The organism is Mesorhizobium sp. WSM4887 (assembly GCF_029625865.1).
Classification (GTDB): Bacteria; Pseudomonadota; Alphaproteobacteria; order Rhizobiales; family Rhizobiaceae; genus Mesorhizobium.
The window spans coordinates 1-111,895 of sequence record NZ_JARTVP010000010.1 but is presented as its reverse complement, the minus strand read 5'-3'; the positions used below and the strand labels follow the sequence as shown (position 1 = coordinate 111,895).

Genomic DNA, 111,895 nt, shown 5'->3' with positions numbered 1-111,895 from the left:
GTCGGAGGCTGAGAGCTCGAGCAGTTGCGCCGCGCCGCGGATGCCGGAGAGCGGGTTCTTGATCTCATGCGCCAGCATGGCCGCCAGGCCGGTGACAGAACGGGCCGCACCCCGATGTGTCATCTGCCGGTCGATCTTGTCGGCCATCGACCGCTCCTGGAACATCACCACGACCGAGCCGGGAAACTCCGGCACCGGGGCGACATAGAGGTCGACCATCTTCTCGATGCCGAGGCGCGGCGAAGAGACGTCGACGCGGTATTCGTTGACCGGCGCGCGGCGCTCGCGCACCTGGTCGACCAAGGTGAGCAGCGGACTGCCGAACGGGACCAGCTTGGACAACGTGTTGCGCGCCAGCATGGTCGCGCTGGAGCGGAAGAAATCCTCTGCATCCGCGTTGGCGAAGGTGATGAAGCCGTCGGCATCGACCATGATCACCGGGCGGCGAATGGTGTTCAGCACGATATTGGCGGCATCCGCGGTGTCGGCCGGCTGTGGGAGGTTCGTATTCATGCCGCGCTCCGCAATTCTGGCGATGCCGCGCTTTCGGTAAAGGCTTGGCGCAGCCCGGCGATCACTTCAGCCGGCTCGAAGGAAGTGAGGATGTGCTTGCGCCGTTCCGCCGAAGCACGAGTCGCGTGCCTGTCCAGATACCAGCCGAGATGCTTGCGCGCCTGGCGGAGCCCGCTTTCGACGCCGTAGAGCGAGAGCATGTCCTCGTAATGCGCAACCACGTAGTCAGCGAGCCTCTTGGGCGTTTCGGGAATATCGGTTGCAGACATGCCAGCGGCGGCTGCCGCGATGCTGCCGGCGGTCCACGGCGCGCCGTAATGGGCACGGCCGATCATCACCGCGTCGGCGCCTGATTGATCCAGGATCGTCGCAGCCTCTTCCGGCGAGCCGACATCGCCATTGGCCACCACCGGGATCGAGACCGCTTCCTTGACGCGCGCAATGGCGCGCCAATCGGCCTTACCCTGATAGAACTGGCAGCGCGTGCGGCCGTGGACGGTCACCATGCGCACGCCGGCCAGCTCGGCGCGGCGCGCCAACATCGGCGCGTTGAGCGCGCTTTCGTCCCAGCCGAGCCGCATCTTGACCGTCACCGGCACCGAAACGGCATCGACCACCGCCTCGATCAGCGAGAGCGCGTGATCGAGATCGCGCATCAGCGCCGAGCCGGCATAGCCGCCCGTCACCTTCTTTGCCGGGCAGCCCATGTTGATGTCGATGATGTCGGCGCCCTCGCCCGCCGCGATTCGCGCGCCCTCGGCCATGTGCGCTGCCTCGCGGCCAGCAAGCTGCACCATATGGACGGGCAGCCCGGAATGGCGGATGCGCAGATCGCAGCCGGCCCTGCCCTTGGCCAGTTCGCCGCTCGCCACCATTTCCGACACGACCAGCCCGGCACCATGCGCATGCGCACGCTGACGGAACGGCTCGTCGGTTATGCCGGACATCGGCGCCAGGAACACGCGGTTGCGTATCCTTACGCCGCCGACGTCGAGCGGCGAAGCCAATGTGGTCAATTCAGGCATGCACAAAAACCAAGCATGTTCGATTGCTGCACATTGTGTAGCCAGATGCAAGCCATTGTGCAACGCGCAATGACGTCACATTAAGGCGCATTTTGGAAAATGCTGGCCTTCCCTGCCAGCCGCGACTAAGCCTCTCGCCATGACTGACACAAGTGAAAAACCGGACGGCAAGGTCGGCGTGGTCATTGTCGCCGCCGGCCGCGGCGCCCGTGCCGGACAGGCCGAGGGGCCGAAGCAGTATCAGCGCATCGGCGGACGCGCCGTCATTGCGCATACGCTGGAAAGATTCCTGTCACATCCAGCCGTCGGGCCAGTGGTGGTGGCGATCCACGCCGACGACCGCGAGTTGTTCGAGCGCGCGGCGGGAGCTAATGCTACGCACACGCTCATCGTCATGGGCGGTCCGTCCCGCCAGGCTTCCGTCCGGCTGGGACTTCTGGCGCTGAGGGAGCAGGCGCCGGCAAAGGTGCTGGTGCATGATGCGGTGCGCCCGTTTGTCGACCATGGGCTCATCGACCGAACCATCGAGGCCATCGGCGAGCGCCAGGGCGCCCTGCCGGCGCTGCCCGTCGCCGACACGCTCAAGCGGGAATCGGCCGAGGGCATGATCGAGGAGACGGTGTCGAGGGCCGGCCTGCACGCGGCGCAGACACCGCAAGGCTTCCCGTTCTGGCCGTTGCTGGCGGCGCACGAGAAGGCGCATCATCTCGGCAAAAGCGAGTTCACCGACGACGCGGCGATCGCCGAATGGGCGCATATTCCGGTCAAGATCGTCCAGGGCTCGCCGGACAACATCAAGCTCACCTGGGCAAGGGATATCGCGATGGCCGACCAGCGGCTCTCAAATGCGCTGCCGCGCTTTCCGGACATCCGCACCGGCAATGGCTACGATGTGCACGCGTTCGAAGCGGGCGACCATGTCACTCTGTGCGGGGTCACTATCCCCTATGACCGGAAACTCTCCGGCCATTCGGACGCCGATGTCGGGCTTCATGCGCTCACCGATGCGTTGCTCGCCACCTGCGGCGCCGGCGACATCGGCACGCATTTCCCGCCGTCGGACCCGCAATGGAAGGGCGTTGCCTCGAAAATCTTCGTCGAGCATGCGGCGACGCTGGTGCGCGAGCGCGGCGGGCGCATCGCCAATGCCGATATCACGCTGATCTGCGAGGCGCCGCGGGTGGGGCCGCATCGCGAGGCGATGACGGCGGCGCTGGCGGCGATGCTCGGCATTGCGCCGGAACGCGTTTCCATCAAAGCGACGACCAACGAGAAGCTCGGCTTTGTCGGGCGCGGCGAAGGCATTGCGGCGATCGCGACCGCCAGCGTCGTCTATCCGGGAGACGTGCCGGCATGAGCAACGCGGAATTAGCCAACGCCCTGCTCCAGGCTTGTCAGCAGCGCGGCATCATGCTGGCCACGGCCGAGAGCTGCACCGGCGGTCTGATCATTGCAGCACTGACCGACATTGCCGGCTCTTCCGCCGTGGTCGATCGCGGCTTCATCACCTATTCCAACGAAGCCAAGATGGAGATGCTCGGCGTCTCCGCGGCGACGCTTGAGGCGCATGGCGCGGTCTCGGGTGAGACGGTCAGGGAGATGGCGGCGGGCGCGCTGACGCATTCGCGCGCGAGCCTCTCCCTTGCCGTCACCGGAATTGCCGGCCCGAGCGGCGGCTCGTCGGAAAAGCCGGTGGGTCTCGTCTGGTTCGGGATGGCATTTGCCGGCCAGCCGGCCGTCGTCGAGCGCCAGCTGTTTGGTCATAAGGGGCGGGAATTCATCCGCCACGAGACGGTCCGGCACGCGCTGCAGCTCGGCCTGCGAGCGCTGGCCTAGGCTATCCGCGGATCAGGCGTGCCTTGCGCTGCGCCGTAGATCACGTTCGCTCGCTTCTCGAATGCTTCGGAAAACATGCGGAAGGCGCGATCGAACATCGTGCCCATCAGCGCGCCGAGAATGCGGCTCTTGAATTCGTAGTCGATGAAGAAATGCACTTCGCAGCCGCCATCGGCCGGATCGAAGCGCCAGATGTTGCTGAGATATTTGAACGGGCCGTCGATGTATTTGACGTCGATGGCGTTCTCGTCGGGCTTGAGCAGCACCTGGGTCGTAAAGGTCTCGCGGATCGCCTTGTAGCCGATGCTCATGTCGGCGACGAGTATGGTGCGGCCGTCGCGCTCCTTGCGCGAGCGCACCGTCAGCGCCTCGCAGAGCGGCAGGAATTGCGGATAGGTCTCGATATCCGCCACCAGCGCGAACATCTGTTCCGGCGTGTAGGCGACGCGGCGGGTGGCTTCGAATTTCGGCATGAAAGCGTCAGCTGGCCTTCTTGAGCTGCGCCTCGCGCGCCGCGCGCAGCCTGGCGAAATCCTCGCCGGCATGATGCGAGGAGCGCGTCAGCGGGCTCGAAGCGACCAGCAGGAAGCCCTTCGTCTTGCCGATCGTCTCAAAGGACTTGAACTCGTCCGGCGTGATGAAGCGGATCACCGGATGGTGCTTCTTCGAAGGCTGCAGGTATTGGCCGATGGTCATGAAGTCGACATTTGCCGAACGCAGGTCATCCATGAGCTGCAGCACTTCGTTCCGCTCCTCGCCGAGGCCAACCATGATGCCGGACTTGGTGAAGATCGACGGATCGAGTTCTTTCACGCGCTGCAGCAGCCGGATCGAGTGGAAGTAGCGGGCGCCGGGCCGCACCGTCAGGTAATTCGACGGCACGGTTTCCAGATTGTGGTTGAAGACGTCGGGCTTGGCGGCAACGACGATCTCTAGCGCGCCGTCCTTGCGCAGGAAGTCGGGCGTCAGGATCTCGATCGTCGTTGAAGGCGCGGCGGCGCGGATGGCGTGGATGACGTCGGCGAAATGCTGCGCGCCGCCGTCGTCGAGGTCGTCGCGGTCGACCGATGTGATGACGACGTGGCTGAGGCCCATCTGCTTGACCGCATGGGCGACACGCGCCGGCTCGTCCGCGTCGAGGGCGGTCGGGATGCCGGTGGCGACATTGCAGAAGGCGCAGGCGCGCGTGCAGATCTCGCCCATGATCATGAAGGTGGCGTGCTTCTTGTCCCAGCATTCACCGATGTTCGGACATCCGGCCTCCTCGCACACCGTTACCAGCTTGTGCGACTTCACGATCTCGCGTGTCTCGGCGTAACCCTTCGAAACCGGCGCCTTGACGCGGATCCAGTCCGGCTTGCGCAGCACTTCCTGGTCCGGCCTGTGCGCCTTTTCGGGATGCCGCGGGCGCGGCGCATTGGCGATCGTGTCGAGAACAGTGACCATTTCAAACCCTTCGCGGCCGCCCGCGTCGCGGCCGCCTGTCTGCGTCATCTAGGACTTTTCGGAATAAAGAAAAAGGCCACGCCGGCGCATGCCGCCACGGCCATTTTCGCATAACGGACTTCGCTGGGGCTCAGCGCCGTACCAGCCGGCCGACAAAGATCAGCAGGCAGGCGCCGATGAAACCGGTGATGAGATAGGCGAACCAGCCGGCGCCGAAGGACTGGATGTTGAGAGCCTGTAAGATCGCATTCAGAACGATCGCGCCGACGATACCCAAAATGATGTTCATGAAGATGCCGGTGTTGCTCTTCATGACCATTTCGGCGAGCCATCCGGCCAAGCCTCCGATGATGATGGCTGCTATCCAGCCCACGCCATTCACGTCCATATGCCAATTCCTCCTTGATCAGGTGAAAATGCATCCGGATACGAACTGCTTTGCCCTCAGAATCCTCCGGCTGCCGCGTCTGAGTCTCGCGCGAGCAGTCTATCATGCGTTCAATGCGCGGCCATAGGCGTCGAGCACGCTTTCCTTCATCATCTCCGACAGGGTCGGATGCGGGAAGATCGTGTGCATCAGCTCTTCCTCGGTGGTCTCCAGGTTCATCGCCACGACGAAACCCTGGATGAGTTCGGTCACCTCGGCGCCGATCATATGCGCGCCCAGCAGCTGCCCGGTCTTCTTGTCGAAGATGGTCTTGATGAAGCCCTGGTCCTCGCCGAGCGCGATGGCTTTGCCGTTGGCGCCGAACTGGAAGCGACCGACGCGGATGTCCTTGCCCTCGGCCTTGGCCTTGGCTTCGGTCAGGCCGACCGAGGCGACCTGCGGGCTGCAATAGGTGCAGCCCGGGATCTTCAGCTTGTCGATGGCGTGCACGCCCGGGATATTGGCGATCTTCTCGACGCAGATCACGCCCTCGTGCTCGGCCTTGTGGGCGAGCATCGGCGGCCCGGCCACATCGCCGATGGCGTAGATGCCGGGCACGTTCGTCCTGCCGTAGCCGTCGACCGCGACACAGCCGCGATCCGTCTTGACGCCGAGCGCCTCGAGGCCGAGGCCCTCGATATTGCCTTGTACGCCGACGGCCGAGATCATGCGGTCGGCGGTGATCTTCTCGACCTTGCCGTCCTTCATCTCGACATGCGCGGTGACCGAGTTGGCGCCCTTCTCGACCTTGGTCACCTTGGCCTCGAGCAGGATCTTCATGCCCTGCTTCTCGAACTGTTTCTGCGCGAATTTCGAGACCTCGGCATCCTCGACCGGCATCACCGCCGGCAAAAGCTCGACCACGGTCACATCGGCGCCCATGGTGCGGTAGAAGGAGGCGAACTCGATGCCGATGGCGCCCGAGCCCATCACCAGCAGCGACTTCGGCATCTCCTTCGGAACCATGGCCTCGAAATAGGTCCAGATCAGCTTGCCGTCCGGCTCGATGCCAGGCAGCGCGCGCGGCCGCGCGCCGGTTGCGAGGATGATGTGCTTGGCGGTGTAGGTGCCCTCGCCCTTGACGCCTTTCGGCACCGGCGGCTGCGGCTCCATCGGCTTCTTGGCGGTCTTGGCGACGACGACCTCGCCGGGCTTGGAAAGCTTCGCCTCACCCCAGATGACGTCGACCTTGTTCTTCTTCATCAGGAAGGCGACACCGCCATTCAGCCTGAGAGACACCTTTCGCGAGCGGTCGACGACGGCTGCGGTGTCGGGGCTGACCTTGCCGTCGAGCTTAAGGCCGTAATCCTTGAGGTGGTTCGAATAGTGCATGATCTCCGCCGAGCGCAGCAGCGCCTTGGTCGGGATGCAACCCCAGTTGAGGCAGATGCCGCCGAGATGCTCGCGCTCGACGATCGCCGTCTTGAAGCCGAGCTGGGCGGAACGCACAGCGGTGACATAGCCGCCGGGGCCTGAGCCGATGATAATGACGTCGTAGTTCTCAGCCACGGGTTTCTCCCTGATTTTTCTCGGGGTTAGAAGGAAAGCATCACACGCACGAGGGGCGCCAGCGCCTGACCGATCCGCCGCGTGTTTTCGGCATCGAGATGGACGCCGTCGAGCGGCGTGGTGACGGCGACGGAGCCGGCGTCGAAGAAGCCGCAGCCGGCCTCGTCGGCAAGCGAGGAATATTGCGGCGCCAGCCGCTTCGAGGCGTCATCGCCGCCGGCGAACATTTCCTTGAATTCGGCATTCTCGGTGCGCGTCACCGCGGGCGGCGCGACAATGAGGATCTGCGGAGCCGGCCAGTCGAACGGATAGTCGTGGCCGCGCACGATATCGATCAGGCGCTGCATGCCCTGCTTGGCGGCAACGGGATTGCCGTGGATCCACGGCTTCATGTCGTTGGCGCCCAACATGATGATGATCAGGTCGAGCGGCGCGTGCGTCGTAAGGATCGTCGGCAGCGTTCTCGCGCCGTTGCGGTCGGCACCGGCGAGGTGATCGTCAAAGGCGGTGGTGCGGCCGTTCAGCCCTTCGGCGATGACATCGATGCCGTCGCCCAGCGCCGTCTTGAGCACGCTCGGCCAGCGGTCCTCCAGCGCATGGCGCCCGAGGTTGGCAGCGTCGTAGCCCCAGGTCAGCGAGTCGCCGTAACAGAGAATAGTCTTCATGCGCTTGCCCCACCCCTGCCGAACCCCGCCGACGAGCGCTTGAGTTGCCAGCGCGGCCATTGCACGATGATCGCCGCTGCGCCCGGCAGGATCAGCCCGGCAACGATCGAAAGGTCATTTGCGGTCGCCCGGCTCTCGGCCGGCACCGAAAACGTCCAGCCCACCAGCGCCAGCAGCCCGAGACAGAAAAGCGCAAGCAGCAGCCACAGCATCCCATCGAGCGCCCGCACCGGCTTGCCTCGGAATTGAACGAGGAAGAAGGCGACCGTGACCACAACGACGATCATCACCGTGGCCGCGAAGACCAGAATGCATTCCTCTGTCGCGCCGGTGATGACCGCCAGCTCTTGAACGACAAGTACGCCGGCCAGACCGGAAAGAATGAAGGCGAAAAGGCTGGTGAAGAAATTCCGCACCGCCTTTTTCCCTTCCTTACACCAGCATGCCCATCGGGTTTTCGATCATGCGCTTGAAGGCGCCGAGCAGCTCCGCACCGAGCGCGCCGTCGACGGCGCGGTGATCGGTCGACAGCGTCACCGACATTATGGTCGCGATCTTGATCTCGCCTTTCTTCACGATGGCGCGCTCCTCGCCGGCGCCGACCGCAAGGATCGTGGCGTGCGGCGGGTTGATAACGGCGGCAAAATCCTTGACGCCGAACATGCCGAGATTGGACACGGCCGTGGTGCCGCCCTGGTACTCTTCGGGCTTCAGTTTGCGGCCGCGTGCGCGGCTTGCCAGATCCTTCATCTCGTTGGAGATGACGGACAGCGTCTTTTCGTCGGCATGGCGGATGATCGGCGTGATCAGGCCGCCGGGTATCGACACGGCGACGCCGACATCGGCGTGCTTGTGCTTGACCATGGCGTTTTCGGTCCAGGAGGCGTTGGCGTCCGGCACCGCCATCAGCGCCATCGCCATCGCCTTGATCACCATGTCGTTGACCGAGAGCTTGTAGGCCGGGACCTCGCCCTTCTCGGTTTTCCGCATTGGGGCCGCGGCGTTGAGCTGCGTGCGCAGCGCGAGCAGCGCATCGAGCTCGCAGTCGAGCGTCAGATAGAAATGCGGAATGGTGCTCTTGGCCTCGACCAGCCGGCGCGCAATGGTCTTGCGCATATTGTCGTGCGGAACGAGTTCGTAAGAGCCTTCCGCGAACAGCTTCAGCACCTGATCGTCTGACATCGGCTTCGGCGCGGGGGCAGGAGCGCCTGCGGGCGCACCGGCAGGAGCCTTGGCGGCAGGCGCAGCCTTGGCGCCGCCCGAGGCGATCGCCGCCTCGACATCGGCCTTCACCACGCGGCCATGCGGGCCGGAACCGGCCAGCGCTGAAACGTCGACGCCGGCATCCTTCGCGATGCGGCGGGCGAGCGGCGAGGCAAACACGCGCTCGCCTCCGGCGTGGCCGTTGGCGACCGGTGCAGGCTCGGCCTTCGCCGGCGCGGCCGCCGGCTTCGGCGCTTCCTTGGGCGCCTCGGCCTTCGCAGGGTCCGCTTTCGGAGCCTCCGCCTTGGGCGCCGCACCGCCATCGCTCTTTGCGGCAGCACCGGCGTCCTCGCCTTCGCCTGCCAGAATGGCGATCACCGCATTGACCTTGACGCCTTCGGTGCCTGCCGGAACGACCAGCTTAGCGACTGTGCCCTCATCGACCGCTTCGACTTCCATCGTCGCCTTGTCGGTCTCGATCTCCGCGATCACGTCACCGGGCGCAACATGATCGCCTTCCTTGACCAGCCACTTGGCGAGATTGCCCTCTTCCATGGTGGGCGAGAGAGCCGGCATGGTGATGTTGATTGGCATGTTGTCCTCCCGACCGGCTCAGCGATAGGTGACGGCTTTGACCGCCTCGACGACCTCGCCGACATTGGGCAACGCCAGCTTTTCGAGGTTCGCCGCGTAAGGCATCGGCACATCCTTGCCGGCGATGGTGATGACCGGCGCATCGAGGAAGTCGAAGGCGCGCTGCGAGACCTGGCTGGCGATGTGGTCGCCGACCGAGCTCTGCGGGAAGCCTTCCTCCACCACGACCAGCCGGTTGGTCTTCTTGACCGAGGCGATGATGGTATCGAAGTCGAGCGGACGGACGGTTCTCAAATCGATGATCTCGGCGTCAAGGCCCATGCCGCGCAGTTCGGCCTCGGCCTTGACCGCATAGGTCATGCCGATGCCGAAGGAGACGAGGGTGACGTCCCTGCCCTGCTTGTGCACACGCGCCTTGCCGATCGGCAGCACGAAATCGTCGAGCTTCGGCACGTCGAAGGACTGGCCGTAGAGAATCTCGTTCTCGAGGAAGATGACCGGGTTCGGATCGCGGATCGCGGCCTTGAGCAGGCCCTTGGCGTCGGCGGCCGTGTAAGGCATCACCACTTTCAGGCCGGGGATGTGGCTGTACCAGGCGGCGTAGCACTGCGAGTGCTGGGCGGCGACACGGGCCGCGGCGCCGTTCGGGCCGCGGAAGACGATCGGCGCGCCCATCTGGCCGCCGGACATATAGAGTGTCTTGGCGGCCGAATTGATGATCTGATCGATCGCCTGCATGGCGAAGTTGAAGGTCATGAACTCGACGATCGGCTTCAGGCCTGCCATCGCCGCGCCCACACCGACGCCGGCAAAGCCATGCTCGGTGATCGGGGTATCGACGACGCGGCGCGGCCCGAACTCCTGCAGCAGGCCTTGCGTGATCTTGTAGGCGCCCTGGTATTCGGCAACTTCCTCGCCCATGACGAAGACATCGCCGTCGCGGCGCATTTCCTCGGCCATCGCGTCACGCAGCGCCTCGCGCACCGTGGTCGAGACCATTTCGGTGCCGGCAGGGATGTCCGGATCGGCCGCGACTTCCGCCTTCGGCGCGGCGGCGACAGGCGCAGCCGCCTCGCTTTTGGCCGCGGCGGGCGCCGGTGCCGGCGCGGCCGCTTCAGCCTTGGGCTCTTCTTCGCCGATGCCTTCGCCGGCCTTGTCGACGTCTTCGCCGTCGACCGCAAGCACGGCGATCAACGCGTTGACCTTGACGCCTTCGGTGCCGGCCGGAACCACGATCTTGGCGAGCGTGCCTTCATCGACGGCTTCGACCTCCATCGTCGCCTTGTCGGTCTCGATCTCGGCGATGACGTCGCCGGCGACGACCTTGTCGCCTTCGTTCTTCAACCACTTGGAAAGATTGCCCTCTTCCATCGTCGGCGAGAGAGCGGGCATGAGAATTTCGATCGGCATGTCCGTGCCCTCCTTAGAGTACGATGTCGGTCCAGAGCTCGGACGGATCCGGCTCGGCGTCGTGCTGGGCAAATTCGGCGGCGTCGGCGACGATGTCGCGGACCTCCTTGTCGATGGCCTTGAGATCGTCTTCGCTCGCCCACCTCTTATCGATCAGGCGCGCCTTGACCTGTTCGATTGGGTCGTGCTCCGAGCGCATCTTCTGCACTTCTTCCTTGGAGCGATACTTCGCCGGGTCGGACATCGAATGCCCGCGATAGCGATAGGTCTGCATCTCGAGGATCAGCGGGCCGTTGCCGGCGCGGCACCATTCGGCGGCGACGTCGCCGGCTGCCTTGACCGCGCGAACGTCCATGCCGTCGACCTGCATGCCGGGAATCTTGAAGGAAGCGCCGCGGTTGGAGAAGTCGGTCTCGGCGGATGAGCGCGACACCGATGTGCCCATGGCGTAGCGATTGTTCTCGATGATGTAGATTACCGGCAGCTTCCACAGCGAGGCCATGTTGAAGCTTTCATAGACCTGGCCCTGGTTGGCGGCGCCGTCGCCGAAATAGGTCAGCGAGACATTCTTGTTGTCGCGGTAGCGGTTGGCGAAGGCCAGGCCTGTGCCCAGCGACACCTGCGCGCCCACGATGCCGTGGCCGCCATAGAAATGCTTCTCCTTGGAGAACATGTGCATGGAGCCGCCCTTGCCTTTCGACAGGCCGCCACGGCGCCCGGTGAGCTCGGCCATGACGCCGCGCGGCGACAGATCCATCGCCAGCATGTGGCCATGGTCGCGATAGGCGGTGATCATCTGGTCGCCCTCGATCAGCGCCATCTTCATGCCGGTAACGACGGCCTCCTGGCCGATATAGAGGTGGCAGAAGCCGCCGATAAAGCCCATGCCGTAAAGCTGGCCCGCCTTCTCCTCGAAGCGGCGAATGAGCAGCATGTGCCGGTAGGCGGAGAGCTCTTCTTCTTTGGTGAAGTCGGCTGGCTTGGGGCTGGAAAGGGCCGACGATTTGCCGTCGGATCTGGATTTGGACTTGGCAGGCGCTTTTCTGGCGGCGGTGGCCATACATCACTCCCTGTTGGCGTCTCTTCGCGGACATTCAAGGGAGAGCGACCCGTCTCCCCACCGATTTGAGCGAGGCTAACACGCAAGAGTGCAATGCGCCATGCTGAAAAATGCATGGCTGACATGCATCCTAAGCGATTAGAATCATTGCAAATAAGTTTGATTAACCGAAATTCGGTTATTTTGCCGAAGCCGGCAGCATGATGGTGATTTCGTCTGGATGGGACAGATTGAGCGCCTTTCGGGCCTGCTCGTCAAGCATGTCCTTTTCCAGCGTGCCTTCATGCATGAGCTGGACACGACGTTCGAAGTCGATCCGGCGCGCCTTGACCGCGTCGAGCTGAGTCTGGAGTTCGGCCGCCTGGGCCTGCAGCCGATATTTGGAGTAGATGCCGAACTCACCGTGATAGGCATGGAAGCCGAAATAGGCGAGAAACAGCACGCAGAGCGACGGAACGATCAGCTTGCCGGTGTTTCTCTGCTTGTGCTGACGTGTCCACATGACCCGACCCCTTTCGGCCGCGAGCGCAAGCGGCTGTTCGAGTCTTTTTTCGCCCGATTGTGCTTAATGGACGGTTACGGCTGGCTGGACTGAGACCTGCCGAAACAAAAAGAGGCGGGGAAACCCGCCTCTCCGCCTCTTTCAACAACCAAGACAGTTTGTCCGGATCAGCCCTTGACCACCGACTTGCCGGCGTAGCGCGCCTGCCGGCCGAGCTCTTCCTCGATCCGGATGAGCTGGTTGTACTTGGCCATGCGGTCTGAGCGCGACAGCGAGCCGGTCTTGATCTGCCCGCAGTTGGTGGCGACGGCGAGGTCGGCAATGGTCGAATCCTCGGTCTCGCCCGAGCGGTGCGACATGACGGCGGTGTAGCCGGCCTTGTGCGCGGTCTCGACCGCGTCGAGCGTTTCGGTGAGCGAGCCGATCTGGTTGACCTTGACCAGGATCGAGTTGGCGACGCCCATGCGGATACCGTCGCGCAGTCGCGCCGTGTTGGTGACGAACAGATCGTCGCCGACCAATTGGGTCTTCTTGCCGATCAGATCGGTCAGGTATTTCCAGCCCTCCCAATCGTCCTCGGCAAGGCCGTCCTCGATGGTGACGATCGGATAATCGGAAGCGAGCTTGGCGAGGTATTTGGCCTGCGCCTTCGGATCGCGGGTCTTCTTCTCGCCCTCATAGACGTAGTTACCGTCCTTGAAGAACTCGGTCGCCGCGCAGTCGAGGCCGAGCGCCACGTCCTCGCCCGGCTTGAAGCCGGCCTTCTCGATCGATTCCATGATGAAATCGAGGGCCGACGGCGCGCTCTTCAGGTTGGGGGCGAAACCGCCCTCGTCGCCGACATTGGTGTTGTGGCCGGCATCCTTCAGCTTCTTTCTCAGCGTATGGAAGATTTCAGAGCCCCAACGCACGCCGTCGCGCAGCGTCGGCGCGCCGACCGGCAGGATCATGAATTCCTGAAAGTCGATCGGGTTGTCGGCATGAGCGCCGCCATTGATGATGTTCATCATCGGCACCGGCAGGATGTGCGCCTTGGCGCCGCCGACATAGCGGTAGAGCGGCAGCCCGGCGGCCTCGGCGGCGGCCTTGGCCACCGCCAGCGACACGCCGAGGATGGCGTTGGCGCCGAGCCGGCTCTTGTTCGGAGTGCCGTCGAGCTCGATCATCGTCTGGTCGATATGGATCTGGTTCTCGGCTTCCATGCCGCCGATCGCCTCGAATAACTCGCCGTTCACCGCCTCGACGGCGCCCTGGACTCCCTTGCCGAGATAGCGCGGCCCGCCGTCGCGCAGCTCGACCGCCTCATGCGCGCCGGTCGAGGCGCCCGACGGAACGGCGGCGCGGCCCATCGAGCCGTCTTCCAGCACCACGTCGACCTCGACGGTCGGATTTCCACGGCTGTCCAGGATTTCACGCCCGACAATGTCGATGATGGCGGTCATTGCGATGTCCCCGATTGATCGATTGAAGCGTCGCGCCCCTCTTAGCCAAAGCCCGGCAAAAGGCAATTGGGCGGTCCGTAATAATTGCCGGCGACAAGATTCACGAAGCGCAAATCTTTGTCATCATTAGTCATGCGCGCGACTCGCCCTTCTGATTTATGGTCGTGTTTGCGCGGGGCGAAACACGAGGAGTTTCGCCATGTCTCAGTTGAGCGGTATCGTGAGTTTGTTCCTGATCGCGGCGGCGTTCCTAACGTCCTGCGAAACCCAGAAGCCTCAGCAGAACTCCACGGAGCTATCCACCCTTCGGACCGCTGAATAGGTTCCTCAACGCTCGAAGGCCCCCGGACCCGGGGGCCTTCTCGATTCTGGAAGCAGCCGATCAGGCCGATCAGTGCCAGTAAGGCTTCACGTGGTAGTATTCGAAAGATGCGTCGCGGGCCGCTTCACCATCGGCGCCGGTCAATTCCTCGATCGAGTAGGCCGGTGCCGCCTTGAGCTGTTCCTTGGTGAAAGGCACGACGTAGCCGCCCATGTTTTCATCATAGTCGAGGCTTGCCCACGGAATGGCGTGATACTTCTCGCCCATGCCGAGGAAGCCGCCGAAGCCGATGACCGCGAACATGATCCCGTTCGACATCTTGTCGAGCATCACGTCCTCGATGCTGCCGATGCTGTCGCCGGCGGTGTTGTAGACCGAGGTGCCGATGACGCGCGAGGCGGCAATGGCTTCGGTGTGGCCAGACGGAGTGGTCATTGTTGTGCTCCTCTCATTTGTTTGTCCGTTGTGGACAATGAGGGGAGCGGGCGAAGGTTCCAGATTTTCGGCTGCCCTGCTACGGCCTCTTGGCGATCCGATCGAACGCCATCAGCCTTTCCAGCAATGCGGGAAGATTCTTCAAGGGCACCATGTTGGGGCCGTCGGAGGGGGCGTTGTCCGGATCCTGGTGGGTTTCGATGAACACGCCGGCAACGCCGATCGCCACGGCGGCGCGCGCGAGGGTCTCGACAAAGCGTCGTTCGCCACCGGTCGAGCCGCCTTGCCCGCCCGGCTGCTGCACGGAATGGGTGGCGTCGAAGATCACCGGCGCGCCGATCTCGGCCATGATCGGCAGCGCTCGCATGTCCGACACCAGTGTGTTGTAGCCGAAGGAGGCGCCGCGCTCGGTGACCAGCACGTTGGCGTTGCCGGAACCGGTGACCTTGGCGACGACATTCTTCATGTCCCATGGCGCCAGGAACTGACCCTTCTTGACGTTCACCACCTTGCCGGTGCGCGCCGCCGCAATCAGCAGATCCGTCTGCCGGCTGAGAAAGGCCGGTATCTGCAGCACATCCACATGCGGCGCGACCAATGCGCATTGCTCCTCGGTGTGGACGTCGGTCAGCACCGGCAGTCCGAACTCCTTGCGCAGGTCGTCGAAGATCGGCATCGCCGCCTCGATCCCGGCACCGCGCGCGCCGCCGAGCGAGGTGCGGTTGGCCTTATCGTAGCTCGTCTTGTACACCAGCCCGATACCGAGCCTTGTGGTTAGTTCCTTCAGTGCGCCGGCCATGTCGAAGGCGTGCTGGCGCGACTCGAGTTGACAGGGGCCTGCGATCAGCGACAAGGGCGCATTGTTGGCGAAAACCACCTTGCCGACGCTTACCGCGGCATTAGGCGCAAGGGGCTCGCTCATGGGATCTCCCGAAAGATGAAGGCCGCGCCCTGACCGGGTGCCGGCGGCACGACGACATCGTCGTCGCTCATGTTGTGCTCTATGGCGTTTGCCGCAAGTAGCTGGGTAGCTGCGGCGACGCTGCGAACCGCAAAGATGACGGCCGCAAATCGCAGGTCCGAAGGCTGCCTTGCCGAAGCACCGAACCGTGCGGCAAAAGCGTCGGGCGTCAGAACGGCCAGGGTCGCGTTTGGCAGGTCAGTCCTGTCGCCGTCGCTCGCGTCCTGGCCGGCAGCGATCGATATCAGTCCCCTCTGGCTCGAAGGCTCGTCGCTCACCGCCACGATCTCAACGATGCCGGTCACGCCATTGGCATGTGCCTGCAGTGCGGTGCGGTCGATCTGCGGCGCGTTGATGCGCTGGCAGGCGAACAGGAAGGCGTCCGGTGCTTTTCTATCGGCCGCGAATGCCAGTTTGAACGATGCCGTGTCGCTTTTGCCCGTGGTGTCGGTGAAGGCGCGCGAAAAGCTCAACATGTTGCCAGCCGACAGCCCCGCTTCGACATAGCGCGCGTGGTCGGCATCTGCATCGGCGGTCCCGAAGACGACCGCGGAGAAGCCCTCGTCGTCAAGCCTGCTGCGGTAAAGGCGGTCGCGCGCGACGAAGACGTTGCCTTCGCCCATCGCCCGATCGGCCGTTTTGTCATCGCCGACGGCCAGCGGTTCCAGATAGGTGCCGTCGGTGAAGAAGACACAAGCGTTCTCGGTCCCGAAAGGATGGACGCCGGTCGGGGCGACGACGAAGCCGAGCGACGAGAGGCGCTGCCTTGCAATGTGGAGGCTCCGCGTGAGCAGAACGAGATGGTCGAGCGGATGGGGCGGAGTTTTCGTCATGCCGGCGCGGTGTGCACCATTGCGGAAATCGGTTCAAGGCCTGGCGTCCAAGGCGAGCGGACGGCGCGGCTCAGGCGGCGGCCACGACGTCGGCCGAATAACGCAGCTCGCGCAACGGTTTAACCCTGCCTGTCGTCTCCGCATAGATCGGATGCGCCCTGTATGCTGCGAGCGCTGCCTCGTCCTCGAATTCGGCATAGACGACCACGTCGATCGCGTTTGAGAACAGATCGACCTTGGTATTGAGCGTCACCTCGAAGTGTTTCGAATGTGGAATCTTGCCCAGTTCCTGCAGCCCTGACCGGACGGCCTCCACATCCTCCTTGCGCCGCACGCTGAAGAAAACGATGTGCCGGATCAAACCCAGCCTCCTTGATCGACGGATGAACGCGTTTTGTGGGAGCAAGGCCGTCGCGTCAACCGGCAACGATGTCGCGCCCGCTATTTGAGCGGCAGCGTCGGGGCCTCAGGCAGCGCCGGTGACGTAACGCACGATGCGCGACATCTCCCTGACGGTCGCGTCGAGATATTGGCCCTGGTTGTAGAGGCCGTCCCAGATCAGGAAGAACGTGATGGCGACGATAACGATCACATAACGCATGGCTAAAGCTAGCGTATGTCCTCAAACCGAACCAGAGCGCCTTCACGGCAATCGTTCCAATTCACTGCTTTGTAATCGACGCACCTTTCCGGCGTCATGGGACCCAGCGCCGGCTACCTGGAGAGCTGCGGTGCGAGCACAAATGTCTCATGCGAACATGATGCAACCGCGATCGGACATCCGGCATTTTTCCGGCTGTCCGGCGCCGTCACTGCATCCTCGGGCGAGCGCCGAGCGTCGTTCGCAACAGGAGGCTTCCTTGAACCGCACCGTAACCGTCGCCGTGCTGCTGCTTGCCGTGATCTCGGCAAGTGCGGCTGACGCAAAAGTATCCTTGCCCACGGTCACCAATGACCCGCTGGGCGCGCTGACTGCCCCGACGCTGACACCGGGGGCCAGCGACCTTGTCAACAACACGCCGACATCGACCATCCAGGAGATTCGCCACCCGAGAGGAATGGCGCCGCTGACCGTGCCCAGCGATCCGCTCGGCACGTCGATCCAGCCGGCCTTCCCCGGGCCGCTCACCACGCCCGCGACCACCCCTTCGCCTTAGCCAAATCAGGCCCGCCCGGCCGCGCAACATCAAAGGGCAATGCGGTATTTGGCAAACCCCGCCTCACCCTCGCCCGCCGGCTCGATCTTCAGCGACTTCACCTGACCGATGAAATCCTTGGCCCTGGGTCCGGTCTCGAAGACAACGCTGGTTCCAGGCAGCGGCGCGAACGACCAGTTGTCGTCCGCCGACGGATTGATCGTGCCCTCGCTGATGACGTAGCGCACGATCACGTCGCGGTTGGTGTCCGGCGCCTCGTAGATGATCTTTGAAGCATTGATATCGGGGAAATTGCCGCCGCCGCCAGCGCGGTAGTTGTTGGTGGCAACCACGAATTTCGCTGCCGGATCGAGCGGCTTGCCGGCGAATTTAAGATCGACGATGCGGCTGGAGCCGGCATTGGCGACGGCGCCCTTGGTATCGTATTTCGGCGGCTGCGACAGGTCGATCTTGTAGGTGATGCCATCGATGACGTCGAAATTGTAGGAGGGGAAATCGGTGTTGATCAGCGGCTGATCCGCCTTCCCGGGCTCGATCCTGTTGAAGATGCCGGCCGACATCTCCAGCCATTCCTTGACTTGCGAGCCGGTGATTTCGACCGCGCGCACGGTGTTCGGATAAAGATAGAGATCGGCGACGTTCTTGATGGCGATATCGCCGACAGGAACGTCGGTATAGTAGTCGGCGCCGTTGCGGCCGCCTGCTTTGAACGGTGCCGCCGCAGAGAGGAGCGGCACGTCCTTCCACTCTGTGCTCTTCAGAATATCCTTGAGATACCAGCTCTGCGCCTGATTGACGATCTGCACCGAGGGATCGTCGGCGACCAAAGCGAAATAGGAATAGAGCGGCGCGGACGTCTTGCCGACGGGGCGGCGGACATAGGCGAGCGTCGCCTCGTGATCCTGCTCGAGCGCCGCGATGATGCGTTTGTCGTCGCCGACCGTAGCCTTGTTCTTGCTGTCGACCCGCTCATAGATCGGCCGCGCCTCGGAGGTGGCCGAGACGACGCGCCATTTCGAGCCATCGCGCTCAAGAAGCAGGTCGATCAGGCCCATATGCGAGCCCCAGAAGCCGCCCATCACCGCCGGCTTGCCCTGCAGAGTGCCTTTTTCGGTGTCGACGCCTTCCAGCGCCTGGAAATCCTTCTTGCCGGGGAAGACGAGATGCTGGTGCCCGGTGAAGACCGCGTCGATGCCTTCGACGCCGGCGACGAAGAAGGAGGCGTTCTCCATCATGTCGCCCTGCTTGATATCGATGCCGGAATGCGAAAGCGCAATGACGATGTCGGCGCCCTCCTCACGGATTTGCGGTACCCAGGCCTTGGCCGCCTGGACAATGTCGCGGGTCTGGACGTTGCCTTCCAGGTTTTTCAGGTCCCAGACCATGATCTGCGGCGGTACGAACCCGATCACCCCGATTTTGATCGGCTGTTCGGCGCCGGAGCCGTCCTTGATCTTCTTGTCGAGGATAACATAGGGCTTGAGGTAGAGCTTGTCGTCGCGCGGGTTCGTGGCGAGCGTCGTGCCCCGGATCAGGTTGGCGCATACGAAGGGGAAATTGGCGCCGGCCAACACCTTGTCCATGAAGGACAGGCCGTAGTTGAATTCGTGGTTGCCGAGGGTCGAGCATTCATAGCCGAGCAGGTTCATGCCCTTCATGATCGGATGCAGGTCGCCGTCCTTCATGCCCTTTTCATAGGCGATGTAGTCGCCCATCGGATTGCCCTGCAACAGGTCGCCGTTGTCGATCAGCATCGCATTGGTGGCTTGCTTGCGCACCCCGTCGATCAGCGAGGCCGTGCGCGACAGGCCCATCGTGTCGTTCGCTTTGTCGGCGTAATAGTCATAGGGCAGCAAATTCACATGGATGTCGGTCGTCTCCATGATCCTCAGATGCGCCTGATTGGCTGCGGCCCGGGCGGAGAACGGATGCAGCATGATCAGCGCTCCGCTGGCGGCGGCTCCGGCCAGGAATTCGCGGCGAGAGACGGGCAAAAGTGACATTGTTTTCCTCCTCTTAGACAACGCGACATGCCCTGCCCCTCAATCGGAACATGCCGCCGAAGGCATTTCGAGTCCATGTCTGTTGGATGTCTGTTGATCACGACACGGTGACGCGTCGATGAAAAGCAATCAGCTCTTGTCGTCGTCACCCTGAGTGATCAGGCGCGCGCTGCGCTGTCCGGTAAAATATATCCATAGCCAGCTGAGCGACACTGCGAGCCGATTGCGGAAATCGATCAGGAAATAAATGTGCGCTATCCCCCAGAGCCACCATGCGAGCCAGCCGGTGAGCTTGATCCAGCCGAAATCGATGGCGGCCGCGCGTTTGCCGATCGTCGCCAGGTCGCCGGCATGCTTGTAGCGGAAAGGGCGTGGCGTTGCGTCGCCATCGAGCCTCGCTTTGATCGTTGCAGCAACATGCCTGCCCTCCTGCTTGGCGGACGGCGCCACGCCCGGTACCGGCTTGCCGTCCGGTCGCAGCAGATGTGCCGTATCGCCGATAACAAATATCTCCGGGCTGCCCGGCACGGTGAGATCGGGCTCGACCAGCACCCTGCCCGCCCGGTCGGCGGGCGCTCCCAGCCATTCCGCCGCAGGCGAAGCGGCGACGCCGGCTGCCCATAAAATCGTCTTTGCCGGCAGGTAGGTATCGCCAAAGACGACGCCCTCGGCATCCAACTGCGTGACGGCACGGCCAAGCTCGACCGTCACGCCAAGCCGCTCCAGCGCTTTTTGAGCATAGGCCGAGAGCTCCGGTGCGAAATTGGCGAGCACACGGTCACCGGCTTCGATCAGCACAACGCGCGCCTGCCGCGTGTCGATATTGCGGAATTCGCCGCGCAGCGTGTCCTGCGCAAGCTCTGCAATGGTGCCGGCAAGCTCCACGCCGGTCGGTCCGCCGCCAACGATGACCAGCGTCAGCAATGCCTGGCGCCTGGCGGGATCGGTCTCGCGCTCGGCTTGCTCGAAGGCGAGCAGGATGCGGCGCCGGATGGTGGTGGCATCTTCCAGCGTCTTCAGCCCGGGCGCGAATGGCTCCCATTCGTCATGGCCGAAATAGGCGTGGCGCGCGCCGGTGGCGAGCACTAGCGTGTCGTAGCCGACTGCGCTCCCGTCATCGAGCAGCACGCGTTTGCCTGCGCGGTCAACACCGATGACCGTACCCAGAAGCGTCGTCACGTCCTTGCGCTTGCGTAACAGATGACGGATCGGCCAGGCGATCTCGGAAGTCGCCAGCGCGGTGGTCGCCACCTGGTAGAGCAGCGGCTGGAACAAGTGGTGATTGCGCTTGTCGATCATGGTGATGCGCACCGGTGCGCCGGCCAGCGCGCGGGTAAGTTCGAGACCGCCGAACCCGGCGCCGACGATCACGACATGATGCTTGGCTTCGTCCATTTTCAGCCACCTCGCCCAAAGCAACCCGATTGCTTAGATGTAAGCATTTTTGTGCACCGCAACAACGCCGCCGCTGGCCATGTCATTGCCTGGGAGTCGTCGTCCGGTGTCGTGTACGCGCATGTCGCCCCGGAACGCCCGGTATAGCGTGGAGCAGAACGATAGGAGTGAAGCATGTCTGACAATCGCGATGACGACGGCCCGGCCCAATACGCTTCACCGCCTTGTTTCATGCATGAGCTCGACCCGGCCTATCAGATGCCGCTGTCCGACTGGACCGATGTCCGGCGCTGGCGCAAGGCGGAGCGTGAGCGGCTGATCGGGGCGCGGCTTGCGGTTTCCGCCGATGCACGCGCGGCAATGTCACAGCGGATTGCCGAGGGCCTCGATACGCTGGTCGGCAACGTTGCCGGCCTTATGGTCAGCCTCTACTGGCCGTTCCGCGGCGAGCCGGACCTGCGCGGCTTTATGGCGTCGATCAATGCGCGCGGCGGCCGCACCGCGCTGCCCGTCGTCATCGAGAAGGGCCAGCCTTTGGTGTTCCGCGCCTACGCGCCGGGCGACCGGCTGGAGAAAGGCGTCTGGAACATCCCGATCCCGGCCGAGGGTGATCCTGTCCTGCCCGATATCGTGATCTCGCCTGTGGTCGGCATCGATCCCAGCAACTACCGGCTGGGCTATGGCGGCGGTTTTTACGATCGTACACTTGCTGCCATGCCGTTCAGGCCGCTGGTGATCGGCGTCGGCTACGAATTGCAGCGCATTCCCACCATCTATCCGCAACCGCACGACATCCCGATGACCAAGGTGGTCACCGAGGCGGCCGGAGCCTAAGGCAGTTCCACGAAAAGAGTGTAGCGGTTTCCGTCCGCAATTGCGCAAAGCAAAGACATTGAGCGGTTCGGGTTCCGGTGGAACGCTGAAACGCTCTGACCTCAGCTAGGCCATTTCCGGCCTCAACCCCACCGCTGTCCTGTCGACGATCTCGCGCAGGGCGAAGGATGAGTTGATCTTCGTCACATGCGGCATCGCCGACAGCCATTCCTTGTGGATACGCTCATAGTCGGCAAGGTCCTTGGCCGCTATACGCAGGATATAGTCGTATTCGCCCGACATCAGATGGCAGGAAAGCACGTTCGGGCAGCGTTTGATCGCCGCTTCGAAATCGGACAGCGTCTTCTCGAACTGCCCCGACAGCGATATATGCACGATCGCCGTCATCTGATGGCCGAGCGCTGCATTCGACAGTCGCGCGTGATAGCCGCGGATGGTTCCGGATTTCTCCAGATTGTCCAGGCGCCTGGAGCAGGCCGACTGCGACAGCCCAACCTTTTCGGCAAGCGCTGCATTGGGGATCCGGCCATCCTTCTGTAAAGTCTCCAGAATGGCGATATCGATCCTGTCGAGCGGCATTTTTCGAGATTCCTGCGAATATTCCGGCTTTTTGCGCAACGATTATCGAAGACCGGACGCTGCCGCAAGTGCATTCGCAAACACATGCGGAACGATTCATGCTTCACTGCGCCTCATGCATGTCGCCCTAAAACTGCGCGGCGGTTTGGGATTGGCGGCATGCCCGGAAATGTCAGGGAGAGCGCCCTTTCAAGGGCCGGACAGGAGAAGAAGATGCGCGTCGGCTGCCCCAAGGAAATCAAGAACCATGAATACCGTGTCGGTCTGACGCCCGGCTCTGTCCGCGAATATGTCGCGCACGGTCACGAAGTGCTTGTCGAGGCTGGCGCCGGCGCCGGAATAGGCGCCGACGATAACGCCTATCGCGCCGCCGGCGCCACGATCGCCAAGACGGCCGCCGACGTGTTCGCCAAGTCGGACATGATCGTCAAGGTCAAGGAGCCGCAGCCCAACGAATGGGTGCAGCTGCGCGACGGCCAGATCCTCTACACCTACCTCCACCTCGCCCCGGATCCGGAGCAGACCAAGGGCCTGCTCGCTTCGGGCGTCACGGCGATCGCCTATGAGACGGTCACCGACGACCGTGGCGGTCTTCCCCTGCTCGCACCGATGTCGGAAGTCGCCGGCCGCCTGTCGATCCAGGCCGGCGCGACCGCGCTGCAGAAAGCCAATGGCGGCCGCGGCGTGCTGCTCGGCGGCGTTCCCGGCGTGCTGCCCGGCAAGGTCACCGTGCTCGGCGGCGGCGTCGTCGGCCTGCATGCTGCGAAGATGGCTGCCGGCCTCGGCGCCGACGTCACCATCATCGACCGCTCGATCCCGCGCCTGCGCCAGCTCGACGACATTTTTGGCGGCCGTGTCCATACCCGCTACTCGACCGTCGAGGCGCTCGAAGACGAGTGCTTCTCGGCTGACATCGTCGTCGGCGCCGTGCTGATCCCGGGCGCTGCCGCACCCAAGCTGGTCACCCGAGAAATGCTCTCCGGCATGAAGAAGGGCTCGGTGCTCGTCGACGTCGCCATCGACCAGGGCGGCTGCTTCGAGACCTCGCACGCCACGACCCATGCCGACCCGACCTATGAGGTCGACGGCGTGATCCACTACTGCGTCGCCAACATGCCGGGCGCGGTTCCGGTTACCTCGGCACACGCGCTGAACAACGCCACCCTGCATCACGGCCTGCAGCTCGCCGACAAGGGCCTGAAGGCGCTCGTCGACGACCATCACCTGCGCAACGGCCTCAATGTCCACAAGGGCAAGATCACCAATCGTGCCGTCGCCGAAGCGCTGGGTTATGAGATGGTCGAACCGAAGGCGGTGCTGGCCGCCTGAAACTATTTGTCACGTAATTCCGGACGGTACCGCTGCTACAGACCTTTCCTGGAATTGCCCTCGATAAAAGCTTCCTTCTGTCGCCCGCCGGTTCTTCCGGCGGGCGTTTTTTATCGTGTTTCCAACCGGTCCTTTGCGCGAAGAGTCCGGGCAACAAAAAAGCGGAGCCAGAGCCCCGCTTCCTCGATGTTGCGATGTGCCGCCGGTCCATCCGCGGTCGGCCATCGATCAACGACCGCCCTTCTAGCGCGGTTATGCGACGGGAGTACGACAGTTTGCGGGGGCATGCGGGCCGCCGCTCAGCCATGCGAGCGAATCCGGTGCCTCTTGTGTGAAATGCTTCACATTCGGGACCCGAGAAACCTGCCTAGAGAGATTTCGCTACCTGATGGCTACGGTCGCCCTCGGTTCCGGTGAAAACCGGCCCCGCCGGCGGCTCGGGCCGAAGGCTTCTGTCACAGACTTCCAACGGCCCGCCAGACCACCGGCGGGCATTTTTTTGCCGGCGATCAAGCTCGTTCGATGCGGCACTGGTAGCAATTGTTCCGTGCCGAACGGACGTGAATGTAGGCTATGTCGTCGCGCTCGAACAAAGTCTCGGCGCGGGCCGCGATATCGCCGGTCGGAACGACGGCGCCGCTGCCGTAGACGATGCGGTCGTCCTTGCCATAACCGCGCACTATGTAGTCGCTGCTTTGGAGCATCTCAGGCAGTGCATCCGCCTCCGCGGCGCGTTGGCATTCGTCCGCATGCAGGAAGATCGGTCCGGTCTCCGCGTAAGGCTGAAGCTCCGGGAACGGCCGGTAGGCGAGGATGAGATAGCTATCGCCGGTTGCGACGTTCTTCATGCAATGCCGGCACGGCACGCCATCGCCGTCCGAAATCCTTCGCTCTGGCGTGTGGCCGTAAGCGTCGGGCCCTCCCCGCTGTAAGGCGCGCACGGCTTCGGTCGGCAGGGCTTTGAACTGGATGCTCATGGCAAAATTCTCCGGTGTCCTTGGCCGGAACTATGACGAGCCGACAGCGTCTCCCACCCGATTCCTGCCAAGCGCTTCGTGCGTCGCTCGAAGCGCAGTATCGAATTACGAACCCGAAATCACGATACTAGACTTATCGGACTCGCCATGGACCGCGCTCCGCGCCATGATGATCGCAGAAGAAGGGTGCGGCGCGCGGCCGGCTGAGGTCGGGCGATGATCCGAGCATGATACGGCCCGCAGCGACGATCCGGACGACCAAGGCGCCCCGCTGGGCTTGCATCGACACGTGGCTGCCGAGGGCCAGCCGCCGCCGGTTGCGTAAGCGGCATCGAGGCAGCCGACTGCGCCGCGCTTCCCCTTAGCTACGGCCGCATGACGCTTGCGGAGCGCTCGGCGAAGGTCAGCGGATGCACGACCTCTTTCTTCTGCGCAACCGGCGTAAAGCCAAGCTTCTGGTAAAGCGGCAGCGCCGCCGGGTGGTCGAGCGTGCAGGTCTGCACGGTGATGCGCTTCGGCCCATACGACCACGCGGCCGAGATGGCCGCTCCCAGGAACCAGCGGCCGATACCCTGGCCGTGAGCATGTTCCATCATACCGAAATAGGCGAGTTCCACTTCCTCGGGCAGATGCGGCTTGAGGTCGAAGAAGCCGGCGGGAGAGCCGTCCAGGTAGAGCACGCTGATGTCGCGGTCCTCACGATGCAGGCCGGCGGCCAGTTCCTCGTCGCTCAGTCTAAGCACGTTGACCCAGTGCCATTTGCGCCCGACGCGATCCATCAGGTAGCGGTAGAAATGCAGCGGAATGTCCTTGGTCCTCAGCAAGGCGATCTGCCGGTTGTAGGGCAGCGGGGGAGATGAAGCCGGCGGTGCGTGCATTTCGAGGAATGTGACCGTGACATCGATATCCTTCGGTCCACCGTTTTCCATCGCCGTCATTCCTTGCCCGTCACCACGGGCGTGTCGCTCAGCCCACCCCATTCGGTCCATGAGCCGTCGTACAGCCTGTTGTCGGTATGGCCAAGCGTCTCCAGCGCCAACGTGATCGCCGCCGCGGTGATGCCCGATCCGCACGAGGTGACGACCGGCTTTGTAAGATCGATGCCGGCCTCCTCAATGACCATGCGCAAGCGGTCCTTGGGTAGCAGTTCGCCATTCTCGGCAAGCGCGGCAACCGGAACATTGCGAGCGCCCGGCATATGGCCGGAACGGACGCCGGGACGCGGTTCGGGATCGGTGCCGGCGAAACGCCCGGGTGAGCGCGCATCGGCGATCTGGCTTTCTCCGCTTCCAACGATCCGGCGCATTTCGTCGAGGCTGACAACCCGGCTTGCATCGAAATCGGCATAAAAGACGCAAGGTGCGATCCGGGTCTGCTCCGCCGTTACCGGCCGCCCTTCCGCCTTCCAGCGGTCGAAGCCGCCATTCAGGATATAGACCTGGAAGACGCCCATGACGCGGAACATCCACCAGGCGCGCGGCGCCGAGAAATAGCCTGGACCGTCATAGATGACGATCGTGTCGTCGGCCGAAACGCCCATCGAGCCGACATATTGCGCGAAATATTGGGGCGACGCCAATGTGTGCGGCAGCTTGGAATCCGGGTCCGAGACGGCGTCCTGATCGAGGAAGCGCGCAGCTGGAATATGGGCGTCGTCATACTCGGCGCGGGCGTCGCGTTTCTGCGCCGGCAGGTACCAGGACGCGTCAATGATGGTCAGTCCTGGCGTTCCCAACCGCTTCTCGAGCCAATCCGCGTCGACGATGAATGGGCTGTCTTCGGCCATTTTTCCTCTCCTGCCCGCTCCTCGCGACTGTGGTAGGTGTTGCTCGTCAATTCGTCGGCATCGGCCCGAAGCGGATGCGGAAGCGCCTGTTCTCGCGGCCCTTCTTTTCGATCTTGCCGATATGGATCTCGCCGATTTCGCCGGTGCTCTTCACATGGGTGCCGCCGCAAGGCTGACTGTCGATTGAGGCATTCTCGCCGATGCAGACCAAGCGAATGCGGCCGGTGCCGACGGGCGGCCGCACGTTCTTCGATTTGACAAGCCCGGGATTGGCCGAAAGTTCCTCGTCGGTGATCAGCCGCGTGAAGACGGGATGGTTGGCCCGCACAAGCTCCATCAACCTCGCTGTCACGTCCTCCTTGCTGAAGCCGGCATCGGGAATGTCGAAATCGACGCGGCTGTCGTCCTCGGCGACCGCTGCCCCTGTGATCGGAAACGGGCAGACGACGGTGAGCAGATGACACGCGGAGTGCATACGCATCAGAAGATGCCGCCGCCGCCAGTCGATGTCGAGCTTCAGCTTTTCACCGACGGCCGGTAGGGCCTGTTCAGGCGCTGGCACATGGATGATCTCGTCCTTGGTCTCGCCGGTCATGGTGGCGGCGATCGCGATGCGGCTGCCGTCGGCGCGCTCCAACATGCCCGTATCGCCTGGCTGTCCGCCCGACGTGGCATAGAAGATCGTGCGGTCGAGAAGGATGCCGCCGCGGTCATTGATGGCGACGACTTGCGCCTCCGCCGTGCTCAGATAGGCGTCGTCGCGAAACAGCGCTTCGGTTCTCTGCGCCATCAGGCCACCTTTTCGAACGGCACCGGGATGCTGGTTTTTTCGTCCATCCAGCCTGGGACCGGCAGGTTCTTGCTTCGCAGGAACTCGGGATTGAACAGCTTCGACTGGTAGCGCGTGCCGTAGTCGGCGAGGATCGTCACGATGGTATGGCCGGGGCCAAGCTCGCGCGCCAGCCGAATGGCGCCGGCGATGTTAATGCCCGTCGAGCCGCCGACGCACAGTCCCTCTTCCTGGATCAGATCGAAGATGATCGGCAATGCCTCCTCGTCCGGTATCTGGTAGGAGAAGTCCGGCGTGAAGCCGTCGAGATTGGCGGTGATGCGACCCTGGCCGATGCCTTCGGTAATCGAGCTGCCGTCGGCTTTCAGCTCACCGCTGGTATAGAAGCTGTAGAGCGCAGCACCCAACGGATCGGCAAGTGCGATCTTGACGTGCCTGCTCTTGGCCTTGAGCCCGAGCGCAACGCCGGCGAGCGTGCCGCCGGAGCCGACGGCGGACACGAAGCCGTCGACCTTGCCGCCGGTTTGGATCCAGATCTCCTCGGCAGTCGTGCGGATGTGGCCGTCGCGGTTCGCGACATTGTCGAACTGGTTCGCCCAGATCGCGCCGTTCGGCTCCGACCGTGCCATCTGCTCGGCGAGCCGCCCCGAAAGCTTCACATAGTTGTTCGGGTTCTTGTACGGCACGGCCGGCACTTCGATCAGCTCGGCTCCCAGGATCTTGATCGTGTCCTTCTTCTCCTGGCTTTGCGTGTCGGGGATGACAATGACTGTCCGGTAGCCGAGCGCCTTGGCGACCAGCGTGAGGCCAATGCCGGTGTTGCCGGCGGTCCCTTCGACGATGACACCACCGGGCCTCAGCAATCCGCGATGTTCGGCGTCCCTGATGATGAAGAGGCCTGCACGGTCCTTGACCGATTGTCCCGGATTCATGAATTCGGCCTTGCCCAGGATCTCGCAGCCGGTTGCGTCCGAAGCCTTGTTGAGCCGGATCAGGGGGGTGTTGCCGATCGCTTCGATCACATTACGGGGCATGGGGATTCCTTTATGCGTGCGGCGAGACCCTAAAAACCGGAAGCCGCGGTTTCAAGGCAAGATTTTGCCTGGTCCAGTCGCATTCGGGACGCTGCAATGCTCCCGAGCATTTCAACGATGTCATCCAAAAGCGCTCTTTTCATCCCATTTCTTCGCCGCTAGAGCACTAGCCCAGATAATTCGCAGGACTTCCAATGACACTCTACCGGGCCAACCCGAAAGACGGTGTCGCCTGGATCACGGGCGGCAGCAGCGGCCTCGGCCGGGCGCTGGCCAAGGACCTGGCGAGGCAAGGCTATGCCGTCGCGGTGACGGCGCTGGCCAGCGATCCAGCCGATACGCTGCTGGTTGAGACCGCGCAGATGGCCGGCCACGTGAAATCCTTTCCCTGCGATGTGACCGACGAAGAAGGGATGGCACGCACTGTCGCGGCGATCGAGAAAGACATGGGGCCGATCGTGCTCGCCGTCTTCAACGCCGGCAACTACATCGCCACCCCCGGTGAGCATCTCGTGGTGCGCGATTTTCATCGTTCCTTCGCCGTCAATTATTTCGGCATCGTCAACGGACTGGTGCCTGCGGTCGACTATATGCGCACGCGAGGACGCGGGCATGTCGTCCTGGTCGGGTCGGTCACGGCCTATTCCGGCTGGCCGACCACCGCCGCCTATGGCGGCACCAAAGCGGCAATCAACATCCTGGCGGAATCGCTAAAATACGACTTCGACAAGATGAACATCCGCATCCAGGTGATGAATCCGGGCTTCGTCGACACGCCGCTGACCGAGAAGAACATGCTGCCGATGCCGGGCCTGATGCCTGTTCACCGGGCATCGCGCCGCATGGCGCGCGGCATCCGGAGGGGAGGCTTCGAAGTCACCTTCCCCTATCACATAAGCTGGCCGCTGAAGCTGCTGGGCCTGCTGCCGCGACCCGTAGGCCGACTGGTGATCGGGCTGACCACCAGCTGGCGGGGACGGCCGTTGTATTTCGACCGCAAGACGCCGGGCTAAAAAAGTCCAACGGACAAAGCGGCGTAAAGCGCCTCGCGCTGAAACGCATTCAGGCAACGCGCTTTATGCCTTTCTATGCAAGTCGTTTCGCAAAACCGTCGCAGGCTTTGCACGACATCCGCTGATCCGGGAGAGATTGCCTCTCGGTGGGCACCGCCATAGGTTGAGAATTGTTGCTTGGAGTTGGTCATGGGGCGACGGATCTTGCTTGCGGTACTGGGTCTCGTCGTTATCCTCCTCTCAGGCTTTTACCTCGGCCCACGCGTGGCGGTCGATACGACGATCCGTTTCGATCCTTCGGCGATCGGCGACGATCCGCAGGCCTATCTGGCGCGCGAAGAAGCGGCCGTGCCCAATATCCGTGACGGGTTGGACAAGGAGATCATCTGGGCGAATCCGTTGGTTCACGCCAAGACCAAGCTTGCGATCGTCTACATCCACGGGTTTTCGGCATCCAAGGGCGAGATCCGGCCGCTGCCGGACGACGTCGCCGGGGAGATCGAGGCCAATCTCTTCTACACCCGCCTGACCGGCCACGGGCAGGACGGCGCGGCCATTGCCGAAGGCAGCGTGAATGCCTGGATCAACGACTATGAGGAGGCACTGGCGATCGGGCGCGCGATCGGCGAGAAGGTGATCGTTATCGCCACCTCGACTGGCGCCTCACTGGCGACATGGGCTGCAGCCCAGCCTGGTGCTTCCGACGGCGTCGCGGCAATCGCATTCATCTCGCCTAATTTCGGCGTCAAGGCGTCGGGCGCCGAGGTCCTTACACTGCCTTGGGGCAGAGAGATTGCCGAGCTCGTCGGCGGCAGGGAGCGCAGTTTTCCGGCGCGCAATGCGCTGCACGAAAAATTCTGGACCACCAAATATCCGATCGCGGCGGCCTTGCCGATGGCTGCGCTCACCGAGCTCGCCTATCGCGCGCCGGTCGAGAAGGCGACCATCCCTGCCCTGTTCATCTTCTCGGATGCCGACAAGGTGGTCCGGCCGGACCGCACGCGCGAGGTCGCCGGCCGCTGGGGCGGTCCGCACGAACTGGTGCCGGTCGACGATACGGGCGATCCGGACAACCACGTCATTGCAGGCGATGCGCTATCGCCGCAGACCACGGGCTTTCTGACAGAGCGGATCGTGGTGTGGGTGAAGGCGCTGATGCAGCAGCAATCAAGTCCGTGAGACGACCAACGGCCGGAGCGTTGCTTCCGGCCGTTATGCGATTTCAATCAAACCTCGGTGCGACTTTAAGCGGCCCGGTTCGCAGGACGCTTGCCGCCGAAGCGGCGCTTGTTGTTGCCCTTGAAGCGCTTGAAGCCATCAGGCTTGTGCTCGCCATTCGGCTTGGCGCCCGCAGGACGTTCGCCTTGCGGCTTGGGCGCGAATTGGCGCTCGCCACCGGGCTTGCCGCCGAAGCGCTTCTTGCCGTTGTTGCCGCTGCCGGGACGGCGGCCGTCACGACGGCCGCCATGGTGCTCGCGGTCATTGGCCGGCTCGAAATGACGCTCGGTCCTTTCCTTCGGATCGCGCTGCGGGTCGGGGCTGCCGAGATGATCGGCAATGACGGGAAGCTTCATGCGGATGATGCGCTCGACCTGCCGCAGCTTGCCGTTCTCCGATGGATCGCAAAGCGTGATCGCGATGCCGTCCCTGCCGTTGCGGCCGGTACGGCCGATACGGTGGACATAGCTCTCCGCTTCGTCCGGCAGGTCGAAATTCACGACATGGCTGATGCCTGGGACGTCGATGCCGCGCGCGGCGATATCGGTCGCCACCAAAATACGCACCGAGCCGTCGCGGAAATCGTTGAGCGCCTTCTGACGCGCGTTCTGCGACTTGTTGCCGTGGATCACTGCGGCGTCGAAGCCGTCGCGGGCAAGGTCCTTGGTGACGCGGTCGGCGCCATGCTTGGTGCGCGAGAACACGATGACCGAGCGCATCGCCTCGTCGGCCAGCATCTTGGACAGCACTTGGCGCTTCTGCTTGGTGCGGGCAAGCACCACGCTTTGCACGATCTCGGCCGCCGTCGTGCTCTGCGGGGAGACTTCGATGCGGACGGCGTCCTTCAGCAAGCCCTTGGCGAGTTCCGCGATCTCGTTCGGCATGGTGGCCGAGAACAGCGCGGTCTGGCGGTTCGGCGCGGTCGCCTTGGCGATGCGCTTGACGTCGTTGATGAAGCCCATGTCGAGCATGCGGTCGCCCTCGTCGAGCACCAGCCATTTGGTATCGGCAAGGATGAGGTCGCCTTCCCGCACCAGGTCGGTCAGCCGGCCGGGCGTGGCGATCAGGATATCGACGCCGGGTGCGATCTTCTTCACCTGGCTGTAGCGGGAGACGCCGCCGAGCACGAGCGCGGTCGAGATGTGCGCGCCCTTGGCGAGCAGCTTGATGGTGTCCTCGATCTGTACCGCTAGCTCGCGTGTCGGCGCCAGGATCAGCGCGCGCGCCGTCTTTGGCCGGCGCTTCGTGCCGAGCCCGATGATCTTCGACAGGATCGGCAGCGCGAAAGCCGCCGTCTTGCCCGAACCGGTCTGAGCAATGCCGAATATGTCACGGCCTTCGAGCTGCGGCGGGATCGCCTGCACCTGGATCGGCTTCGGATCCATGAAGCCCGCGGCATTGGCGGCCTTGAGCAGCGCGCCGGTGATTCCAAGGGTAGCGAAACCGTTCTGGTCCGCCTGATTTTCATTGGTCAAAATAGTCTTCTTTCACGCGGCCCTGTAGCCGCAAACATCATGGCGGCAGGGCGCAACCTGCCGTCGAAAAATTGTCAGGAAACGACAAGGCGGCGGACGGGGAGCGTCCGCGCGGCTGCGCTGTCGTGCCCGCAGGCGTCATGCCCCGGGGCTCTTTCGCCAGCTTGCCGATCGACGGGAGGGCCCACCGGAAAGAGGGAAAACAGACGCAACCAGTCTCAATTAGTAGAGAAAGCCGAAGTTCGGCCCAAGCGCCTATGCGACCGCATATGGCCGAGTCCGCCGCAAAATGCAAGGGTGGATGTTGCAGCGCAACAAAACGGCGTGCGAAAAGCGACGCTTGCGCTGCGCTGCCCTCACGATTACCACAAACCACCTTTCTATGGTGGGGGCAGCGATGAAGGACGTGCTGAAGGAACTCGAGCGCCGCCGCGAGATCGCCCGGATGGGCGGCGGCAAGCAACGGATCGAGGCCCAGCACAAGAAGGGCAAGCTCACCGCCCGCGAGCGCATCGACGTCTTCCTCGACGAGGGTTCGTTCGAGGAGTTCGACATGTATGTCGAGCACCGCTCAACCGACTTCGGCATGGAGAAAACCAAGATCGCGGGCGACGGCGTCGTCACAGGCTGGGGCACCGTCAACGGCCGTCCAGTCTACCTTTTTGCCAAGGATTTCACCGTCTTCGGCGGCTCGCTGTCTGAGGCGCATGCCGAGAAGGTGGTCAAGGTGCAGGAGATGGCGCTGCGCAATCGCGCGCCGATCATCGGCCTCTACGACGCGGGCGGCGCACGCATCCAGGAAGGCGTGGCCGCGCTCGGCGGCTATGCCGAGATTTTTCTGCGCAACGTGCTCGCCTCCGGTGTCATCCCGCAGATTTCGCTGATCATGGGCCCGTGCGCCGGCGGCGATGTCTATTCGCCGGCCATGACCGACTTCATCTTCATGGTGCGCGACACCTCCTACATGTTCGTCACCGGGCCGGACGTGGTGAAGACGGTGACCAATGAGACGGTGACGGCCGAAAGCCTCGGCGGCGCCACGGTACACACGACCCGATCCTCCATCGCCGACGGCGCCTATGACAACGATGTCGAGGCGCTGCTGCAGATGCGCCGGCTGATTGACCTGTTGCCGGCGTCCAATACCGCAGAGATTCCCGAGATCGAATGCTACCAGTCGGTGACGGACCATGACATGTCGCTCGACCGGCTGATTCCGGACAACGCCAACAAGCCCTACGACATCAAGGAACTGATCCTGAAGGTTGCCGACGAAGGCGACTTCTTCGAGATCCAGGCGAGCTTCGCCAGGAACATTGTCACCGGCTTCGGCCGTGTGGAGGGGCGAACCGTCGGCTTCGTCGCCAACCAGCCGATGGTTCTGGCCGGCGTGCTCGACTCCGACGCCAGCCGCAAGGCGGCGCGCTTCGTGCGCTTCTGCGACTGCTTCTCGATCCCGATCGTTACCTTGGTCGACGTTCCAGGCTTTCTGCCCGGCACCGCGCAGGAATATGGCGGGCTGATCAAGCATGGCGCAAAACTGCTGTTCGCCTATGCCGAAGCCACCGTGCCGAAGATCACCGTGATCACCCGTAAGGCCTATGGCGGCGCCTATGACGTGATGGCGTCGAAGCACCTGCGCGGCGACATGAACTATGCCTGGCCGACGGCGCAGATCGCGGTGATGGGCGCAAGGGGCGCGGTCGAGATCATCTACCGCAAGGACATCGGCAACGCGGAGAAGATCGCCGCCCACACCAAAGCATACGAGGATCGGTTCCTGTCGCCCTTCGTAGCGGCCGAACGCGGCTATATCGACGAGGTGATCATGCCGCATTCGACGCGCCGCCGGATCGCGCGGGCGCTGCGCATGCTGCGCAACAAGGATATGCAGAACCCCTGGAAGAAGCACGACAACATTCCGCTGTGAGGCGGTGGTGTCGCGACTGGTCCTTGTAGCTGGCAAGCATTTCGGCAGGTCCGCCGTTATTCTCGTTGATTAGCCCCTCTCCTTCCGCTTGGCCTCGCGACGGGGAGTCGCCGACCATCTCAATCGGTGGAACCTCGAAAGCCGGCCGGCGGCTGGAACTCTGGCTTACGCAATCCGTCGTCGGAGGTTGACAACTGGCAACCTCTAATCACATTGAAATCACATCAATGTGATGACGGTGCTGAATGCTAATAACCCTTGCAACAAAGGGCGTCGTTCCGTGCAAAGGCTACGGCGGGATAGAACGTCAGGTCGACTGGCTGGCCACTGAACTGGTCAGGCAGGGCCACCATGTCGTCCTCGTGGCGGGCCCTGGATCGTCACATCCACTGTGCGAAGTCCGGCATGCTGTGAGCGATGCCGAGTGCCGCGCGGCGATCCCCAAGGACACCCAAATCGTCCACCTTCATGCGTGGAAGGTCGAGGTTGACTTCCCGACCCTCAACACCGAGCGGGGCCATTTACCGGATTATCCGCGGCCGCAACCGAACTGGAGCTTCATCAGCGCACGGCACGCCCAGCTGCACGGCCGCAAGACCTTCGTCTACAACGGCTTTCCGGTGGATGACTATCGGCTGGCCGAATCGAAGAGTGATCGCCTCCTCTTCATGGCGGCCATCGCACGCGCCGGAAAGGGCTTGAACCGGGCAGTCGAGCTCGCCAGGAAATTCGACTTTCCCCTCGATATCGCCGGCGGCTCGCGGTGGAAATTGCTCGGCCGAAGTCGGACCCGCCGCGAGGGGGTCTTTTTCAAGAGTCTTTCCCGCCGCTATCGCTTCAACGGCGTCGTCGACGGCGACGACAAGCTGCGCCTGCTGGGCGCATCGAAGGCCTTCCTCAATCCGATCGCCTGGGAAGAGCCTTTCGGCAATGCGCCGGTCGAGGCGATGCTGTGCGGCACGCCCGTTTTGACCACAGCGCGCGGCGCCCTGCCGGAGACGGTGGACACGGATACGGGCCGATTCTTCGAGAGCGACGAGGAGTTCGCCGAAGGTCTTGCCGAGGTCGCAGACCTGTGCATGCGCAAATGCCGTGAATCTGCCGCCGACAGATTTCCGATCGCGAAAACCGCGAAGGCCTATCTGGAACTCTATGCCCGCATCCTTGATGGCGAAGCGCTTCCGTGACAAGGAACCGGCATGCTCGCCGTTCGCGGCGACTGTGTCGGATCGAAAAGGTATCGCGCGTTGCGCCCCATTCTCGTGTTCTGCTTGCCGGCAATCGGCGACTTCATCCGCTGCCATTCGGCAATTCAAATCATAGCAGCGACGTTTCCTGGACAGCCGATCGACGTCATCACCTCGCCGCTGGCCGCGCCCCTGGCGCGCTTGATGCCGCATGTCCGGAAGGCCTGGACCGTTGAAAGGCATTGGAACCCCGGTCTCAAGGAGCGGGCGCGGCTGGCGCGCGAACTCCGCCAGGAGAATTATAACGCAGCCTATCTGCTCACCAGCAGCACCAAGGCGGCCCTGGTGCCGTGGCTGGCGGGCATTCCCGAGCGCATTGGATATCCGCGCGAGCTCCAGTTCGGCATCGTCAACCGACTGCCGTCGGGATGGCTGAGAACCTTCGTGGCCTTCGGCCCGCGCAAGACAAGGCTCGTCGAACAGGTCTGTGCGATCGCGCTCCTCGGCAAGCAGCCCGCCGAAGAAAAACAGCTGCCGGCCCCGCGGCTGGCGATTTCGTCCGAAGACGTTGCCAAGTGGCGCCGGCGCAACGGCGTCGATCCGGCAAGGCCGGTGCTTTCCCTCTATACTTCCGATTTCGAGAACATGCGCTCCTGGCCGCCCGAGCGCTTCGTCTCGGTCGCGCGAAAGCATATCGAACGGGGCTGGTCCGTCTGGCTTGTCGGCGGTCCGCGCGAACGCCAGGCTGCCGCCCAGATTCGCGCCTTGTTGCCTGAGGCGATCGACTTCACCTCGACGCCCGACATTGCGGAGGCCATGCACCAGATCGCGGCCTCCACCGTCTTTCTCGGTGTCGATGGCGGTGTGTCCCATGCAGCCGGCGCCTTAGGCATTCCAAGCGTGCTCATCTTCGGCTCGAACCGATCCTACGTGCATGGACCCTTGAACGAGCAGGTAACCTTCATCGAGCCTCCGATCTCGATACCGAGCTGGGTCCTGAACACGCGCGGTATCAGTGAGCAGCGTGTGCTCGAAGCGCTGGCGGCAAGCGTCGGGAAATACGCACCCCAACCGGTATGACCGCTTACTCCTCGGTGGCGCCAAAGCCCGCGCTCATGCTCGCGCGGGCGGTGTTCGTCCACGGCGTCGCATGATTGTCGATGCGCATCTGGAACAGGAAATAGGTCGGCGAGCAGAAGCCGATGCCCTTGACCCTGCCAGCACCCGGCGTGTCGGACGGCAGCGACTGGCACATATAATCCTCGCGGCAGAAACGATCGGCCGAGCAGGCCGGACGGTTACCGCGATTAACGGCGCCGCCGAGGCATTGGTCGAAATTGTTGGTCGCCACGCAAATATCGAACTTCTTGCCGCCGACCAAGCCGCAGATTTCGCTCGGCATCGGCTTGCCAGCCTTGAAAGCGGAGAAGGCCAGATCCTTCGCGTCGCAGCCGCGATAGGCGAAGCCGCCTGGCACACCGATCTTGGGCGGCCGGCAGGTATAGGCGGTGCGTGAAATGGCGGGCGCGAACGCCGCGAACTGGCCGGTGACGTTGTAACGGTCGTTGAAGGGCTGCGCGGTGTCGCTGGCAATCGTTCCGGTCAAGCAGGGATGGCCGGAAAAGATGTTCCGGCTCTCCTTCGGCAGCAGGCATTGCGCCAGTTTCGTCCTAACCCCTGTAGCGGTCGCGATCGGTGTGCAGACCGTGCCGGCTCCGCATTGCCAGCTGCTGCCGAAGCGGGCGGCGTCTTCCGGCACCAGGCACGGCATGGTCGTCTCGGCCGGCGTATTGGCGATCTCGCCGGTGTCTTTCCACGCGGCGGGTGGTGCGAAGGATAACGGGCGAAACCCGTTCGCTTCTCTGCCTTCCACAGTCTCCTGCAGCCACGCCTCGCGGCGCGGAATCTCGGCATGGAGATGCGGCGAGATGCCGACTTCGATGCGGTTGAGCGGCGAAGTCGTGCTATCGTCGAGGCCGATGAAATGGAATCCTGCGGTCGAGCCCGCCTGATGGCAGCCATGGCAGGCGCCGTTGTCGAGCCGCTCGATCAGGGCTTCAGCCGTGCGCGCCAATGTCAGTTTCGAATAGTCGACCCCGGCAAGCGCCTCCGGTTCGAACAGTGGCGTGAATGGATGATTGGCCTGCCTGGCACTGCCGAAGGTCGACCAGGAGATGACCTTCTTCGCTAGGAATTCATCCGGGATTTCGTAAACGCCGAGATCGATTGCACCGGCATTGGCGCGGACATAGTCCGTAAGCCTCGCCTTCAACCGCGCGTCTTGCGCAAGGCGGATGGTGTCCGGCGTATTTTCGAGCGGTTTCTGGCTGATTGTGGTGCCGTCGATACCGAAGATGCGCATGAGATAGGCGGCCTGACCGCCAAATTCGGTCTCCTGGCCGGAAGGAAAGCGCACCACCTGAGCGTTGAGTTCGAGCTGCTTGAAGGAGAGGCTCGCTTTATCCAGCGGTCCGCCGGACAGCCACCCGGCATCCGCCGCTTCGTCGATCTGCGGCGTCCAGCGCCCGGCGACGCCGGTACAGCCGCCGTCGGCGTCGGGAGCTGCGCGGTAGATGGCACTGAAATTGAACGGCAGCCTCGAGGCCAACACCTTGCCGTTCTTCCTGAAACTATAGGCAAGGCGGTAGATGAAGCGCACCTCGCCGCAGCCCGCTTCCCCACCGAGCTTTGCGAAGTCACGCCGGTCGAGCCGGTTGACGACGCCGGCCAGCCGGAAACGCGCCGCGTCGGTCTTCAGCCAGCGCATGTCGATGATGCGGCCGACATTGCCGTCGGTCACCTCATAGAGCGGCCGGCCGCCTGCTTTCAGGTCGGCGCGCAGTGCTGCGACATCGGCCGCTACGGTGTCGACGATGGCGTGGTAGGCCGGCGCCGCGTCATAGAGCGTTTTCAGATCGTCCTTGCCGCTGATGCCAAAAATACCGGCGAATCCGAAGCCATCGGCGTCGAGCTTGGCGAGCACCTGCGGATCGTCCACGACCGTGACCGGACGACCGGCAGCATCAGCCGCCCGCACGCCAAGAACAGCGATGGCAGCGACCGCGACAAGGATCGCCAGCCTCATCATCGGGCAGCCATCCCATTCTCGACCAACGCGTGCAGCACAGGCACCATCGCCAAAGGCAAATCCTCGGCGATCAGGCCGGGTCCGAACCGGCTGCCGGCTTCGGCGTGTATCCAGACAGCCGCGCAGGCCGCTTCGAACGCCAGCATGCCTTGTGCCAGGAGCCCGGCGATGATGCCCGCCAGCACGTCGCCCGAACCCGCGGTGGCAAGCCACGGCGCGCCATTGCCGTTGATCGCGGCGCGGCCGTCTGGTGCTGCGATCACCGTGTCGGCGCCTTTGTAGACGATGACGGCGTTGGCTCGCGCCGCCGCCGCGCGGGCCTTGCCGAGTTTGGAAAGAGCCTTGTCGCCCGCGATCTCAGGAAACAGCCTGCCGAACTCGCCTTCATGCGGCGTCATCACCAGCGCCGGGGCGCCGGACTTTCGGGCAGCCTGGAAAAGCGTCTCAGCCACGTCGCGAAACGAGGTGATGCCGTCGGCGTCGAGCACCAGCCCTTCAACGCCGGTCTCCTGCGCGTGCCCGGCGCCGAGCAGCGCCAGGACAAAATCGCGCGCCTTTTCGCCGACGCCAAACCCCGGGCCGAGCACAAAGGACGAGGGGCGGCGGTCGGCAAGGAACGCACCGAGATCGGCAACCCCGTCGACCTCGCGCAGCATGATCGATGTCAGATGCGCGGCATTGACCTGCATGGCATTCGCCGGCGACAGCACCGTCACCGCCCCTGCCCCGCTTCTTGCGGCTGCGAGCGCCGACAGGCGCGCGGCACCGGTGGCCGCAGGACCGCCCGAAAAGACACTGACATGACCGCGCTTGTATTTGTGCGCATCGACGGCCGGAACCGGAAAGACAGGCAGCCAGGGCGCCGGCGCATTCTCGAAACTGCGCGGCGCGACTGGAGCGATGATGTCGTCACCGATGCCGATGTCGGCGAGCACGATCTCGCCACACATTTCCCGCCCCGGCAGCAGCAGATGCCCCGGCTTCTTCCGCGCGAACGTCACGGTAACCGCCGCCCGAAATGCGCTGCCGAGGATGGCGCCGCTTTCGCCGGAAACGCCCGAGGGCAGGTCCACGGCGACGACCGGCAAGCCGAGATCCGTAACGACCTGGACGGCCCGGCCGGCATCGCCCGACAGTGCCTTCGAGAGCCCCGCTCCGTACAGCGCGTCGACCACCAGCGATCCCGCCTCGGCCGCGAAGGCAGATAGCGGTCGTGGCTCCAACGGGCAATCGGCTGCAGCCAGCGCGGCATCGCTGCCCGCGCGCGGTTCGCCCGATCTCCACAACGCAACGTCGACACCGCTCTTCCGGAGCAGGCTCGCCACGACATAGCCGTCGCCGCCATTGTTGCCGGGTCCGCAAAGCACGTGCACCCGTGCCGCCGCCGGATAGCGCGCCATGAGCACGGCCGCCACGGCCTCGCCGGCCCGGCGCATCAATCCGTAGCCGTCGAGCGGACCTTGTGCGATCGCCAGCCGGTCGGCTTCGGCCATTTCGGACGGGGAAAGAAGTTCATTGCGCATGGGATTGCCGATCTCCATCCGATCAAGCATTGTCCGATTTGCGGCTCGAAGCAATCAGCGGCGGGCGTATGCATCCCAGAGCGGTGGGCGCCCGGAGGGGAATCTGCCTGCAAATTGCGCTATCTGCTCAAGTTTTGCGCAGACGGATGGAGGAGCGATGTATAGGCTTTGGGCGTCGATGACGCATCCGATGCAGCGGATGACGCGGATTTGCATTCGGGTGCGGCAAGGCATGGAAATCGCCCGATACCGCCCTCAACCTCTGGTAATTGGCACGCTTCGTGCTTGATGAAGGCGCAAGCGGGGCGCGCAACCCGTCTCTTTGGCAGTGGAGGCCACTTTCTACATGAAAAAGATCGAAGCGATCATCAAGCCATTCAAGCTGGACGAAGTGAAGGAAGCGCTTCAGGAGGCCGGGCTGCAAGGCATCACCGTCACCGAGGCCAAGGGTTTCGGTCGGCAGAAGGGCCATACCGAGCTTTATCGGGGCGCCGAATATGTCGTCGACTTCCTGCCCAAGGTGAAGATCGAGGTCGTGCTCGGCGACGACGCCGTCGAAGGCGCCATCGAAGCCATACGCAAGGCGGCGCAGACCGGCCGCATCGGCGACGGCAAGATCTTCGTCTCCAATATCGAGGAAGTCGTTCGCATCCGCACCGGCGAGACCGGCATGGACGCGGTCTGACTCCACCCGTCTTCCTGAACCGTCATCATCAAAAAAACGTCAGCACACAGGGATACATGACATGACGACAGCCAAAGACATCATGAAGCAGATCAAGGACAACGATGTAAAATTCGTCGACCTGCGCTTCACCGATCCGAGGGGCAAGCTGCAGCATGTGACGATGGACGTCGTCGAGGTCGAGGAAGACATGTTCGCCGACGGCGTCATGTTCGACGGCTCCTCGATCGCGGGCTGGAAGGCGATCAACGAGTCCGACATGGTGCTGATGCCGGACACGGATACGGTCCACATGGATCCGTTCTTCGCCCAGTCGACCATGGTCATCCTGTGCGACATCCTCGATCCGATCTCGGGCGAGGCCTACAATCGCGACCCGCGCGGCACCGCCAAGAAAGCCGAAGCCTACATGAAGTCGGAAGGCATCGGCGACACCATCTATGTCGGCCCGGAAGCTGAGTTCTTCGTGTTCGATGACGTCAAGTACAAGGCCGATCCCTATAACACCGGGTTCCGCCTGGACTCGACCGAGCTGCCGTCCAACGACGACACCGACTATGAGACCGGCAATCTCGGCCATCGGCCGCGCATCAAGGGCGGCTACTTCCCTGTGCCGCCGATCGACTCCTGCCAGGACATGCGTTCCGAGATGCTGACGGTGCTCGCTGAAATGGGCGTGCGCGTCGAAAAGCATCACCACGAAGTCGCGGCCGCCCAGCACGAACTCGGCATCAAGTTCGACACGCTGGTGCGCAACGCCGACAAGATGCTGATCTATAAGTATGTCGTGCACCAGGTCGCCAATGCCTATGGCAAGACGGCCACTTTCATGCCGAAGCCGGTGTTCGGCGACAACGGCTCGGGCATGCACGTGCACCAGTCGATCTGGAAGGGCGGCAAGCCGACCTTCGCCGGCAACGAATACGCCGGCTTGTCGGAAACCTGCCTCTTCTACATCGGCGGCATCATCAGGCACGCCAAGGCGATCAACGCCTTCACCAACCCGCTCACCAACTCCTATAAGCGTCTGGTGCCGGGTTACGAAGCGCCGGTGCTGCTCGCCTATTCGGCGCGCAACCGTTCCGCCTCCTGCCGCATTCCGTTCGGCTCCTCGCCGAAGTCGAAGCGCGTCGAGGTCCGCTTCCCCGATCCGGGCGCGAACCCCTATCTCGGCTTTGCCGCCATGCTGATGGCGGGTCTCGACGGCATCAAGAACAAGATCCATCCCGGACAGCCGATGGACAAGGATCTCTACGACCTGCCGCCGAAGGAATTGAAGAAGATCCCGACGGTCTGCGGCTCCCTGCGCGAAGCGTTGCAGAACCTCGACAAGGACCGCGGCTTCCTGAAGGCAGGCGGCGTCTTCGACGACGACCAGATCGACTCTTATATCGAGCTCAAGATGGCGGAGGTGATGCGCTTCGAAATGACCCCGCACCCGGTCGAGTACGACATGTACTATTCGGTGTAAGCGACTGCATTCCCGACAGAAAACAACCCCGGCGAAAGCCGGGGTTTTTTCGTGAACAGCTCGCCAGAGGGCGGAAAGGCTGCAGGACGCGCCTCGTCAGAACAGCAGGCCTGCACTGTCGCGAGAGCGCGGATCTCATCGCCGCCAAGCAAGCCAGGCCTAAAAAAAGCCCCGGCATTTTCGCCAGGGCTTTTTAATCTTCGATGGTCTGGCGGGGAATGCCGCCGACGCAGTTAAGGCATCACGCCGCAGCCGAGACCTTCGCGTCGGTCGCGACCTCCGAGATCGTCTTCAAGACCTGCGAGGCGATCTGGTAGGGGTCGCCCTGGGAGTTCGGGCGGCGGTCTTCCAGATAGCCCTTGTAGTCGTTCTTGATGAAGGAGTGCGGCACGCGGATCGAGGCACCGCGGTCGGCAACGCCATAGGAGAACTTGTTCCAAGGCGCGGTCTCATGCTTGCCGGTCAGGCGCTTGTCGTTGTCCGGACCATAGACGGCGATGTGATCCATCAGGTTCTTTTCGAACTGGGCCATCAGCGCCTCGAAATAGGCCTTGCCGCCGACTTCGCGCATGTACTTGGTCGAGAAGTTGCAGTGCATGCCCGAGCCGTTCCAGTCGGTATCGCCGAGCGGCTTGCAGTGGAACTCGATGTCGATGCCGTACTTTTCGGTAAGGCGCAGCAGCAGGTAGCGCGCCATCCAGATCTGGTCGGCGGCCTTCTTGGAGCCCTTGCCGAAGATCTGGAACTCCCACTGGCCCTTGGCCACTTCGGCGTTGATGCCTTCATGATTGATGCCGGCTGCGAGACAGAGGTCGAGATGCTCCTCGACGATCTGGCGCGCGACATCGCCGACATTCTTGTAGCCGACGCCGGTGTAATAAGGTCCCTGCGGCGCCGGATAGCCGCTCTCGGGGAAGCCGAGCGGGCGGCCATCCTTGTACAAGAAATATTCCTGCTCGAAGCCGAACCAGGCGTCCTCGTCGTCCAGGATGGTCGCGCGGCTGTTCGAAGCATGCGGGGTGACGCCATCGGGCATCATGACTTCGCACATGACGAGAACGCCGTTGGTGCGCGCCGGATCCGGATAGAGCGCGACCGGCTTCAGCACGCAGTCGGAGCTGCGGCCTTCGGCCTGGTTCGTGGAAGAGCCGTCGAAGCCCCACAGTGGCAGCTGCTCGAGCGTCGGGAACTCGGCAAACTCCTTGATCTGGGTCTTGCCGCGCAGATTGGGGGTCGGGGTGTAGCCGTCGAGCCAAATATACTCGAGTTTGTATTTGGTCATTCCAGTGCCTCTCGTTGCTTGGACGCCGGGGCGGCATCAACGCATGGCCGGACCGAGCCGGCCTGCCGTGCGCTAAAATGCAATTCGTATGCCACTCTCCTCGTCCAGGGTGCGGCAAAATGGTCATCGCAAAGCGTTGATTTTGCTGAGCCTGCGCAGCAATGCGCGGCGATCGTTCAGGCGCGCTTTCTGCATAAATATTGTGCAACGACTGATCTTTTTGTGAGCATATTGCCTAAATGAATCGCAGAACCTATCTTGGGAACAGATTTGAATCGACTTGCTCCTGAAGAGGTAGGAGGCCGCCAATGGAAGTCACCACGTCCCGTCCGTCGGCAAAGATCCTGATGTTCCCGCTTGCAGGCCGGGCGTCTGCCTCAAATTTAGGCGCAAAGGCGAAATTCGCGGCAGAGCTTGCCTCGTTGCGCAATATGCACGCAGATTTCGACGGCTGGTACCATCAGGCGGCAATCGAGGAAGAACACAAGCAGCGCAAGACCTGACCAATTCTTTCAAGGCCGAGACGAGAAAAGCCCGGCGCGATCGCTCGCGCCGGGCTCTTCATTTGCCGAGGATCGGCTACTGCTTGGCGTCCAGATCGGTGCCCAGCGTATCCCTGACGAAGATCATGCCGATGATCAGCGACATCGCGGCGATCACCACCGGGTACCAGAGGCCGTAATAGATGTCGCCCTTGTAGGCGCTGAGTGCGAACACCGTTGCCGGCAGCAGGCCGCCGAACCAGCCATTGCCGATATGGTAAGGCAGCGACATGCCGGTATAGCGGATGCGGGTCGGGAACATCTCGACCAGGATCGCGGCGATCGGCCCGTACACCATGGTCACGAACACGACCAGGATGAACAGGATGCCGATCGTCACCGGCCAATTCACCGCCTCCGGATCGGCGACCATGGCAAAGGCACCACCGCCCGGGATGTTGTAGACGGTGACCTCAGGGGCGCCGGCCGCTTCCTCCTTGGTCAGCAGCTTGTCGGCGACCGCCTTGTCGGTCGGAATGGTCGTCTTCTCGCCGCCGCGGATCGCCGCCGCATCGAGCTTCAGTTCCGGATTGGCTGCGACGAAGGCGTCGAGCTTCTGGTCCGGCACCTTAGCCGCGGCCCGCTTCAGCGGATAGCCGCCATCCTGCAGTGACATGTTGACAGCCTTTTGGAAGGCGGCCTCCTTGGCCTTGGCCTGATCGCCGGCGGCGACGGCGTCATAGGACTGCACCGTCTCGTTGCCGATCTTGACCGTCGCGGCCGTGCCGGGTGCCGCCGTCGAAACGACGTCGTAAGGCACCGAGTTCTTGGTCAGGAACGAGGTCGCGATATCGCAGGACGTCGTGAACTTCGCCGTGCCGACCGGATTGAACTGGAACCTGCAGTCGCCGGGTGCCGCGGTCACCGTTGCGCGCGTGTTCTGCTGTGCGGTAGCCAGCGCCGGATTGGCGGCCCAGGTCAGCGCCTTGAACAGCGGGAAGGTGCAGACGATTCCCAAAGCAAGGCCGGCCATGATGATCGGCTTGCGGCCGATCTTGTCGGACAGCCAGCCGAACACGACGAAGAAGATCGAGCCGACGGCAAGCGCGATCGCGATCATGACGTTGACCGACCACGCGTCGACCTTCAGCACGTTCTGCAGGAAGAACAGCGCGTAGAACTGGCCGTTGTACCAGATCACGGCCTGGCCTGCGGTGAGGCCGAGCAGCGCCAGAAGCGCGATCTTGGCATTCTTCCACTGGCCGAAGGCTTCTGACAGCGGCGCCTTGGAGCCCTTGCCCTCCTCCTTCATGCGCTGGAAGGTCGGCGACTCCGAAAGCGACAGCCGGATCCAGATCGAAATGGCAAGCAGCAGGAAGGAGACGATGAAGGGAATGCGCCAGCCCCAGGCAGCGTAGGTTTCCTTGCTGAGCGAACCCTGGACGATGAGGATGACGATCAGCGACAGGAATAGGCCGAGCGTTGCCGTCGTCTGGATCCAGGAGGTGTAGAAGCCGCGGCGATCGTCCGGCGCGTGCTCTGCGACATAGGTTGCGGCACCGCCATATTCGCCGCCAAGCGCCAGCCCCTGCAGCATGCGCAGCCCGATCAGTATCACCGGCGCCGCGATGCCCCAGCTGGCATAGCCGGGCAGCAGGCCGACCAGGAAGGTCGACAGGCCCATGATTGTCATGGTGACGAGGAAGGTGTATTTGCGGCCGACGAGGTCGCCGATGCGGCCGAACACAAGCGCGCCGAAGGGACGGACGAGGAAGCCGGCGGCGAAAGCTAGCAGCGCGAAGATGTTGCGCGTCGCCTCGGGGATGGTCGGGCTGAAGAAGGTCGCGCCGATGAAGGCGGCCAGCGAACCGTAAAGATAGAAATCGTACCATTCGAAAACGGTACCGAGCGAGGAGGCGAAGATGACCTTCTTTTCCTCCCGCGTCATGCCGCGGCTTTTTCCGCCGGCGGTCGATGCCATTGCCATTGATATATCCTCCCGTGGATCCCGTCTGTCCTCGATGGCTGCGCGCCACCGTCCGCAATTCCTCCGAACGCGGACTCAAAAACGCGGCCAACGAAGGAAAAAATGGCAGAAAGCGCCCCGGAAAGGCACCGCGACGATGGGATTATGACTTTGGTATTAGATGCAATGCGAAGCGGCGCTCAGGCTTTGAGCGCCTCAAGCAGGCTGACTGCCGCCATCATGTCGCGCTTGCGGGCGGAGCGGCGCGCGACGGCTTCGGCATCCTGGCCCCAGTGCTCGATCTGCCAGTCTTCGTCGACATGGCCGGCGGCCCAGGCCTCCTCGCCGTCGAGCTCGCCGAAGTCGACGGCAAGCGCCAGCAGCGCTGAGCCGGTCAGCGAGGTCATGACGTGGATCGCGGCCAGACGCAGCGGCTCGGCGCGCTGGGCAAGATAAGCGCCAAGGACGGCGATCGTCTCGCGCGGCTGCTCGACATGGATGACACCTTCGGCGAGGTTGAAGCGCACGCCGAGGTTGCTTCTTGCCCAATCGAGAACCGGATCCCAGAGCCTGTTCTGACGGTCTACCAGCCCCTGCGGGCCATCGGCTCGGTAGCAAAGCAGGTCCGACGAAGCGAAGCGCAGGACATCCTCCAGCACCGCTTGCGGGTCGCTGGCCACACCGTCGAGTGCCGTGTTGGCAAGGCGCATCACCGGCATGGTCACAGGGTCGATGATCTCGCCCTGGGCGGAAAATTCGTCAGCAACCAGCGTCGCGGCTCCTTCAGTCGGCAACACCAGCAGCGCCTTTCCCGGCGTGCGGACCGGCCTGCCGTCCAGATGGACGGCAAAACCGCCTTCGACCGGCACGACCGAAACCGCCTTGTAGAAGCGCTTCGGCAGCGGCGTCTTCATCTGGATCTGGGCGCGGCGCACCGGATCGGGATCTGAAAGCTGCTTTCCCGCTTCGAGGTCGTTGAGGATGTCGCGCATCTCGAACTCCTTACGCTGGGACCTGCTTGCGCGACGGCCGATTGACGATGATCAGCCCGGCCGCGATCAGGCCCAGTGCCAGGAAGATCCTGATCGTCAGCGGCTCGCCCAAAAGCACGGCGCCGCACAGAACACCGAACACCGGCGACAGGAAGGCGAAGCTGGACAGGCCTGCCGCCGGATAGCGCGTGAGCAGCCAGAACCACAAAACATAGGTGAAAGCGACGATATAGAAAGACTGGAACATCAATGCCAGTGTCGGCAATGCAGCGATTTCGCGGATCGGCGGGCCGGCGAACGGCATCACAAGGGCGCCGACGACGGCGGCGCCCGCCAGCTGATAGAGCAGAAGCTTCTCGGCGCTGGTCTCGACCAACTTCGATCGCTTGATGACGATGCTGGTCAACGCCCACAGGATGCCCGAGCCAAGACTGAGCAGATCGCCCGTCAGCGTCGCGTCATTGCCGGCGAAGATGCCGTCTGAGAACACGGCCAGAAGCCCGCAGAAAGCAAGCACGAGGCCCCCAAGCTTGCGCGCGTTGATGCGCTCGCCGAGCAAAAAATGGCCGCCGATCAAGACCCAGAACGGCATGGTGTTGACCAACAGCGTGTTGCGAGCGACGGTCGTGTATTCCAGCCCGATATAGAGAAACAGGAACTCGACGCCGAAGAGCACGCCGACGACAATACCGGCGCTGAGCGTCCCATCCGCTTCAAACAGCTTGATGCCGCGCAACCGGCACCAGCCGAGAACGCACAGCCCGCCGATGATCGAGCGCGCGATCGATACGAAGACCGGATCGTAGCCGGCATAGGAGACCTTGGCGGCGACGTAGTTCAGGCCCCAGGACAATGTCAGCCCGACCATCATGGCGGCCGCGCTCATGTCGACCGCGTCGCGTCGGCCGAATGTATCGGCAGCACCGCTCAATTGTCGTCCTCCGCGCTCTGCTCATCGAAGCCGAGCAGGTTCCAGCTTTGGCGCATATGCGGCGGCATCGGCGCGGTAACATCGATGACGCCCTGGTCTGGATGCGGGATAACGATGCGGCGCGCGTGAAGATGAAGGCGGTTCTGGATGCCGCCGGGAAACTCCCAATTCGTGTCGGCCTCGAAATATTTGGGATCGCCGATGATCGGGCAGCCGATATGGGCGGCATGGACGCGAAGCTGGTGGGTGCGGCCGGTATAAGGTTCCATTTCCAGCCAGGACAGCGACTGCGCCGCCTGCTCGACGACGCGGTAATAGGAAACGGCATGGTCGGCGCCCTTCTCGCCATGCTTGGCGATGCGCACGCGGTCGCCGTCCGGCGTCGCCTCCTTGACAAGCCAGGTCGAGATCTTGTCCTCGCGCTTCGGCGGCACGCCCTTGACCAAGGCCCAATAGGTTTTCTTCGTCTCGCGCGCCCGGAACGCTTCCGACAGCTTCATCGCGGCAAGGCGGGTGCGGGCAACGACCAGCACGCCGGAAGTGTCGCGGTCGAGGCGATGGACGAGGCGCGGCTTCTCGCCCTTCTGGTTGCGCCAGGCCTCGAGCATGTCGTCGACATTGCGCGTGACGCCGGAGCCGCCCTGCACGGCAAGCCCGGCAGGCTTGTTGAAGACGAAGACCTTCGGGTCCTCGTGCAGCAGCATCTTGGCCAGCACATCGGCATCGCCCTGGTTGCGGATCGAATGGCCGGTGAGCGGGGCGTCGCCCTTCTTGTCGACTTCGAGCGGCGGAATGCGCACGGTCTGCCCGGGCTCGACGCGCGTGTCGGCCTTCACGCGGCCGCCATCAACGCGGACCTGGCCCGAGCGCAAGAGCTTTTGCAGGTGACCGAAGCCGAGGCCCGGATAATGGACCTTGAACCAGCGGTCGAGCCGCATGCCCGCTTCGCCGGCCTCCACCGTGATTTGTTCGACACCTGCCATGGTTACGCTTTTCCGGTTGAAAGCGGCGCCATAGCACTAAGGCAGAGAGGTTGCGAGCCAAAGACCCAACAACGGACAAAGATCGCGCCAAAGAGCGTTGCGCAGCCGCGGGCGCGGACGCCTCAGTTTGCGGCCGCCTTCTTGGCCTTGGACGAGCCGATCATCTTCCAGTTCTTGTAGAACATGGAATTGACGCGCTCGACGCTGACCGAGACGATGGCGAGAAGGTTGGCGATCAGGCCGGGGAATGGCGATGGACGGATGATATCCATGAACACGCAGTAGCGGCGTCCGTCATATTCGTTCACTGAACGGTGCAGCAGCGTGTCGTCGAAAATGTAAAGCGGGTTGTCGTGCCAGTAGTTCCTGGCGCCGTTGCACTCGACGAAAATCTCAGCCTTGACCGGCAACAGGTTGTAGAGGATGCGCAGGCTGAGCCGCAGCGGCCCGAAATGCCAGGAAGTCGATTCCTTGCCTCTGAAGACTGAGACGGCGATGGTCTTGATGTATTTGAAGTCCTTGTTGAATTCCGCGACGTTGTCGATCTTGTGCTTGCCATACCACTGATAGACATACATGCCGCGCCGACCGGTGCCGAAATTGGCGTCGATATCGGCGATGATCTCGTCCTTGCGAGCCTTGAAGACGTCGAGAACCTCGTTGACCTCGCGCTGATAGTCTGCAGGGAACTGCTCCAGCTTCCATACGCCCGGGTTCCGATAGCAAAGCAGGTCGACCAAAAGGTTGAATGGCGACAGCAGCCAGGTGAAGATGCCGTTGCCCAGGAAATAGCCGCGGAACAACGACAGATCCTTGTTTGCATTGCGCATCACGTCGATCAGACCGCAGACGATCCAGATCGTGGTCAGGATCGGGATAAAATAAAAGCCAAGCGCGAGAAGCGGGACTGCGATAGCAGCCTGACGAAGAGTCTTACGGGTTTGCTTTGTCATAGTCTTTCGCTTGGGAGCGCGATCCTGTTCGCATGAGCCAAATCACGGCGACCCCCGCCAGCCGTGCGCCTTCATAGGATTTTTCATGACGCGGCACAATCTGGAACAGGTTTGCCCGCTCACGATCGCGCCAGCATCTCGACTTTGCTGTCATGCCGACGAAGCTTCGCCGCGAAGCACCCGAGCCCGCCGAGTCGCGGAAGCGGCTATTCCCGCTCTTTGCGCAGCTTTGCCCAGTATTCCAACCGCTTCTTGACCTCGCGCTCGAAGCCGCGCTCGGGCGGATCGTAGAAAGTGCGGCGGCCCATCTTTTCCGGGAAATAGTCCTGGCCGGAAAAGGCATCCGGCTCGTCGTGGTCGTAGCGGTAGCCGGCGCCGTAATCCTCTTCCTTCATCAGCTTGGTCGGCGCGTTGAGGATGTGCTTGGGCGGCAGCAGCGAGCCGAATTCCTTGGCCGCTTGTGTCGCCGCCTTGAAGGCGGTGTAGACGGCATTCGACTTGGGCGCGGTGGCGAGATAGACGGTGGCCTCGGCGAAGGCGAGTTCGCCCTCGGGCGAGCCGAGATAATCGTAGGCGTCCTTTGCGGCATTGGCGACGACCAGGGCCTGCGGATCGGCAAGCCCGATATCTTCCACCGCCATGCGCACCAGCCGGCGGCCGAGATAGAGCGGATCCTCACCGGCATCGAACATGCGGGCGAGGTAATACAGCGCAGCGTCCGGATCCGAGCCGCGCACCGATTTATGCAGCGCCGAGATCAGGTTGTAATGGCCGTCCTGGCCCTTGTCGTAGATCGGCGCACGACGCTGGATGACGCGCTGCAGGCCTTCGGGCCCAAACACCTCGCCCGGCTTGGCGGCGCGCCAGACTTCCTCGGCGAGCGTCAGCGAGGCACGACCGTCGCCATCGCTCATGCGGATGAGCATGGCCCGCGCCTCGTCGTCGAGCGGCAGCGCCCTGCCCTCGGTCGCCTCGGCCCGCTCCAGCAGCTTGGCGATGCTCTCCTCGTCCAGCGAGCGGAAGACGAGCACCCGCGCGCGGGACAGAAGCGCCGCGTTCAGCTCGAAGGACGGGTTCTCCGTCGTGGCGCCGACCAGCACCACCGTGCCGTCTTCCATGACCGGCAAGAAACCGTCCTGCTGGGCACGATTAAAGCGATGGATCTCGTCGACGAAGAGCAGCGTCTGGCGGCCATTGGTCCGGCGCAGTTTTGCTGCCTCGAATACTTTCTTCAGGTCGGCGACGCCGGAAAACACCGCCGATATCTGCTCGAAGGCAAGGTGGGTTTCGCCGGCGAGCAACCGCGCCACCGTCGTCTTGCCGGTGCCGGGCGGGCCCCAGAAAATCATCGAGCCGAGCGTGCCGGACTTGATCAGCCGCGTCAGCGCGCCATCCGGGCCGGTCAAGTGCTCCTGGCCGACAACCTCGCCAAGGGTCTTCGGGCGCAACCGGTCAGCCAGCGGCCGGCCGGGCGGCGCCTTCTCCGGTTCATCGACGCTGAACAGATCGGCCATGCGCTTTTATTTGGTTGGAACGCGGCCCCTTTTCCAGAGCCTGCTCAGTAACGCAACACTTGGCGCAGTATCTGCCCACCGCGCTCGACGGTAAACCGCCACCACCGCGTGTCCTGCTGCGCAATCTGTGCCAGCGTCGCCGCCTTATCGATGCTCGTGCCGTTCACTTCGCGCACGATGTCGCCCGGTTGGAAGCCGAAATCGGCGGCCGGTGAATCGCGGTTGATGTCGACCACGGTGACCCCCTTCATGTCGGTGCGCAGCCCGAGACGCTGGGCAAGGCGCGGCGAAAGCTCTGCCACCTTGGCCCCGGCGAAGGGGCTGCGGCCATGCAGCGTGACCTCGCTCGGCTTCGCGCCTTCGGGCGCGCGCTCCAGCGCAATCTCAAGCGTTGCCTGCTGGCCCTTGCTCAGCACGGCGAAGGTCGCCTTGGTGCCGATCGACAGCGTCGCCATGCGGTAATCCAGCGCCTCGATGCTTTCGACCGGGGTGTTGTTGAGCGACAGCACGACGTCGCCGGGCTTGAGCCCCGCCTTGCCGGCCGGTCCGGCCCCATCGACCGACGAGACCAGCGCGCCGGTCGGCTTTTCCATGCCAAGCGATTCCGCGATCTGGGGTGTCACGGCTTCAAACTCGGCGCCGATATAGGGCCGCTCGAAGAAATCCAGGCCGGCCTTGGCGGCGTCGGCGAAAGCCCTGACCATGTTCGACGGAATGGCGAAACCGATACCGATCGAGCCGCCGCTGCGGCTATAGATAGCCGTGTTGATGCCGACCAGCTGGCCGCCCATGTTGATCAGCGCGCCGCCGGAATTGCCGGGATTGATGGCGGCATCGGTCTGGATGAAATAGCCGGAGTCGGAAACGCCGATATGGCTGCGGGCAAGCGCCGAAACGATGCCGCTGGTGGTCGTCTGGCCGACGCCGAAGGGATTGCCGATGGCGAGCACCAGGTCGCCGACCTCGAGCGCGTCGGAATCGCCGATGGCGATCACCGGGAACGGCTTGTCGGCGGAGATTTTGAGCACGGCAAGATCCAGTGTCTCGTCCTTCAGCATCACCTTGGATGTGAACTCGCGCCCGTCGGCCGTCGCGACCTTCACCTCGTCGGCATCCTTGATGACATGGTAGTTGGTGACGATCACGCCGCTCGGATCGACCAGCACGCCGGAACCGAGCGAAGACTGCGCGCGCGGCTGCGCGCGGCCGAAGAACTCCTCGAAGAAGGGATCGCCCTCGAACGGCGAGGTCACCTTTGCGGTCTGCGAGGCATAGACGTTGACCACGGCCGGCGCCGTCTGCTTGACTAGCGGCGCAAACGAAAGCTGCACCTCCTCGCGGCCGAACGGCACGCGCTTGTCGGGCCCGGAAGTGGAGTTCTCGCCCTCGACGCCATGCAAGAGATCGGTCAGCACGTCGGAAAGGCCAGGGTCGGCCGGCTTGGCGGCATCTTCTGCGAATGCCTGTCTGACGCTAGGAGCCGCGGCGAAAGCGGCAAGCGTGCAAACCGCAATAAGAAACAGCCGTTTGAGGTGCATTCCGAATCCTCCAGATCAGGCGCCATTGTCCCGACGATTGTGCAGAATGAAAGGCTAATGCACGGAAATACGATGCTTGTCGCGCAAAAGAGTGAGAACGAGAACGAAAATCCGCTCGCCCTGCTCGCTGGTTTCAGAACGAAAAAGGGGCCCCGAAGGCCCCTTGAATTCATTCGCTGAAAACCTGGCCTTATGCGGCCGCGGCTTCCTCTTCGCCGCCTTCGGCCTCGAGACGCGCGCGGTCGGCGGCGCCCTTGGCCGAGGTGTCGCGGTCGACGAACTCGATGACCGCCATGGCGGCATTGTCGCCGTGGCGGAAGCCCGCCTTCATGATGCGCAGGTAGCCGCCGTTGCGGCTGGCGTAGCGCGGTGCGATGGTTTCGAACAGGCGCTTGACGACGCCTTCATTGCCGATCTGCGCGATCACCTGGCGGCGGGCGTGCAGGTCGCCGCGTTTGCCGAGCGTCACCAGCTTCTCGACGATCGGACGCAGGTCCTTCGCCTTCGGCAGGGTGGTGACGATCTGCTCGTGCTCGATCAGCGACACGGCGAGGTTGGCGAACATCGACTTGCGGTGGCTTACGCTGCGGGCGAAGCGACGGCCTTTGAAACCGTGGCGCATAGCTCTTTTCCTTCTTTAGTTGTTCAAGAGGCCACGGCCTCTGATGGTTTTCCGCATGACCGTCGGATCGAGCGGCTCGCGCCGCCGATCCTTGGAATTCATGCTCAATACTGATCCTCGTAACGCTTGGCGAGGTCTTCGATGTTTTCCGGCGGCCAGTCCGGCACTTCCATGCCGAGGTGCAGACCCATCGCCGCCAGCACTTCCTTGATCTCGTTCAGCGACTTGCGGCCGAAATTCGGAGTGCGCAGCATCTCGGCTTCGGTCTTCTGGATCAGGTCGCCGATATAGACGATGTTGTCGTTCTTCAGGCAGTTGGCCGAACGCACCGAAAGCTCGAGCTCGTCGACCTTCTTGAGCAGCGCCGGGTTGAAGGCCAGCTCGGTGACGGCCTCGGTGGCGACTTCCTTCTGCGGCTCGTCGAAGTTGACGAACAGGCTGAGCTGGTCCTGCAGGATGCGGGCCGCGAAAGCCACGGCGTCCTCGCCCGAGATCGAACCGTCGGTCTCGATGGTCATGGTCAGCTTGTCATAGTCGAGAACCTGGCCTTCGCGGGTGTTCTCGACCTTGTAGGAGACCTTCTTGACCGGCGAGTAGAGGCTGTCGACCGGGATCAAGCCGATCGGCGCGTCCTCGGCGCGGTTGCGCTCAGCCGGCACATAACCCTTGCCGGTGTCGACGGTGAATTCCATGCGGATCTCGGCGCCCTCGTCCAGCGTGCAGATCACGTGGTCGGGGTTGAGGATCTCGACGTCGCCGACGGTCTGGATGTCACCGGCAAGCACGGCGCCCGGGCCCTGCTTGCGCACGACCATGCGCTTGGGACCATCGCCTTCCATGCGGATGGCGATTTCCTTGATGTTGAGCACGATGTCGGTCACGTCCTCGCGCACGCCGGCGATGGACGAGAACTCATGCAGCACGCCGTCGATCTGCACGGCGGTGACGGCCGCGCCGCGCAGCGAAGACAGAAGCACGCGCCGCAGCGCGTTGCCGAGCGTGAGGCCGAAGCCGCGCTCGAGCGGCTCGGCCACGAGCGTGGTCAGCGTCTTCTTCTTCGACGAGAACTCGATCTTGTTCGGCTTGATCAGTTCCTGCCAGTTTTTCTGGATCATGGTGTCTTCCTTCCTTTGACCCGCCACCATCCAATCGTGGCGGGCAGCCTGGAATTGCCGCGGAGGAGCGCCTTGGCGCTCACGCGGCGTTCAAAAATATTAGACGCGGCGCTTCTTGCGCGGACGGCAGCCATTGTGCGGGATCGGCGTCACATCGCGAATCGAGGTGATGGTGAAGCCGGCCGCCTGCAGGGCGCGCAGCGCCGATTCACGGCCGGAGCCGGGTCCGCAGACCTCGACCTCGAGCATGCGCATGCCGTGTTCCTGGGCCTTCTTGGCGACGTCCTCGGCGGCCATCTGGGCGGCGAACGGGGTCGACTTGCGCGAACCCTTGAAGCCCTGGGCGCCGGCGGACGACCAGGCGATCGAATTGCCCTGCGCGTCGGTGATGGTGATCATCGTGTTGTTGAAGGTCGAATTGACGTGGGCAACGCCCGACGAGATGTTCTTGCGTTCGCGACGGCGAACACGAGCGGCTTCCTTGGCCATGGTAGTCCTTTCAGTTGATCTCTACACCGCCGTAACGCCAGCGGCTCCACCTTTGCAGTGAATGGTGAATAGTGAAATGGTGAATGGTCAAAGCGCCATTCACCATTCACCACCAACCATTCACCAATTACTTCTTCTTGCCGGCGATCGCCTTGGCCGGGCCCTTGCGGGTGCGCGCATTGGTATGCGTGCGCTGGCCGCGGACCGGCAGCGAGCGGCGGTGACGCAGGCCGCGGTAGCAGCCGAGGTCCATCAGCCGCTTGATGTTCATCGAAACCTCGCGGCGCAGGTCGCCTTCGACCTGGTAGTCGCGGTCGATCGTCTCGCGGATCTGCAGCACTTCCGCGTCGGTCAGCTGGTTGACGCGGCGGTCCGCCGGGATGCCGACCTTGTCGACGATCTCCTGGGCAAACCTCTTGCCGATGCCGTGAATGTACTGAAGCGCAATGACGACGCGCTTGTTGGTCGGAATGTTGACGCCGGCTATACGAGCCATGTTCTTTCATCTCCATTTGGGCCGGCCATCCTTCAAAAAGGCAGGCCCGGCGCTATCTAAGTTGCCCCGCGTCCGGTGGAGGCCGGCCCTTGCGGGAGTTTCCTGGTTCAAAACGGATGCCCTGCCCTTTGCGGGCAAGCAAAGTCCATGCCTGATAGGAAGACGGGCCGCCATACCCCAATGGCTTCTTCCAGTCAAGCGCAATCTTTGCTTGTCGGAGCGGCCTAGCTCACCGCCGCCGTGAGCACCTTCTCGATCTCCGCGGTCACCGCGTCGATGCTGGCCATGCCGTCGACGCTCTTCAGCCTGCCTTTGGCATAGTAGTAGCCGGTCAGCGGCGCCGTCTTCTTGTAATATTCTCGCAGGCGCTCCTCGAACACCGCCGGGTTGTCGTCCTTGCGCACCGGCTGGCCGGCCGCCTTGGCATCCTCGGCCCGCTTGACGATGCGCCCGACCAGCGCCTTGTCGTCGACGACGAGCTCGATGACGCTGTCGAGCGCGATGTTGCGCTCGGCGAGCATGGCTTCGACGGCATCGGCCTGCACCAGCGTGCGCGGATAACCGTCGAGGATGAAGCCCCTGGCGCAGTCGGGCTGGTCGATCCGCTCGGCAACGATCGCATTGACGATCGCGTCCGATACCAGCTCGCCGGCATCCATAACCGCCTTGGCCCGCTTGCCGACTTCGGTTCCGGCCTGGACGGCGGCACGCAGCATGTCTCCCGTCGAAAGCTGGGGTATGCCGTGTTTTTCTACCAGTCTCTGTGCTTGCGTCCCCTTGCCCGCTCCTGGCGGCCCAAGCAATATCAGCCTCATCTGCTCCTCTTACCCCCGCGCAACTTCGACTTCTTGATCAGGCCCTCATACTGGTGCGCGATCAGGTGACCCTGAATCTGCGCCACCGTGTCGAGCGTGACACTGACCACGATCAGAAGCGATGTGCCACCGAGATAGAAAGGTACGCCAGTCGCTGAAATCAGGAACTCAGGCAGCAGACACACCAGCACCAGGTAGATGGCGCCGATGACGGTGATACGCGTCAAAACATAGTCGATATATTCGGCGGTGCGCTCGCCCGGACGATAGCCCGGGATGAAGCCGGAATGCTTCTTGAGCTGGTCGGCCGTGTCCTTCGGGTTGAAGACGATTGCCGTATAGAAGAAGGCGAAGAAAATGATCATCGCCGCATAGAACGCCATATAGAGCGGCTGGCCGTGGCCCAGCGCCGCCAGGACTGTGCTCGCCCAGGCAGGCAGGTTGGTGGTCTGCGAGAAGCCGGCAACCGTTGCCGGGAGAAGCAGCAGCGAGGAGGCGAAGATCGGCGGGATGACGCCCGAGGTGTTGAGCTTCAGCGGCAAATGCGAGGTGTCGCCTTGGAACATGCGGTTGCCGACCTGCCGCTTCGGATACTGGATGAGCAGGCGGCGCTGGGCGCGCTCGAAGAAGACGATGACGCCGATGACGACGACGGCGAGCACGATGATCGCGAGAATCAGGCTCGTGGACAGCGCACCGGTGCGGCCGAGTTCCAGCGTGCCTGAAATGGCGTGCGGCAGACCGGCGACGATGCCCGAGAAGATGATCAGCGAAATGCCGTTGCCGATGCCGCGCGCGGTGATCTGCTCGCCGAGCCACATCAGGAACATGGTCCCGCCGACAAGCGTGACGACGGTCGAGATGCGGAAGAACATGCCGGGATCGGTGACGATACCGTTGCCGCCCTCCAGCCCGACCGAAATGCCGTAGGCCTGCACCAAGGCCAGCAGCACGGTGCCGTAGCGCGTGTACTGGTTGATGATCTTGCGGCCCTGCTCGCCTTCCTTCTTCAGCGCTTCCAGCGACGGGATGACCGAGGTCATCAGCTGCATGATGATGGAAGCGGAGATGTAGGGCATGATGCCGAGCGCGAAGATCGCCATGCGCTGCACGGCGCCGCCCGCAAACATGTTGAACATGCCGAGCACGCCCTTGCTCTGCGAGGAGAAGGCCTGCGCGAAAGCGTCGGGATTGATGCCGGGAAGCGGGATGTAGGTGCCGAGGCGGTAGACGAGCAGCGCGCCGACGGTGAACCAGATGCGCTTCTTCAGATCCTCGGCCTTGGCGAAGGCCGCAAAATTCAGATTGGAGGCTAGTTGTTCAGCAGCCGAAGCCATGCCTGATTTTCTCCGCTAGAGCATGATGCCGAAAAGTGTGAAGCGGTTTTCGGAAGACATCATCCTCTACTTCATTGATTATGCTCTACTTCATTGATTTCTATGTCGCGCTCGATGCCCGCAGCTCAGGCGGCGCGTGTCACCGAAGCTCACGAGATAAGCTCCGGACCGTCAACATGCAAGCGGCCGCGTTGACGCGGCCGCCTAATTGATCAGGTCAAAGCGCGGACGGGCGGCAAAAATGAAATCATACCCGCCGGCCGCGCTTCAAATCGCCGTTACTCGGCGGCGGCCGCTTCCGGCAGCTTCACCGAACCGCCGGCCTTCTCGATCTTCTCGATCGCAGCTTTGGAGGCGCCGGCGACGTCGAAGCTGAGCTTGGCCTTGAGCTCGCCGTCGGAGAGCACGCGCACGCCGTCCTTGGCGCGGCGGATGACGCCGGCAGTGATCAGGGTCTCAGCCGTCACGGTCTCCTTCGCGTCGAGCTTCTTGGCATCGACGGCAGCCTGGATGCGAGCAAGCGACACGACGGTGAAGCTCTTGGCGAACAGGTTGTTGAAGCCGCGCTTCGGCAGGCGCCGGTAAAGCGGCATCTGGCCGCCCTCGAAGCCGTTGATGGCAACGCCCGAGCGTGCCTTCTGGCCCTTAACGCCGCGACCGGCGGTCTTGCCAGAGCCGGAGCCGATGCCGCGACCGAGGCGCTTCCTGGAGTGCGTGGCGCCGTCCTTGTCACGCAGATCGTTGAGTTTCATGTTTCTGTCTCCCGCGCTTCCGTTCAGGCCTCGTCCACAACGCGGACGAGGTGCTGGATGGCGGCGATCATGCCGCGCACCGAAGGGGTGTCTTCCAGCGTACGCCGCTTGTGCATCTTGTTGAGGCCGAGGCCGACCAGCGTCGCGCGCTGCTCCTTCGGCCGGCGGATCGGCGAACCGATCTGCTCGACGGTGATGGTCTTGGTAGCTTTCTTGGCCATGGTCGAAATCCCTGGTCAGCGTCGACTATTCTTCGGCCGCGACGGCGGTGCCGCGGCGGGCCTGAAGGGTCGAGTACTTGATGCCGCGAGCAGCGGCCACATCCTTCGGATGCATCTGGCTCTTCAGCGCGTCGAAGGTGGCGCGAACCATGTTGTATGGGTTCGACGAACCCATCGACTTGGCGACCACGTCGTGCATGCCGAGTGTCTCGAAGACGGCGCGCATCGGGCCGCCAGCGATGATGCCGGTACCCTGCTTGGCGGCGCGCAGCAGAACGCGTCCGGCGCCCCAGCGGCCCTCGACGTCGTGATGCAGCGTGCGGCCCGAACGCAGCGGCACGAAGATCATGTCGCGCTTGGCCGATTCGGTCGCCTTGCGGATCGCCTCCGGCACTTCGCGCGCCTTGCCGTGGCCGAAGCCGACGCGGCCCTTCTGGTCGCCGACGACGACAAGTGCGGCAAAGCCGAAGCGACGGCCGCCCTTCACCACCTTGGCGACGCGGTTGATGTGGACAAGCTTGTCCACCATGCCGTCGTCCCGCTCTTCGCGTTCACGCTCGCGGCCGCGGCCGCCTTCCCTACGTTCCTGTGCCATATCCTAGTCCTTGTTCTTTTCCGGAAGCACGGGTTGCTGTTTGCCGGCGCCTCTAGCGGCCCACCGGCGGTGAATTTCTCCTTTGCATGATCCTGTCCGAAAAGTCTGCAACTTTTCGGGATCATGCATTAGAAGCTCAGACCGCCTTCGCGGGCAGCCTCGGCCAGCGCCTTGACGCGGCCGTGATAGATGTACGGGCCACGATCGAAGACGACTTCCTTGACGCCGGCCTTCGACGCGCGCTCGGCGATCAGCTTGCCGACCGCGGCAGCAGCGGCGCTGTCGGCGCCGGTCTTGAGCGAGCCCTTCAGCTCCTTCTCCAGGGTCGAGGCGGCGGCCAGCGTGTGGCCCTTGGCGTCGTCGATGACCTGGACGTAGATGTGCTTCGAGGTGCGATGCACCGAAAGCCGCGGCCGCTCGCCGGCGACCTTCTTGAGCTGGCGGCGCACGCGCTGCGCGCGGCGCTGGGTGGTTTCTTTGGGGCTAGCCATGATTCTGTTCCTTGCCTTCAGAAAACGGGGGCAACCGTGTGCGGTAGGCCAAGCCTCCCGCGGTCGCGCCCCGCGGCGATCAAAAGTCTTACTTCTTCTTGCCTTCCTTGCGGACAATCCGCTCGTCGGCATAGCGCACGCCCTTGCCCTTGTAGGGTTCGGGACCGCGATACTCGCGGATCTCGGCCGCGACCTGGCCGACCTGCTGCTTGTCGATGCCGGAGACCGTGATTTCGGTCGGCTTCGGCACGGAGATCGTGATGCCCTGCGGCGTCTCATAGACCACGTCGTGGCTGAAGCCGAGCGCCAGCTGCAGGTTCTTGCCCTGCATGGCGGCGCGATAGCCGACGCCGGTGATCTCGAGCTTCTTCTCGAAGCCGTCCTTGACGCCCTGCAGGATGTTGACGATCTGCGTGCGCGACATGCCCCACTTGGCGCGGGCGGTCTTGGTCTGGTCGCGCGGCTCGACCGAAATCTCGGCGCCTTCCATCTTGACCAGCACTTCGTCGTTGACCACGAACTTCAGCTCGCCCTTGGGGCCCTTCGCCGTCACGGTCTGGCCGTTGACGGTCGCGGAGACGCCCTGCGGCAGCGAAACGGGTTTCTTTCCGATACGAGACATTGTTGTCTCCTCTTTCCTTTACTGCTGTGAATGGTGAATGGTGGAATGGCGAACGGCGCGGTCAAAGTCCCGTGCAGCCTCACCATTCACTATTCACCATTGACCATTCACCCTTAGAAAATCTGACAGAGGATCTCGCCGCCGACATTCTGCTCGCGCGCTTCGTGATCGGCCATGACGCCCTTCGGCGTCGAAAGGATGGCGATGCCGAGGCCGTTGGCGACATGCGGGATCGACTTGGCCGAGACATAGACGCGGCGGCCGGGCTTCGAGACGCGCTCGATTTCGCGCACGACCGGAGCGCCGTCGAAATACTTCAGCTCGATCTCGATTTCCGACTTGCCGTTCTCGAAGTCGGTCTGGCTGTAGTCGCGGATATAGCCTTCCGACTTCAGCACTTCGAGGACGCGGGCGCGCAGACGCGAGGCCGGAGTCGAGACGGTCGACTTCTTGCGGCCATAGGCGTTGCGGATGCGGGTCAGCATATCGCCGAGAGGATCGCTCAATGACATCTCAGTGTCTCCTTACCAGCTCGACTTGACCAGGCCCGGGATCTGGCCGTTGTTGCCCAGATCGCGAAGCGCGATACGCGAAAGCTTGAGCTTGCGATAGTAGGCGCGAGGACGCCCCGTCACTTCGCAGCGGTTGCGGATGCGGATCTTGGCCGAGTTGCGCGGCAGCGCCGAAAGCTTCAACTGGGCGCGGAAACGCTCTTCCATCGGCTTGGACTGGTCCATGACGATGTCCTTGAGCGCCTTGCGCTTGGCGGCGTACTGACCGGCAAGCTTGCGGCGCCGGTTGTTCTTCTCGACTGAGCTGGTCTTTGCCATTTCAGATTTTTCCTTTTTCGCTGCCGTTACTGGCGGAAGGGGAAGTTGAAGGCCTTGAGCAGCGCCCTGGCCTCGTCATCCGTCTTCGCCGTCGTACAAACGATGACGTCCATGCCCCAGACCTGATCAACCTTGTCGTAGTTGATCTCCGGGAACACGATGTGCTCCTTGATGCCCATGGCGTAGTTGCCACGGCCGTCAAAGCTCTTCGGGTTCAGTCCGCGAAAGTCGCGAACGCGCGGCAGCGCGATGTTCACGAGGCGGTCGAGGAACTCGTACATGCGTTCCTTGCGCAGCGTGACCTTGGCGCCGATCGGCATGTTCTCGCGCACCTTGAAGCCCGCGATCGAATTGCGGGCGCGGGTGACGACAGCCTTCTGGCCGGCGATCAGCGCGAGGTCCTCGGCCGCGACCGAGGGCTTCTTGGAATCGCCGGTCGCTTCGCCGACACCCATGTTCAGCACGATCTTGTCGATGCGCGGAACCTGCATCTCGTTGTCATAGCCGAACTGCTCCTGCAGCGCCTTGCGGATGGTCTCCTGATAGACCTTCTTGAGGCGCGGCTCGTTCTTGGCAGCTGCCTGCTTGGTTTCAGCTTTAGCCATTGATGACTTCTCCCGAACGCTTGGCGACGCGCACCTTCTTGCCGTCCTTCTGGATGGCGAAGCCGACGCGGGTCGGCTTGCCGTCCTTGGGGTCGGCCAGCGCGATGTTCGACAGGTGGATCGGCGCTTCCTTGGTGATGATCCCGCCCTCTTGGGACTGGGTCTGCTTCTGGTGACGGCGAATGAGGTTCACGCCGCGGACCAGCGCGGTGTCTTCCTTCGGCTGCACCGACAGGACTTCGCCCGAACGGCCCTTGTCCTTGCCGGCAAGCACGACGACCTTGTCGCCTTTTCTGATCTTTTGCATGGGTCCGGCTCCTTACAGCACTTCAGGCGCGAGCGAGATGATCTTCATGTGGTTCTTGGCGCGAAGCTCGCGCGGAACCGGCCCGAAGATACGTGTGCCGATCGGCTCTTTCTTGTTGTCGACGAGAACGGCCGCGTTCTTGTCGAAACGGATCACGCTGCCGTCCGGACGGCGGATGTCCTTGGCCGTGCGAACCACGACCGCCTTCATCACGTCGCCCTTCTTAACGCGGCCGCGCGGGATGGCTTCCTTGATCGACACCACGATGATGTCGCCGACGGAGGCATACTTCCGCTTCGAACCGCCCAGCACCTTGATGCACATGACACGACGGGCGCCGGAATTATCCGCGACGTCGAGGTTTGTTTGCATCTGAATCATGACTGGCCGCCTTCTTCTTTTCTAACGGGACGGGCTTTCACCCCTCCCCGGTCTGTCCAAAATTCGTTTCGTTCGCCCGGATCAAGCCTGATCCGCGGTGATGACGACCCAGCGTTTGTCCTTGGAGATCGGCTTCGATTCCTGGATGAACACCTGGTCGCCGACCTTGTGGGCGTTGTTCTCGTCATGCGCCTTGTACTTCTTGGTCAGGCGCACGGTCTTCTTCATCACGGGATGCGTGAAGCGCCGCTCGACCTTGACGACGACCGTCTTCTCGTTCTTGTCGCTGACCACGGTGCCCTGCAGGATGCGCTTTGGCATGGTTCTCGTCCTTAAGCCTTCTTGGCCGCGGCTTCTTCCGCGGCGATGGTCTTGATGCGCGCGATGTCCCTGCGGACCTGCTTCACGCGTGCGGTCTTCTCGAGCTGGCCGGTGGCCTTCTGGAAGCGCAGGTTGAACTGCTCCTTCTTGAGGGCGGCCAGGTCGTCGGCCAGCTGATCCTGGGTCTTGGTCCGGATATCTTCGGCTTTCATGATCGCCTGTCCTTATTCTGCGATGCGCTGCACGAAGCGCGTCTTGACCGAGAGCTTGGCGGCGCCGAGACGCAGCGCCTCACGCGCGGTTTCTTCGCTGACGCCGTCGATCTCGAACATGATGCGGCCAGGCTTGACGCGCGCCGCCCAGTAGTCGACGGCGCCCTTGCCCTTACCCATGCGCACTTCGGTCGGCTTCGAGGTGACCGGCAGATCCGGGAACACCCGGATCCAGACGCGGCCGGCGCGCTTCATCTCGCGGGTGATCGCGCGGCGGGCCGCCTCGATCTCGCGCGCGGTGACGCGGTTCGGCTCAAGCGCCTTCAGCCCGAAACCGCCGAAATCCAGATTGGTGCCGCCCTTGGCGGTACCGTGGATACGGCCCTTGAACTGCTTGCGGAACTTTGTGCGCTTTGGCTGCAGCATCGTTCTAACTCCAAATTCTCAAATTTCTCAGGCGTTCTCGCGACGGCGACCGCGCTCACGCTCGCCGGTCTGACCGCCGTGATCGCCTTCCGTGGCGCGACGCTCCGACGCCATCGGGTCGTGCTCGAGGATCTCGCCCTTGAACACCCACACCTTGACGCCGCAGATGCCATACGCCGTGTTCGCCTCGGCCGTGCCGTAGTCGACATCGGCGCGCAGCGTATGCAGCGGCACGCGGCCTTCGCGGTACCACTCCATGCGCGCGATTTCGGCGCCGCCGAGACGGCCGGAGCAGTTGATGCGGATGCCTTCGGCACCAAGACGCATGGCCGACTGAACGGCGCGCTTCATGGCGCGACGGAACGCGATGCGGCGCTCGAGCTGCTGGGCGATCGACTGGGCGATCAGCGTGGCGTCGATTTCCGGCTTGCGCACTTCAACGATGTTGAGGTGCGTCTCGGACTTCGTCATCTCCATCAGCTTCCTGCGGAGCTTCTCGATGTCGGCGCCCTTCTTGCCGATGATCAGGCCCGGACGCGCGGCATGGATGGTGACGCGGCACTTCTTGTGCGGACGCTCGATCACGACCTTGGAGATCGCGGCCTGCTTGAGTTCCTTCTCAAGATACTTACGGATCTTGATGTCTTCATGCAGCAGCTGACCGTATTCGCCGGTGTTCGCGAACCAGCGCGAATCCCAGGTGCGGTTGATGCCGAGACGCAGCCCGATCGGATTGACTTTCTGGCCCATTATGCGGCCTCCCCTTTTTCCTCGACTTCACGAACGACGATCGTGAGGTGCGAGAACGGCTTTTCGATACGGCTGGCGCGACCACGGCCACGCGCGTGGAAACGCTTCATGACGATCGACTTGCCGACATAGGCTTCCGATACGATCAGTGCGTCGACATCGAGGTCGTGGTTGTTTTCCGCGTTGGCGATCGCCGACTCCAGGGTCTTCTTGACCGTGCCGGAAATCCGCTTGGCCGAGAATTCGAGGTCGGAAAGCGCTGTCGCGACCTTCTTGCCGCGGATCAGCGCGGCAACCAGGTTCAGCTTCTGCGGGCTGATACGGATGGTGCGCAGAACGGCGCGCGCCTCGTTGTCAGCAAGCCTGCGCGGAGCTTTGGCCTTGCCCATGATTATTTCCTCTTCGCCTTCTTATCCGCGCCATGACCGTAGTAGGTCCGGGTCGGAGCGAATTCACCGAACTTGTGGCCGACCATGTCCTCGTTCACGGAGACGGGAACGTGCTTCTGGCCGTTGTAGACACCGAAGGTGAAGCCGACGAACTGCGGCAGGATGGTGGAGCGACGGCTCCACATCTTGATCACCTCATTGCGACCGCCTTCACGAACCTTGTCCACCTTCTTGAGAAGGTAGCCGTCGATGAAGGGGCCTTTCCAAATCGAACGAGTCACTTGGCGTTACCTCTTCTTAGCTCTTGCGCTGATGGCGCGAGCGCACGATGAACTTGTCGGTCGCCTTGTTGGACCGCGTCTTCTTGCCCTTGGTCGGCTTGCCCCAGGGCGAAACCGGGTGACGGCCACCCGAGGTGCGGCCTTCGCCACCACCGTGCGGATGATCGACCGGGTTCATGGCCACGCCGCGATTGTGCGGGCGCTTGCCACGCCACACCGTGCGGCCGGCCTTGCCGTCGTTGATGTTGCCGTGATCGGGGTTCGACACGGCGCCGACGGTGGCCATGCACGAGCCGTGCACGACGCGCTGCTCGCCCGAGTTGAGGCGCAGGATCGCCATGCCCTGGTCGCGGCCGACGAGCTGGGCGTAGCCGCCGGCCGAACGGGCGACCTGGCCGCCCTTGCCCGGCTTCAGCTCAATATTGTGGACGATCGTGCCGACCGGCATCGAGGCCAGCGGCATCGCGTTGCCCGGCTTCACGTCGACCGCTTCGCCGGCCACGATCTTGTCGCCGGCAGCCAGACGCTGCGGCGCCAGGATGTAGGACAGCTCGCCGTCGTCATACTTGATCAGCGCGATGAAGGCGGTGCGGTTCGGATCGTATTCGATGCGCTCGACCGTGCCGACGACGTCGTACTTCTTACGCTTGAAGTCGATGATGCGGTACGAACGCTTGTGACCGCCGCCGATGAAGCGGGCCGTGATGCGGCCGTAATTATTGCGGCCGCCCGACTTGGTCAGGCCTTCGGTCAGGCCCTTGACGGGCTTGCCCTTGTAGAGGCCCGAGCGGTCGACGATGACCAGCTGACGGGTGCTCGGCGTTACCGGGTTGAATTTCTTGAGTGCCATTGTCCTGTCCTCGCGGCCTTGCTCAGAGACCCGTCGCGACGTCGATCGACTGGCCGTCGGCCAGCGTCACAACCGCCTTCTTGACGTCGCCCTGGCGGCCAACCGTGCCGCGGAAGCGCTTGATCTTGCCCTTGCGGACGAGCGTGTTCACGGCCGTAACCTTGACGCCGAAGAGAGCTTCCACGGCAGCCTTGATTTCCGGCTTCGACGCCTTCTTGGCGACATTGAAGACGACCTGGTTCTGCTCGGAAGCCATGGTCGACTTTTCGGTGATCGCCGGCGAGACGATCACGTCGTAGTGACGGAGGTCGGTCATTTGAAGCGCTCCTCGAGAGCCTCGACGGCGGCCTTCGAAAGGACCAGCGTGCCGCGGCGCAGAATGTCGTAGACGTTGATGCCCTGGATCGGCAGCACGTCGATGTTGGGAATATTGGTCGCCGCCAGCTTGAAGTTCTGGTCAAGCTCGGCGCCGCCAATCACCAGGGCATTGGTGAGCCCGAGCGTCTCGAGGCTCGCCACCAGCGCCTTGGTCTTGGCTTCGGCGAGCTTCAGCTCGTCAACGATGATCAGCGAAGCGCTCTTGGCCTTGGCCGAGAGAGCGTGCTTCAAGCCCAGCGCGCGCACCTTCTTCGGCAGCTCGTGCTCATGGCTGCGCACGACCGGGCCGTGCGCCTTGCCACCGCCGCGGAACTGCGGAGCGCGAGCCGAATGGTGACGGGCGCGGCCCGTACCCTTCTGCTTGTACATCTTGGCGCCGGTGCGCGCGATCTCGGCGCGGCCCTTGGCCTTGTGCGTGCCCTGCTGCTTCTTGGCCAGCTGCCAGCGCACCACGCGCTGCAGGATGTCCTCACGCGGGTCAAGGCCGAAGATCTCCTCGGAGAGCTTTACCTTGCCAGCGTCCTTGCCGCCGAGGGTTGTGATCTTGAGGTCCATTATTCCGCTCCCTCATTGGCCGGGGCATCGTTCTTGGCGGCAGCGGCACGGATCGCGGCTGGCTTCGGCGCGTTGGCCGGCAGCGCAACCTTGGCCGCGTCACGGACCAGGATCCAGGCGCCCTTCACTCCCGGGACGGCGCCGCGGATCAGGATCAGGCCGCGGTCGGCATCGGTCGAGACGACCTCGACATTCTGGGTGGTGACGCGGACGTCGCCCATGTGGCCGGCCATCTTCTTGCCCTTGAACACCTTGCCGGGGTCCTGGCGCTGACCGGTCGAGCCGTGCGTGCGGTGCGAGACCGAGTTACCGTGCGTGGCGCGGCCGCCACCCATGTTGTGCCGCTTGATCACGCCCTGGAAACCCTTGCCGGTCGAGGTGCCCGTCACGTCGACCTTCTGGCCGGCGACGAAGTGCTCGACGGTGAGCTCGGCGCCGACGTCGATCATGTTGTCGGCGGAGACGCGGAACTCGGCGAGCTTCGCCTTTGGCTCGACGGAGGCGGCAGCGAAATGGCCGCGCATCGCCTTCGACGTGTTCTTCACCTTGGCAAGGCCAACGCCGAGCTGGACGGCGGTGTAGCCGTTCTTCTCCTGCGTGCGCTGCGCCACGACCTGGCAGTTCTCCATCTGGAGAACGGTGACGGGAACGTGTTCCCCGGCATCGTTATAGATGCGGGTCATTCCCACCTTCTTTGCAATCACACCTGAACGCATCGGTTCAATTCCTTTAGAGTTCCCTGTCGGGGCTGACGCCCCTCCACGCCTCTTACTTCCTTCAGAGTTCCGGGTCGCCCCGCCCTCTTGTTCCTTAGAGCTTGATCTCGACGTCGACACCGGCGGCCAGGTCGAGCTTCATCAGAGCATCGACCGTCTGCGGGGTCGGATCGACGATGTCGAGCAGCCGCTTGTGGGTGCGCATCTCGAACTGCTCGCGGCTCTTCTTGTCGACGTGAGGCGACCGGTTGACCGTGAACTTTTCGATCCGCGTCGGCAGCGGAATGGGGCCGCGGACGTTGGCGCCGGTGCGCTTGGCGGTCGACACGATTTCGCGCGTCGAGGCGTCGAGCACCCGGTGGTCAAACGCCTTAAGGCGGATGCGGATATTCTGTCCGTTCATGCGTCAATTCCTTGTTCTGGCGCGGCGCGGGCAGCCCCGCGCCCGCGACAGATCCGTTTCGTCCAATTATTCTTTGATGGTGACGACGATGCCGGCACCGACGGTGCGGCCGCCTTCACGGATGGCGAAGCGCAGCTTCTCTTCCATCGCGATCGGCACGATCAGCTCGACGTCGACGGTGATGTTGTCGCCGGGCATCACCATCTCGGTGCCGGCCGGCAGCGTCACGATGCCGGTCACGTCGGTGGTGCGGAAGTAGAACTGCGGCCGGTAGTTGGTGAAGAACGGCGTGTGACGGCCGCCCTCGTCCTTGGTCAGGATGTAGGCTTCGGCCACGAACTTCTTGTGCGGCTTCACCGAACCCGGCTTGGCCAGAACCTGGCCGCGCTCGACACCCTCGCGGTCGATGCCGCGCAACAGCGCGCCGATGTTGTCGCCGGCCTGGCCCTGGTCGAGCAGCTTGCGGAACATCTCGACGCCCGTGCAGGTGGTCTTGGCCGTCGGACGGATGCCGACGATCTCCAATTCCTCGCCGACCTTGACCACGCCGCGCTCGACGCGGCCGGTCACGACCGTGCCGCGGCCCGAGATCGAGAACACGTCCTCGATCGGCATCAGGAACGGCTTGTCCAGCGGACGGACCGGCGTCGGGATGTAGGCGTCGACCTGCGCCATCAGCTCGCGGATGGCGTCCTCGCCGATGGTCTTGTTCGAATCTTCCAGCGCGGCCAGAGCCGAACCCTTGACGATCGGAATGTCGTCGCCGGGGAACTCGTTCTTGGTCAGCAGCTCGCGAACCTCGAGCTCGACCAGTTCCAGAAGCTCGGCGTCGTCGACCTGGTCGACCTTGTTCAGGAACACCACGATCGAGGGCACGCCGACCTGGCGGGCCAAAAGGATGTGCTCGCGGGTCTGCGGCATCGGGCCGTCGGCGGCCGAAACCACCAGGATCGCGCCGTCCATCTGCGCGGCGCCGGTGATCATGTTCTTCACATAGTCGGCATGGCCGGGGCAGTCGACATGGGCGTAGTGACGGTTGGCCGTCTCGTACTCGACATGCGCCGTCGAGATGGTGATGCCGCGCGCCTTCTCTTCCGGCGCCGCGTCGATCTGGTCATAGCGCTTGTATTCGCCAAAATACTTCGTGATCGCCGCCGTCAGCGACGTCTTGCCATGATCGACGTGGCCGATCGTGCCAATGTTCACATGCGGCTTGGTGCGCTCGAATTTACCTTTTGCCACTGTATTTCTCCGTCTTTACTCATCCCGCTCGGGGAAATTGATATTCGCTCCAGCCGAACCGGAAACGCGTAAGAGCCGCGGTTCCGGTGGCACAGGCATTCTCACGCGTACTTTTTCTGGACTTCCTGGGCCACCGCCGTAGGGACCGGCTCATAGTGGTCGAACTGCATCGTGTACTGGGCGCGGCCCTGCGACATCGAACGCAGATTGTCGACGTACTTGAACATGTTGGCCAAAGGCACCATCGCGTTGATGACGACTGCCACGCCACGCGCTTCCTGGCCCTGGATTTGGCCGCGACGGCCGTTGAGGTCACCGATAACGCCGCCGACATAGTCTTCCGGCGTCACGACCTCGACCTTCATGATCGGCTCCAGGAGCTGCACACCAAGCCGGGGTGCGGCTTCCTTGAAGCAGGCGCGGGAGGCAATTTCGAAAGCCAGCACCGAGGAGTCGACGTCGTGGAAGGCACCGTCGATCAGCGTCGCCTTGACGCCGATCATCGGGAAGCCGGCAAACGGGCCGGAACCCATGACGCTCTGGATGCCCTTCTCGACGCCGGGGATGTATTCCTTCGGCACCGCACCGCCGACGATCTTGGACTCGAACAAGAACTCTTCGCTCTCGGTGTTCGGCTCGAACACGATCTTGACGCGAGCGAACTGGCCGGTGCCGCCCGTCTGCTTCTTGTGCGTGTAGTCCTGCTCGTGGGTCCGGGTGATCGTCTCGCGATAGGCCACCTGCGGAGCGCCGACATTGGCTTCCACCTTGAACTCGCGGCGCATGCGGTCAACGATGATGTCGAGATGCAGCTCGCCCATGCCGGCGATGATGGTCTGACCGCTTTCCTCGTCGGTCTTGACGCGGAAGGACGGATCCTCGGCCGCCAGGCGATGCAGCGCGAGGCCCATCTTTTCCTGATCGTTCTTGGTCTTCGGCTCGATGGCGATCTGGATCACCGGATCGGGGAATTCCATGCGCTCGAGGATGACCGGATGCAGCGGATCGCAGAGCGTGTCGCCGGTCGTCGTGTCCTTGAGGCCGGCCAGCGCGACGATGTCGCCGGCATAGGCTTCCTCGATATCGGCGCGCGAATTCGCATGCATCTGCAGCATGCGGCCGATGCGCTCCTTCTTGCCCTTCACGGTGTTGTCGAGCGAGGTGCCCTTGGTGAGCTTGCCCGAATAGATGCGAGCGAAGGTCAGCGAGCCGACGAACGGGTCGTTCATGATCTTGAACGCCAGCATCGACAGCGGCTCGTTGTCGTCGGCATGACGCTCGATCTCGGCGTCGGTCTTGGCGTCGACACCCTTGATGGCCGGCACGTCAATCGGCGACGGCAGGTATTCGACAACGGCGTCCAGCAGCGGCTGCACGCCCTTGTTCTTGAAGGCCGAGCCGCAGAACATCGGGAAGAACTTGACCGCGATGGTGCCCTTGCGGATCAGCGCACGGATCTCGTCGTTCGACGGCATGTTGCCTTCGAGGTAATTCTCGAGCGCAGTCTCGTCCATCTCGACGGCGGCCTCGATCATCTTCTCGCGATACTGAGCGGCCTTGTCCTTGAGGTCGGCCGGGATCTCGACGACGTCCCAGGCAGCGCCCAGCGTCTCGTCGCGCCAGACAAGCGCATTCATTTCGACGAGGTCGACGACGCCCTTGAACTCGGTCTCGGCGCCGATCGGCAGCTGCATGACGACGGCCTGCGCGCCGAGGCGCGAGCCGATCATTTCCACCGAGCGGTAGAAGTCGGCGCCGATCTTGTCCATCTTGTTGCAGAAGATCATGCGCGGCACGTGGTACTTGTCGGCCTGGCGCCACACGGTCTCAGTCTGCGGCTCGACGCCTGCGTTGGCATCGAGCAGCGCGATGGCGCCGTCGAGCACGCGCAGCGAGCGCTCGACCTCGATGGTGAAGTCGACGTGTCCGGGAGTGTCGATGATGTTGAAGCGGCGCATCTTGCCGTCGCGACCCTTCCAGAAGGTCGTGGTCGCGGCCGAGGTGATGGTGATGCCGCGTTCCTGCTCCTGCTCCATCCAGTCCATGGTGGCAGCGCCGTCATGGACTTCGCCGATCTTGTGCGACTTGCCCGTGTAGTACAGGACGCGCTCGGTCGTCGTCGTCTTGCCGGCGTCGATATGCGCCATGATACCGAAATTGCGGTAGTCTTCGATTTTGTATTCGCGGGCCATGGGAGGTGCCTCTCAGTCTCGTTCGCGCTTTACCAGCGGTAGTGCGCGAAGGCGCGGTTGGCTTCCGCCATCTTGTGGGTGTCTTCACGCTTCTTGACGGCCGTGCCGCGGTTGTTGGCCGCGTCCATCAGCTCGCCCGAGAGGCGGTCGACCATCGTGGTCTCGTTGCGGTTGCGTGCGGCGGCGATCAGCCAGCGGATGGCGAGCGCCTGGCGGCGCTCGGGGCGCACGTCCACCGGAACCTGGTAGGTGGCGCCGCCGACGCGACGCGAACGCACTTCCACATGCGGCGCGACATTGTCGAGCGCCTGGTGGAAGACAGCGACCGGCTCCTGCTTGGTCTTGGCCTGGACCTGGTCCAGCGCGCCGTAGACGATGGTCTCGGCAACCGACTTCTTGCCGTCATACATGACGGCGTTCATGAACTTGGTGACGACCAGATCGCCGAACTTGGGGTCCGGATTGATCTCACGCTTTTCTGCACTGTGACGACGGGACATGGCTCTTGTCTCTCAATCTCGTGGCACGGCGCAGTCAAAAAAAGCGCCGAAGCCGGAAACCCTTACTTCGGACGCTTGGCACCGTATTTCGAACGGCGCTGCTTGCGGTTCTTCACACCCTGGGTGTCGAGCACGCCGCGGATGATGTGATAGCGGACGCCCGGCAGATCCTTGACGCGGCCGCCACGGATCATGACCACCGAGTGCTCCTGAAGGTTATGGCCTTCGCCCGGGATGTAGCCGATCACTTCGAAACCATTGGTCAGACGGATCTTGGCCACCTTGCGCAGCGCCGAGTTCGGCTTCTTCGGCGTCGTGGTGTAGACGCGCGTGCAGACGCCCCGCTTCTGCGGGTTCTGCTGCATGGCCGGGACCTTGTTGCGCTTCACCGGCGCCAGGCGCGGCTTGCGGATCAGCTGGTTGACGGTAGGCATTAAACCCTCTTGTCTCTCAATTCCGTGTCTTGCCCTGTCAGGGCCGCTCAAAGCGTCATGTCCATACGCGAATTCGGGCAACACACCGCGCCTCGCGGTCCTGCCCGAACAAATTGCAGAGGAAGCGGAAGCCGCTTCATGCGCGCCGGAGATGTCTTTTCGCTCGTAAAACGAACCCTGTTTGAGGCAAACTCCAAGGCGCGTCGCCTCGGAAAAGCAAGTCTCACATCGGTTCTGACGTGGCGGCTTCTACTCGCAAGCCCCCTATCCGTCAACCCCGGAACGGCAAATATTGCGCCCGATCCGGAGCTTGGCAGCCATGCGGAAAACGCATGTAATTTTCTTGCGTCTTTTTTCAAGAGCGAGGAAGAAAGTGACCCGCTTTCGCCTGTCATCTCGGCCGGCTTCGTGCAAATAAGGCGGCATGAATGGCAAGACTCCACGCTTCCGGAGGAATCAGCCCGTGAACGACAACGAGGAGCGCCCGGTCACCATCATCACCGGCCGGGTGTGGCGGCGAAAAGGCGGCAAGCCGGAAGGCGTGCATGTGATGCTGGTCGCGCCCGACGATGATTCTGCCGTCCGCCGCGCGCTCGAATCGCTCGCCGCCGAAGGATTCGCCGAAGCCGAGCTCGACCAGATCGGCGACATGGAAGGCACCCCCGACGAAGAGCCGCATCTGTCCGCCTATCAGGGCGCGCTGGAGGGCGAAGTCTCGATCGTTACCTTCGACGAGCCGAGCTGATCCCGGACGGGAATCGCGAGATCACGATTTCGTCCAGGCTTGCCGGGCACCGTTGTCCTGCCTAAGAACACCTACTTCTTCCATCCCTCGGAGTCCCAATGACCAGCAACCCCATCAGGATCGGTATCGTCGGCGTGGGAAAGATCGTCCGCGACCAGCATCTTCCGGCACTGGCCAAGGACAGCAGTTATCGGCTTGCGGCCGCCGCCAGCCGCCACGGCAAGGTGGACGGCATCCCGAACTATCCGACGATCGAGGCGATGCTTAAGGCCGAGCCGGGCCTGGAAGCCGTCTCGCTCTGCATGCCGCCGCAGTTCCGCTATGACGCCGCGCGTACCGGGCTCGAGGCCGGAAAGCACGTCTTCATGGAGAAGCCGCCGGGCGCCACCGTCAGCGAGGTCGAGCACCTGAAGGCGATTGCCGCGAAGAAAGGCGTTTCGCTTTTCGCCAGCTGGCATTCGCGCTACGCGCCGGCGGTCGAGGCCGCGCGCGCCTTCCTGGCTTCGGCCAGAATCGACTCGGCGGCGATCAACTGGAAGGAAGACGTGCGCCGCTGGCACCCGAACCAGGAATGGATCTGGGCGCCGGGCGGTTTCGGCGTGTTCGATCCCGGCATCAACGCGCTATCGATCGCCACCCACATCCTGCCGCCGATGTTCATCACCTCGGCCGTGCTCGACTTCCCCGAGAACCGCGCCTCGCCGGTCGCGGCGCATGTCACCTTCCGCACCTCGAACGGGCTCCCGGTGACAATGGAGCTCGACTGGCTGCAGACCGGTCCGCAGAGCTGGGACATCCTGGCCGAGACCGACAAGGGCAAGATGGTGCTTTCGGGCGGCGGCGCAAAGCTCGCCGTCGACGGCAAGATCATCCATGACGAGCCGGAAGCCGAATATCCGATGCTCTACAAGCGTTTCGCCGAGATTGTCCGCGCCGGCATCTCCGACGTCGACCTGGCCCCGCTCCAGCACGTCGCCGACGCCTTCATGCTCGGCAAGCGCAATGTGGTCGAGCCTTTCTTCGATTAACAGCAAGCCCCGTGCAGCGCCGGCGTCAGTCCACGATCGCTATCGCAAAGCCGTCATAGCCCTTGGCGCCGACGGTCTGGATGGCGGTGCCGTCCAGCCGCTTCTCCTGCCCGATGAATGAGAGCGCCGCGCGGGCGCCGACGACGTTTTCGTCGCGGCCGTCGTCCTTCAGCACGGCGCCGTCGCGGATGACGTTGTCGCAGACTATCACCGTTCCGGAGCGCGACAGCCGCATGGCCCAGCTGAGATAATTCGGGTTGTTCGGCTTGTCGGCGTCGATGAAGATCAGGTCGAACGGACCGGCATTTTCGCTGACCAAGGCTGCTAGCGATTGAAGAGCTGGCCCGAGCCGCAGATCCACCTTGTCGGAAACCCCTGTCCGCTCGAAGTTCGAGCGCGCGACCTTGGCATGGTGCGGCTCAAGCTCCAGCGTCACTACTCTGCCATCGGCAGGCAGGCCCCTTGCCATCCAGATGGTCGAGTAACCACCGAGCGTGCCGATCTCGAGCACCTTCCTTGCGCCGCGAATTCGCACCAGAAGCGAAAGCAATTTGCCCTGTGCGGCCGAGACGTCGATCGCCGGCAGGCCCTGCTCGCGGTTGGCCGCAAGCACCGCGTCTAGCGCGGGATCCGCATCGAAAAGAGAGGAGACGATGTAGTCGTCGACAGCTGTCCAGGTCCTGGCGCTCATGGTTTTTCCTCGTTCATAACCCGAATGAAAAAGGGGCCACGCGGGCCCCTTTTCTTTCTCTCATTGCATCCGCGCTTACTGCGCGGCGTTGACCATGTTGGTCAGCATCGGCTCGGCGACCTCGACACCGGAGGCCTTGCGGCGCTCGTCGATGATGAGTTCGTCGCGCGAGGTGGCGATGCGCCTTATCTGGCTCATCGTGCCGCCCGTGCCCGCCGGGATGAGGCGGCCGACGATGACATTCTCCTTCAGACCCTGCAGCATGTCGGTCTTACCGGCGACCGCGGCTTCCGTCAGCACCCTGGTCGTCTCCTGGAAGGAGGCGGCCGAGATGAAGGACGGCGTCTGCAGCGAGGCCTTGGTGATGCCGAGCAGCACCGGCTGGCCTTCGGCCGGCTTCTTGCCGTCCTCGATCAGCCGCTCGTTGACCTCTTCCAGCTCGATCACGTCGACGTGGTCGCCCGGAATGTAGGTCGAGTCGCCCTGCGTGGTGATCTCGACCTTCTGCAGCATCTGGCGAACGATCACCTCGATGTGCTTGTCGTTGATCGACACGCCCTGCAGGCGGTAGACCTCCTGGATCTCGTTGACGAGGTAGGACGCAAGCGCCTCCACGCCCTTGATCGCCAGGATGTCGTGCGGCGCCGGGTTGCCGTCGAGGATGTAGTCGCCCTTCTCGATGACGTCGCCGTCCTGCAGATGGAACGGCTTGCCCTTCGGGATCAGGTACTCGACCGGCTCCAGCGTCGAGTCGTGCGGCTCGATGATAATGCGGCGCTTGTTCTTGTAGTCGCGGCCGAAGCGGACCGTGCCATCGATCTCGGCGATGATGGCGTGATCCTTCGGACGGCGAGCCTCGAACAGTTCGGCCACCCGCGGCAGACCGCCGGTGATGTCCTTGGTCTTGGCGCTTTCCATCGGGATACGCGCAAGCACGTCGCCCGGACGGACATGCGCGCCCGGCTCGACCGAGAGAATGGCCTCGACCGAGAGCAGGAAGCGTGCATCGCCGCCCTTCGACAGCTTGCCCACCTTGCCCTTGGCGTCTTGCACGACAATCGCCGGCTTCAGGTCGCTGCCGCGCGGCGTCGAACGCCAGTCGATGACCTCACGCTTGGTGATGCCGGTCGACTCGTCGGCCGTCTCCTGAACGGAGATGCCGTCGACCAGATCCTCGAACGCCACCTTGCCCTCGATTTCGGTGAGGATCGGGCGGGTGTAAGGATCCCACTCGGCGATGCGCTGCCCGCGCTTCACCTTGTCGCCGTCATCCACGAAAATGCGCGAGCCGTAGGCGACGCGGTGCGTGGCGCGTTCCTTGCCGGCCTCGTCGAGGATCAGAACCGCCATGTTGCGGCCCATCACCATCTGCTGACCTTCGGAGTTGCGCACCACGTTGCGATTGCGGATCTCGACCTTGCCCTCATAGGAGGCTTCGAGGAACGAAGAATCCACCACCTGCGCGGTGCCGCCCATGTGGAAGGTGCGCATGGTGAGCTGGGTGCCCGGCTCGCCGATCGACTGCGCCGCGATGACGCCGACGGCCTCGCCCTGGTTGACGGGCGTGCCGCGGGCAAGATCGCGACCGTAGCAGACCGCGCAGACGCCGGTCCTGACCTCGCAGGTCAGCGCCGAGCGGATGCGGACCGACTGGACGCCGGCCTTCTCGATCTGCTCCACGTCACGCTCGTCCATCAGCTTGCCGGCCTTGACCAGCACTTCGCCGGAGACCGGGTGGTTGATGTCGTCGAGCGCCGTGCGGCCGAGCACGCGCTGACCGACCGAGGCGACGATCTGGCCGGCATCGACGATCGGCTGCATGGTAAGGCCCTTGTCGGTGCCGCAATCCAGCGAATTGACGATGCAGTCCTGCGCCACGTCGACCAGACGGCGGGTCAGGTACCCCGAGTTCGCCGTCTTCAAGGCGGTGTCGGCCAGACCCTTGCGGGCGCCGTGGGTCGAGTTGAAGTACTCGAGCACGGTGAGGCCTTCCTTGAAGTTCGAGATGATCGGCGTCTCGATGATCTCGCCCGAAGGCTTGGCCATCAGGCCGCGCATGCCGGCGAGCTGGCGCATCTGGGTGGGCGAGCCGCGCGCACCCGAATGCGACATCATATAGATCGAGTTCATCGGCTTCTGACGGCCGTTTTCCTCGAACTCGACCGCCTTGATGCGGGCCATCATCTCGTCGGCGACCTTCTCCGAGCACTTGGCCCAGGCGTCGACCACCTTGTTGTACTTCTCGCCCTGCGTGATCAGGCCGTCATTGTACTGCTGCTCGTACTCCTTGGCCAAAGCCTCGGTATCGGAGACCAGCTTCAGCTTGGTGTCCGGAATCACCATGTCGTCCTTGCCGAACGAAATGCCGGCGCGGCAGGCATGCGCAAAGCCGAGAGCCATGATGCGGTCGCAGAAGATGACCGTCTCCTTCTGCCCGCAGTGGCGGTAGACGGTGTCGATCATCTTGGAGATGTTCTTCTTGGTCATCTCCTGGTTGGCGATGTCGTACGGTACGTTGACGTTCTTCGGCAGAAGCTCGCCGATGATCATGCGGCCGGGCGTGGTTTCATAGATCTTCGACACCGTCTTGCCTTCGGCATCGACGGTGCGGAAGCGGCCCTTGATCTTGGCGTGCAGGGTCACCGCCTTGGTCTCCAGCGCATGCTGGAGCTCGCCCATGTCGGCGAACACCATGCCTTCGCCCGGCTCGTTCTGGTTGACGATCGACAGATAGTAGAGACCGAGAACCATGTCCTGCGACGGCACGATGATCGGCGCGCCGGAGGCCGGGTGCAGGATGTTGTTGGTCGACATCATCAGCACGCGCGCTTCGAGCTGCGCTTCCAGGGACAGCGGCACATGGACCGCCATCTGGTCGCCGTCGAAGTCGGCATTGAAGGCCGTGCAGACCAGCGGATGCAGCTGGATCGCCTTGCCTTCGATCAGGATCGGCTCGAACGCCTGGATGCCGAGGCGGTGCAGCGTCGGCGCGCGGTTCAAGAGCACCGGATGCTCGCGGATAACCTCGTCGAGGATATCCCAGACCTCCGGACGCTCCTTCTCGACCAGCTTCTTCGCCTGCTTGACGGTCGAGGAGAAACCCTTGGCGTCGAGGCGGGCGTAGATGAAAGGCTTGAACAGCTCCAGCGCCATCTTCTTCGGCAGGCCGCACTGATGCAGCTTGAGTTCCGGACCGGTCACGATGACCGAGCGGCCGGAATAGTCGACACGCTTGCCGAGCAGGTTCTGGCGGAACCGGCCCTGCTTGCCCTTGAGCATGTCGGACAGCGACTTCAGCGGACGCTTGTTGGCGCCGGTGATGACGCGCCCGCGGCGGCCGTTGTCGAACAGCGCGTCGACGGCCTCCTGCAGCATGCGCTTTTCATTGCGCACGATGATGCCGGGCGCGCGCAGCTCGATCAGCCGCTTCAAGCGATTGTTGCGGTTGATGACGCGGCGATAGAGGTCGTTGAGGTCGGACGTGGCGAAGCGGCCGCCGTCCAGCGGGACCAGCGGGCGAAGGTCCGGCGGGATCACCGGGACGACCTTCATGATCATCCATTCCGGACGGTTGCCGGATTCCATGAAGTTCTCGACGACCTTGAGCCGCTTCAGAAGCTTCTTCTGCTTGAGCTCGGACGAGGTCGAAGCCAGCTCCGAGCGCAGGTCGCCGGCGATCTTCTCCAGATCCATGCCGGCCAACAGGTCATGGATGGCCTCGGCGCCGATCATGGCGGTGAAAGAGTCTTCGCCATACTCGTCGACGGCCAGCATGTACTCTTCCTCGCTGAGCAGTTGGTGCTCCTTCAGCGCGGTGAGGCCAGGCTCGGTGACGATGTAGTTCTCGAAGTAGAGGACGCGCTCGATATCCTTCAGCGTCATGTCGAGCAGCGTGCCGATGCGCGAAGGCAGCGACTTCAGGAACCAGATATGGGCGACGGGCGCGGCGAGCTCGATATGGCCCATGCGCTCGCGGCGGACGCGCGACAGCGTGACTTCGACGCCGCACTTCTCGCAGATGACGCCCTTGTACTTCATGCGCTTGTACTTGCCGCACAGGCACTCGTAGTCCTTGATCGGACCAAAAATGCGCGCGCAGAACAGACCGTCACGCTCCGGCTTGAAGGTGCGGTAGTTGATGGTCTCCGGCTTTTTGATCTCACCGAACGACCAGGACAGAATCTTCTCAGGGCTGGCGAGCGAGATCCGGATGGAATCGAACACCTGCGCAGGCGCCTGAGGGTTGAAGAGATTCATGACCTCTTGGTTCATGCCGTTCTCCTTTTCGGGGTCCTCGAAAACCCCTTGCATCGAGCGCGGGCCGAATGCCCGCAGACTGGCCGGCCTGACCGGCCGAGAATTTGTGGGGCGCGCCGCGTCGTTTCGCGGCGCGCCATTACCCTTATTCGGCCGCGCCGTTATTCGGCAGCATCGGGCAGCCGCACGGCAGCGTCTTCGAACTTGGTGTTCTCCAGTTCGACATTGAGGCCGAGGGAGCGCATCTCCTTGACGAGAACGTTGAAGCTCTCGGGAATGCCGGCTTCGAACGTATCGTCGCCGCGCACGATCGCCTCGTAGACCTTGGTGCGTCCGGCAACGTCATCCGACTTCACCGTCAGCATCTCCTGCAGCGTATAAGCGGCGCCGTAGGCTTCCAGCGCCCAGACCTCCATTTCGCCGAAGCGCTGGCCGCCGAACTGCGCCTTGCCGCCCAGCGGCTGCTGGGTGACGAGCGAGTACGGGCCGATCGAGCGCGCGTGGATCTTGTCGTCCACCAGGTGGTGAAGCTTGAGCATATAGATGTAGCCCATCGTCACCTTGCGATCGAACGGCTCGCCGGTGCGGCCGTCATAAAGCTGCGACTGACCGCTGGTGTGCAGGCCCGCCTGCTGCAGCATGGTGTTGATGTCGGCTTCGTGCGCGCCGTCGAACACCGGAGTCGCGATGGAGACGCCGCGGCGCATCTGCTCGCTCAGGCGAATGATGCTCTCGTCGTCATAGTCGCGGACCGGCTCGTTGCGGTCGTTGGAAGGCATGAAGCTTTCCAGCGTCTTGCGCAGCGGCTTGATGTCGCCGCCAGCCTTGTAGGCGTCGATCAGCTCGCCGATCTTCCTGCCCATGCCGGCGCAGGCCCAGCCCAGATGCGTTTCCAGGATCTGGCCGACATTCATGCGGCTTGGCACACCCAGCGGGTTGAGCACGATATCGGCATGCGTGCCGTCCTCAAGGAAAGGCATGTCCTCGACCGGAACGATGCGCGACACCACGCCCTTGTTGCCGTGACGGCCGGCCATCTTGTCGCCCGGCTGCATCTTGCGCTTCACCGCCACGAAGACCTTGACCATCTTCATGACGCCCGGAGGCATCTCGTCGCCGCGCTGCACCTTCTCGACCTTGTCCATGAAGCGCTGCTCGAGCGCCTTCTTGGAGTCGTCGTACTGGCCGCGCAGGGCTTCCAGCTCGCTCTGGAGCTTTTCGTTCTCCACGGCGAACTGCCACCACTGCGAGCGCGGATACTCGTCGAGCGTGTCCTTCGACAGCTTCGAGCCCTTCTTGAAGCCCTTCGGCCCGGCAATCGCTTCCTTGCCGACCAGCATGTCCGACAGGCGCGAATAGACGTTGCGGTCGAGGATCGCCTGCTCGTCGTCGCGGTCCTTGGCCAGACGCTCGATCTCCTCGCGCTCGATCGCCATGGCGCGCTCGTCCTTCTCCACGCCGTGGCGGTTGAAGACGCGCACTTCGACGACCGTGCCGAAGGTGCCCGGAGGCATGCGCATGGAGGTGTCGCGAACGTCCGAGGCCTTTTCGCCGAAGATGGCGCGCAGGAGCTTCTCTTCCGGCGTCATCGGGCTTTCGCCCTTCGGCGTGATCTTGCCGACCAGGATGTCACCCGGCTGCACTTCCGCGCCGATATAGACGATGCCGGCCTCGTCGAGGTTCTTCAGCGCTTCCTCCGAGACGTTCGGAATGTCGCGCGTAATCTCCTCCGGTCCGAGCTTGGTGTCGCGGGCCATGACCTCGAACTCCTCGATGTGGATCGAGGTGAAGACGTCGTCGGCCACGATGCGCTCGGAGAGCAGGATCGAGTCCTCGTAGTTGTAGCCGTTCCACGGCATGAACGCGACCAGCACGTTGCGGCCGAGCGCCAGATCGCCGAGCTCGGTCGAGGGACCGTCGGCGATGATGTCGCCCTTGTTCACCCGGTCGCCGACACGCACCAGCGGACGCTGGTTGATGCAGGTGTTCTGGTTCGAACGCTGGAACTTCATCAGCCGGTAGATGTCGACGCCGGACTTGCCCGGGTCGAGATCTTCCGTGGCGCGGATAACGATACGGGTGGCGTCCACCTGGTCGACCACGCCGCCGCGGCGGGCGCCGATGGCGGCGCCTGAGTCACGGGCCACGACCGGCTCCATGCCGGTGCCGACGAACGGCGCCTCGGCGCGCACCAGCGGCACGGCCTGACGCTGCATGTTCGAGCCCATCAGCGCGCGGTTGGCGTCGTCGTTCTCGAGGAACGGGATGAGGGCCGCGGCCACCGACACCATCTGCTTCGGCGACACGTCCATCAGGTCGACGTTCTCGCGCGGCGCCATCATCACCTCGCCGGCGTTGCGGCAGATGACGAACTCGTCGACAAAGCTGCCGTTCTTATCGAGCTCGGCGTTGGCCTGCGCGACGTGGTGCTTGGCCTCCTCCATCGCCGACAGATAGACGACCTCATTGGTCAGCTTGCCGTTGACGATCTTGCGGTACGGGCTCTCGATGAAGCCGTACTTGTTGACGCGCGCGAAGGTGGCGAGCGAGTTGATCAGACCGATATTCGGGCCCTCCGGCGTCTCGATCGGGCAGATGCGGCCGTAATGCGTCGGATGCACGTCGCGCACCTCGAAGCCGGCGCGCTCGCGGGTCAGACCGCCCGGTCCAAGCGCCGACAGGCGACGCTTATGGGTGATCTCCGACAGCGGGTTGGTCTGGTCCATGAACTGCGACAGCTGCGAGGAGCCGAAGAACTCGCGCACGGCGGCGGCCGCCGGCTTGGCGTTGATCAGGTCCTGCGGCATGACCGTGTCGATCTCGATCGAGGACATACGCTCCTTGATCGCGCGCTCCATGCGCAGCAGGCCGACGCGGTACTGGTTCTCCATCAGCTCGCCGACCGAGCGGACGCGGCGGTTGCCGAGATTGTCGATGTCGTCGATCTCGCCCTTGCCGTCGCGCAGCTCGACCAGCGTCTTGACCACGGCCAGGATGTCTTCCTTGCGCAGCACGCGCACGGTGTCCTCGGCCTTGAGCTCGAGGCGCATGTTCATCTTGACGCGGCCGACAGCCGACAGGTCATAGCGCTCGCTGTCGAAGAACAGCGAGTTGAACATGGCTTCGGCGGTCTCGAGCGTCGGCGGCTCGCCCGGACGCATGACGCGGTAGATGTCGAACAGCGCGTCCTGGCGGCTCTCGTTCTTGTCGACGGCGAGCGTGTTGCGGATGTAGGCGCCGACATTGACGTGGTCGATGTCGAGGATCTGGATCTCGTCCTCGCCGGTGCCGAGCAGCACCTTCAGCGTCTTCTCGTCGATCTCGTCGCCGGCCTCGAGGAAGATCTCGCCGGTGGCGTAGTTGACGATGTCCTCGGCCAGGTAGTTGCCGAGCAGGTCCTCGTCGGTCGCCTTGATCGCCTTGAGACCCTTTTCGCCGAGCTGGCGGGCCTGGCGGGCGGTGATCTTCTTGCCGGCCTCGACGACGATCTCGCCCGTGTCGGCGTCGACCAGGTCGCCGACAGCCTTGAGGCCGCGGAAACGCTCGACGTTGAACGGGATGCGCCAGTGGTCGCCGGCGCGCTTGTAGGTGATCTTGTTGTAGAAGGTCGACAGGATCTCTTCGCCGTCCATGCCGAGCGCCATCAGCAGCGACGTCACCGGGATCTTGCGGCGGCGGTCGATGCGGGCGTGGACGACGTCCTTGGAGTCGAACTCGATGTCGAGCCACGAGCCGCGATAAGGGATGACGCGCGCGGCAAACAGAAGCTTGCCCGAGGAGTGCGACTTGCCCTTGTCGTGGTCGAAGAAGACGCCCGGCGAACGGTGCATCTGCGAGACGATGACGCGCTCGGTGCCGTTGACGATGAAGGTGCCGTTCGACGTCATGAGCGGCATATCGCCCATATAGACGTCCTGCTCCTTGATATCCTTGATCGACTTCGCGCCGGTATCCTCGTCGATATCGAACACGATGAGGCGCAGCGTCACCTTCAGCGGCGCAGCATAGGTCAGGTCGCGCTGACGGCATTCGTCGACGTCGAATTTCGGTCCTTCGAACTCATACTTCACGAATTCCAGCATCGAGGAGCCGGAAAAATCGGAGATCGGGAAGACCGACTTGAAAACAGCCTGCAGCCCCTCGTCCGGACGCCCGCCCTTGGGCTCGTCCACCATCAGGAACTGGTCATAGGATGCCTTCTGAACCTCGATCAGGTTCGGCATCTCCGCAACTTCCGGGATCTTCCCGAAGAACTTGCGTACGCGTCTGCGGCCATTGAAAGTCTGGGTCTGGGCCATCGTCGCTCCTTAGCTCAAAACTCGGGGCGAACCTCGCCGCGGTTCGCCTTGCACCAACGGGCCGCTCGCCGGCCGCCCCTGTCTGTTTTCCGGCCGCCGTTCCAATTGCTTGGCGGCTGCCGGTAAAAACGGGAGAAAACCCGCTTCCTGAAGGCCGCTTCCGGCCCTCAGGAAAGAGGTTTTCAAACGTCTCGCGCAACGAAGCCTCCCTTTCGTCAAGGGAGGGGGCGGCCGGCGCGAGGCCGTCCGCCCTCAACCATAAGGCTTACTTCAGCTCGACCTTGGCGCCAGCTGCTTCCAGCTGAGCCTTGAACTTGTCGGCATCGGCCTTGGAAACGCCTTCCTTGACCGGCTTCGGAGCCGCCTCGACCAGGTCCTTGGCTTCCTTGAGGCCAAGGCCGGTGATGGCGCGGACTTCCTTGATGACGTTGATCTTCTGGGCGCCGGCGTCGGCGAGAACGACGTCGAATTCCGTCTTCTCTTCAGCCGGAGCAGCAGCAACGGCAGCGCCACCGCCAGCAGCGGCGACCGCCACCGGAGCAGCAGCAGAAACACCCCACTTCTCTTCCAGGAGCTTCGACAGCTCGGCCGCCTCGAGGACGGTCAGCTTCGAAAGGTCGTCTACGATCTTTGCCAGATCAGCCATTTGTGTATTCCTTTACTTGGTTCGAACGTGTGTTGTTGACAGCGAGGAACGGCCTCATGCCGCCTCGTCCTTCCGGGCGTAAGCGCCGATGACGCGCGCAACCGAAGCCGCGGGCGCATTGACGATCTGGGCGATCCGGGTTGCCGGCGTGGCGATCATGCCAACCAGCTTGGCGCGCAGCTCGTCGAGCGACGGCATCGTGGCGAGTGCCTTGACACCGTCGGCGTTGAGCGAGGTCGAGCCCATTGCGCCGCCGAGAATGATCAGCTTGTCATTCCCCTTGGCGAACTCGGACGCGATCTTCGGCGCCGCAACCGGATCCTCCGAATAAGCGATCAGCGTCTGTCCCTTGAACAGATCGACGATCGATGCGGAGTCCGTGCCCTGAAGAGCGATCTTGGCGAGACGGTTCTTCGCGACTTTGACGGTGCCACCGGCGGCGCGCATCTTCGACCGAAGGTCGTTCATTTGCGCGACGGTGATACCGGCGTAGTGGGCCACGACGACTGAACCCGCGCTCGAGAACGCCTCGTTCAGGCCCGTGACGAGTTCGCGCTTTTCCGCTCTGTCCACTGCCTATCTCCAGTTGACCCCTGCCTCATTCTCGAGGTCAGAAGTCGGGTTGCCTTTTGCCGGCCGGGCCATCCTAATCGTGGATCTCCCGAACGGCGCTCGAGGATCCTGCCCCCTTTTCGCCCACCGACGGCAAGCCGGCGATGTGCTGACAAAAGGCAAACACGGTTCGAACCTTTCATTGGAGCTTGTCGCTCCTTTGTCGGGTCTTCACCCGTCTCATGCAGGCCCAAGTGAATTAAGGCTTTTGGGCCGCCTGCAATCTCGGACAGGATATCCGGAAACCTTTCGGCTTCCGGGGTACCGGGCCGCCGACGGATCGGCGGTCCGGAATTCTTCTTTGTTGGAGCATGATCTTTTCCGAAATCCACTTTTCGGGATCATGCTCTAGCGACCGGCCTGAAGCCGGCCAGACGACGCTTACGACGCGGCGAGCGTCGCGATGTCGAGCTTGAGGCCGGGACCCATCGTCGAGGTGACCGACACCTTCTTGACGTAGTTGCCCTTGGCGCCGGCGGGCTTGGCCTTGTTCACCGCATCGGCGAAGGCCCGCACATTCTCTTCCAGCGCCTTGACGTCGAACGAGACCTTGCCGACGCCGGCCTGGACGATGCCGGCCTTCTCGACGCGGAACTCGACGGCGCCGCCCTTCGAGGCCTTGACGGCGGCCGCGACATCGGGGGTCACGGTGCCGACCTTCGGGTTCGGCATCATGCCGCGCGGGCCGAGCACCTTACCCAGACGGCCGACCAGCGGCATCATGTCCGGAGTAGCGATGCAGCGATCGAAATCGATCGTGCCCTTCTGGACGATGTCGACGAGGTCCTCGGCACCAACGATATCGGCGCCGGCGGCCTTGGCTTCTTCGGCCTTGTCGCCGCGCGCGAACACGGCGACGCGCACCGACCGGCCAGTGCCGTTCGGCAGGTTGACAACGCCGCGGACCATCTGGTCGGCATGGCGCGGATCGACGCCGAGATTCATCGCGACCTCGACCGTCTCGTCGAACTTCACCGTGGACCGGTCCTTCAGCAGCTGCAGCGCCTCAGAGAGCGCATAGGCCTTGTTCGGGTCGATGCCTTCACGGCTCTTGGCAACACGCTTTGCAATCTTTGCCATGATCTTAGCCCACCACTTCCAGGCCCATCGAGCGGGCGGAGCCCTCGACCATGCGCATGGCCGCTTCGACGTCGTTTGCGTTGAGGTCCTTCATCTTCTGCTCGGCGATCTGGCGCACCTTGTCGCGCGAGATCGTGCCGGCCTTGACCTTGCCCGGCTCTTTCGAACCAGACTTCAGGTTGGCGGCCTTCTTCAGGAAGTAGCTCACCGGCGGCGTCTTCATGACGAAGGTGAACGACTTGTCCTGGTAGTAGGTGATGACGACCGGGATCGGCGAGCCCTTTTCCAGTTCCTGGGTCTGCGCGTTGAACGCCTTGCAGAACTCCATGATGTTGATGCCGCGCTGACCAAGCGCCGGGCCGATCGGGGGCGACGGCGTGGCCGAGCCCGCGGCAACCTGGAGCTTGAGCTGGCCTGCAACTTTCTTAGCCATCTCTATTCCTGCCTTTTCTCATGCCGGGAAAACCGGCGGTTGCAGTCTGGTGGTGCGGTTCCAGCGGCCGGCTAAGCCGCATTCGCCTCCCACCCGCTCATGGCAGCGCCATTCCTTCGCGCCGCCGATCCCTTCGCCTGTCGGACGGGGACCTTCGGATCAGCCCTTTTCGACCTGTCCGAATTCGAGATCGACGGGCACCGCGCGCCCGAAGATCGAAACTTCCACCTTGAGGCGCGCCCGCTCCTCGTCCACTTCCTGGACGAAGCCGTTGAACGACGCGAACGGACCGTCCGAGACGCGGATCGCCTCGCCGATCTCGAAGGTGACCGACGGCTTCGGACGCTCGACGCCTTCCTGAACCTGGTTCAGGATGCGCTGCGCCTCGGCTTCAGTGATCGGCACGGGCTTGGAGTCACCGAGGAAGCCGGTGACCTTCGGCGTGTTCTTGACCAGCGAGAATACGGCGTCCGTCAGGTTGGCCTTCAAGAGCACATAACCGGGGAAGAACTTGCGTTCCGCATCGACCTTGCGGCCGCGGCGTATCTCGACGACCTTCTCCGTCGGCACCACGATCTGCTCGATCTCGCCCGACAGGCCCTTCTGCTTGGCCTTGTTCTCGATGTCCTCGGCGACCTTCTTCTCGAAGTTCGAATAAGCGTGGACGATGTACCACCGCGTCATTTCACGACCTCTCCGTAATCGCCGAACTTAATGTCCGAGGCCCAGAATCCACTCGATCGCATAGCCCATGGCTATGTCGGCGGTGAAGAAGAAGATCATGGCGATGAGCGCAAAAACCAGGACCATTACCGTCGAGATCATAGTCTCGCGGCGCGAGGGCCATGTCACCTTGGCCGTCTCCGCGCGAACCTGCTGGAGAAAGGTGAAAGGGTTTGTGGTTTTCGAAGCCATCTGCCGCCTGTCTTCAAGACCCGTTGGCCGGGTCTCCTGGATGATCCCGCTGGCCGGGACGTGCCGCCTGGACTTCGTGCCGGCGCCGAATCAGCACCACCATTTCGCCCACGCAAATCAGACGCGTAAAGCCGGCTTCCCAGCTCCACGCGTCGCGTGTCTGTTCAGTCTACATAAAACCGATTCTTGGTCCACGCAAGTGGCAAGTGTTCCGCTTTATGTTTTAGCGCCGCCTCGGAACCATCCAGTCGTCCCGTCCCGGCTATGCGGGGCCTTATGCCCCAGTTTTCGCTAGATGGCAAGCCGCCCCCGGTTTTCAACGGCGGAGCGCACCCACCTTCAGTCTGCCATGGGAGGTGGCACGGGCAGCAGGGCTCGAACCTACGACCTGCGGTTTTGGAGACCGCCGCTCTACCAACTGAGCTATGCCCGTATACGGGCGCTGCTATTTCACAAAGCCGATGAGAACTCAAGAGCCCTTTTGAGACGCGTCGGCCGGAAGCGCCGATCGCAGCCATCCAAGCCCCAGGCCCCATGCGCAGATCACGAGTTCAAGCGCGAAAGTCCAATGCAGAACGAAGTTCAGGACCCAGTTCCCATGGCTGGCCGGAACCGCCACGAGCTCAAACGGGCGATGACTGAACGGCGCCAACCACATGATCGGCGATGCCACCGTGTCGAGCGCCATATGCACCATGGCTCCGGCTAAGAAGATGGCGATCGACGGCAGACGCCGCGACCCCAACAACCGACCGACCGACACGCCTACCGTCCCGATCGTGGCCCAGAACAACGGCCAATGCGTGATGTAGGCATGATGGTGCGTGCGACCGCCATCGATCAGGTAAAAATAGAGCATGTCGATGTCCGGGATGACGCTGCCGAGCATTGCGGCAGCCACCACATCGGATGCCTCCCGTCGCCGTCTTCGCGCGAGCCTTCCCAGAATATAGCCCGATGGGAGATGGGCAATCAGCATGCAAGGTCGTCTCACATTGATGCAACGACCCTGCGGTGTCTTTGCGGCGTCATCTTTTCGGAATTTTGCAGAAACCCAGCATCTTCGGCTACGATTTCCCGGCCGGCGGCTTGTAAGGCCCGCCCGGCACGCCCCAGCCCCAGCTTGGCATTGGCTCGGTCTCAGGGTCGCAAGTCTCGCCGAGATTGGAATTAATCTTGGCCAGCCGCGATCCCCACTCGACATAGCCCATCAAAGCGGAACGGAACTCGGGATCGTCCGGCAGGCCGGCTTCGTCCGCCGCGTCCGCCAGAAGGTTGATCCAGCGCCGGCGCTGCTCCTCGGTCAGATGCTTGCCGAGATGATGCCTGACCATCTCGCGGTGGCCACCATGCCGTCCGCTGTAGGTCTTCGGCCCGCCGAAAACCTCGCCGATGAAGGCGGCGACATGCGCCGGATGGTCCGGCGACATGTGCCTGAACACCGGACCGACGATCGGGTCCAAGGTCACTCTGTTGTAAAAGATCTGCGTCAGCCGGTTGAGCGCCTCGCTGCCGCCGGCCCATTCGAACAAAGTCGGGACGCCCTCGCTCATCTCCGGTCCTCCTACGTTTGAGCCTAGAAGGATAGCGGGAAGCTCGGAGCCGGCTCAACCTGCCTCCATGGCCAGTGCTGGCATGGCGCCGAATGCTGCTAAAGCTTGGCCGGCGATTCCGCTTCGGCGTTGGCGGACGGCAGAACCCGGCAGTTATCGGGTTTTGGCGAAGATTTGCAGATAGTGGCGCCCGTCAGAGCGTCTACCGACTGGCGGCTGGTGGTGAGCCCGAACCCCGCCAATTCGTCCTGGCTGAGCTCCCTGTGCTTGGCGGATTGGGCCGACTGCATCGCGACGAACAAGCCCGAACCGATCGCCATCTCCTCGAGATACGACCGGACCTTGTCTTCCATGCCCATGGAATGCACCAGGAAACGCGTATCGGCGCCTACCAAGCGCCTGGTGCCGCCGGCGATCATCAGCACGCAGGCTGTATCGCATTCGGCGCCGGCTTCAACGGTGAGACCATTATGAAGGTTGTCCTTGGAGACGCACCCTGCCGTACCGGGATCGCAATCGAGAAAATCCGTCCGGGCGACCGCAACATCCAATCTGCGCTCGCGGATCAGCCGGCCGGCGGCGAGCGCGCCCTGGACATCGCCGCCCTGTGAGTTGAGGACGATGGGCAGCCTGCGCCCGCCGACCTTGTCCAGCAGCTCGCGCAGCCTGTCGGGCGTGCCGGCAACGATCGTTCCCTCCGCCGAAATCCATTCCGGACAATCGGGGTTGCAGAGCGGATTGCTGCCGCGAACGAGGATGAAACGCATTTCCTGCTGCGGCTTTGGCGGTGATGCTGCCTCCGCCGGCTGACTGTAGGCCTGTTTGACTGCGACCGTCGCCACCTCGGCCGGCTTGGCCTTGCCATTGGCCGGTATCTCGCGGCAGTTCGCTGGCACCGGATCGCGCCGGCATATGGCTGCTTCGGTCATCAGGTCGAGGGAATCGAGGCTGGTGACGAGCTTCATCTCCAGCATATCGTCGGGCTCGATCTGCCTTATGTCGCTGGCCGGCGTCGCTTTCATCACGTCCAGCACGCCCTGCCCGATACCCATTTCTTTCAGATAGCCGGACAGCCGTTTCTCGACCGCCTTGCTCATCTCGTAGGTCTTGTAGCTGCCGGCATTCTTGCGGCTGACGACCTTGGTGCTGAGGACCTTCTTCTTGCCGTTCACAATTCTGTAGGTGGTGCGGTAGAGCAGCTTTTCCCTGTGATATGTCGTGGTGATCTGATGAACCCCGAGAAAAGCCCACTCGCCGACCACACGGCGGACGCCGCCGGCAAACATCAGGGGACATGCGGAATTGCACATGGCGCCGCTGTCGTAGGCGATGCCGGAATACGGCGTGTTCTTACTGTCGTTGTCCCGGCAGTTCTTCATTTCGGGCGAGCAGCCGGAAAACCCCGTAGTGCCCACGGCGATGTCGAGCTTGTTCTTACGGATCATACGGCCGAGTTGGAGCGCGGCGTCGACATTGCCTCCAGGAGAACTGACGACGATCGGCAGTTGCCGGCCGCCGAGCGTCTTCAAGAGGCGCTTGAACCGCGCCGGCGTGCCGGCCTCGATGCTGCCTTCGGCAGAAATCCATTCCGGGCAGTTCGGCTCGCAGCCTGGCGCGCTGCTGCGCACCACGACGAAGCGCATGGCAGGGCCGTAATCCGGCGGCGTTTCCTTCGCTGCGGCGGCAAACGCGGTAAGCCCAATAGCGATGGCCAGCCCGAGCCGAACCAGCCCTAGCGGCCACGAAATACCCTTTGAAAGGAACGCGGAAATCACGCCTGCCAAGCCCTCGGTCCAACCCATACTAGTTACGGCGACGATGCTTGCAATAGAATTGAAGAGGGTGCGAGCAATGCCAGCCTGACGGCTGCTGCCTCGACTTCGTCGCGACAACGCTAAAGTTCTGGCGGCGTCTTTGCCTGGGCGTTGGCGGAGGGCGGGAGCCGGCAATTGTCCGGCTTTGGCGAGGACCTGCAAATGGCGGGGCCAGTCAGCGTGTCCGATGTGTCCGGCCCGGTCACCAGCCCGACCTTGAGCATTATATCGGGTTCAAGCTGACGCTCGACTGAACTCTGATCTATCGCTGCGAACAGGCCTGGGCTGATCGCCATCTCGTCCAAATAGGCTTCGACAATCCGCTTCTGCCCCATCGAGGACACGCTGAGCCGCGCCTTGGGGTCGACCAGCCGCCTGGCGCCGCCGGCGAGCATGAGTGCGCAGGCTGAATCGCACTCCACTCCGAATTGGCTGATCAGCCCGACATAGGCGCCATTGTCGTCCAGACAGCCTGCCCCGGGCGGGTTGCAACCCAGGATATTGGTGCGGGCGACGACGACGTCTAGCTTGCGTTCGTGGATAAGCCGCCCTGCGGCCAAGGCGCCGAACAAGTCGCCGCCTCGTGAGCTGATCACAACGGGGAGCCGCGGGTTGTCGAGCGCGGCGAGCAACTGGCGAAGTTTTTGCGGGGTTCGAGGGGTGATCGCGCCTTCCGCCGAAATCCATTCCGGGCAGTCGGGATCGCAGAGCGGATCGCTGCCGCGAACGACCACGAAGCGCATCTCCGGCGCCGCATTTCCTGCCGCTCCTCGAAACGGCACGGCAGTCGGGGCTTTGGCTGGCTTGGAAGATGGAGCTTCCGCCTGTCGAGAAGGTGCCGGCTTTGCCGTCGTTACAGCGGCCGGCCGGGCATCCTCCGCTATTTCCCGGCAATTCGGAGCCGGTTTGTCACCCATGCACAGGATCACTCCGGTGAACAGCTCCACGGTGTCTGTGCTGGTGGCCAGTTTCATCGTTAGCATGTCGTGGAGGGTGATCCGCTGAATGTCGCTCGCCGGCGTGGCTTTCATTTTGTCGAGGACACCCTGCCCCACGCCCATCTCTGCCAAATAGGCCGAGATTTTCCGCGCGAACCCTTTGCTCATCTTATAGGTCTTGTAGCTTCGGCCTTCGGTGACGGTCTCCGTTGTGACCTGATATCTTTTGCCCCGAATGGTTTTATAGGTGGTTCGAAAATGCCTTGTGGAGGGGAACCAAGTGGCGGTGATCTGATGAACACCCAGATAGGCCCAGCCACCGGCTACGCGGCGAACGCCACCTGCGAACATCAGGGGACATGCAGAGTTGCACATGGCGCCGCCATCAGACGCCACGCCGAAATAGGCAACGCCCTTGCCGAAGCTGGCCCCGCAGCCCTCCGTTCCCGGCCAACAATCGGAAAACTCGGTCTTGCCGATCGCGATGTCGAGCCCGTTCTTCCGTATGATGCGACCAAGTTGAAGTGCGGCGTCGACATCGCCGCCAGGGGAATTGACAATGATCGGCAGTTTGCGGGTGCCGAGCTTTTTCAGCACTCGCTTGAGCAGAGCCGGCGTGTCGGCAGTGATGGCGCCTTCCGCTGAAATCCATTCCGGACAATTGGTCTTACAGCCGACTGCACTGCTACGCGCAAAGATGAACCGCATGTCCGAAAAGCCGTCGGAAGACGGGCCGTTCAAAATGAACGTATCGGGCCATGCCCGTATGAGGACGTCATCGGCCTTTGCTGCAAAGGCCACCACCACAATAGCAAGCACCGGTGCCCGGCGAACCAGTATGCGAAACCATTTTGATGTGCAGTTTAAATGATGCCCCGAAATCATGATTGGCGACGCCCCCTGCCGCAATCGATAATAATTGCGGCAGTGGTGCATGCAATAGCTTCGAAGCAACCGTGCTGCATTTATGCTGCACTGTGCAAGTAAACGAAAAAGGGCGGCCCGAAGACCGCCCTTTCCTTGTCGAGCCGGCAAGTGCCGGATCGATCATTCTTTGATGGTGACGACGATGCCGGCACCGACGGTGCGGCCGCCTTCACGGATGGCGAAGCGCAGCTTCTCTTCCATCGCGATCGGCACGATCAGCTCGACGTCGACGGTGATGTTGTCGCCGGGCATCACCATCTCGGTGCCGGCCGGCAGCGTCACGATGCCGGTCACGTCGGTGGTGCGGAAGTAGAACTGCGGCCGGTAGTTGGTGAAGAACGGCGTGTGACGGCCGCCCTCGTCCTTGGTCAGGATGTAGGCTTCGGCCACGAACTTCTTGTGCGGCTTCACCGAACCCGGCTTGGCCAGAACCTGGCCGCGCTCGACACCCTCGCGGTCGATGCCGCGCAACAGCGCGCCGATGTTGTCGCCGGCCTGGCCCTGGTCGAGCAGCTTGCGGAACATCTCGACGCCCGTGCAGGTGGTCTTGGCCGTCGGACGGATGCCGACGATCTCCAATTCCTCGCCGACCTTGACCACGCCGCGCTCGACGCGGCCGGTCACGACCGTGCCGCGGCCCGAGATCGAGAACACGTCCTCGATCGGCATCAGGAACGGCTTGTCCAGCGGACGGACCGGCGTCGGGATGTAGGCGTCGACCTGCGCCATCAGCTCGCGGATGGCGTCCTCGCCGATGGTCTTGTTCGAATCTTCCAGCGCGGCCAGAGCCGAACCCTTGACGATCGGAATGTCGTCGCCGGGGAACTCGTTCTTGGTCAGCAGCTCGCGAACCTCGAGCTCGACCAGTTCCAGAAGCTCGGCGTCGTCGACCTGGTCGACCTTGTTCAGGAACACCACGATCGAGGGCACGCCGACCTGGCGGGCCAAAAGGATGTGCTCGCGGGTCTGCGGCATCGGGCCGTCGGCGGCCGAAACCACCAGGATCGCGCCGTCCATCTGCGCGGCGCCGGTGATCATGTTCTTCACATAGTCGGCATGGCCGGGGCAGTCGACATGGGCGTAGTGACGGTTGGCCGTCTCGTACTCGACATGCGCCGTCGAGATGGTGATGCCGCGCGCCTTCTCTTCCGGCGCCGCGTCGATCTGGTCATAGCGCTTGTATTCGCCAAAATACTTCGTGATCGCCGCCGTCAGCGACGTCTTGCCATGATCGACGTGGCCGATCGTGCCAATGTTCACATGCGGCTTGGTGCGCTCGAATTTACCTTTTGCCATAGTCTCTTTCCTTGGGCGGCCTTGACCTTCAGTTCAGTCGAATGCGGGGCGATTAGCGACAACGGCCGCAAAACACAAGTGCCTTGTGGTTGAGCGTTGTCTCGCTCGAGCCGAACCAATGATCTGATTTCAGGGTATGGCGCGGATATAGGATCGCGACAGGCGAATTCAAATCCGCGCGTCTTGCCTCGGCTAGCTCATCGACAGTTTCGCACGGGTAGACGCCCGATCGGCCGGAACTGGCCCATTGCCGCCCCGATCCGCCTCTGATTTCTTCAGCCAATGCAATTCCTTCCGGCAAATATCCGCGGCCCGCTGTTCATGATCGTCTCGACGGGATCCTACCTCGTCAATGACACGATGATGAAGCTCGCGACCGCAGGGCTGCCGCCTTATGAGGTGCTGCTGCTGCGTGGCGCGGCCGCCACACTGTGGGGCATGCCGCTTCTGCTGATGCTCGGCTATAGCAGGCAGATCCCGCTGCTGTTCGAACGCAAGGTGCTGCGCCGGAACCTTTGCGAGCTGGCGGCGATCCTTTGCTACGTCGTGGCGTTGGCCAACATGCCGATCGCCGATTCGACGGCGCTCGGGCAGATCACGCCGCTCATCGTGCTGGTCGGGTCCTCGCTCCTTTTCGGCGAGAAGATCGGCGCCGTGCGAATGGCGCTGATTAGCCTAGGCTTTGTCGGCGCCGTCATGGTGGCGCAACCGACGATGCAGGGCATTTCCATCTATGCCTTGCTGGCGCTGGGCAACGCGGCCCTGGCCGCGGCGCGCGACCTCGCCGGACGTAAGGTGGGCGCCGAGGTGCCCGGCATGATCGTCGCCATCTCCGCCGTGGTTGTCGTGCTGCTCGGCTCAGGTGTCGCACACCTTGTCTCGGAACAGTGGGTGATGCCGGAGGGCCGTCATCTCCTTTTGCTTGCCGGCGCCGGCCTGTTCCTGATCTTCGGTCACTTCTTCATCTTCATGGCCTATCGCGTCGGACCGACAAGCGCGGTGGCGCCCTTCTACTATTGCTTCACCGTCTGGGCGGTGATTTCCGGCCTTTTGGTGTTCGGGCAGCTCCCCAACGCGCTCGCCGTCTGCGGCATTCTCCTGGTGATCGGCAGCGGCCTCGCCATCGTCTCGCTCGACGAGCGAAGGAGGCGCTTGAGCGTTGTGGCCTGAGGTCGTCCGGACTGAAAAGCTGAACGCTACAGCCCCACCCTTTTCTTCAACGGACGTTTGGTAAGGAATCCGACGAGGTTGCGCAGCGTGCGCGGATAGACCAGGCGGCCGTTGCGAAAAGCGGTCAGATCGCCGGCGACATGCAGCGAGGACGTCTCATCGGGATCGCCTTGGGGGATGCCTCCCCATCGTTCCGGATCGTAGTAGTCGACAAGGAAACCGTAGTCGTAGCGGCAGAAGCGCATCGCCTTTCTGAACGCCGCGGGGGACAGATCCGAGGGACTGACCTTGCCCCGGGCTGCCTGCAGCCGCGGCATAGAGACTGTCTTGCCGCTGACCGTGGACAGGAAGGCGCCGACCTTGTCCATGTCCTCGAATTTGAAGACGTGCTCGAACAGGAACAGGCTGGAACCGATGAAGCGGCGTGGCGAGGCGACGTGAAAGTGGATGTCCCCTGAGCACGCGCAGTATTTTTCGATGTTGAGGATGAAGGTATCGGGATCCGGGTTGGTCGGCAGCCCAAAGCTCTCGAGCAACTCGAGGTTGGGCGAGCGTGACCGTAGGACATCGGTGTCCAATATCCTGCTGGAATAAGCCGAGAGCAGCCGCTCCAGCGGATCACGAACGATCGTGAATTTACCGCTGAGGCCGTCATAGACCGGCTCGAACGGATCGGCCCAATTGGTTGCAATTTGACTGTGGACGTCGTTGTCCGGGTCAAGCAGAGTGGCTTCCTTGCCGCCGAGCGCCATCAGCGCATATTTGACGCTGCTGGTGCCGCTTTTCGGGATTGGATAATAGGTGACCGGAAGGCCTTGAATCTGGACCGCCATCGCCGTTCCGCCCCACGCCATCCAATGCCAATACGCAGCGCGGTCGCGTTCGACGACCAGCGCTCGGCTGACGATCCCACCACGGCGATCGAGCCGTGGTTTCGCCGATCGTTCGACCGTTCTACAGCGTGCGCCTGCCGGAGAACTGGTGATAAGCCCAGAGCACGACGACCGAGCCGATGACGGCGACAATCAGGCTCCAGATGTTGAGGCCGGTGACGCCCGATGCGCCGAAGGCGCTGAAGATCACGCCACCGACGATAGCGCCGACGATGCCGAGCACGATGTCCATGATCAAGCCCTGACCGGTCTTGTTGACGATCTTGCTGCCGATGAAGCCGGCGATCGCGCCGAGAATGATCCAGCTGATGATGCCCATTTCTTCCCTCCAATCCCCTCGCTGCCAATCATTTTCATATGATCGTCAAAAGCTCAAGACAGCTTGAAAATCCCCCCGGTTGAGCCATTCTGGCGCCGGGTGGACTTGGTTGATAGGAGATCCATGATGGGCCTTTTTGACAACGCCGTTCCCGGCGGCAACATCACCAAACCCCTGATGATCGCGCTCGGCGCGCTGCTGGTCGGCAAGATGCTGAGCGGCAGAAGCGAGGAACAGCCGGCCGAAGCTCAGGCCCCCGCCCCAACTCCCGCCGGAACCTCCGCCGATGGCGGCCTGCTCGGCGGACTGGGCGGGCTGCTCGACAGACTGCGAGACGCCGGCCACGGCGGCGTAGCCGATTCCTGGGTCGGCACCGGCCAGAACCGGCCGATCAACGCCAACGATCTCGGCTCGGCGCTGGGGCCGGCGGTGATCCGCGAGATCGTGCAACGGACCGGCATGAACGAGCAGGAGCTGCTGCAGCAATTGTCCACGGCGCTGCCCGGCGTTGTCGACAAGCTGACGCCGAACGGCCAAGTCCCGCCACAACATCAGGTGACATCGGCTTTCAACAGCTAAGCACAAGACAGATCGAACACGCCGCGCGCCACGGGTGCTCGGCGTTCATTTGAGGCATACGACGAAGAAAATCTGGAGCGGGTAGCGGGAATCGAACCCGCATATTCAGCTTGGAAGGCTGCTGCTCTACCACTGAGCTATACCCGCCTGCGCTAGCATCGGAAAACAGTGGCACACTTCCGGTGCTTGTCGTTTCAGGGCTTCCGGGCCGGCAGTGGTGGAGAGGGTTGGATTCGAACCAACGTAGGCTAAGCCAACGGATTTACAGTCCGTCCCCTTTAACCACTCGGGCACCTCTCCAGTCTGCCGCCGGAGCCATGCAACGAGGCATTTCAGCCGACCCGGAGCCCGAGTAAGGATCTTCTCCGAAATCAGCGATGCGCCTTATGGCGGCAAGGCCGGTGGGTGTCAACCGGCGCGGCCAGGGTTTTTCTACGATGTTCGGCATTCGTCGCCGCAGCCCGTATCCTTAGCCGGCCGGGACGGTTATAGAGGCCGGCATGAGCGACAACAAAAGCAGCAAACCGGGCACCCCGAAGGATACCCACTACGCCAAGCTGAGGCGCGCGCATCGCGACCAGAAGGCGGGCGGCGCGCCGGCATTCCGGCCGCGCCAACCGGTGCCGCCAAGCGAAGGCCCCGCCGACGGACTGGTGCGGCTTTACGGCCTGCACACGGTGCGGGCCGCACTCGACAATCCGCGACGCAAGATCAAAAGAATGCTGGTGACCCGCAACGCCGCCGAGCGTCTGGCGATCGGCGATCTTGCCGCCCTGCCCTTCAAGGCCGAGTTGGTCGAGCCGAAAGATATCGACAAAATCACCGGCTCGGACGCCGTGCATCAGGGCGTGCTGATCGAGGCGGAACCGCTTAAACCCAATCGCCTTGACACGCTCGGCGACACAAAGCTGGTGCTGGTGCTCGACCAGGTCACCGACCCGCACAATGTCGGCGCTATCCTGCGCTCGGCGGTGGCTTTCGGCGCCGGCGCGCTGATCACGACGGCCCGCCACAGCCCGCAAGAATCGGGCGTGCTGGCGAAATCGGCCTCGGGCGCGCTGGAGCACATCGACCAGATCGAGGTGAAAAACCTCGCCGACGCGCTGGGTCAACTGCACGATGCCGGCTTCCAGACGATCGGGCTCGATTCCGAGGGATCGGCGGAGCTGGAAAAGAGCTTCGCCGGAGGAAAAATTGCGCTGGTTCTGGGCGCCGAGGGCAAGGGCTTGCGCCAGAAGACGCGCGAGACGGTGACGGCGCTTGCCCGCCTGGACATGCCCGGCGCCATCCGCTCGCTCAACGTGTCCAACGCAGCGGCGGTGAGCCTTTATGCGGCCAGGAAATTCATAGCGAATAGCGAATAGCCGAAACACGGCGGCCCGTCGGCCTGCAAATCCCTATTCGCTACTCCCTATTCGCTATTCGCTTCTAGGCCACTTCGTGGCCCGCCATCCGCTCCAGCGCCCTGACCAGCGCCGAGTGATCCTCCTTCGCCCCACCATTGGCGGCGCAGGAATTAAACAGTTGCTGCGTCGTCGAGGTGTTGGGGAGCGCAACGCCGAGCGCCTTGGCGCCTTCCAGCGCGAGGTTGAGGTCCTTCTGGTGCAGTTCGATGCGGAAACCGGGCGCGAAGGTGCGCTTGATCATGCGCTCGCCATGCACTTCGAGGATGCGCGAGGCGGCGAGACCGCCCATCAGGGCTTGGCGAACCCTTGCAGGATCGGCGCCGGCCTTCGAGGCGAAAACCAGGGCTTCGCCGATCGCCTCGATGGTGAGCGCCACGACGATCTGGTTGGCGACCTTGGTGGTCTGGCCGACGCCGTTCGGCCCGACCAGCGTGATGTTCTTGCCCATCTTCTCGAACACCGGCCTGGCGCGCTCGAACGCCTTGTCCTCGCCGCCGACCATGATGGTAAGCGAGGCTGCCTTGGCGCCGACCTCGCCGCCGGATACCGGCGCGTCGAGATAGTCGCAGCCGAGATCGTTGATCTTCTTGGCGAAGTCCTTGGTGGCGATCGGCGAGATCGAGCTCATGTCGATGACGAGCTTGCCTTTCGACAGAGCTGAAGCGACGCCGTTTTCGCCGAACAGCACATCCGCCACCTGCGGCGTGTCGGGCACCATGGTGATGATGATGTCGGCGGCGCTGGCCACCGCATCGTGGCCGGTGACGGTCTTCAGCCCCTTGGCCGCGAGAGCGGCCGGCGGCTTCGAGCGATGGTCGCTGGCGATGACCGGGTAGCCGGCGTCGAGCAGATGCCCCGCCATCGGCGCGCCCATGATGCCGAGGCCAATGAAGCCGATGGTTTCCATTTTGCGGTCTCCTGAAGGTCTTTGTCCGAATGGATCGAAGGCTGGCGCCGCCCCTCATCCGCCTGCCGGCACCTTCTCCCCGTGAAGGATGGGGAGAAGGGACACGCTCCAGCGCTGGCGACCCCCCTCTCCCCCGTATTTCACGGGGAGAGGGTAAGGGTGAGGGGCAGCGCCGAGGCTGGTTGAGAAGCGCCTAAGCCGCCGCACTCCCCTGCCCGGCGAACTGCCGGAACCAGCCGAGTCCCACCTCCGTGCCGGCCTTCGGTTTGTATTCGGCGCCGATCCAGCCGGAATAGCCGAGCCGGTCGATATGGTCGTAGAGGAAGGGATAGTTGATCTCGCCCGTCCCCGGCTCGTGACGGCCGGGATTGTCCGCAAGCTGGATATGCGCGATGCGGCCAAGGTTTGCCTCGATGGTACGGGCGAGATCCCCCTCCATGATCTGCATGTGATAAATGTCGTATTGCAGGAACAGGTTCTTCGAGCCGATGCGGTCGATCAGCGCCAGCGCCTGATCGGTGTAATTCAGGAAGAAGCCCGGAATGTCGCGAGTGTTGATCGGCTCGATCAGCAGCTTGATGCTGGCCTGCTCCAGCTTTTCGGCCGCGAAAGCGAGATTTTCGGCAAAGACGTTTTCCAAAGTAGTGCGATCGGCACCCTGCGGCGCGATGCCGGCGAGGCAGTTGACCTGCTCGCAGCCAACCGCGTGCGCATAAGTGATCGCCTTGGCGACGCCCTGGCGAAATTCAGGCACGCGGTCGGGCAGCACGGCAATGCCGCGCTCGCCCTTTGCCCAGTCGCCGGCCGGCAGGTTGAAGAGAACCTGCGTCAGGCCGTTCTTCTTGAGGCGAGCGGCAACAACGTCCGGCGCATGGTCGTACGGCCCGATATATTCGACGCCCTTGAAGCCGGCGCGGGCAGCGGCATCGAAACGGTCTAGGAAATCGTGCTCCCCGAAGAGCATCGAAAGATTGGCTGAAAAACGCGGCATTCTTTTGCTCCTTCTTTCCCGGACCTTAATCGAGCATCACGATCGCCGTCGGCGCATCCTCGTGGCTTTCGGCAAGCTCCTCGAATTCGGTGATCTTGTCGATTTCGGTGCCCATGGAAATGTTGGTGACACGTTCAAGGATAAATTCGAGAACGACCGGGACCTGGTGTTCCTTCATCAGCCGCTCAGCCTCTTTGAAGGCGCTGGCGAACTCTTCCGGCTTGCGCACGCGAACCGCCTTGCAGCCCATCGCCTCGGCGACCGCGACATGGTCGACGCCGTAGCCGGCCCCGGGATCGTTTGCCCGGTTGACGTTCTCGAAGGCGAGGCTCACCTCGTAGTCCATCGAGAAGCCGCGCTGCGCCTGGCGGATCAGCCCGAGATAGGCGTTGTTCACGACGACGTGGATGTAAGGCAGCTTGTGCTGCGCGCCGACCGCCAGCTCTTCGATCATGAACTGGAAGTCGTAGTCGCCGGAGAGCGCGACGATGGCGCGATCGGGATCCGCGGCACGCACGCCGAGCGCGGCCGGCAGCGTCCAGCCGAGCGGGCCGGCCTGGCCGCAATTGATCCAGTTGCGCGGCTTGTAGACATGCAGGAATTGCGCGCCGGCGATCTGCGACAGGCCGATCGTAGTCACGTAAGTCGTGTCCCGGGCAAACGCCTTGTTCATCTCCTCGTAGACGCGCTGCGGCTTCAGCGGCACCTGCTCGAAATGCGTCTTGCGCTTCATGGTTTTCTTGCGCTGCTGGCATTCCTTCGCCCAGCCCGACCAGTCGCGCAGCTTGCCGGCCGTACGCCACTCGGTGGCGACGTCGAGCAGCATCTTCAGCGCGGCGCCCGCATCCGAGACGATGCCGAGATCCGGCGCGAAGACGCGGCCGATCTGAGTGGGCTCGATGTCGACATGGATGAATTTCTTGCCCTTGGTGTAGACGTCGACCGACCCGGTGTGGCGATTGGCCCAGCGGTTGCCGATGCCAAAGACGAAGTCGGCTTCAAGCATTGTCGCATTGCCGTAACGGTGCGAGGTCTGCAGGCCGCACATGCCGGCCATCAGCCGGTGATCGTCGGGGATCGCGCCCCAGCCCATCAACGTCGGAATGACCGGCACGCCGGTGACTTCGGCGAACTCGATCAGCAAATCGGAAGCATCGGCGTTGATGATGCCGCCGCCGGCGACGATCAGCGGCTTTTGCGCCTGGTTGAGCATTGCCAAAGCCTTTTCGGCCTGGGCGCGCGTCATTGCCGGCCTGAAGGGAACCAGCGGCTCATAGGCCTCGATGTCGAATTCGATCTCGGCAAGCTGCACATCGAGCGGCAGGTCGATCAGCACCGGGCCAGGTCGCGAGGTGCGCATCAGGTGGAACGCCTTCTGCAGCGCCATCGGCACCAGATAGGGTTCCATGACGGTGACGGCCCATTTGGCGACGGGTGCTGCGATCGAAGCGATGTCGACGGCCTGGAAATCCTCCTTGTTGAGGCGAGCGCGCGGCGCCTGCCCGGTAATGCAGAGGATGGGAATGGAATCCGCCGAGGCGGAATAGAGCCCGGTGATCATATCGGTGCCGGCCGGACCTGAGGTGCCGATGCAGAGCCCGATATTGCCGGCCTTGGCGCGGGTAAAACCTTCAGCCATGTGCGAGGCGCCCTCGACATGGCGCGCGAGAACGTGGCGGATGGTGCCGCGCGCCTTCAGCGCCGAATAGAGCGGGTTGATCGCCGCGCCCGGCACGCCGAAGGCATTGGTGATGCCTTCCTTTTCTAGAACGAGAACCGCCGCGTCGACAGCGCGCATCCTGGCCATGTTCAGCCTCCACTTCGTTGGTTGGCTTTAGAATGCCAGCGCGTTCTCGATTTTTCAATTTTTTCAGAATATTTTTTCATTTCTAGAAAACTGTTGTACCTGGCTGAATTCACTGATCTTTTCCTTTTCCAGAAAATCGCCACGACGGGCTAGTGAAAAACTTTTTCATTGTGCTCCGCACGAAATTGCGGAGAATGCGTGCATGGAAACCACGGAAAAACGCCAACGCGGCCGGCCGCGTGCCTTCAACGGCCCGCAGGAAGCGGCTTCAGTGCAGTCGCTCGACCGCGCGCTGCGCATCCTGGCGATCGTCGCGGACGCCAGCGGCTTGTCCTTGAGCGAGATCGCGGCGCGCAGCGGCATCGCCGCCTCAACGGCCTACCGCATGCTGACGACGCTGGAGAACCACGGCATGGTCGAGTTCGACTCGACCGACCAGCTCTGGTCGATCGGCGTCGAGACCTACCGCATGGGCGCCGCCTTCCTGCGCCGCCGCAAGCTGGTCGACCGCGCCCGCATCGTCATGCAGGAACTGATGGAAAAGACCGGCGAGACCGCCAATCTGGGCGTCGCCGAAGACGATTGCGTGGTTTTCGTAAGTCAGGTCGAGACGCATCAGGCGATCCGGGCCTTCTTCCGGCCGGGCACGCGCAGTTCCTTCCATGCGTCGGGCATAGGCAAGGCGGTGCTGGCGCATCTCGAGCCGGAGCGGGTCGCCGCCATCCTGCGCAAGGCCGGCCTGCAACGCTACACCGACAAGACGCTCTCCGACATCTCGGCGCTGGCTCATGATCTGGCGACCATCAAGCATCGCGGCTGGTCGGTCGACGACGAGGAACGCCATCCCGGCATGCGCTGTGTCGCCGCCGCCATCTTCAACGAGTTCGGCGAGCCGATCGGCGGCGTTTCCGTGTCCGGCCCGACGGTGCGGGTGACGCCCGAGCGCCTGGCCGAGATCGGTCCGCTGGTGCGCGAGGCCGCGGCCGAGGTGACGAAGATGATCGGCGGCGTGAAAGCCTACTGACTGCGACAGCTTTTGTTTGCGCATGACCCCGGCGTCATGCGCCGGGCAGCGCGCTCTTGGCCGCTATGTCGAAGCGGGCCAGACTAAACGTATCGCTGTACACCGTCGGCTGCATAGGCCCTGCCGTCTTGCCGCGGCGTTCGAATGCATGCGAAAGGGCGTGGATGCGGAAAACGGTTCAACTCTTGCTCGCCGCTTCACTTTGCGGATGCGCCGCCACGACACCGGTGCCGGACTCGAACCGGCAGCGCGTCGATTCCATACCGATCTCGCTTGCCCTCGAGGAGATCATTACCGCCGGCGTCCGCCAGCACTTGAAGGATCCAGTCTCGGCGAAGTTCGGGACGATGCTTGCCGGTGAGCGGACGTTGAACGGCCGCCATGAGATCGTGGTTTGCGGCTTTGTCGACGACAAGCGCTCGTCGGGCGGCTCCAGCGACGACAAAGCCTTCGTTGCCAAGGTCTACCCGGATGCTGGAAACAGCTTCGAACTTGTCGCGATGAGCAGTGAATCGCCGAATGCCGGGCTTGCCATTGCCGGCGCCTGCCGCAGCGCGGGATTGGCGATCGAGGCCAAGACCTCCTAGCCACCAAACGAAAAAGGGGCCGCGAAGCCCCCTTTCCGGCTGCCGAGACGGTGGCTCTCCTCTGTTTACGCAATTCCGGACGGAAAACCGCTATGCGCTTTTCCTGGAATTGCTCTCAGAGGCGGCAGTAATGCGGATAGCCGTCATAGCCGATGTAGGTGTTCGAGCCCGGATCGTAGCTGGCATAGCGGGCCATGCAGCGGCGAACATGCCAGGAACCGTGGTAGCCATCCTCGACATAGACCGTCCGCGGCTGCTGAGCGAGCAGGTTGCCCAGGACGAAGCCGCCAACGCCGGCGGCGATGCCGATGCCGAGCTCGCGGCGGTGATGATGGTCGTGAGCGGCCGAAGGCTGGACGGTGCCGGCCAGCGTGCCGGCGGCGACAGAGGTGGCGATAAGGGTCGAAACGAGCGTGCGCTTGAACATGATGATCTCCTTGGTTCCTGACCGAGGCGATCCATCCGCCTCTTGATCATCTGTCGTTGCAGCGCGGAAAAGGTTCGAAGTTTTTTTCTGATTTTTTTGAGCGCCCGGAAGCGGCTCAAATCTTTCGGGACTGCTCCTATCTCTGATCGAGGCGACCATTCGCCTCTGGTGATCAGTTGTGGCGGAGCGGCGGCAAAAGGTTCGATGGATGGGTGAATGAGTGAATGGTCGAGAAAACGCCGCCTTTCACCATTAACCATTCACCCCCCTTCACCCCATTCCCGTCACGTGCCGCAGCCAGAAGGCCAGCACGATGAAGCCGATGATCGTGGTGACGCCCGTCCAGTCGATGTTGGCCTTCTTCAGATCGCTGACGGCCTTCATCAGGAGAAGCCAAGTCACGACGATGAGCGGTAGGATGATGACGAATCTGATCATGCGACACCCCGTTCGACGCGATTGCACCCGACAGAGATGTAGGAAGCGGCGCGCCTCTTTTCAGCATGCCGACTAAGCCAAGCGGTCCATTAGCAACCCAAAACGGAGTTTTGTCTTTACTGGCGCACGAAATGTGCTACCGGAGCGCCGTGCCCTTGTAGCTCAGCTGGTAGAGCAGCGGTTTTGTAAACCGAAGGTCGCGGGTTCGATCCCTGCCGGGGGCACCATCCTTCGCTCTGCCAGCTTTCGAAGCATCACTATATTCTGGCAATGCGCTATTTCCGGCAGGTGCTGCCATGTCGCGAACTCTGATCGTCATTGGCCTCAGCATAGTTGCCGCTGGCCTGCTGTGGCCATGGGTGACCAGGATCGGCCTCGGCAGGTTGCCCGGTGATATCGTGATCGAGCGCGAGAATTTCAGGCTCTACTTTCCCATCACCACGGGAATTCTGATCAGTGTCGTTCTCTCGACCATTCTGTGGCTGCCGCAGCGCTTTGCTGAAAGCCCTCTACCCGCTCGCTCTTGATCTTCTATACGCCGATCGCAGCCACCAAGATCCGGTTCTGCCGCTTTATCGCCGCGCGCAGCTCCAGGATTTTCGCCTCGTCGCGCTTCACGAACTCGATGAACATCATGTTCATGTTGTTGAAGATCAACTCGCCCACCGCTGGGCCGTCGATGTCTGACCGCACCAGGCCGATCTCCTGCAGGCGGGCGATCAGCGCCCGGATCTGTTCGGTCAAGGCGCGGTCGAGCGCGGTATAGGCCTGGCCGAAAGGGCTGTCGGGCAATTGGGTCGAGATTGCCATCGCCTGCCGCCACATCTCCTTGCTCAGGTAATTGAGCGAGTGCTCGATATAGATGCCGATCAGCCTGTCGAGCGCGTCGCCGACATCGGCCGGCGGGCTGCCGACCACGCCTTGCCCGGCATTCAGCACCTCGTTGACCTCCATAGCGACGATGGCGCCGAGGATGTCACCCTTATTCTGGTAGTAATTGTAGATCGTGCCGATCGAGACCTCTGCCTGCGCAGCTATGGCCTCGATCTTGGCGCCTTCATAGCCGGCCTCACGGAAAAGCTCCGTCGCCGCATCGATGATGCGGCGGTGCCTGTCCGCCTTCTGCCGTGCGCGCAATCCGCTCATATCGGCCTCTCTGCCACAAAATCATAATTGACTCAATTTTAGAATTGGTTCAACTTTTCTTCAACAAGCCAGCAAGGCAGGGAGAACACTCGATGACCGTCAATGTCCGGAATCCGCTTTCCAGCCTGAAGTCCCGTCTCGGAGCCGCCTGCGCTGCTGTGGCGCTGCTCGCCGCGGGCGGCGGTCAGGCCGCCGATCTCAACGCGCTGATCTGGTGCGACCACTCCGATCCGGCGCTGCTGCAGCCCTTCGAGGAGGCCAACAACGTCAAGGTCAACGTCAAGGAATTCGAGGGCACAGGCGCAGGGCTCGCGATCGTCGATCAGTCGCAGCCGGGCGATTGGGACGTGATGGTGATCGATTCCATCGACGTACCGCGCGGTGTCGAGAAAGGCCTGTTCGAGCCGCTGCCGGAGGTCAAGCTGCCTTTCGCCGACCTCTTTCCGGAAGTGAAGATGGACAAGTCGACCGTAGTCGACGGCAAGCGCTACGGCATCACCGAAAAGTTCGGCTACAACACGATCGGCTTCAACAAGACCAAGGTCGATCCGGCCGACATGCAGTCGCTGGCTTCGCTGACCAGCGACAAATACAAGGGCAAGATCGCGATCTACGACTATTACCTGCCGGTCATCGGCATGGCGGCTCTGGCCATCGGCAAGAAGACGGCCGACCTCACCGAGGCAGACCTGCCCGCTCTTAAGGCCGAGCTGCTCAAGATGAAGGCCAACGCCAAGCTGGTCGGCGAAGTCACCGCCAGCCAGACCGCGCTTGCGACCGGCGAAGTGGACGTCCTTGTCGGCGGCGGCGAGTGGGTGACGGCGGGGCTCGCCAAGGAAAACCCGGCGCTCGACTTCTCGATCCCCAAGGAAGGCGCGGTGCTGTGGTCGCAGTCGCTCGCCATGTTCAAGGATTCCAAGAACAAGGACATGGCGCTAAAATTCATTCAGTACATTCTGAGCCCGGAAGGCCAGGCGCGCCTTGCCACCTCCTCCTGCTACTGGGGCATGCCGTCCAACAAGAAGGCAGCGCTCACCGACGAGCAGAAGAAGATCCTGCGCTTCGATGAGCAGCCCGGCTTCCTCGCCCGCGCCCAGGCCTATCCGGCGCCGAACGCCGATCTCGACAAGAAGATGCAGGACATGTGGACCGAAATGCTGCAGGCGCAGTAATCGGCCGATGAGCGTTGCCGGAATCAACCTGCGTGCCCTGCCCTGGGCGCTGGTCACGCCGGCGCTGGCGTGGACGCTTCTGTTCTTCGTGCTGCCCTTCGTCGCCATGGGATTGTCGAGCCTGACGGCGCATGAAGGCGGCGGCTTCACTTTGGCCAATTACAGCCAGTTCTTCACCGATCCATCCTACTGGCGGGCGATGGTGAACTCGCTGGAGGTGACCGCAATCGTCACCGTGATTTCGATCGTGCTCGCCTATCCATTCGCCTGGATCCTTGCCGAAAAAGTGCCGGAGCGCTGGCAGCGATTGGCACTGATGCTCGCCGTGCTGCCGTTCTGGACGTCTTACGTCGTGCGCTCCTATTCCTGGCTGCTCGTGCTGGCGCAGACCGGCGTCATCAATCGGGCGCTCACCGGCATCGGCTTGGTCGCGGAGCCGCTGCAGCTTGCGAACACTCGGTTCGCTACCGTCACCGGCTTCGTCCACTTCTTCGTCATGCTGCTGACGCTCACCATATTCGCCAATCTGAAACAACTTAGCCCGAGCTATCGCAAGGCGGCCGCCGACCTCGGTGCCGGGCCGGTGCGGACCTTCCTGCATGTCGTGCTGCCGCTGACCCTGCCCGGTATCATGGTCGGGGCTTTCCTCACCTTCGTACTCTGCATCGGCGACTACATCACGCCGCAGATCCTCGGCGGCAACAACGAGCTGCTCATGCCGCAGCTAGTCATGATGCAGATCGGCCGGCGCGGCGATTTTCCGCTGGCCTCGGCGCTTTCGATCATCCTGATGGCCGTCGTCACCGTCGCCTATCTCGCCTGCGCCCGCTGGCTGAAGATCGAGCGGGCTTGACCATGCGTGCTGCCGTCCGCCTCGCTGCCTGGCTGTACGCGATCGCCGTCTACGGCTTCATCTTCCTGCCGGTCGTCGTGCTGATACTGTTCTCGCTGCAGGCGACCTCTTTCCCCATCCCGCCTTTCACCGGCCCGTCGCTGCGCTGGTACCAGGCGGTGCTGTCCGATGCACGCCTCACCTCCGCGCTGGTCAATTCGCTGCTGGTGGCTGTGCTGTCCTCGCTTGCATCCGTCACGCTCGGCTTCCTTTCCGCCTGGAGTTTCGCGCGCTTCGTGCTGCCGGGCTCGGCCCTGCTGCGCGGGCTGATCACGCTGCCGCTCACCGTCAGCTATCTGATCATCGGCATGGGGCTGCTGGTGCTGTTCAACTGGGCCGGCGTGCCGAAATCGCTCATCGCCGCCGGCATCGGTCATGTGGTGATCAACCTGCCGCTCTGCTTCGCCATCATCTACAGCCAGATGGGCGACCACCAGATCAACATCGAGCGCGCCGCGCGCGACCTCGGCGCTCCCGAATGGAAGGTGCTGCTGATGATCACGGTGCCGGTCATGGCGCCGGCGATCTTCGCCGGCTTCTTCCTGTCGATGACCTTCTCCTGGGACGAGTTCGTCATCTCCTTCCTGCTCACCCGATTCGAGACGACGCTCCCGGTCGAGATCTGGAACCTCTTGCGCTCCGGCCTCAATCCCAAGACCAATGCCGTCGGTTCGCTGGTCTTTGCGGTTTCCATTGTGCTCGTGGTGCTGTTCGAATTGACCCTGCTGCGGAGAAAGCCGGCATGAGCGCCCCGTTGGTCGACATCCGCAACGTCTCGCATCGTTTCGGCCACCTTCGCGTTTTGAAGAACGTCTCGCTCGCGATCGAGCCCGGCAGCTATACGATCCTCCTCGGCCCGTCCGGCTCCGGCAAGACGACGCTGCTTTCGATCCTTGGCGGCTTCGTCACCCCCAGCGAAGGCAAGGTGTTCATTCGCGGCGCGGATTGCACCGCCGTGCCGCCGGCCAAGCGCCCGACGACGACCGTCTTCCAGGACTACGCGCTGTTCCCGCATATGAGCGTCGGTAAGAATGTCGGCTTCGGGCTGCGCATGCAGGGCGTCGATGGCGCGACGCGGATGGCAAAGGCGCGCGAAGCGCTCGCCCTCGTCGGGCTTGCAGACTCCTTCGACAAGAAGCCGCACCAGCTCTCCGGTGGCCAGCGCCAGCGCGTGGCGCTGGCGCGCGCGCTGGTCATCGAGCCGGCGGTGCTGTTGCTCGACGAGCCGCTCGGCGCGCTGGATCTTAAGCTGCGCCGGCAGATGCAGGACGAGTTGAAAGCGATCCAGAAGCGGGTCGGCACCGCATTCGTCCATGTCACGCACGACCAGGAAGAAGCGATGGCCCTGGCTGACCATTGCGTGGTGATGAATGACGGGCGCATCGAGGACGAAGGACCGCCCGAGCGGGTCTATGCGCGGCCGAAGACTCGCTTCTCGGCGACCTTCATGGGCGAAAGCACGATTCTTGCCGGCAAAGCCGGCGAAACACAGGATGGACGCTTCGCAGTGGCGACCAGGCTCGGGCCGATCTCGCTGCCCGGCACGGCGCCGGCTGGCGCGGCTGTGGCGCTTGCCATCCGGCCCGAGCACCTCATCCTTGCGGGAGCGAAAGGCGACGTTGCGCTCGGCACCGCCAGAGTGAGCGACGTCGTCTTCCAAGGGAGCTTCAAGCGGGTGCTCGCCACCTCGGCGCAGGATCCTGCATTGCAGTTCATCGCCAAGGCACCAGCTCCCGCGACCGTCCAGGCCGGCGACACGGTCGCGGTTTCATGCGATGCTCAAGACATCATCCTGCTGGCGGACTGATCCAATGAGCATGCTTCCGGTCATCGAGGCTCCGGACTGGTACGAGAGCATCCGCATGGGCGACGACGTCACGCTCATCCATGAGCCATGGATAAAGCCGTTCTTCCGCTGCAACATCTGGCATGTGCGCGGCCGCGACCGCGATCTTTTGTTCGATACCGGTCTCGGCCATGTCAGCCTGCGGCGCCATGTGCCGCTGGTCACCGAACGCAAGCTTGTCTGCGTCGCCAGCCACACGCATTTCGACCACATCGGCTGCCACCACGAATTTCCGGATCGCTGCGTGCATTCCGCTGAAGCCCAGATCCTCGCCGATCCGCGCAACGAATGGACGGTCGCCGACCGCTACGCGACAGACGAGATGTTCGACGGCATGCCCGACGGATGGGATACGGCCAGCTACCGCATCCCGCCTGCGCCGGCCAACCGGCTGCTTGAGCATGGCGACGTTGTCGATCTCGGCGATCGTGCCTTCGAGGTCATCCACACGCCTGGCCACTCACCCGGCGGCATCGCGCTCTACGAGCGAAAGACCCGCATCCTCTTGTCCGGCGACATCGTCTATGACGGGCCGCTGATCGACGACGTCTACCACTCCGATATTGGCGACTATGTCGAAACGCTGCTTGCCATGCGCGACCTCGACGTCTCGGTTGTGCATGGTGGTCATTTCCCGAGCTTCGGCAAGGTGCGCTACCGCCAGGTGATCGACGAGTATCTTTCGCAGAAGCGCCAGGCGGGCTGTCACCTGCTGCAGAACCGCTAGCGCTCTAAAGCGCCCTTTGCGGACAGGGCATCCCGGCGGCGTCGCCGCAGCGGGAGGCCGTCGGATGCGGCCGCTGGCTCATCTCCTCCGAGTGGCGCACAAGCTCGGCGAACATGAGGGCGAAACTTCCCATCATCAGGAAGACTATTATCAGACGCGTCACCGGCAATAGACAGGTCTCTCGACTGGCCAGCCCCCGCCAACCCATCCACTGCCGGCTAACATGATCGATCCGGCTTTACGAGTGTTTAAGCCTGGTCTTAACCATTACAGCCATCACATTCGTTGCATGGCTGTCACGAAGCGCGAGCGCCAACGCCTATCCGCATGGCGGGGCGCACCGCCCTTTGCAGATGCGGTCGGCGCATGCTACGCCGTCGCCTGCGCGACCGGCAGGCGGTAGCGGTCGCCGTTCGGGATCCATGAGCAAAGAAACCAGCCGTTTCGCCTTCGTCTCTTCCGACACCGACGACGCCCGCGCGGCGCTGGAAACCTTGTCGGCGCGCTATGGGCAAATACCTGTCGCCGAGGCGGAGATCATCATCGCGCTCGGCGGTGACGGCTTCCTGCTGCAGACGCTGCGCGACACGATGAGCACGGGCAAGAAGGTCTACGGGATGAACCGTGGCACCATCGGCTTCCTGATGAACGAATATCGCGCCGGCGGTCTCGATGAACGCATTTCGAAAGCGGTATCCGAGACGATCCGCCCACTCGAAATGCAGGCGGTGACTCACGAGGGCGAAACGATCTCGGCGCTGGCGATCAACGAAGTGGCGCTTTGGCGCCAATCCTATCAGACCGCGAAAATACGCATCACCGTCGACGAGCAGGTGCGGCTGGAGGAATTGAACTGCGACGGCGTCATGATCGCGACACCCGCTGGTTCGACAGCCTACAATCTGTCGGCGCACGGGCCGATCCTACCGCTCGACGCGCCGCTTTTGGCGCTGACGCCGGTCAGCCCCTTCCGGCCCCGGCGCTGGCGCGGCGCGCTGCTCTCCAACAAAGCGATCGTGCGCTTCGACATATTGGAGTCGGAAAAGCGCCCGGTGAACGCCGCCGCCGACCACACCGAGGTCAAGGCGATCGCCTCTGTCACGGTGCGGGAATCGCCGACCGCGACGGCGACGTTGCTGTTCGATCCCAATCATTCATGGAACGAGCGTATTCTTGCCGAGCAATTCCGCTATTGAGCCGGTAGAAGACAATAACCCCGATTAAGCATCGCAATTAAGGTTACGTGTTCACAATCCGCCGGATTCCCGGCCGTTTCTGTTGACAAATCGCGGACTTGCGCCTAACTGCAACCCGATCTTGCAGGCGCGCGGCGCCCGCCGCAACGTGTGTTGCGATTTTTCCCGAACCAGCCAAAGACAGCCACAACTTGTCCGCAGACACTCAGACCGCTCAAGAAGCGTTGACGTTCACAGACCTCGGCCTGTCGCCGAAGGTCCTCTCCGCAGTCACCGATGCCGGCTACACCAAGCCTACCCCGATCCAGTCCGGCGCCATTCCGCATGCGCTGCTCGGGAAGGATGTGTTGGGCATTGCGCAGACAGGCACCGGCAAGACCGCTTCCTTCGTGCTGCCGATGCTGACCCGGCTGGAAAAGGGCCGTGCGCGTGCCCGGATGCCGCGCACGCTGATCCTCGAGCCGACACGCGAGCTCGCCGCCCAGGTTGAGGAAAACTTCGTCAAATACGGCAAGAACCACAAGCTCAACATCGCGCTGCTGATCGGCGGCGTCTCCTTCGAGGAGCAGGACAAGAAGCTGGAGCGCGGCGCCGATGTGCTGATCGCCACGCCCGGCCGGCTGCTCGACCACCGCGAGCGCGGCAAGCTCTTGCTCAACGGCGTCGAGATCCTCGTCATCGACGAGGCCGACCGTATGCTCGATATGGGCTTCATCCCGGATATCGAGCGCATCTGCGAGATGATCCCGTTCACGCGCCAGACCTTGTTCTTCTCGGCGACCATGCCGCCGGAAATCACCAAGCTTACCGAGAAATTCCTGCATGCGCCGGTGCGCGTCGAGGTATCCAGAGCCGCTTCCACCGCGACCAGCATCACGCAGCGCCTGGTGAAGTCAGGCTCCAAGCCGTGGGACAAGCGCGAGACGCTTCGCAATCTCATGCGGGCCGAAGAGTCCGATCTGAAGAACGCCATCATCTTCTGCAACCGCAAGGTCGAAGTGTCGGAGCTTTTCCGCTCGCTGCTGAAGCATGATTTCGACGCCGGCGCGCTGCATGGCGACATGGATCAGCGCGCCCGCATGCAGATGCTTGCCAATTTCCGCGATGGCAAGCTGCGTTACCTCGTCGCCTCGGACGTCGCCGCCCGCGGCCTCGATATTCCAGACGTCAGCCACGTCTTCAACTACGACGTGCCGATCCATGCAGAGGATTATGTCCACCGTATCGGGCGCACCGGCCGGGCCGGCCGCTCCGGAAAATCCTTCACCATCGCGACGCGCTCCGACACCAAATATGTCGACGCCATCGAAAAGCTGATTGGCACCAAGATCGAATGGCATGACGGCGACCTGTCAACGGTCGCCGAGAGCGAAGGCGAAGAAGCGCCTCGCCGTGGCCGCGGGGGGGGGGGGGGGGGCGGGGGGGCCGGGGGGGGGGGGGCGCGGCCCCCGGGGGGGGGGGGGGACCCCCCCCCCCCCCCCCCCCCCCCCCCCCCCCCCCCCCCCCCCCC

At 63.1% G+C, this 111,895-nt stretch carries 118 protein-coding genes and 4 tRNA genes (1 of these 122 cut by a window edge); 29 read left to right on the top strand and 93 right to left on the bottom strand.

Annotated elements, in window-relative coordinates; genetic code table 11:
* On the bottom strand, positions 1–513 hold the 5' portion of the coding sequence (locus tag P9230_RS26500; protein ID WP_066989706.1) for a nitrogen regulation protein NR(II). Its footprint begins 630 nt before the window's first position; the window shows 513 of its 1,143 coding nt (coding positions 1–513); the start codon lies at positions 511–513; the stop codon falls past the left edge of the window.
* Complete coding sequence (gene dusB, locus P9230_RS26495) at positions 510–1,538, bottom strand: tRNA dihydrouridine synthase DusB (RefSeq protein ID WP_278121135.1); 1,029 nt, start codon at positions 1,536–1,538, stop codon at positions 510–512. The genes P9230_RS26500 and dusB overlap by 4 nt, the downstream gene beginning before the upstream one ends.
* A 139-nt stretch (positions 1,539–1,677) precedes the next feature.
* Between dusB and P9230_RS26490 the strand changes: the two genes are divergently transcribed.
* Together P9230_RS26490 and P9230_RS26485 are read left to right on the top strand one after the other, a co-directional pair.
* Positions 1,678–2,895 carry a bifunctional 2-C-methyl-D-erythritol 4-phosphate cytidylyltransferase/2-C-methyl-D-erythritol 2,4-cyclodiphosphate synthase gene (locus P9230_RS26490; RefSeq protein WP_067321361.1) on the top strand — a complete coding sequence of 406 codons (1,218 nt, stop codon included), beginning with the start codon at positions 1,678–1,680 and terminating at the stop codon, positions 2,893–2,895.
* On the top strand, positions 2,892–3,374 hold the full coding sequence (locus P9230_RS26485; protein ID WP_127325584.1) for a CinA family protein: 483 nt from the start codon (positions 2,892–2,894) through the stop codon (positions 3,372–3,374). The genes P9230_RS26490 and P9230_RS26485 overlap by 4 nt, the downstream gene beginning before the upstream one ends.
* Here P9230_RS26485 and P9230_RS26480 read toward each other — a convergent pair.
* The 16 genes from P9230_RS26480 to P9230_RS26405 all read right to left on the bottom strand — a co-directional run bounded on the left by P9230_RS26480 (position 3,371) and on the right by P9230_RS26405 (position 16,784).
* A complete protein-coding gene (locus P9230_RS26480; protein WP_066989693.1) occupies positions 3,371–3,847 on the bottom strand; it encodes a type II toxin-antitoxin system RatA family toxin in 477 nt (158 codons plus the stop codon). The two genes, P9230_RS26485 and P9230_RS26480, sit on opposite strands and share 4 nt — an antisense overlap.
* A gap of 7 nt (positions 3,848–3,854) precedes the next feature.
* Entirely contained in the window at positions 3,855–4,820 is a 966-nt protein-coding gene (gene lipA / locus P9230_RS26475) for a lipoyl synthase (protein WP_066989925.1), read from the bottom strand.
* A gap of 130 nt (positions 4,821–4,950) precedes the next feature.
* Entirely contained in the window at positions 4,951–5,208 is a 258-nt protein-coding gene (locus P9230_RS26470; protein ID WP_067321367.1) for a GlsB/YeaQ/YmgE family stress response membrane protein, read from the bottom strand.
* Positions 5,209–5,310: 102 nt separating this feature from the next.
* Positions 5,311–6,756, bottom strand: coding sequence for a dihydrolipoyl dehydrogenase (lpdA, locus tag P9230_RS26465; RefSeq protein ID WP_095825431.1), 1,446 nt, complete (start codon positions 6,754–6,756; stop codon positions 5,311–5,313).
* Positions 6,757–6,782: 26 nt separating this feature from the next.
* On the bottom strand, positions 6,783–7,421 hold the full coding sequence (locus P9230_RS26460) for an SGNH/GDSL hydrolase family protein (RefSeq protein ID WP_095825432.1): 639 nt from the start codon (positions 7,419–7,421) through the stop codon (positions 6,783–6,785).
* A complete protein-coding gene (locus tag P9230_RS26455) occupies positions 7,418–7,837 on the bottom strand; it encodes a hypothetical protein (protein ID WP_095825433.1) in 420 nt (139 codons plus the stop codon). Before P9230_RS26455 ends, P9230_RS26460 begins: the two co-directional genes overlap by 4 nt.
* A gap of 16 nt (positions 7,838–7,853) precedes the next feature.
* A complete protein-coding gene (locus tag P9230_RS26450; protein ID WP_095825434.1) occupies positions 7,854–9,218 on the bottom strand; it encodes a pyruvate dehydrogenase complex dihydrolipoamide acetyltransferase in 1,365 nt (454 codons plus the stop codon).
* 18 nt (positions 9,219–9,236) lie between these two features.
* Entirely contained in the window at positions 9,237–10,628 is a 1,392-nt protein-coding gene (locus P9230_RS26445) for a pyruvate dehydrogenase complex E1 component subunit beta (RefSeq protein WP_067321383.1), read from the bottom strand.
* Positions 10,629–10,641: 13 nt separating this feature from the next.
* Entirely contained in the window at positions 10,642–11,688 is a 1,047-nt protein-coding gene (gene pdhA, locus P9230_RS26440; RefSeq protein ID WP_278121133.1) for a pyruvate dehydrogenase (acetyl-transferring) E1 component subunit alpha, read from the bottom strand.
* A 178-nt stretch (positions 11,689–11,866) separates the two neighbouring features.
* Positions 11,867–12,190, bottom strand: a complete 324-nt coding sequence (locus P9230_RS26435; protein ID WP_066989670.1) for a septum formation initiator family protein — start codon at positions 12,188–12,190, stop codon at positions 11,867–11,869.
* Positions 12,191–12,357: 167 nt separating this feature from the next.
* Positions 12,358–13,632: a phosphopyruvate hydratase gene (eno, locus tag P9230_RS26430; RefSeq protein ID WP_066989668.1), complete on the bottom strand. Its 1,275-nt coding sequence runs from the start codon at positions 13,630–13,632 to the stop codon at positions 12,358–12,360.
* A 391-nt stretch (positions 13,633–14,023) separates the two neighbouring features.
* Positions 14,024–14,389, bottom strand: a complete 366-nt coding sequence (locus P9230_RS26425) for a PRC-barrel domain-containing protein (RefSeq protein ID WP_066989666.1) — start codon at positions 14,387–14,389, stop codon at positions 14,024–14,026.
* A gap of 79 nt (positions 14,390–14,468) precedes the next feature.
* The gene (gene kdsA, locus P9230_RS26420) at positions 14,469–15,311 is read right to left on the bottom strand and encodes a 3-deoxy-8-phosphooctulonate synthase (protein WP_067321392.1); all 843 of its coding nucleotides are present in this window, start codon (positions 15,309–15,311) and stop codon (positions 14,469–14,471) included.
* Positions 15,308–16,183 (bottom strand): VOC family protein, encoded by an 876-nt coding sequence (locus tag P9230_RS26415; protein WP_278121132.1) that lies wholly within the window; start codon positions 16,181–16,183, stop codon positions 15,308–15,310. The genes kdsA and P9230_RS26415 overlap by 4 nt, the downstream gene beginning before the upstream one ends.
* Positions 16,184–16,253: 70 nt before the next feature.
* Positions 16,254–16,544 carry a Dabb family protein gene (locus P9230_RS26410; RefSeq protein ID WP_066989660.1) on the bottom strand — a complete coding sequence of 97 codons (291 nt, stop codon included), beginning with the start codon at positions 16,542–16,544 and terminating at the stop codon, positions 16,254–16,256.
* A gap of 105 nt (positions 16,545–16,649) precedes the next feature.
* Positions 16,650–16,784: a hypothetical protein gene (locus P9230_RS26405; protein ID WP_259979787.1), complete on the bottom strand. Its 135-nt coding sequence runs from the start codon at positions 16,782–16,784 to the stop codon at positions 16,650–16,652.
* Positions 16,785–17,043: 259 nt separating this feature from the next.
* On the opposite strand from P9230_RS26405, the gene P9230_RS26400 reads away from it, so the two are divergent.
* Positions 17,044–17,340 carry a hypothetical protein gene (locus P9230_RS26400; protein ID WP_095827660.1) on the top strand — a complete coding sequence of 99 codons (297 nt, stop codon included), beginning with the start codon at positions 17,044–17,046 and terminating at the stop codon, positions 17,338–17,340.
* A 29-nt stretch (positions 17,341–17,369) separates the two neighbouring features.
* Here the strand turns inward: P9230_RS26400 and P9230_RS26395 are convergent, their stop codons facing one another.
* Positions 17,370–19,343, bottom strand: a complete 1,974-nt coding sequence (locus P9230_RS26395) for a bifunctional 2',3'-cyclic-nucleotide 2'-phosphodiesterase/3'-nucleotidase (RefSeq protein WP_278121131.1) — start codon at positions 19,341–19,343, stop codon at positions 17,370–17,372.
* Between the two features lie 129 nt (positions 19,344–19,472).
* Positions 19,473–20,738 (bottom strand): NAD(P)/FAD-dependent oxidoreductase, encoded by a 1,266-nt coding sequence (locus P9230_RS26390; RefSeq protein WP_095825441.1) that lies wholly within the window; start codon positions 20,736–20,738, stop codon positions 19,473–19,475.
* Between the two features lie 174 nt (positions 20,739–20,912).
* On the opposite strand from P9230_RS26390, the gene P9230_RS26385 reads away from it, so the two are divergent.
* Complete coding sequence (locus P9230_RS26385; RefSeq protein ID WP_278121130.1) at positions 20,913–21,572, top strand: 5-formyltetrahydrofolate cyclo-ligase; 660 nt, start codon at positions 20,913–20,915, stop codon at positions 21,570–21,572.
* 105 nt (positions 21,573–21,677) lie between these two features.
* On the opposite strand, the gene P9230_RS26380 is transcribed toward P9230_RS26385, so the two are convergent.
* Complete coding sequence (locus P9230_RS26380) at positions 21,678–22,151, bottom strand: Lrp/AsnC family transcriptional regulator (RefSeq protein WP_059188527.1); 474 nt, start codon at positions 22,149–22,151, stop codon at positions 21,678–21,680.
* Between the two features lie 213 nt (positions 22,152–22,364).
* Between P9230_RS26380 and ald the strand changes: the two genes are divergently transcribed.
* Positions 22,365–23,480 (top strand): alanine dehydrogenase, encoded by a 1,116-nt coding sequence (ald, locus tag P9230_RS26375; protein ID WP_067321621.1) that lies wholly within the window; start codon positions 22,365–22,367, stop codon positions 23,478–23,480.
* A gap of 509 nt (positions 23,481–23,989) precedes the next feature.
* On the opposite strand, the gene P9230_RS26370 is transcribed toward ald, so the two are convergent.
* The 5 genes from P9230_RS26370 to P9230_RS26350 all read right to left on the bottom strand — a co-directional run bounded on the left by P9230_RS26370 (position 23,990) and on the right by P9230_RS26350 (position 28,067).
* Positions 23,990–24,457 carry a DUF1203 domain-containing protein gene (locus tag P9230_RS26370; protein WP_095825442.1) on the bottom strand — a complete coding sequence of 156 codons (468 nt, stop codon included), beginning with the start codon at positions 24,455–24,457 and terminating at the stop codon, positions 23,990–23,992.
* 365 nt (positions 24,458–24,822) lie between these two features.
* The gene (locus P9230_RS26365; RefSeq protein WP_067321624.1) at positions 24,823–25,386 is read right to left on the bottom strand and encodes a GNAT family N-acetyltransferase; all 564 of its coding nucleotides are present in this window, start codon (positions 25,384–25,386) and stop codon (positions 24,823–24,825) included.
* Between the two features lie 5 nt (positions 25,387–25,391).
* Complete coding sequence (sseA, locus tag P9230_RS26360) at positions 25,392–26,243, bottom strand: 3-mercaptopyruvate sulfurtransferase (RefSeq protein WP_127239787.1); 852 nt, start codon at positions 26,241–26,243, stop codon at positions 25,392–25,394.
* Between the two features lie 46 nt (positions 26,244–26,289).
* The gene (locus P9230_RS26355; RefSeq protein WP_127239786.1) at positions 26,290–27,033 is read right to left on the bottom strand and encodes an alanyl-tRNA editing protein; all 744 of its coding nucleotides are present in this window, start codon (positions 27,031–27,033) and stop codon (positions 26,290–26,292) included.
* On the bottom strand, positions 27,033–28,067 hold the full coding sequence (locus P9230_RS26350; RefSeq protein ID WP_278121129.1) for a cysteine synthase A: 1,035 nt from the start codon (positions 28,065–28,067) through the stop codon (positions 27,033–27,035). The genes P9230_RS26355 and P9230_RS26350 overlap by 1 nt, the downstream gene beginning before the upstream one ends.
* A gap of 194 nt (positions 28,068–28,261) precedes the next feature.
* Between P9230_RS26350 and P9230_RS26345 the strand changes: the two genes are divergently transcribed.
* On the top strand, positions 28,262–29,080 hold the full coding sequence (locus tag P9230_RS26345; protein WP_278121128.1) for an SDR family oxidoreductase: 819 nt from the start codon (positions 28,262–28,264) through the stop codon (positions 29,078–29,080).
* Positions 29,081–29,269: 189 nt separating this feature from the next.
* Positions 29,270–30,259: an alpha/beta fold hydrolase gene (locus P9230_RS26340; protein WP_095825446.1), complete on the top strand. Its 990-nt coding sequence runs from the start codon at positions 29,270–29,272 to the stop codon at positions 30,257–30,259.
* Between the two features lie 65 nt (positions 30,260–30,324).
* On the opposite strand, the gene P9230_RS26335 is transcribed toward P9230_RS26340, so the two are convergent.
* Positions 30,325–31,773 (bottom strand): DEAD/DEAH box helicase, encoded by a 1,449-nt coding sequence (locus P9230_RS26335; protein WP_164763830.1) that lies wholly within the window; start codon positions 31,771–31,773, stop codon positions 30,325–30,327.
* Positions 31,774–32,170: 397 nt separating this feature from the next.
* Here P9230_RS26335 and P9230_RS26330 point away from each other — a divergent pair, with 397 nt between their 5' ends.
* The 3 genes from P9230_RS26330 (at position 32,171) to waaF (ending at position 35,970) form a co-directional block, all read left to right on the top strand.
* Positions 32,171–33,703, top strand: coding sequence for an acyl-CoA carboxylase subunit beta (locus P9230_RS26330; RefSeq protein WP_278121127.1), 1,533 nt, complete (start codon positions 32,171–32,173; stop codon positions 33,701–33,703).
* Positions 33,704–34,113: 410 nt separating this feature from the next.
* Complete coding sequence (locus P9230_RS26325; protein WP_245322435.1) at positions 34,114–34,890, top strand: glycosyltransferase; 777 nt, start codon at positions 34,114–34,116, stop codon at positions 34,888–34,890.
* A gap of 12 nt (positions 34,891–34,902) precedes the next feature.
* Positions 34,903–35,970 (top strand): lipopolysaccharide heptosyltransferase II, encoded by a 1,068-nt coding sequence (waaF, locus tag P9230_RS26320; protein WP_245475417.1) that lies wholly within the window; start codon positions 34,903–34,905, stop codon positions 35,968–35,970.
* A gap of 4 nt (positions 35,971–35,974) precedes the next feature.
* On the opposite strand, the gene P9230_RS26315 is transcribed toward waaF, so the two are convergent.
* A complete protein-coding gene (locus P9230_RS26315) occupies positions 35,975–37,978 on the bottom strand; it encodes a hypothetical protein (RefSeq protein ID WP_278121126.1) in 2,004 nt (667 codons plus the stop codon).
* Positions 37,975–39,501, bottom strand: a complete 1,527-nt coding sequence (locus P9230_RS26310; RefSeq protein ID WP_278121125.1) for an NAD(P)H-hydrate dehydratase — start codon at positions 39,499–39,501, stop codon at positions 37,975–37,977. The genes P9230_RS26315 and P9230_RS26310 overlap by 4 nt, the downstream gene beginning before the upstream one ends.
* Positions 39,502–39,847: 346 nt before the next feature.
* Here P9230_RS26310 and P9230_RS26305 point away from each other — a divergent pair, with 346 nt between their 5' ends.
* Positions 39,848–40,186, top strand: a complete 339-nt coding sequence (locus P9230_RS26305) for a P-II family nitrogen regulator (RefSeq protein ID WP_006205430.1) — start codon at positions 39,848–39,850, stop codon at positions 40,184–40,186.
* A gap of 61 nt (positions 40,187–40,247) precedes the next feature.
* Positions 40,248–41,657, top strand: coding sequence for a type I glutamate--ammonia ligase (gene glnA, locus P9230_RS26300; RefSeq protein WP_066989632.1), 1,410 nt, complete (start codon positions 40,248–40,250; stop codon positions 41,655–41,657).
* 241 nt (positions 41,658–41,898) lie between these two features.
* Here glnA and P9230_RS26295 read toward each other — a convergent pair whose 3' ends face one another.
* The gene (locus P9230_RS26295) at positions 41,899–42,939 is read right to left on the bottom strand and encodes a glutamine synthetase beta-grasp domain-containing protein (RefSeq protein ID WP_278121123.1); all 1,041 of its coding nucleotides are present in this window, start codon (positions 42,937–42,939) and stop codon (positions 41,899–41,901) included.
* 308 nt (positions 42,940–43,247) lie between these two features.
* Between P9230_RS26295 and P9230_RS26290 the strand changes: the two genes are divergently transcribed.
* Positions 43,248–43,442, top strand: coding sequence for a DUF2735 domain-containing protein (locus P9230_RS26290; RefSeq protein ID WP_278121121.1), 195 nt, complete (start codon positions 43,248–43,250; stop codon positions 43,440–43,442).
* A 76-nt stretch (positions 43,443–43,518) separates the two neighbouring features.
* On the opposite strand, the gene P9230_RS26285 is transcribed toward P9230_RS26290, so the two are convergent.
* The 38 genes from P9230_RS26285 to rpsL all read right to left on the bottom strand — a co-directional run bounded on the left by P9230_RS26285 (position 43,519) and on the right by rpsL (position 71,625).
* Entirely contained in the window at positions 43,519–45,408 is a 1,890-nt protein-coding gene (locus P9230_RS26285) for an MFS transporter (protein ID WP_278121119.1), read from the bottom strand.
* 179 nt (positions 45,409–45,587) lie between these two features.
* Entirely contained in the window at positions 45,588–46,379 is a 792-nt protein-coding gene (locus P9230_RS26280) for an ATP12 family chaperone protein (RefSeq protein WP_278121117.1), read from the bottom strand.
* A gap of 10 nt (positions 46,380–46,389) precedes the next feature.
* Positions 46,390–47,265 (bottom strand): DMT family transporter, encoded by an 876-nt coding sequence (locus P9230_RS26275; protein WP_164763835.1) that lies wholly within the window; start codon positions 47,263–47,265, stop codon positions 46,390–46,392.
* A 41-nt stretch (positions 47,266–47,306) separates the two neighbouring features.
* Positions 47,307–48,293, bottom strand: a complete 987-nt coding sequence (locus tag P9230_RS26270) for an RluA family pseudouridine synthase (RefSeq protein ID WP_067321449.1) — start codon at positions 48,291–48,293, stop codon at positions 47,307–47,309.
* 122 nt (positions 48,294–48,415) lie between these two features.
* A complete protein-coding gene (locus P9230_RS26265; protein WP_067321452.1) occupies positions 48,416–49,246 on the bottom strand; it encodes an aspartyl/asparaginyl beta-hydroxylase domain-containing protein in 831 nt (276 codons plus the stop codon).
* A gap of 206 nt (positions 49,247–49,452) precedes the next feature.
* Entirely contained in the window at positions 49,453–50,760 is a 1,308-nt protein-coding gene (locus P9230_RS26260) for a replication-associated recombination protein A (protein ID WP_278055900.1), read from the bottom strand.
* Positions 50,761–50,804: 44 nt separating this feature from the next.
* Entirely contained in the window at positions 50,805–52,298 is a 1,494-nt protein-coding gene (locus tag P9230_RS26255; protein ID WP_095825450.1) for a DegQ family serine endoprotease, read from the bottom strand.
* Between the two features lie 190 nt (positions 52,299–52,488).
* Complete coding sequence (gene rplQ / locus P9230_RS26250; RefSeq protein WP_066989613.1) at positions 52,489–52,920, bottom strand: 50S ribosomal protein L17; 432 nt, start codon at positions 52,918–52,920, stop codon at positions 52,489–52,491.
* Between the two features lie 104 nt (positions 52,921–53,024).
* Positions 53,025–54,035 (bottom strand): DNA-directed RNA polymerase subunit alpha, encoded by a 1,011-nt coding sequence (locus P9230_RS26245; protein WP_059188661.1) that lies wholly within the window; start codon positions 54,033–54,035, stop codon positions 53,025–53,027.
* 99 nt (positions 54,036–54,134) lie between these two features.
* Positions 54,135–54,524: a 30S ribosomal protein S11 gene (rpsK, locus tag P9230_RS26240; protein WP_006205444.1), complete on the bottom strand. Its 390-nt coding sequence runs from the start codon at positions 54,522–54,524 to the stop codon at positions 54,135–54,137.
* Between the two features lie 127 nt (positions 54,525–54,651).
* Complete coding sequence (gene rpsM / locus P9230_RS26235; RefSeq protein ID WP_278054550.1) at positions 54,652–55,020, bottom strand: 30S ribosomal protein S13; 369 nt, start codon at positions 55,018–55,020, stop codon at positions 54,652–54,654.
* A gap of 224 nt (positions 55,021–55,244) precedes the next feature.
* The gene (locus P9230_RS26230) at positions 55,245–55,835 is read right to left on the bottom strand and encodes an adenylate kinase (RefSeq protein ID WP_095780445.1); all 591 of its coding nucleotides are present in this window, start codon (positions 55,833–55,835) and stop codon (positions 55,245–55,247) included.
* Positions 55,832–57,172, bottom strand: coding sequence for a preprotein translocase subunit SecY (secY, locus tag P9230_RS26225; RefSeq protein ID WP_066989608.1), 1,341 nt, complete (start codon positions 57,170–57,172; stop codon positions 55,832–55,834). The genes P9230_RS26230 and secY overlap by 4 nt, the downstream gene beginning before the upstream one ends.
* Positions 57,173–57,450: 278 nt before the next feature.
* Positions 57,451–57,924: a 50S ribosomal protein L15 gene (rplO, locus tag P9230_RS26220; RefSeq protein WP_067321465.1), complete on the bottom strand. Its 474-nt coding sequence runs from the start codon at positions 57,922–57,924 to the stop codon at positions 57,451–57,453.
* Positions 57,925–57,947: 23 nt separating this feature from the next.
* On the bottom strand, positions 57,948–58,145 hold the full coding sequence (gene rpmD, locus P9230_RS26215) for a 50S ribosomal protein L30 (RefSeq protein WP_278054552.1): 198 nt from the start codon (positions 58,143–58,145) through the stop codon (positions 57,948–57,950).
* A 25-nt stretch (positions 58,146–58,170) separates the two neighbouring features.
* Positions 58,171–58,740, bottom strand: a complete 570-nt coding sequence (rpsE, locus tag P9230_RS26210; RefSeq protein WP_027046810.1) for a 30S ribosomal protein S5 — start codon at positions 58,738–58,740, stop codon at positions 58,171–58,173.
* A gap of 128 nt (positions 58,741–58,868) precedes the next feature.
* Positions 58,869–59,231, bottom strand: a complete 363-nt coding sequence (gene rplR, locus P9230_RS26205; RefSeq protein ID WP_066989604.1) for a 50S ribosomal protein L18 — start codon at positions 59,229–59,231, stop codon at positions 58,869–58,871.
* A gap of 88 nt (positions 59,232–59,319) precedes the next feature.
* Positions 59,320–59,853, bottom strand: coding sequence for a 50S ribosomal protein L6 (gene rplF, locus P9230_RS26200; protein ID WP_067321468.1), 534 nt, complete (start codon positions 59,851–59,853; stop codon positions 59,320–59,322).
* A gap of 113 nt (positions 59,854–59,966) precedes the next feature.
* Positions 59,967–60,365, bottom strand: coding sequence for a 30S ribosomal protein S8 (gene rpsH, locus P9230_RS26195; RefSeq protein WP_095800670.1), 399 nt, complete (start codon positions 60,363–60,365; stop codon positions 59,967–59,969).
* Positions 60,366–60,377: 12 nt separating this feature from the next.
* Positions 60,378–60,683 (bottom strand): 30S ribosomal protein S14, encoded by a 306-nt coding sequence (gene rpsN, locus P9230_RS26190; RefSeq protein ID WP_059188495.1) that lies wholly within the window; start codon positions 60,681–60,683, stop codon positions 60,378–60,380.
* A gap of 26 nt (positions 60,684–60,709) precedes the next feature.
* Positions 60,710–61,288 carry a 50S ribosomal protein L5 gene (gene rplE / locus P9230_RS26185; protein ID WP_095777622.1) on the bottom strand — a complete coding sequence of 193 codons (579 nt, stop codon included), beginning with the start codon at positions 61,286–61,288 and terminating at the stop codon, positions 60,710–60,712.
* Complete coding sequence (gene rplX / locus P9230_RS26180) at positions 61,281–61,595, bottom strand: 50S ribosomal protein L24 (RefSeq protein WP_059188493.1); 315 nt, start codon at positions 61,593–61,595, stop codon at positions 61,281–61,283. The genes rplE and rplX overlap by 8 nt, the downstream gene beginning before the upstream one ends.
* Before the next feature lie 12 nt (positions 61,596–61,607).
* Positions 61,608–61,976 (bottom strand): 50S ribosomal protein L14, encoded by a 369-nt coding sequence (gene rplN, locus P9230_RS26175; protein WP_006205457.1) that lies wholly within the window; start codon positions 61,974–61,976, stop codon positions 61,608–61,610.
* Positions 61,977–62,057: 81 nt separating this feature from the next.
* A complete protein-coding gene (rpsQ, locus tag P9230_RS26170; RefSeq protein ID WP_040970380.1) occupies positions 62,058–62,297 on the bottom strand; it encodes a 30S ribosomal protein S17 in 240 nt (79 codons plus the stop codon).
* An 11-nt stretch (positions 62,298–62,308) separates the two neighbouring features.
* Positions 62,309–62,509 carry a 50S ribosomal protein L29 gene (gene rpmC / locus P9230_RS26165; RefSeq protein WP_278121114.1) on the bottom strand — a complete coding sequence of 67 codons (201 nt, stop codon included), beginning with the start codon at positions 62,507–62,509 and terminating at the stop codon, positions 62,309–62,311.
* Positions 62,510–62,521: 12 nt separating this feature from the next.
* Complete coding sequence (rplP, locus tag P9230_RS26160) at positions 62,522–62,935, bottom strand: 50S ribosomal protein L16 (RefSeq protein WP_027170364.1); 414 nt, start codon at positions 62,933–62,935, stop codon at positions 62,522–62,524.
* A gap of 27 nt (positions 62,936–62,962) precedes the next feature.
* Positions 62,963–63,685: a 30S ribosomal protein S3 gene (gene rpsC / locus P9230_RS26155; RefSeq protein ID WP_066989596.1), complete on the bottom strand. Its 723-nt coding sequence runs from the start codon at positions 63,683–63,685 to the stop codon at positions 62,963–62,965.
* On the bottom strand, positions 63,685–64,074 hold the full coding sequence (gene rplV, locus P9230_RS26150) for a 50S ribosomal protein L22 (RefSeq protein WP_066989594.1): 390 nt from the start codon (positions 64,072–64,074) through the stop codon (positions 63,685–63,687). The genes rpsC and rplV overlap by 1 nt, the downstream gene beginning before the upstream one ends.
* Before the next feature lie 2 nt (positions 64,075–64,076).
* Positions 64,077–64,355, bottom strand: a complete 279-nt coding sequence (gene rpsS, locus P9230_RS26145) for a 30S ribosomal protein S19 (protein WP_006205463.1) — start codon at positions 64,353–64,355, stop codon at positions 64,077–64,079.
* Between the two features lie 16 nt (positions 64,356–64,371).
* The gene (gene rplB / locus P9230_RS26140) at positions 64,372–65,205 is read right to left on the bottom strand and encodes a 50S ribosomal protein L2 (protein WP_040970375.1); all 834 of its coding nucleotides are present in this window, start codon (positions 65,203–65,205) and stop codon (positions 64,372–64,374) included.
* A gap of 22 nt (positions 65,206–65,227) precedes the next feature.
* Complete coding sequence (locus P9230_RS26135) at positions 65,228–65,521, bottom strand: 50S ribosomal protein L23 (RefSeq protein ID WP_040983033.1); 294 nt, start codon at positions 65,519–65,521, stop codon at positions 65,228–65,230.
* The gene (rplD, locus tag P9230_RS26130; protein ID WP_066989592.1) at positions 65,518–66,138 is read right to left on the bottom strand and encodes a 50S ribosomal protein L4; all 621 of its coding nucleotides are present in this window, start codon (positions 66,136–66,138) and stop codon (positions 65,518–65,520) included. Before rplD ends, P9230_RS26135 begins: the two co-directional genes overlap by 4 nt.
* Positions 66,138–66,854, bottom strand: a complete 717-nt coding sequence (gene rplC / locus P9230_RS26125; protein WP_067321479.1) for a 50S ribosomal protein L3 — start codon at positions 66,852–66,854, stop codon at positions 66,138–66,140. Before rplC ends, rplD begins: the two co-directional genes overlap by 1 nt.
* A 94-nt stretch (positions 66,855–66,948) precedes the next feature.
* Positions 66,949–67,257, bottom strand: a complete 309-nt coding sequence (gene rpsJ / locus P9230_RS26120; protein WP_006205468.1) for a 30S ribosomal protein S10 — start codon at positions 67,255–67,257, stop codon at positions 66,949–66,951.
* A 66-nt stretch (positions 67,258–67,323) separates the two neighbouring features.
* A complete protein-coding gene (gene tuf / locus P9230_RS26115) occupies positions 67,324–68,499 on the bottom strand; it encodes an elongation factor Tu (protein WP_066989565.1) in 1,176 nt (391 codons plus the stop codon).
* Between the two features lie 101 nt (positions 68,500–68,600).
* Positions 68,601–70,691, bottom strand: coding sequence for an elongation factor G (gene fusA / locus P9230_RS26110; protein WP_067321482.1), 2,091 nt, complete (start codon positions 70,689–70,691; stop codon positions 68,601–68,603).
* Between the two features lie 29 nt (positions 70,692–70,720).
* The gene (gene rpsG / locus P9230_RS26105; RefSeq protein WP_041003106.1) at positions 70,721–71,191 is read right to left on the bottom strand and encodes a 30S ribosomal protein S7; all 471 of its coding nucleotides are present in this window, start codon (positions 71,189–71,191) and stop codon (positions 70,721–70,723) included.
* Between the two features lie 62 nt (positions 71,192–71,253).
* The gene (gene rpsL / locus P9230_RS26100) at positions 71,254–71,625 is read right to left on the bottom strand and encodes a 30S ribosomal protein S12 (RefSeq protein WP_006202128.1); all 372 of its coding nucleotides are present in this window, start codon (positions 71,623–71,625) and stop codon (positions 71,254–71,256) included.
* A gap of 463 nt (positions 71,626–72,088) precedes the next feature.
* Between rpsL and P9230_RS26095 the strand changes: the two genes are divergently transcribed.
* On the top strand, positions 72,089–72,370 hold the full coding sequence (locus tag P9230_RS26095) for a transcriptional regulator (RefSeq protein ID WP_066989908.1): 282 nt from the start codon (positions 72,089–72,091) through the stop codon (positions 72,368–72,370).
* Positions 72,371–72,468: 98 nt separating this feature from the next.
* Positions 72,469–73,398, top strand: a complete 930-nt coding sequence (locus P9230_RS26090; protein ID WP_127217324.1) for a Gfo/Idh/MocA family oxidoreductase — start codon at positions 72,469–72,471, stop codon at positions 73,396–73,398.
* 25 nt (positions 73,399–73,423) lie between these two features.
* On the opposite strand, the gene P9230_RS26085 is transcribed toward P9230_RS26090, so the two are convergent.
* The 15 genes from P9230_RS26085 to tuf (P9230_RS26015) form a co-directional block, all read right to left on the bottom strand.
* Entirely contained in the window at positions 73,424–74,089 is a 666-nt protein-coding gene (locus P9230_RS26085; protein WP_127217323.1) for an O-methyltransferase, read from the bottom strand.
* Between the two features lie 75 nt (positions 74,090–74,164).
* Positions 74,165–78,361 (bottom strand): DNA-directed RNA polymerase subunit beta', encoded by a 4,197-nt coding sequence (gene rpoC / locus P9230_RS26080; protein WP_066989905.1) that lies wholly within the window; start codon positions 78,359–78,361, stop codon positions 74,165–74,167.
* A gap of 146 nt (positions 78,362–78,507) precedes the next feature.
* On the bottom strand, positions 78,508–82,644 hold the full coding sequence (gene rpoB / locus P9230_RS26075; protein ID WP_066989583.1) for a DNA-directed RNA polymerase subunit beta: 4,137 nt from the start codon (positions 82,642–82,644) through the stop codon (positions 78,508–78,510).
* 265 nt (positions 82,645–82,909) lie between these two features.
* The gene (gene rplL, locus P9230_RS26070; protein WP_278121112.1) at positions 82,910–83,290 is read right to left on the bottom strand and encodes a 50S ribosomal protein L7/L12; all 381 of its coding nucleotides are present in this window, start codon (positions 83,288–83,290) and stop codon (positions 82,910–82,912) included.
* A gap of 54 nt (positions 83,291–83,344) precedes the next feature.
* Positions 83,345–83,863, bottom strand: coding sequence for a 50S ribosomal protein L10 (gene rplJ, locus P9230_RS26065; RefSeq protein WP_067321493.1), 519 nt, complete (start codon positions 83,861–83,863; stop codon positions 83,345–83,347).
* 420 nt (positions 83,864–84,283) lie between these two features.
* Positions 84,284–84,982: a 50S ribosomal protein L1 gene (gene rplA / locus P9230_RS26060; RefSeq protein ID WP_066989577.1), complete on the bottom strand. Its 699-nt coding sequence runs from the start codon at positions 84,980–84,982 to the stop codon at positions 84,284–84,286.
* A 4-nt stretch (positions 84,983–84,986) separates the two neighbouring features.
* Positions 84,987–85,415: a 50S ribosomal protein L11 gene (rplK, locus tag P9230_RS26055; protein ID WP_059189557.1), complete on the bottom strand. Its 429-nt coding sequence runs from the start codon at positions 85,413–85,415 to the stop codon at positions 84,987–84,989.
* Positions 85,416–85,574: 159 nt separating this feature from the next.
* Positions 85,575–86,099 (bottom strand): transcription termination/antitermination protein NusG, encoded by a 525-nt coding sequence (nusG, locus tag P9230_RS26050; RefSeq protein WP_066989575.1) that lies wholly within the window; start codon positions 86,097–86,099, stop codon positions 85,575–85,577.
* 27 nt (positions 86,100–86,126) lie between these two features.
* A complete protein-coding gene (secE, locus tag P9230_RS26045; RefSeq protein ID WP_066989573.1) occupies positions 86,127–86,330 on the bottom strand; it encodes a preprotein translocase subunit SecE in 204 nt (67 codons plus the stop codon).
* Between the two features lie 357 nt (positions 86,331–86,687).
* Positions 86,688–86,763: transfer RNA gene (locus P9230_RS26040), tRNA-Trp, on the bottom strand.
* A 36-nt stretch (positions 86,764–86,799) separates the two neighbouring features.
* On the bottom strand, positions 86,800–87,309 hold the full coding sequence (locus tag P9230_RS26035) for a metal-dependent hydrolase (protein ID WP_127216766.1): 510 nt from the start codon (positions 87,307–87,309) through the stop codon (positions 86,800–86,802).
* An 88-nt stretch (positions 87,310–87,397) separates the two neighbouring features.
* Positions 87,398–87,883 (bottom strand): group II truncated hemoglobin, encoded by a 486-nt coding sequence (locus P9230_RS26030; RefSeq protein WP_127404133.1) that lies wholly within the window; start codon positions 87,881–87,883, stop codon positions 87,398–87,400.
* 98 nt (positions 87,884–87,981) lie between these two features.
* Entirely contained in the window at positions 87,982–89,526 is a 1,545-nt protein-coding gene (locus P9230_RS26025; RefSeq protein ID WP_278121211.1) for a hypothetical protein, read from the bottom strand.
* A gap of 251 nt (positions 89,527–89,777) precedes the next feature.
* On the bottom strand, positions 89,778–91,520 hold the full coding sequence (locus tag P9230_RS26020) for a hypothetical protein (RefSeq protein ID WP_278121110.1): 1,743 nt from the start codon (positions 91,518–91,520) through the stop codon (positions 89,778–89,780).
* Positions 91,521–91,682: 162 nt separating this feature from the next.
* A complete protein-coding gene (tuf, locus tag P9230_RS26015) occupies positions 91,683–92,858 on the bottom strand; it encodes an elongation factor Tu (RefSeq protein ID WP_066989565.1) in 1,176 nt (391 codons plus the stop codon).
* A gap of 282 nt (positions 92,859–93,140) precedes the next feature.
* Between tuf (P9230_RS26015) and P9230_RS26010 the strand changes: the two genes are divergently transcribed.
* Positions 93,141–94,028, top strand: coding sequence for a DMT family transporter (locus P9230_RS26010; protein WP_278121108.1), 888 nt, complete (start codon positions 93,141–93,143; stop codon positions 94,026–94,028).
* Positions 94,029–94,054: 26 nt separating this feature from the next.
* On the opposite strand, the gene P9230_RS26005 is transcribed toward P9230_RS26010, so the two are convergent.
* On the bottom strand, positions 94,055–95,053 hold the full coding sequence (locus P9230_RS26005; protein WP_278121105.1) for a sulfotransferase family 2 domain-containing protein: 999 nt from the start codon (positions 95,051–95,053) through the stop codon (positions 94,055–94,057).
* Positions 94,983–95,240, bottom strand: coding sequence for a GlsB/YeaQ/YmgE family stress response membrane protein (locus P9230_RS26000; RefSeq protein WP_066989559.1), 258 nt, complete (start codon positions 95,238–95,240; stop codon positions 94,983–94,985). The genes P9230_RS26005 and P9230_RS26000 overlap by 71 nt, the downstream gene beginning before the upstream one ends.
* Positions 95,241–95,366: 126 nt before the next feature.
* Between P9230_RS26000 and P9230_RS25995 the strand changes: the two genes are divergently transcribed.
* Positions 95,367–95,819 carry a YidB family protein gene (locus P9230_RS25995; RefSeq protein ID WP_127246975.1) on the top strand — a complete coding sequence of 151 codons (453 nt, stop codon included), beginning with the start codon at positions 95,367–95,369 and terminating at the stop codon, positions 95,817–95,819.
* A 73-nt stretch (positions 95,820–95,892) separates the two neighbouring features.
* On the opposite strand, the gene P9230_RS25990 is transcribed toward P9230_RS25995, so the two are convergent.
* Positions 95,893–95,966, bottom strand: a tRNA-Gly gene (locus P9230_RS25990).
* Positions 95,967–96,034: 68 nt separating this feature from the next.
* Positions 96,035–96,119 (bottom strand) — tRNA-Tyr (locus tag P9230_RS25985).
* 200 nt (positions 96,120–96,319) lie between these two features.
* Here P9230_RS25985 and P9230_RS25980 point away from each other — a divergent pair.
* Complete coding sequence (locus P9230_RS25980) at positions 96,320–97,183, top strand: RNA methyltransferase (RefSeq protein WP_278121103.1); 864 nt, start codon at positions 96,320–96,322, stop codon at positions 97,181–97,183.
* Positions 97,184–97,247: 64 nt separating this feature from the next.
* On the opposite strand, the gene P9230_RS25975 is transcribed toward P9230_RS25980, so the two are convergent.
* The 3 genes from P9230_RS25975 to gcl form a co-directional block, all read right to left on the bottom strand.
* Entirely contained in the window at positions 97,248–98,132 is an 885-nt protein-coding gene (locus tag P9230_RS25975; protein ID WP_278121101.1) for a 2-hydroxy-3-oxopropionate reductase, read from the bottom strand.
* Between the two features lie 193 nt (positions 98,133–98,325).
* Complete coding sequence (otnI, locus tag P9230_RS25970; protein ID WP_278121099.1) at positions 98,326–99,123, bottom strand: 2-oxo-tetronate isomerase; 798 nt, start codon at positions 99,121–99,123, stop codon at positions 98,326–98,328.
* 25 nt (positions 99,124–99,148) lie between these two features.
* On the bottom strand, positions 99,149–100,930 hold the full coding sequence (gene gcl / locus P9230_RS25965) for a glyoxylate carboligase (RefSeq protein WP_095824697.1): 1,782 nt from the start codon (positions 100,928–100,930) through the stop codon (positions 99,149–99,151).
* 202 nt (positions 100,931–101,132) lie between these two features.
* Here gcl and bhcR point away from each other — a divergent pair, with 202 nt between their 5' ends.
* Positions 101,133–101,954, top strand: coding sequence for an HTH-type transcriptional regulator BhcR (gene bhcR, locus P9230_RS25960; RefSeq protein ID WP_066989549.1), 822 nt, complete (start codon positions 101,133–101,135; stop codon positions 101,952–101,954).
* Positions 101,955–102,118: 164 nt separating this feature from the next.
* Entirely contained in the window at positions 102,119–102,541 is a 423-nt protein-coding gene (locus P9230_RS25955) for a hypothetical protein (protein ID WP_278121096.1), read from the top strand.
* 115 nt (positions 102,542–102,656) lie between these two features.
* Here P9230_RS25955 and P9230_RS25950 read toward each other — a convergent pair whose 3' ends face one another.
* Both P9230_RS25950 and P9230_RS25945 read right to left on the bottom strand, forming a co-directional pair.
* Entirely contained in the window at positions 102,657–102,968 is a 312-nt protein-coding gene (locus P9230_RS25950) for a BA14K family protein (RefSeq protein ID WP_066989901.1), read from the bottom strand.
* 270 nt (positions 102,969–103,238) lie between these two features.
* Entirely contained in the window at positions 103,239–103,406 is a 168-nt protein-coding gene (locus tag P9230_RS25945; protein ID WP_082953745.1) for a hypothetical protein, read from the bottom strand.
* A gap of 151 nt (positions 103,407–103,557) precedes the next feature.
* On the opposite strand from P9230_RS25945, the gene P9230_RS25940 reads away from it, so the two are divergent.
* Both P9230_RS25940 and P9230_RS25935 read left to right on the top strand, forming a co-directional pair.
* Positions 103,558–103,633: transfer RNA gene (locus P9230_RS25940), tRNA-Thr, on the top strand.
* A gap of 69 nt (positions 103,634–103,702) precedes the next feature.
* The gene (locus P9230_RS25935) at positions 103,703–103,933 is read left to right on the top strand and encodes a DUF2905 domain-containing protein (protein ID WP_278121093.1); all 231 of its coding nucleotides are present in this window, start codon (positions 103,703–103,705) and stop codon (positions 103,931–103,933) included.
* A gap of 4 nt (positions 103,934–103,937) precedes the next feature.
* On the opposite strand, the gene P9230_RS25930 is transcribed toward P9230_RS25935, so the two are convergent.
* Complete coding sequence (locus tag P9230_RS25930; RefSeq protein WP_278121091.1) at positions 103,938–104,552, bottom strand: TetR/AcrR family transcriptional regulator; 615 nt, start codon at positions 104,550–104,552, stop codon at positions 103,938–103,940.
* Positions 104,553–104,644: 92 nt separating this feature from the next.
* Between P9230_RS25930 and P9230_RS25925 the strand changes: the two genes are divergently transcribed.
* The 7 genes from P9230_RS25925 to P9230_RS25895 form a co-directional block, all read left to right on the top strand.
* Entirely contained in the window at positions 104,645–105,724 is a 1,080-nt protein-coding gene (locus P9230_RS25925) for a spermidine/putrescine ABC transporter substrate-binding protein (RefSeq protein WP_278121089.1), read from the top strand.
* A gap of 7 nt (positions 105,725–105,731) precedes the next feature.
* On the top strand, positions 105,732–106,577 hold the full coding sequence (locus tag P9230_RS25920; RefSeq protein WP_278121087.1) for an ABC transporter permease: 846 nt from the start codon (positions 105,732–105,734) through the stop codon (positions 106,575–106,577).
* A 2-nt stretch (positions 106,578–106,579) separates the two neighbouring features.
* Positions 106,580–107,362 carry an ABC transporter permease gene (locus P9230_RS25915; RefSeq protein WP_278121086.1) on the top strand — a complete coding sequence of 261 codons (783 nt, stop codon included), beginning with the start codon at positions 106,580–106,582 and terminating at the stop codon, positions 107,360–107,362.
* Complete coding sequence (locus tag P9230_RS25910; protein ID WP_066989534.1) at positions 107,359–108,423, top strand: ABC transporter ATP-binding protein; 1,065 nt, start codon at positions 107,359–107,361, stop codon at positions 108,421–108,423. The genes P9230_RS25915 and P9230_RS25910 overlap by 4 nt, the downstream gene beginning before the upstream one ends.
* A 4-nt stretch (positions 108,424–108,427) precedes the next feature.
* Entirely contained in the window at positions 108,428–109,189 is a 762-nt protein-coding gene (locus P9230_RS25905; protein WP_278121083.1) for an MBL fold metallo-hydrolase, read from the top strand.
* Positions 109,190–109,611: 422 nt separating this feature from the next.
* Positions 109,612–110,385, top strand: coding sequence for an NAD kinase (locus P9230_RS25900; RefSeq protein ID WP_067321550.1), 774 nt, complete (start codon positions 109,612–109,614; stop codon positions 110,383–110,385).
* Between the two features lie 224 nt (positions 110,386–110,609).
* The coding region (locus P9230_RS25895) for a DEAD/DEAH box helicase (protein WP_278121081.1) at positions 110,610–111,895 on the top strand (1,286 nt) is incomplete at its 3' end.

Coding starts and splice junctions, on each gene's coding strand:
- dusB (WP_278121135.1), bottom strand. CDS start 1,538: ATGCCTGAATTGACCACATTGGCTTCGCCGCTCGACGTCGGCGGCGTA.
- P9230_RS26490 (WP_067321361.1), top strand. CDS start 1,678: ATGACTGACACAAGTGAAAAACCGGACGGCAAGGTCGGCGTGGTCATT.
- P9230_RS26485 (WP_127325584.1), top strand. CDS start 2,892: ATGAGCAACGCGGAATTAGCCAACGCCCTGCTCCAGGCTTGTCAGCAG.
- P9230_RS26480 (WP_066989693.1), bottom strand. CDS start 3,847: ATGCCGAAATTCGAAGCCACCCGCCGCGTCGCCTACACGCCGGAACAG.
- lipA (WP_066989925.1), bottom strand. CDS start 4,820: ATGGTCACTGTTCTCGACACGATCGCCAATGCGCCGCGCCCGCGGCAT.
- P9230_RS26470 (WP_067321367.1), bottom strand. CDS start 5,208: ATGGACGTGAATGGCGTGGGCTGGATAGCAGCCATCATCATCGGAGGC.
- P9230_RS26460 (WP_095825432.1), bottom strand. CDS start 7,421: ATGAAGACTATTCTCTGTTACGGCGACTCGCTGACCTGGGGCTACGAC.
- P9230_RS26450 (WP_095825434.1), bottom strand. CDS start 9,218: ATGCCAATCAACATCACCATGCCGGCTCTCTCGCCCACCATGGAAGAG.
- P9230_RS26445 (WP_067321383.1), bottom strand. CDS start 10,628: ATGCCGATCGAAATTCTCATGCCCGCTCTCTCGCCGACGATGGAAGAG.
- pdhA (WP_278121133.1), bottom strand. CDS start 11,688: ATGGCCACCGCCGCCAGAAAAGCGCCTGCCAAGTCCAAATCCAGATCC.
- P9230_RS26435 (WP_066989670.1), bottom strand. CDS start 12,190: ATGTGGACACGTCAGCACAAGCAGAGAAACACCGGCAAGCTGATCGTT.
- eno (WP_066989668.1), bottom strand. CDS start 13,632: ATGACCGCCATCATCGACATTGTCGGGCGTGAAATCCTGGACAGCCGT.
- P9230_RS26425 (WP_066989666.1), bottom strand. CDS start 14,389: ATGACCACTCCGTCTGGCCACACCGAAGCCATTGCCGCCTCGCGCGTC.
- kdsA (WP_067321392.1), bottom strand. CDS start 15,311: ATGAGCGAGCCCCTTGCGCCTAATGCCGCGGTAAGCGTCGGCAAGGTG.
- P9230_RS26415 (WP_278121132.1), bottom strand. CDS start 16,183: ATGACGAAAACTCCGCCCCATCCGCTCGACCATCTCGTTCTGCTCACG.
- P9230_RS26405 (WP_259979787.1), bottom strand. CDS start 16,784: ATGCGTTATGTGATCGTTATCGTCGCCATCACGTTCTTCCTGATCTGG.
- P9230_RS26395 (WP_278121131.1), bottom strand. CDS start 19,343: ATGTCACTTTTGCCCGTCTCTCGCCGCGAATTCCTGGCCGGAGCCGCC.
- P9230_RS26390 (WP_095825441.1), bottom strand. CDS start 20,738: ATGGACGAAGCCAAGCATCATGTCGTGATCGTCGGCGCCGGGTTCGGC.
- P9230_RS26385 (WP_278121130.1), top strand. CDS start 20,913: ATGTCTGACAATCGCGATGACGACGGCCCGGCCCAATACGCTTCACCG.
- P9230_RS26380 (WP_059188527.1), bottom strand. CDS start 22,151: ATGCCGCTCGACAGGATCGATATCGCCATTCTGGAGACTTTACAGAAG.
- ald (WP_067321621.1), top strand. CDS start 22,365: ATGCGCGTCGGCTGCCCCAAGGAAATCAAGAACCATGAATACCGTGTC.
- P9230_RS26370 (WP_095825442.1), bottom strand. CDS start 24,457: ATGAGCATCCAGTTCAAAGCCCTGCCGACCGAAGCCGTGCGCGCCTTA.
- P9230_RS26365 (WP_067321624.1), bottom strand. CDS start 25,386: ATGGAAAACGGTGGACCGAAGGATATCGATGTCACGGTCACATTCCTC.
- sseA (WP_127239787.1), bottom strand. CDS start 26,243: ATGGCCGAAGACAGCCCATTCATCGTCGACGCGGATTGGCTCGAGAAG.
- P9230_RS26355 (WP_127239786.1), bottom strand. CDS start 27,033: ATGGCGCAGAGAACCGAAGCGCTGTTTCGCGACGACGCCTATCTGAGC.
- P9230_RS26350 (WP_278121129.1), bottom strand. CDS start 28,067: ATGCCCCGTAATGTGATCGAAGCGATCGGCAACACCCCCCTGATCCGG.
- P9230_RS26345 (WP_278121128.1), top strand. CDS start 28,262: ATGACACTCTACCGGGCCAACCCGAAAGACGGTGTCGCCTGGATCACG.
- P9230_RS26340 (WP_095825446.1), top strand. CDS start 29,270: ATGGGGCGACGGATCTTGCTTGCGGTACTGGGTCTCGTCGTTATCCTC.
- P9230_RS26330 (WP_278121127.1), top strand. CDS start 32,171: ATGAAGGACGTGCTGAAGGAACTCGAGCGCCGCCGCGAGATCGCCCGG.
- waaF (WP_245475417.1), top strand. CDS start 34,903: ATGCTCGCCGTTCGCGGCGACTGTGTCGGATCGAAAAGGTATCGCGCG.
- P9230_RS26315 (WP_278121126.1), bottom strand. CDS start 37,978: ATGATGAGGCTGGCGATCCTTGTCGCGGTCGCTGCCATCGCTGTTCTT.
- P9230_RS26310 (WP_278121125.1), bottom strand. CDS start 39,501: ATGCGCAATGAACTTCTTTCCCCGTCCGAAATGGCCGAAGCCGACCGG.
- P9230_RS26305 (WP_006205430.1), top strand. CDS start 39,848: ATGAAAAAGATCGAAGCGATCATCAAGCCATTCAAGCTGGACGAAGTG.
- glnA (WP_066989632.1), top strand. CDS start 40,248: ATGACGACAGCCAAAGACATCATGAAGCAGATCAAGGACAACGATGTA.
- P9230_RS26295 (WP_278121123.1), bottom strand. CDS start 42,939: ATGACCAAATACAAACTCGAGTATATTTGGCTCGACGGCTACACCCCG.
- P9230_RS26290 (WP_278121121.1), top strand. CDS start 43,248: ATGGAAGTCACCACGTCCCGTCCGTCGGCAAAGATCCTGATGTTCCCG.
- P9230_RS26285 (WP_278121119.1), bottom strand. CDS start 45,408: ATGGCAATGGCATCGACCGCCGGCGGAAAAAGCCGCGGCATGACGCGG.
- P9230_RS26280 (WP_278121117.1), bottom strand. CDS start 46,379: ATGCGCGACATCCTCAACGACCTCGAAGCGGGAAAGCAGCTTTCAGAT.
- P9230_RS26275 (WP_164763835.1), bottom strand. CDS start 47,265: ATGAGCGCGGCCGCCATGATGGTCGGGCTGACATTGTCCTGGGGCCTG.
- P9230_RS26270 (WP_067321449.1), bottom strand. CDS start 48,293: ATGGCAGGTGTCGAACAAATCACGGTGGAGGCCGGCGAAGCGGGCATG.
- P9230_RS26265 (WP_067321452.1), bottom strand. CDS start 49,246: ATGACAAAGCAAACCCGTAAGACTCTTCGTCAGGCTGCTATCGCAGTC.
- P9230_RS26260 (WP_278055900.1), bottom strand. CDS start 50,760: ATGGCCGATCTGTTCAGCGTCGATGAACCGGAGAAGGCGCCGCCCGGC.
- P9230_RS26255 (WP_095825450.1), bottom strand. CDS start 52,298: ATGCACCTCAAACGGCTGTTTCTTATTGCGGTTTGCACGCTTGCCGCT.
- rplQ (WP_066989613.1), bottom strand. CDS start 52,920: ATGCGCCACGGTTTCAAAGGCCGTCGCTTCGCCCGCAGCGTAAGCCAC.
- P9230_RS26245 (WP_059188661.1), bottom strand. CDS start 54,035: ATGATCCAGAAAAACTGGCAGGAACTGATCAAGCCGAACAAGATCGAG.
- rpsK (WP_006205444.1), bottom strand. CDS start 54,524: ATGGCCAAGGAAGCCGCTCGTGTTCGCCGTCGCGAACGCAAGAACATC.
- rpsM (WP_278054550.1), bottom strand. CDS start 55,020: ATGGCTCGTATAGCCGGCGTCAACATTCCGACCAACAAGCGCGTCGTC.
- P9230_RS26230 (WP_095780445.1), bottom strand. CDS start 55,835: ATGAGGCTGATATTGCTTGGGCCGCCAGGAGCGGGCAAGGGGACGCAA.
- secY (WP_066989608.1), bottom strand. CDS start 57,172: ATGGCTTCGGCTGCTGAACAACTAGCCTCCAATCTGAATTTTGCGGCC.
- rplO (WP_067321465.1), bottom strand. CDS start 57,924: ATGAAACTCAACGATCTGCGTGACAAGGACGGCGCCACGCACTCCAGG.
- rpmD (WP_278054552.1), bottom strand. CDS start 58,145: ATGGCCAAGAAAGCTACCAAGACCATCACCGTCGAGCAGATCGGTTCG.
- rpsE (WP_027046810.1), bottom strand. CDS start 58,740: ATGGCACAGGAACGTAGGGAAGGCGGCCGCGGCCGCGAGCGTGAACGC.
- rplR (WP_066989604.1), bottom strand. CDS start 59,231: ATGGCTAGCCCCAAAGAAACCACCCAGCGCCGCGCGCAGCGCGTGCGC.
- rplF (WP_067321468.1), bottom strand. CDS start 59,853: ATGTCTCGTATCGGAAAGAAACCCGTTTCGCTGCCGCAGGGCGTCTCC.
- rpsH (WP_095800670.1), bottom strand. CDS start 60,365: ATGTCATTGAGCGATCCTCTCGGCGATATGCTGACCCGCATCCGCAAC.
- rpsN (WP_059188495.1), bottom strand. CDS start 60,683: ATGGCAAAGACCAGCTCAGTCGAGAAGAACAACCGGCGCCGCAAGCTT.
- rplE (WP_095777622.1), bottom strand. CDS start 61,288: ATGGCTAAAGCTGAAACCAAGCAGGCAGCTGCCAAGAACGAGCCGCGC.
- rplX (WP_059188493.1), bottom strand. CDS start 61,595: ATGCAAAAGATCAGAAAAGGCGACAAGGTCGTCGTGCTTGCCGGCAAG.
- rplN (WP_006205457.1), bottom strand. CDS start 61,976: ATGATTCAGATGCAAACAAACCTCGACGTCGCGGATAATTCCGGCGCC.
- rpsQ (WP_040970380.1), bottom strand. CDS start 62,297: ATGCCAAAGCGCATCCTGCAGGGCACCGTGGTCAGCGACAAGAACGAG.
- rpmC (WP_278121114.1), bottom strand. CDS start 62,509: ATGAAAGCCGAAGATATCCGGACCAAGACCCAGGATCAGCTGGCCGAC.
- rplP (WP_027170364.1), bottom strand. CDS start 62,935: ATGCTGCAGCCAAAGCGCACAAAGTTCCGCAAGCAGTTCAAGGGCCGT.
- rpsC (WP_066989596.1), bottom strand. CDS start 63,685: ATGGGCCAGAAAGTCAATCCGATCGGGCTGCGTCTCGGCATCAACCGC.
- rplV (WP_066989594.1), bottom strand. CDS start 64,074: ATGGGCAAGGCCAAAGCTCCGCGCAGGCTTGCTGACAACGAGGCGCGC.
- rplB (WP_040970375.1), bottom strand. CDS start 65,205: ATGGCACTCAAGAAATTCAACCCGGTAACGCCGAGCACCCGTCAGCTG.
- P9230_RS26135 (WP_040983033.1), bottom strand. CDS start 65,521: ATGACCGACCTCCGTCACTACGACGTGATCGTCTCGCCGGCGATCACC.
- rplD (WP_066989592.1), bottom strand. CDS start 66,138: ATGGACCTCAAGATCACAACCCTCGGCGGCAAGGACGCTGGCAAGGTA.
- rplC (WP_067321479.1), bottom strand. CDS start 66,854: ATGCGTTCAGGTGTGATTGCAAAGAAGGTGGGAATGACCCGCATCTAT.
- rpsJ (WP_006205468.1), bottom strand. CDS start 67,257: ATGAACGGACAGAATATCCGCATCCGCCTTAAGGCGTTTGACCACCGG.
- fusA (WP_067321482.1), bottom strand. CDS start 70,691: ATGGCCCGCGAATACAAAATCGAAGACTACCGCAATTTCGGTATCATG.
- rpsG (WP_041003106.1), bottom strand. CDS start 71,191: ATGTCCCGTCGTCACAGTGCAGAAAAGCGTGAGATCAATCCGGACCCC.
- rpsL (WP_006202128.1), bottom strand. CDS start 71,625: ATGCCTACCGTCAACCAGCTGATCCGCAAGCCGCGCCTGGCGCCGGTG.
- P9230_RS26090 (WP_127217324.1), top strand. CDS start 72,469: ATGACCAGCAACCCCATCAGGATCGGTATCGTCGGCGTGGGAAAGATC.
- P9230_RS26085 (WP_127217323.1), bottom strand. CDS start 74,089: ATGAGCGCCAGGACCTGGACAGCTGTCGACGACTACATCGTCTCCTCT.
- rpoC (WP_066989905.1), bottom strand. CDS start 78,361: ATGAACCAAGAGGTCATGAATCTCTTCAACCCTCAGGCGCCTGCGCAG.
- rpoB (WP_066989583.1), bottom strand. CDS start 82,644: ATGGCCCAGACCCAGACTTTCAATGGCCGCAGACGCGTACGCAAGTTC.
- rplL (WP_278121112.1), bottom strand. CDS start 83,290: ATGGCTGATCTGGCAAAGATCGTAGACGACCTTTCGAAGCTGACCGTC.
- rplA (WP_066989577.1), bottom strand. CDS start 84,982: ATGGCAAAGATTGCAAAGCGTGTTGCCAAGAGCCGTGAAGGCATCGAC.
- rplK (WP_059189557.1), bottom strand. CDS start 85,415: ATGGCTAAGAAAGTTGCAGGCCAGCTCAAGCTCCAGGTTGCCGCGGGC.
- nusG (WP_066989575.1), bottom strand. CDS start 86,099: ATGACGCGGTGGTACATCGTCCACGCTTATTCGAACTTCGAGAAGAAG.
- secE (WP_066989573.1), bottom strand. CDS start 86,330: ATGGCTTCGAAAACCACAAACCCTTTCACCTTTCTCCAGCAGGTTCGC.
- P9230_RS26035 (WP_127216766.1), bottom strand. CDS start 87,309: ATGCTGATTGCCCATCTCCCATCGGGCTATATTCTGGGAAGGCTCGCG.
- P9230_RS26030 (WP_127404133.1), bottom strand. CDS start 87,883: ATGAGCGAGGGCGTCCCGACTTTGTTCGAATGGGCCGGCGGCAGCGAG.
- P9230_RS26025 (WP_278121211.1), bottom strand. CDS start 89,526: ATGCGCTTCGTCGTGGTGCGCAGCAGCGCGCCAGGCTGCGAGCCGAAC.
- P9230_RS26020 (WP_278121110.1), bottom strand. CDS start 91,520: ATGATTTCGGGGCATCATTTAAACTGCACATCAAAATGGTTTCGCATA.
- tuf (WP_066989565.1), bottom strand. CDS start 92,858: ATGGCAAAAGGTAAATTCGAGCGCACCAAGCCGCATGTGAACATTGGC.
- P9230_RS26010 (WP_278121108.1), top strand. CDS start 93,141: ATGCAATTCCTTCCGGCAAATATCCGCGGCCCGCTGTTCATGATCGTC.
- P9230_RS26000 (WP_066989559.1), bottom strand. CDS start 95,240: ATGGGCATCATCAGCTGGATCATTCTCGGCGCGATCGCCGGCTTCATC.
- P9230_RS25995 (WP_127246975.1), top strand. CDS start 95,367: ATGGGCCTTTTTGACAACGCCGTTCCCGGCGGCAACATCACCAAACCC.
- P9230_RS25980 (WP_278121103.1), top strand. CDS start 96,320: ATGAGCGACAACAAAAGCAGCAAACCGGGCACCCCGAAGGATACCCAC.
- P9230_RS25975 (WP_278121101.1), bottom strand. CDS start 98,132: ATGGAAACCATCGGCTTCATTGGCCTCGGCATCATGGGCGCGCCGATG.
- otnI (WP_278121099.1), bottom strand. CDS start 99,123: ATGCCGCGTTTTTCAGCCAATCTTTCGATGCTCTTCGGGGAGCACGAT.
- gcl (WP_095824697.1), bottom strand. CDS start 100,930: ATGGCCAGGATGCGCGCTGTCGACGCGGCGGTTCTCGTTCTAGAAAAG.
- bhcR (WP_066989549.1), top strand. CDS start 101,133: ATGGAAACCACGGAAAAACGCCAACGCGGCCGGCCGCGTGCCTTCAAC.
- P9230_RS25955 (WP_278121096.1), top strand. CDS start 102,119: ATGCGGAAAACGGTTCAACTCTTGCTCGCCGCTTCACTTTGCGGATGC.
- P9230_RS25950 (WP_066989901.1), bottom strand. CDS start 102,968: ATGTTCAAGCGCACGCTCGTTTCGACCCTTATCGCCACCTCTGTCGCC.
- P9230_RS25945 (WP_082953745.1), bottom strand. CDS start 103,406: ATGATCAGATTCGTCATCATCCTACCGCTCATCGTCGTGACTTGGCTT.
- P9230_RS25935 (WP_278121093.1), top strand. CDS start 103,703: ATGTCGCGAACTCTGATCGTCATTGGCCTCAGCATAGTTGCCGCTGGC.
- P9230_RS25930 (WP_278121091.1), bottom strand. CDS start 104,552: ATGAGCGGATTGCGCGCACGGCAGAAGGCGGACAGGCACCGCCGCATC.
- P9230_RS25925 (WP_278121089.1), top strand. CDS start 104,645: ATGACCGTCAATGTCCGGAATCCGCTTTCCAGCCTGAAGTCCCGTCTC.
- P9230_RS25920 (WP_278121087.1), top strand. CDS start 105,732: ATGAGCGTTGCCGGAATCAACCTGCGTGCCCTGCCCTGGGCGCTGGTC.
- P9230_RS25915 (WP_278121086.1), top strand. CDS start 106,580: ATGCGTGCTGCCGTCCGCCTCGCTGCCTGGCTGTACGCGATCGCCGTC.
- P9230_RS25910 (WP_066989534.1), top strand. CDS start 107,359: ATGAGCGCCCCGTTGGTCGACATCCGCAACGTCTCGCATCGTTTCGGC.
- P9230_RS25905 (WP_278121083.1), top strand. CDS start 108,428: ATGAGCATGCTTCCGGTCATCGAGGCTCCGGACTGGTACGAGAGCATC.
- P9230_RS25900 (WP_067321550.1), top strand. CDS start 109,612: ATGAGCAAAGAAACCAGCCGTTTCGCCTTCGTCTCTTCCGACACCGAC.